The following is a 113300-nucleotide window of genomic DNA, read 5'->3' as shown; positions in this document are numbered from 1 at the left end:
TCCAGATTTGGATCGATGACCAATGTTCTTTGGCTAGCCGCAGCGAACCCATTAATCTGCTGCAGACGGAAGTCACAGGCGATGGTGCCCTTCCTCCAACAGGGCTGAACTTACTGGCAGTTCAAACGCTATTGAAAATGATGCAAGGTCGGCTGGAGGTGGTGCCTGTTCATGCGATAAATGGGGGACCGGATGGAAGCCATCCAAGTTCAATCCTTACCCGAATTCAATGTTCCGTCCCAGGTTATCGGAAGTAGGGGTATTTGGAAGAGGGGGGCTCTAGCAGGGAATGATAAGCGACGCTAACCGCCAGCATTACGCGTTGTGTAGCAGTAGTATAGCAGTAGTCATTATGGTTAGGATGGGGTGCAGGGGTGGAACCCCTGGCTGGGGGCTTCGCCCCCACTCCCTTTTTAATTCCAATGTCCTGACGCACCTGCGTAGAGCTATATAACTACGGGACGAAAGCACAAACGCTGTCAGAGAATACCGCTTGCGGTTCCTGAGCCTGATCATCAGATTGCTATCGATATCCTGCTGGATCAGGAAAGTGGAAGGTACAGGAGAACGCCAAAATTATTCGGCAATTTTTTCTAACAGAACCTGGTACCCCTGATGAATGAGTTTCACCTTCTTCTTGAAGATATTGATAAAGGCATCAATTGCAACTTTGGGTGGATCTTCCTCAATTCCTTGAGGAAACAGGAAACCATAATCATCAAAAATAATCATGCCCCCTACCTTGACCAGTCGCCAGGTTAGAATGGCATCTTCTAATACATCACTGGCAATGTGTGAGCCATCAATATAGGCCAGGTGATAGGAATCGGGAATGAGCGATCGCAATACCATTTGAGACACTCCCACCACCTTTCTCACCTTTTCGGGATGTCCGGTTCTGGCGATATTGAAATCAAATCGTTGCTCAATCGTTTGCACAACAGATTCCTCACACATAACCTTATGTTCTACACTGCCTTCGAAGGGATCGACACAGGTTATTCGAGCAGAGGGATGGGTCAAAATATTTTCAATCAACCAGCAGGTTGAACGGCCCTCCCAACTCCCAATTTCCAGAACTCGTAATTCAGGGATATCGATAAATCGAGTCAAATAATGTTCCCAAACAGGCAGATTGATGCTAAACCAGTCCTGCGAAAACTGATAGCCCTGTTCAATTACCTGAGCCTGATATTTAAGTTTTGGCAGTTCAGCAATTCCCTCTGGCAAATTCGGTTCAAGCTCTAATGCTTTTTTCAACCAAACAAGCGCCTGAGAAAAGTTCTTCTGATCTCTAAAACTGGTTGCCAGGTTGAAATGAACTTTAGCCAGATCTGAAGGGGAGAACGAGGGCTGGATCGCGATCGCCTGTTGAAAGCACTCAATCGCCTGCTCCAGCTTGCCTTCGCCCCGGAAAAAGGAACCCTGATTGTTCCAGGCGGCTGCCAGAAGATTTCGAGCATTCTGATTCGTTGGCTCCAGAGTAATGCCCTGTTCAAATAAGAGAATGGCCTCTGGATAATGTTTTTTGGATAGGTATTCCATTCCCAGTTGCTGCCAGTTTAGAACAGCAAGAAACTCTGGTGATTTTTCAATTCTTCTGAACTTTTCAAATAAATAAACAATCCTTTCCTGCTCAATCTGTTGACGAATTGCATGAAGTTCTTTCGTTTCTGGTGGAGTATCATCTTGATATTGTTCTGGTGGAGTTTGAAATTTCTTGAGTTGTTTATCGAACATATTGCCGGGGTAGCGAATATACTCAACCGTCTCTATTTCAATCTTCACAACTTTAAAAAACCTGGCAATCCAGAGGTCATAACTAATATCTTCACACGTGATCTGGTTATAAGGAATTCTGGCTTCGGGATAGCCTTCAATAAAGTCATGGCAGTCTCTTCGAATACACAAATTCTGCGGCAGGGTGTTTTCGATCGCCGCTTTCCAATAGGGGTGAACCAGATCTTTCATATGCACCCCCGTGCGCACAACCCCGACTGACTGATTGGGCAAATGAATTGTCTTCGGACCCTGATCAGTTTCTAAAACAAAGGATGCATTCGGATTTTTCAGTGGATCATGGTTGAGAACTTGAAAGCACAAATAGATGTGTTCTTTGAAATACAAATCATCTCCATCACAAAAGAATAGAATTTCACCTTTGGAGATTTTGGCCCCGGTATTTCTAGCCGCACCTGCACTCACCCGTTTGGCATGGTGGATCAGTTTGTAGTGGGGTTTATCTTGAATGAAATTGGCAATCAGTTCAGGGGTGCGATCGCTCGATCCCTCATTTACAACCACCACTTCTGCCTCAACCGGATAGGCCGTAAAGTGCTGATTAAAGTAATCAATACTGGCTTCCACACTTTCCAGCGTGCGAATGATCTCGTTTTCCTTATTCAGAACTGGAACGATAACAGAAAACGAGTGAATCATGGCTTTGCACCTCAGCGCCTTTTAGAAGTTAAGAAGAAGAAAGAAGTCAGGAGCCAGAAGTCAGGAGCCAGCAGGGGGAAGGTAACCATTAACCACTACTTCCTCACCTCTCACCTAATTACCATCACTTGAACCGTTTCCCCTGCTGCAATCTGCGTTTGTCCAACGGGTAGAACCGCGAGTCCGTTAGTGCCTGCCAGGTTAATCAGATTACCCGAACTGTGGCTGCCACTGGCGAGGTCAAACTCATACTGTCCGTTGGTCAAATAGAATCGACCCCAGAGGTAGGATTCCCGCTTCCCATCCGAACGTAACTCTGTTCGACTCTTCGCCGCTAAAAAAGTCGGGCCCCAGTCAGATTGGGGAAGTCCAGAAAGTTTACGCAAGGCAGGCTGCACAAATCGCCAGAAGGTAACGAGGGCTGAGACAGGATTACCAGGAAGACCAAAGTAAATTTTAGACCGGGAATTTAAGATTGGAGCTTGAATCGTCGCTGGCGCTCCTTGACCCCGCGCCTCCCCATCTCTTGCGCCTGACTCCTGACTTCTCACTCCTGGCTCCTGGTGCCCAAACGTCGCTACAGTCAACGGCTTCCCTGGCTTAACCGCGATCGCCCGAATATGAATATCCCCTCCCAAAGATTCCAGAATTGTTTCAACGTAGTCGTAATCCCCAACGGAAACACCCCCAGAGGAGAGGACAATATCAGCAGTGGCGATCGCCTTTGCCATTGCCTGTTTCAACGCCTCTGGTTCATCGGGTACAACCCCCATCCTGATAGGAATTGCCCCTGTTTGGGCAACCAGGGCTGCCAGCGCATACTGATTAGAGTCCACAATTTGACCAGGTTGGAGGGGTTGATCAATCCTAACCAGTTCGTTCCCTGTGGATAGAATGGCTACCCTGGGTTGTCGATAGACTCTGACCTGCGCACATTGGGCAGCGGCCAGCACGGCAATCTCTGGAGCTTGAAGCCTGAGTCCTACGGGTAGGAGCGGTGCCCCAGACTGGTAAAACGATCCTCGTTGCCTGACAAAGGCTCCCGGTTTTGGAGCTGCTAAGATAGTCACAGTGCTACCTTCGCGCTGGGTTTCCTCCTGGATAACAACTGTGTCTGCTCCTGCTGGCATCACTGAGCCGGTCAGAATTCGAGCGGCTTCCCCCGCTTGCAACCGGCGCTGAGGCTGGTAACCAGCCGGAATTTCCTCCACAATTTCTAACGTGACGGGCTGCTCTGGGGAACAAAACTGCACATCCTCAAACCGGACGGCGTAACCATCCATAGCAGAATTATCCCAATGAGGAAAGTCAAGCCCACTGGTCACTGGCTTTGCCAGAATTCGACCAATGGCATCTAATAAATCTAGAATTTCGCTATCGTGAACCGGGTTGAAGGGATGAACCTGATTCAGGATAATGTTCTCAGCCTGGGCAACGCTCAGCATGGAAGGGATAGGTAACACACCGGATTTATGCCCAAATTTAACAGTTCGCAATAGAATTGTCACATGGAGTACACTCCCCTTAGGTGGTTACGCTATGCTGTTCTTGGATTGTTCTGTTCCTCTTTTTTTGAGTCGGGATCGCCAGGTTCTAGAGTAACTCCCCCCACAGGTGTCCTATGTCTGATTCTCAATCATCCCCTTCGTTCGAGAATATTTCCGGCTTGGGAGGACTGTCTAAAGACCTTCTCAATCATCTTCCTGAGGATTCTGACATCTGGCACAGCCTGAAACAGGCGATCGCAGCCAGCTCTGGCTTTAAGCGTTGGCAATTGGAGCGTAGTTCAGACGGAAGAGCCAGCGGATTGAATCTGGATACCCTCGTCCGCAGTTACTTACGTGAAACGCTGGAAACACTGGCGTATTAGACTTAGAACCAATCAATAACGCCCAGCACCTTGCGGATCTGCCCTTCAAATTTAGCGATCTGATTATAAGCACTGGCAAGGCGTTTCCCATCCACATACACTTCGCGGGTGGGGTATTTCTGAATAACTTCGAGCAGGGATATTTTGCCATCATCGCTGGCTGATAGCACCAGAGCTGATCGTAGTGCTTGCCGACTGGCTTCGTCGGCTGGTGCCTGAATGGTTTGTCCGATTTCATCCAGCAGGGCCTCTCCCAGGGGGGTGTTTAGCCCTTGATCTAACCAACGAGGGTTCATCTTCACTTTTTGCGTTAAGGCTGTGCGAACCCGCTGAGATTCTCCTTCTGAAATACCGTAGCCTTCTAACGCAGAGCGATCGCCCGTTTCTGCAAAGTTCGTCAAATCATTGACGGAAACCGACTGTCTCAAAATTCCATATTTCAAAACAATCCGTTCCGCTGCCAGCGTACCTGTGCTCTGGAGGAGAACACCAGCGGCGGAAACGAAACCTAACAGGGAAAGGTGCGATCGACGAAGGAAACCCATAATTAACCCAGAGAAGAACTTAGTCTATCAGTAGGTAGCCATCATTAATTGTCAAGGGAGAATGGGGGCGCACCCCCCAGGCAAAGGGTTTCATCCCCTCCACCCCCGAAATTATCCTTAATTCAATTGCGCCTAGCTACTTATTTGTGACGATATTCGCTTCAGATAGTTGCCACCTCTAACGCCAGGAAGAAAAAAGTAACAAAGTTACATAGCGTTCACAAATAATTTGCGAACAAGGGGGGGTGGGGCTTTGCCCCCACGCAGGGGTTCCACCCCTGCACCCCGTCCTAACCATAAGCACTACCGCTATAAGTAGGTAGTCATAATTAATTGCAAAGGGGGGAGTAGGGGCTTGCGTCCCTAGGTAAGGGGTGTAACCTCCTCCAACCCCGAAATTAGCCTTAGGAGCATGGATTAAATAACATCTGATTTTTCCACGTCCTTAACCTCTCCCCCGTCCCCTCTCCGAACCGGAGAGGGGTGCCGAAGGTGGGGTGAGGTTCCAGAGATTATTTAGTTTTCGCTCCTTAATTTAATTGCGCCTATAGCGATCCCTATTTGGATTGTGAGAAAGGATTCCTCAGGAATCCTTTCTCACAAAGCCTCTCAATCTCACGACTAATTTAGGACTGCTATAGCTACTGGTTTGTCAGTTTTAATTTTTGTACCTCTGGATTGAGTAAGAGTGGTTATTTAAGATAAGTCTTGGCAGACCACTACTTAGATTCTCTACTTCTTGTGGGTTCGTCCTTCCCAACGAAACAACCACACCATTAGGGCCACGATACCAATCTGAAGACCCAAATTAGGCAAAGCAGCCTCTACGTCCCGTCCAGCAAGGATTTGAGTCAGAAAGATAAAGGCTCCAATTAGCCCGGATGCTCCAAACGCAAAGTAAACGAATTTGCGTAGCCCTCGATAGGGGGCTATTGCTTCCTCTTTCAAACGGGCATAACGTTGATCATCAAGCTGTTTGGCAGTGCCAGGGCGGCGATCGCCAGATGGTTGTTCAGTCATCAGGATTGCTACGATGTGCCGTGATGTTGTCATCCTACCGTTAGTAGGTAGTCATAATTAATTTGTAAAGGGGGGAGTGGGGGCTGCGCCCCCAGGCAGGGGTTTCACCCCCTCCACCCCTAAAACTATCCTTAATTTAATTGCGCCTGGCTACTTTGTCTGACACAGTTTTAATAGCCCCTATGCATCCTCAATTGATTCTGAAATTGATTCTGAGCGGGGCAGCAAAAGCCGGATAGCCATAATCGCAAAGCCAATAGCTGCAATTATCTTAATGACATGGGCCGGAAGCAAATGAGCCGTTCCCTCTCCCAACAAAACACCCAAAAGACTGGCCAGAAGGAGAGCCGCCGCCGCCCCCAAAAAGACGAATCGAGGCGATCGGGAATTGCCACTTAACGCGATCGCTGCCAGTTGGCTTTTATCCCCTAATTCTGAAATGAATACGGTCACGAAGCTAAGTCCTAAAAGATGCCAATCCATAAATAAAAGTTGTTAGTTGTTGGTTGTAGTTGTTATAGCTGTTACCAGGTTGCTTAGGACATTGATTTTAGGAGGGTGTGGGGTCTTTGTCCCCAGAGGGGTTCCACCCTTTACTCCATTCTAAGCCTGGTGGCTATCGCTATAGTAAGAGAGCCTTGAGTTCTGATAAAGCCACAGGCGACAGGCGTTTCTCCTGACTCTAGCTCCTAATCCCAGTCCCCAGTCCCTAAGTCCTGCCCCCTGCCTCCTGTCTCCTAACTACTGAAAACATCCCACAATAGCCAGACGGAAATCAGCGCTAGAGTAATTCCCGCAGCAGTATCCAGTGTTTTAGGAGAAAGGCGGGTTGAGAGCCAGCGACCCACCAGTACACCCAGCAGACTGGTTGTAATTAAAGCGGCAGCAGCTCCGGTAAACACAACCCAGGGAGCGTGGAATTCAGCACTCATCAACAGGGTGGAAACCTGAGTTTTATCTCCTAGCTCAGCCAGGAAGATGGTGGCAAACGTGGTTGCAAAAACTTTCCAACCCTGGCAAATGCTGTTAGATTCAGTCACAGATTGAGGTTCAACCGTAGACGATGGGGGAATTTCTCGTTCTTCAATGACGATTCCTGAATCTGGCTCCAGTTCTAAGCGGGAATGAGTGAAAGTAGGGCCATCTTCCACAAGTTCTGAATATAGGACTAGGCGATTGAAAGCTGACGAATGAACTTCCACAATAATTTTGAGCTACCGTTTTTCTTTCATTTTCTTTTCATTATCTAGGAGTTCACATGAAAAGGCAACCGATACAGGCGAAAATCGCAATATCAGCTAAATGAGCCTGACTCCAATTTCACGATCAAATCGAAGGAGTTCCAGGCTGCGATCGCCATAAACCCCTTCAATTTGCTGGCGGCAGCAGTCAATTGCAAAGTCATTCAATTCTTCAGGTTGAATACCATACATGGCTTGAAACGTCTCGGCCTCAACCCGGCAGAAGCGGGGGCGATCTGGATAGATACGGCACTCACGGGTAGCGTGGTCAAAATGAATGCACCATCCCCCTTCACCAACCAGGCTCAGGTAAAGTTCCAGATCCTCAGGGGAAAGATACTCGGCCAGCTCAGGGCGCTCTGTCGGATCAAGGTGACAACAGGCCCCACAATTTTGCATACAACGCCAGGTCGCCATAATTGAGACTTTGGTTTAGTCAGCTAGTATAGTAATCCTATTTGGATTGTGAGAAAGGATTCCTGAGAATCCTTTCTCACAAAGCCTCTCAATCTCACGACTGATCTAGGACTGCTATAGATCAAGACAAAAGTTTTGAAGGGGGCGAAGCCCCCACTCCCCCATGTTGCAAAATTTAGTGTTTGCAACATAGGGGTTTGTGAACTTAGCTTAACCTTTTCGTTGGATAAACAACATAAAGTCTTTTCAGGATTGCAGGGACGCCGAGAAATCAAGGGATTGAGGATTATATACTTTTATTAACTTCCTTAAAAGTGACACCATTGGCCGATAAAATAGTCCTCGTCGCAGAATTATAAGCGCGTATCTTTTTGACCGTTATCACTGGTTATTGATGTTGGATCGGAGGGGTAATGGATTTTTTGAACAGTTTGCTAAATGTATTCGGCGAGATCAATTTTGAGGCGATCGCGCAGTTGACCATGTTAGCGGCAATTGTGATCGCTGGTCCTGTTGTTATCTTTCTACTGGCAGCCCGTGGCGGCGACCTGTAATGATTTCCTGGAGTTCATCCCTGGATGGTTAGGGTATTCCAGACCAAGGTTAAAAGTTTCTACGAGTATGAGAGAGTAGTGACGAGCCCGACATCAGTCGGGCTTTTTATTTTTAGCGCGGTCTACTAACTGAGCGAATTCTCTCATTGCCCTGGCATATTGCTCTCCAGCAACTTCCATAACGTTGTTGTGGTCTGCTCCGTCCACAGCGAAAAATTGCTTGGGTTCGTTAGCACGCTTGAAAAGTCCCCGACTGTGCCAGAACGGAATGATGCGATCGCGGGTGCCGTGAATGAACAGCACTGGACAATGAACCGCTCCAATCTTACCGATATTGTTAAATCGGTCAAAAGGATAGAGAGGAATTGCTGTTATCACCCGAAATGCGCTGGTAAACGTACTTTCCAGGATTAGACCCGCGACAGGCTCACGGCGTGCCAGATCTACGCTGGGTCCCCCTCCCACCGATCGCCCATACACAATAATCTGTTGGGGCGATCGGTTCAGATTTGTTATCAGGTATTGGTAAGCAGCATCAATATCCCGGTAAGCGTTTTGCTCTGAAGGGGTGCCCTCGCTGGTGCCATAGCCCTGATAGTCGTAAGCGAAAATGGCAAACCCAATTTTCCGAATCTGCTCCAGAATGGGGCGAACATCACCCAGGTCTTCCCCATTGCCGTGGCTGTAGAGCAGGGTATAAATGGCCTGGGAATTGGATAGATACAACCCAGAAATCCGCGCTCCGTTCGCAGTTATCAGCTTGATGATTTCCTGATTATCTCGATAACTGGAAAGTCTGGGACGAAAGATTAAACCATCCGCGAAAAAGAAGCCATAGAGGCCCAGTGCCAAATAGATGAAAAGGAGCGATCGCACCATCCGTCCCACCGTCAACGTCCCAAACAAACGCCTCCAGATAGTTGGTCGAGTCATACGGGATGTTCCAGAGCACTGAGGGCTGCTTTGATAATGCCAAAGTAGGGAGCTTTCGAAACATCTACTGGAAGTGGTTCTTGCCAACCCTTACTGAGGCAACCCATACGCTGCCCCTGCCGTACTATCAAAACCTTGCCATCTCCATTGTGGATGCGCAACTCTTTCCCATTTCCGTTTTGGGAAAGGCAACAGGTGTAGGCGCGATTATTATAAGTGAATTCAATATTTTGTGGGAATTCAATATCCGGAGCAGCCACAGGCAGCCGTGCGCCCACTAACTCCAGTTCAATAGATATTTCTCCATTCCATTCGTTAGCACGCAATCGGTAGGCAATATCTAGCCGATTGGGTAAAGGGTAGTAGTCGCCCCAGCGCCAGGCGATCGCCTGAAACTTTCGCCCCATCCCCCCTGCTTCGTCTTGAACGGTCAACTTCAGGTGCCCCTTGCCAATCATCTTTTGCTCACAAACGCGAACATTCGCTGACCAGAATACAGGTTCGGGATTGGCGATTCCACAGGGATGAAGCGCATCAATCTGGGCGTAGAGACTGAAATTAATTTGATCCAGTGATGCCTGGGCATCAATTTCGACCAGAGGTTTGAGGTGTTCTAGCTGGAGCGCCTGGTGGGCAAAGTCTCGTAAATGAGCGCGAAATTGCTCTAGATTAGTTGCCTTGAGCGTGAACCCACCCGCTGCTCGATGTCCCCCATGCTTTTCCAGCAAGTCTTTACAAAATTCCAGCGCCTCAAATACATGGAATTCAGGAATTCCTCTCGCCGAACCCCGAATTTTGACCGCAGACCGGGCAATGGATGAATTCTGAACCAGATCGCCCGATTGTTCAGGGGCTGTTTCTGGCTCATCTTCAAAGGTACCAATGAAAACCGGAACCCCATAACGTTCCACCAGGCGAGAAGCGACGATGCCAATTACCCCATGATGCCAGCCAGGTTGCACTAACAACAGGACCCGATCTTGCTGAATGTTGACCCTACCCTCTTCGCAGAGGGCAACGGCTTCTTGCTCAATCTGCTCACAGAGTTGCTGGCGCTGCTGGTTAATTTGCTCACATTGCATGGCCCGTTCCAGTGCAATGCCAGGGTCATCAGTGGTCAGCAATTCAATCACGATCTGGGGATCGGCCAGACGACCGACCGCATTGATGCGGGGACCCAGACGAAAGCCGATCGCCTCTGGCTTCAAATCCTTCACGCCACTTAACCCCGACACCTGGACAAGGGCCTGTACACCCGCCAGTTTTGACTTGGGTAACAGTTGCAGCCCTCGCCTGACCCAGCGCCGATTAACGCCCGTCAGGGGAGCCAGGTCTGCAATGGTGCCCAGGGTAAATAGTTCCAGGAGTGGATTGCTTAAGCCCTGCGTTTTTCCCAGACTTTGCGCCAGGGAGATGGCCAGCACATAGGCAACTCCCACCCCAGCCAGCCCAGCGTAGGGAGACGTTGCGGCAATCAACTTTGGGTTGAGGATGGCATTAGCCGGGGGCAATTCAGGTGGAAGGTCGTGATGGTCGGTGACGATAACGGTCAAACCCAGGTCACGGGCATGGGCAATGGGCTGGTGGGCGGCGATCCCGTTGTCCACCGTCAGGATGAGTTTTACCCCTTCTTCATAGAACTCCTCCACAATCCGCTGGTTGATGCCATAGCCTTCCTTCATCCGGCTGGGAATGGCGTACTCAACCTGTGCTCCCAGCGATCGCAACGCCCGCATCAGCAGGGCCGTACTGGTCATGCCGTCGGCATCATAGTCGCCACAGATGGCGATCCGTTGACGCTGGTTGATGGCATTAATCAGCAATTCCAGGCTGAGGGGAAGATCCGGAAAGTCTTCCAACGGAGAGGGTAAAACCTGAGTTTCCGGGTTGAGAAAGGCGATCGCCGCTTGAGGATCGGAAATGCCCCGATTCAACAGCACCTGAGCCAGTAATGGCGACAAACCAGTTGCCTCAGCAATCTGATTGGCCTCTTCTGCGAAAGCCGATGCAATCTGCCACCGTTGATTGAGACATTTACCCGGAGACGTTGTTTGAGAACTAAATTGAGTTACCACAAGCACTCAAGATTGAAGGAATTTGATGAGGATTGGGCACGATTTCGCCAGTGGGTATCGTACCCGACATTGGGTTGGGTTTGTCCCATTGCCCTCAGAATTCACTGAGACCCTGGCCACCGCTCACCCAAAGCAGTCAATACATTAGTACAAATGCATTGCCAAATCTACCCCAAGTTTGCCCAAATTGAGCCGCATGATAATCGAAAAGCTGAAAAAAGCTACAAAAACCTCAGCTATAGCAGGCAACAAGCGATGGGTAACAGGTTGCGGGCATAATCTCGATGAGATTAGGCTGTCGTCATTTAGAGGAGCACACCGCCTCCAGCAGCAGGTCAATGTGGTTTTTTCTGTGGTTTTGAAAGTACTGCATCACGGCTGAAATATCGCGATCGCAGTTAATCAGACTACCATCCTCATCAATAACGTGAATCTGATAGCTCAAATCAATCAGGAATTGTAAGAACTCTTCCGGCGACATTTTGCCAATTAGGTTCAAGCTCAACGGTGCAAATTCAGTGATAATAACTGGCTTATTTTGAATTAGTATTTCCTTCATCCCCAGCAGTGCAAAGGGTTCGTGACCTTCAATATCGAGTTTAACAATATCAATTCTTTTGCCTGCTAAAAATGAATCAAGCTGTACAGCTTCGACTAATTGAAACTGAGGATTTTCAGTCTTCACATAGGGATTAAGGGATTCTTTATCCTTCGCCGTCACTTTTGCTCCAGAATTAGCCGGGCAGCTCACTTCATAAAGATAAATCGACCCATTTCTGTCGCTGGCTGCCAGGTTGTAGGCTTGAATTGCTGAATCGAACCTGTTATAAATAATGCCTGTCTTTAAATAGCGGAAATTTGTTTCATCGGGTTCAAAGCTAAATACTTTTCCTTCTGGGCACTGACTGGCAGCCAGCAAACTGTAATAACCAATATTGGCACCAATATCTAAGAAACAGGTATCTGATTTTAGATATTTTAGAAATACTTCAGTGACATTTTCTTCATAGCTAGATTTCAAAAGAATTGGTAGTCCGATCGCGCGATCGTGAATATTCAAAATCATTGAAAAGTTATACTTTTCAATCCTTTTAATCACATCATCTGAATCACTCATTACCCGTAAAAATTCCCCCGACTCCAGCCGCCCAATGCTGGATAAAACTCCCCTGACATAGCGTATTAATTTGTTCAGGTATGATTTCATTACTCTTCAACTAAAAGGAGGGGTAACAATTGCAGAAATTTCTGGCCTGGTTAAACTAGGGCTATGGATTTACGCTAATGCTGGGATGTCATTTTATCCCGTTATAGAGTAGACAGATGCGAATCCACTGTACTGATTCAGGAACTAACTTATGGTGAAATACGTTTTGGCAGGTTGCTCGCTTCTAGTTGCCTTAGCCGTGGGTAGCTTACCATCCCAGGCACAGAATCCACCCTCTGCTCCCGCTCAATCGCCTGCCCCGGCCCAGTCTCCTGCCCCAGCAAACGTTAACCCCGATGAGTTAAAGAAATTTGCGAGTGCAGTCAAGAAAGTGCTGGTGATTGCCCAGGACATAGAAAACCAGATGGTACAGGTTGTTAAGAAAGAAGGCTTGACAGAGCAGCGATTCAGTGAAATCCACCAATCCAGACAAAATCCATCTGCAAAGCCAGCTCAACAGGTCACCCCCAAAGAAGAGCAGAGCTACAAACAGGCGCTTTCCCAGCTGAGCCAAATTCAGAAGGATGCCCAGGTGAAAATGGATAAGGCAGTTGAGGCTGAAGGTCTGAAGATAGAGCGATTTAACCAGATTTTTGCCATGGTACAGAAAGATCCTGCCCTGCGGCAGGAAGTCAGGAAGCTAATTCAGAACTAGCAACAATGAATTCTGTACAGCAGCACCTACAAAATTAAGGAGTCAGGAGCCAGAAGCCAGAGAAGTGAGGGGAAAGGAGTGAGGGAGTAAACCTTCTCCTGACTTCTGACTCCTGGATTCCGACTTCTATTTTCCAGGTCAGAAATTAAGCACCAGAAGTTAGAAGAAAACGCTAAATTCCTGGTAGTTCTGTTGTTAGCGATCGCCTGGTTTAACCAGAATAGTGGCGGTTAAATATAAAGAGGCAGGTTTGCTGGACATTGCCTCTTGGGTAGTTGAAACAGTTATGCGTGGTTCGCTAAATTTCTCTGAGTCGAACGTTTCTTTACAGACGGATAATAGCTCTGCATCAATAAAATACTGGCTGACCTGGTTTGGAATCATGGTTGGTTGCCTGTTTGCCTCCGCGGCGGTGCCCGCACGGGCGGCAGAGCGTGTTTACATTACCTATGGCATTCTGGAGCGATCCGTGTCGGTATCTGCTCTGGAAGAATATGCCAGGAATGGCACGATGGATGAAAACATCGCTGTCTATGCCCAGTATGCCGATCCCGCAGAGCTAGAACAGGTCCGGAATGTTTTGAAATCACGGGCTGATCTCAGCCCAATTGCCCTTGCTCAGTTTTTGTACAGTCCTCAGGGCGAGGAGTTGCTGAAGCGGGTTGGACAGGTGATTCAGCCAGAGTCGCGGGAGTCTGGGCAGCAGTTCATTCGGGCAGCAGTGCTGCTGGCATCAACCGATCCCGAAGGGTTGACGGTGCTCAATTTTCTACGCAAGTTTCCAAGTAAGGGCTTACGGGTCAATATCAAGCAGGGATTGGGGATCGCTGCCACTCTTGAGAAGTTGGTCAACCAGACTAAGCGAGCAACCACCATCATTACGCAACGGTCGGGGGAAGAACAGCAGGCTGATGGTGCGATCGCCTTCGGTGGGTTAGAAGATCCCCGGCTCCCTGGTCCTTACTTTCCCAAGAAGCAAACCATAACTCTGGTGGATAGCAGCCGTAAAAGTGTGGCGAATTCCCCCGAACCAGAACCCTCCCAGACTCGCCTGACTCCCGCCGCACTGGCTGGGCGTGTGATTCCGGTTGATCTTTATCTGCCTGAACGCATCCTGCCCGAACCTCCTGGCCCCGCACCCGTTGTTGTCATTTCTCATGGGTTGGGATCGGACCGCAATACATTTACCTACCTGGCTCGACATCTGGCTTCCCAGGGTTTTGCCGTACTGGTGCCTGAGCATCCCGGTAGTAATTTAAAACAGTTGGAAGCCCTGGTACGTGGAATTGTCAGCGAAGTTGCAGAGCCAACCGAGTTTGTTGACCGCCCACTCGATGTTACCTACCTGCTGAATGAAATCGAACGGCAGGCAGCGAGTGACCTCACCCTGAAAGGAAGGCTAAACCTGGAAAAGGTGGGGGTGATTGGCCACTCGTTTGGTGGCTACACTGCCCTGGCTCTGGGAGGAGCTCCGATTAATGTGAAACAACTGCAATCGGAATGCCAGGATCTGGAAAATACCTTCAATCTGTCCCTACTGCTTCAATGTCGGGCGGGGGCGCTGCCTCTGGGTCAGTTTCAGACCGCGCTACAGGATAGCCGAATTAAGGCAGTAATTGCGTTGAACCCAATTACCAGCGCGGTTTTCGGTCAAGATGGGCTGGGTCAAATTCAGGTGCCTACGATGATTATGACGGGGAATGCTGATACAGTTGCTCCAGCGCTGTTGGAACAGATTAAGCCCTTTACCTGGCTCACCACTTCGGATCGCTACCTGGTCATGATGGATGGCGGCACTCACTTTTCTGCCATTGGCGGGTTTGATTCTGCAATGAGTGGCGTTTCGTTGCCAGTAGAGGTTGTGGGTCCAAATCCGGCGATCGCCCGCCGTTATATTAATGCTCTCAGTCTGGCATTTTTTAAAACCTACATTGCTGGAGATCAAACCTATCAGCCTTACCTCAGTGCCTCCTACAGTAACGTTCTGAGTGAACCCTTTATGCCCTTGAGTTTGGTAAAAAGGTTGACCGCAGAGCAACTGGCTCAGACGAAAACAGGAGGCGATCGCAGGCTCTCAAAGCCCCTTAGCCTGCAAGAACTCTCGCACAACGTCCTTCACATCCCGTAGCTCACCTTCAACCTGGTAGTTTAGCTGCCGCATTTCATCGGCAGAAATTCTACCTGCCAGTGAAGCGATCGCCGCTCGTAGTTGAGGGTACTTTTCCAGCGTTTCCTGCCGGACAATGGGAGCTGCTTCATAGGGTGGAAAGTAGCGTTTGTCATCTTGCAACACCACTAAACCCAGACGGGCAATTTGACCATCGGTCGAGTTTCCGGCAATCAGGTCTACCTGTTTCTGAATCAAAGCCCGGTAAATTAACCCCAAATCCATAATCTGCGGTGGACGGGAGAATTGAAGGTTGTAAACCGTGGCAAGCCCAGGAAAACCATCCTCCCGTTCCAGAAATTCATAGCCAAATCCACCCCGCCACTGGGGGGTGTACTGTGCTGCCTGGGAAAGGGTCTGTATATTGTAATGTCGGGCATCCTCGCCACGGATAATCATGGCAAAAGTGTTTTCAAAGCCTAGCGAAGGCAGAACTTCTAATTGAAATTGCTGGCTGTAAAGCTGTTTCAATCGCTGATAAACCGCTTCAGCATCCGGAATTGATTTCTGCTTCAGGATGCCCGTGAATGCGGTGCCGGTGTACTCGATATAGGCATCTATCTTGCCGTTGGTAATTGCCTGGTGACAAACGAAGGAACCTCCCAAACGGGGACGGCGATCAACCTTAAGCCCCGTTTTGGCTTCAATTTGCTGTGCCAGCAGTTCTCCTAAAATGTCTTGTTCCGTAAAATCTTTGGAAGCGACAATCAAATCTCCTCCGCTGCCAATCGGAGAGCGTGGAGAGCAACTGGCGATCGCAATCACCAGCACAACACTCACCCAAAAGATTGCTAAAAATCGCTTCACACGAATTTCTGATAGTCTCCTACTTCCCCACTCAATCACTCCCCAACCCCTCCGCTCCCTGGCCGCCCAGTAGATCAAAACAAAAGTTTTGAAGGGGGTGAAGGGGGTAAAACCCCCTTCTGGGGGCGAAGCCCCCACTCCCCCATGTTGCAAAATTTATGACTTGCAACACCAGTGGTTCACCAAAGGAATTTTTCCGGGTTATCTAAACCCGGAAAAACAAATTTGGAGGGTTTTGAAGGGTTTGTCACCCTTCAAAATCTGCCTGGCAGACCACTAGTGGTTCACCAAGGAACTTTGCCTGGTTATCTAAACTCAGAAAAATAAATTTACGGAGTTCTGAAGGATTGCAAACCCTTCAAAATCTGCATGGCTGACTCCTAGCTCCCTAGTCTTTCGCTATGCCTGCTAAATAACAGTGTAGTTGATCAACACGTAGATTCACCAGGATTTAACTGTTGCAAAAGTTTAAACTTGCGCGTTTTCCCCATCTCAAGACCTGCCAGTGAGGAGGCACTATAGTTCTGACCCTCGCTGACTATCAGGATTGACATTGATGAAGCTGGTTGAACTGATGACTCCAATTTCTGGTTACTGTGTCACCGAGCAACTCTACATCAGCTCAAGAACCATCATTTACCGCGCTATCCGAGAGGATGATCAGCAACCTGTTGTGATTAAACTGCTGAAGCAGGAGTATCCCACTTTTAATAATCTCGTTCAGTTTCGCAACCAGTACACCATCGCCAAGAGCCTGAATCTGCCTGGAGTGATACGGCCCTATAGTTTAGAGAATTTCCGCAACGGTTATCTCCTGGTGATGGAAGACTTTGGCGGTATTTCTCTTAGAGATTACATTCAAACGCAGCCGCTGGATGTGCCCTCTTTCCTGGAGATCGCTATTCAACTTGCGACCACTCTCGAAGGTCTATATCGCCATCGGGTTATCCACAAAGACATTAAACCAGCCAACATTCTGATTCACCCCACGACGAAGCAGGTCAAGTTAATTGACTTCAGCATCGCTTCCCTTCTACCCAAGGAAACGCAATCTTTAATGAACCCTAATGTTCTGGAAGGAACCCTGGCCTATTTATCTCCTGAGCAAACTGGGCGCATGAACCGGGGAATTGACTACCGCACTGACTTTTACTCCCTGGGTGTTACCTTCTTTGAATTACTCACCCAACAGCTCCCCTTTGAATCCGACGATCCAATGGAGCTGGTCTACTACCATATCGCCAAACAGCCCCCGTCAGTTCATCATCTAAACCCAGCAATTCCTTCAGCCCTTTCTGAGATTGTCCACAAACTGATGGCAAAGAATGCTGAAGACCGCTACCAGAGTGCCCTAGGCTTAAAGCACGACCTGGAAATCTGTCGCCAGCAATGGAACGAAACGGAAACCATTGTCCCCTTTACTCTAGGGAAGCATGACATTTGCGATCGCTTCGCCATTCCAGAGAAACTCTACGGTCGAAAAGAGGAAGTGGCTGCTCTGCTGGCAGCGTTTGAGCGAGTGGCAGGAAGAGGGGAAGGAGAGGGAGAAATGGGGAGGGGGGAAACACCTAACCCTACTCCCCACTCCAAAAGCGAACTTCTTCTGGTTACAGGCTTCTCTGGCATTGGCAAAACCGCAGTCGTCAACGAAATCCATAAACCGATCGCCCTGCGTCGGGGCTACTTCATCCGGGGCAAATTCGATCAGCTTCAGCGCAACATTCCTTTTTCTGCCTTTGTGCAGGCATTTCGCGATTTGATGAGGCAGTTGCTGACCGAAAGCGATGCTGACATTGAGCGATGGAAATTCAAGATTCTGCGAGCTTTAGGCGAAAACGGACAGGTGATTGTAGAGGTCATTCCAGAACTGGAAAGCATTATTGGCCCCCAACCTGTTGCCCCGGCGTTATTAGGTGCAGCAGCCCAAAATCGCTTTCACTTCCTGTTTCAGAAATTCATTAAAGTCTTTGCCACGCTCGCTCATCCGCTGGTCATTTTCTTGGATGATTTACAGTGGGCGGATTCTGCATCGCTCAAACTGATGCACCTGCTTATAAGTGACACTGAAAGCCAGCATCTTCTCCTGATCGGGGCATACCGGGATAACGAAGTTTCACCCGCCCATCCATTGATGTTGACGGTGGAGGAGATTCGGCAGGCAGGAACCCTGATCAGTGAAATCGCCCTTGATCCTCTCCAGCTCTTGGATCTGAATCACCTGATTGCCGACACTTTCCACAGTTCTCTAGAACAAACCCTGCCCCTATCTCAGTTGATCTATCAAAAAACTAAGGGCAATCCATTTTTCATCAACCAATTCCTCAAATCCCTCTACGAGGAACATCTCATCACCTTTGATGCAGCCAATGGTTGCTGGCAATACAATTTGTCGCAAATCAAGGCCCTGTCGTTTACGGATGATGTGGTGGAATTTGTCGGAGGTCAATTGCAAAAATTGTCTCTCACCACTCAAGCGGTGCTTAAGCTCGCTGCCTGTATTGGAAATCAGTTTGATCTGGCTACATTGGCTATCATTTGCCATCAATCTGAGGCAAAAACATTTGCTGACCTCTGGGAAGCGCTTGAGGAAGGTTTAATTCTGCCCATAGGTGAGGGCTACAAACGGTTCCAGGCCGAACAGTCAGCAGGAAACCTGGATTCTGACTTCGAGCCTTCTCCAATGACCCTTGCGGTGGATGTGGAGGCTTCACCTGCTGAATCTTGCTCTTACAAATTTCTCCACGATCGCGTTCAGCAAGCAGCCTATACATTAATCCCAGAGGAGCAGAAGCGAGCCACCCATTTGAAAATTGGTCAACAGCTATTAGCCAATACGCCAGAAGCCGAGCGTGAAGAAAAGATTTTTGAAATTGTGAACCAGTTGAATTATGGGATGGGGTTTGGTTCCCAGTCCCTTTTGTCTTTACTGTTCAGTGGACAAAATTCTGTGGATGCAATCTCCCAAATCCATGAACTGGAGCCCACAAAGAAAGAAGAACTGGCTCAATTAAATCTGTGCGCTGGACAAAAAGCAAAGGCTGCGACTGCCTACGTCACCGCAATGAACTACCTTGCAGTCGGAATTAGTCTCTTGCAGACCGACTGCTGGCAAAGCCAGTATGACCTGGCTCTGGCACTATACGAATCTGCTGCAGAAGCTGCCTACCTCTGTGGTGAATTTGAACAGATGGAATTCCTGGCTGAAACCCTCCTGACCCAGGCACACACCCTGCTGGATAAGGTGAAGGTTTACGAAATCAAAATTCAGGCGTATACCTCCCAGAACCGGCTTTTGGAGGCGATCGCGATCGCCCGTCAGGCACTAGACCAGTTTGGTATTCACTTTCCAGAAGAACCCACTCCAGCCCATATTCAACAAGCCCTTCAGGAAACAGCGGCGCTCGTTGCTGAGGCGCCCCCTGAGGAACTCAGCCATTTGCCAGCGATGGCCGATTTGGACAAACTGGCCGTAATGCGTCTGGTATCGAGTGCCATTCCATCGATTTACCTAGCTGCTCCCATGCTGTTTCCGCTTGTCATTCTGGCCCAGGTTAAGGCATCGCTTCAGCATGGCAATGCGCCAGAATCTGCCTTCTTTTATGCTAGCTATGGAATCCTTCTTGCCAACATTCTGCAAGACATTTCGACATCCGATCAGTTCGGTCAATTGGGGCTTAATCTGGTTTCTAAATCCAATTCCAAAGAAATCAAAACACGCACCTATTTTGTTCTAGGCGCTTTCATTGTTCACGGTAAATCTCACATAAAGGAAACCCTGCCATTTTTGCTGGAAGGTTATCAAGCCGGACTGGAAGCGGGAAACTTGGAATTTGTTGGCTACTGCATTAAAGATATTTGTCAGTACTCCTATTTGATTGGACGTGAACTCAGCCACCTGGAAAAAGAAATTAGTGCTTACAGTCATATTCTTTCCTCCTTCAAGCAAACTACTACTTTGAACTATTGCCAGATTTATTGGCAAGCAGTTTTAAACCTTCTAGGAAGGGTTAAAAACCCCTGCATTCTATCAGGTGAAGTCTATGATGAAGCACAAGCCCTTCCCCTATTACTGGCGGCGAATGACATTACCGGGTTACATTATTTCTATCTACATCGACTGATTCTTTGTTATATCTTTAGAGATATTGATCAGGCATTAGAAAATGCTGCAAAATCCAGAGAATTTCTGACAGGAGGGACCGGATTTGCAACCGTGCCCATCTTTTATTTTTATGATTCACTCACAGCGTTGGCTGCCAGTTCTAAAACACAGTCAATGGATAAGTTGTTAGCCTGTGTAGAGGAAAATCAATCCAGGCTAAAACACTGGGCGCATCATGCTCCTATGAACTATCTCCATAAGTTTTTCCTGGTCGAAGCTGAACGATATCGAGTATTGGGTCAAACCACAGAAGCCATCGAATATTACGATCGCGCCATCGCCGAAGCGGACAAAAATGGTTATCTGAATGACCGGGCGTTGGCCTATGAATTAGCGGCTAAGTTCTATTTAGCCTGGGGCAAAGAGAAGATTGCCCAGGTTTACCTGGCTGATGCTTACTACAGTTATGCTCGCTGGGGAGCCGTTGCCAAAATTAATGACCTGGAAAACCAGTATCCTCAACTTCTAAACTCAATTCTCAGTCAAGAGAAATTTGCTTACCAAACAGAGAGATTTTCCACAACCTATACGTCACTTGCCAGCAGCAGCGCCAGTCTTTCCTATGCTTTAGATCTGGCAACGATTCTCAAAGCCTCACAGGCGCTTTCGAGTGAAATTCAGTGGGAACATTTACTTTCAACCCTAATCCAGGTTTTGATCGAAAATGCTGGAGCTGAAAAGTGTGTTCTCGTGATAGCGGAAAATAAAGAATGGGTAGTTGTCACCCAGTCTGTTGATAAGAATGTACTGCAAACCCCATTTGAAAACGCTGGCAAAATCGTCCCAAAATCCATCATCAACTATGTTTCTCGAACTTCAGAAACAGTGGTATTAGATGATGCCAGAACTGAAACAGCGTTTATTACCGATTCCTACATTCTATCGCAGCAACCTAAAAGTACTTTGTGTACTCCAATTCATAATCAGGGAAAGTTGATTGGCGTTTTATACCTGGAAAACAATCTAACCACCGGAGCCTTCACTCACGATCGCCTGGAAGTTCTCAAAATTCTTACGAGTCAGGCAGCAATTTCTCTCCAAAATGCAATTCTCTACAATACGCTGGAACAAAAAGTAGAGCAGCGAACTCACGAGCTTAATGAGAAGAATCAGAATTTATCTAAAACTTTAGCAAAACTGAAACAGACTCAAACCCAACTGATTCAAACTGAAAAAATGTCCTCTTTGGGACAAATGATCGCTGGAGTTGCCCATGAAATTAATAACCCAATTAATTTTATTTATGGTAATCTCGATCATGCGGAAGAATATTGTCGAAATTTAATTCATCTGATTCATCAATTTCAGTATTACTATCCTCAACCTCTTCCTGAAATTCAGCGCGCGATGGAGGAGATGGATTATGAATTTCTCCAGGAAGACCTGAAAAAATTGTTCCAGTCTATGCGAGTGGGTGCAGACCGAATTCGTCAGCTTGTTCTTTCTCTTCGCAATTTCTCTCGTTTAGACGAAGCTGAGATGAAACCCGTTGACATTCATGAGGGAATTGACAGCACATTGCTTATTTTGCAACACCGTTTGAAAGCCAAAAATGATTATCCGGCGATTGAAGTCATTAAGGAGTACAGCCAACTGCCAAAAGTTACCTGTTTTGCCAGCCAATTAAATCAGGTATTTATGAACATTCTGAGCAATGCGATCGATGCGCTGGAGCAGTCGTTCGCTGGTGGTTCTTCGTCGTTGGCTGCAGGTGGAACGCGAGAAGCAAATGGTCAGGAGCCAATGGTAACTCCCACCATTCGGATTAGAACAGAACTGGCTGATTCCAGGGTGATTATTCGAATTGCAGACAACGGCTCTGGAATGACAGACGAAACCAAGCAGCGGTTGTTTGACCCCTTCTTCACCACCAAACCGGTTGGTAAAGGGACGGGTTTAGGATTATCGATTAGCTATTCGATTGTGGAGAAACACGGAGGGCAACTTTATGTGGAGTCTCAGTTGGGTAAAGGAACCGAATTTGCGATCGCCATCCCCTTAATCAGGTCCGAATTTGAAATTAAGACTCTCACCCATTCGAGGTAGTTCTCCCACCCAATCCGTAGAAGCACTTAGCTGTTCATTGGACAAGGCTAAAGACCTTGTATAACAGGGCTTTGCGCTAAAGAGCTGCAAATGCAAGGGAAGAACAGTTTGCATTTTTCTCCTTCGCATTTCCTTCAAAATACTGCTGATTTAACCGTATAAACACTATGGTTTTCGTATTTATACGTAAATTGAGATTGTATTCCATACATTAACGAACCAGTGCTTCTGCTGATCCTCCCAGCAAAACTTTAAAGTTGGAAATTCTTTCAAGTCGTCATAGGCAAAACGCCTCCTGGAAAATACAGTTGTAGCTATAGCCATCAGGCTTGAGACGGGGTACGGGGGCGGAGCCTTTGACTGGGGTCCCACACATCCCCTTAAAGCCAATGTCCTAAGCAATCTGCGATGGCTACAGTTCAAGTTTGGGTTCTGTTGATTCACGGATTTTTCCCGAAAACAAGCCCATGCCACCATGACCAGCCTTGTGTTACCCATTAAAGGGCACCTAACAAGGTGAATACATTTATCATCAATTAACTGATCTGAGTGGGCAAATTTGAAAATGATGAAGAATCGAAAGTATTTGCGACAAGGAAACCTCTTTCCTCTCCGGTGTTTCGATGTTTGTAACCTATGTTTAAAGTCCATTTCAGACTAAGAGATAGCCATAATTAACTGTAAGAAGGGAAAGCGGGGGCTTCGCCCTAACCCTCATGTTGCAGATTTAGTGTTTGCAACATTAGTTACTTAGAACGCCCACTAAGACACTTGCTACTCTTACACATTTTCTTTCATTCTCTTTTAGAGCCTTTCTCAAGTCTCAGGGAAACTACTTTCTTTGCAAGGCAAAGGTTCTAGTTGGGAATGCTGGGAGACCTGATTTTCCTCACCTGGCTGTTAACAACAGTGTTAATAACTGTTAATAACAGTTTAGCCATTTATAGCGTTCACAAATCGTTTCGTTTGTGAACAAGGGGGGGAAGTGGGGGCTTCGCCCCCCGCAGGGGCGGAACCCCTGCACCCCGTTCAAATTTCAAGAAGGATCGCTATAGTTGGCGATCGCCACCTAAGTAAGAATCTTACATCAACTGAATTCAAACCACTTCCACTTTTTAGGCAAGGTTCATTCTGCCAGGAGTGTTGAAGCGAGTTTGGGCTGCAAAACAGCGAATTCAGGCCATTGATTTTGCAAATTAGGAGGATCAAACCCATGCCAATTAGCCATGTTGAAAGCAACACCTCTTCTATCTCGGAAGATGCAAGCATATTGTCAGAAGACAGAGACATTAAAGCTCAATTGTTGCAACAGCCAAACGGTTCAGAGCATTCCCAGGCTGCTGGTGTGCCACCCGCCGTTGCCTTGATGCAAATGATGACGGGTGTTTGGTTAACCCAATCCATTTATGTGGCTGCTTCTTTGGGAATTGCGGATTTGCTGAAAGACAGTGCTAAATCCGTTGACCAACTGGCACCAGCAGTTGGAGCACAAACCGCTCACCTGTATCGGGTACTGCGTGCCCTTGCCAGTTTTGGCATTTTTACTGAGGTCGCACCCCGCCAGTTTGCACTTACAGAAATGGCAGAATACCTGCGGAGTGATGTTCCTGGGTCACTTCGTCCTCTGTCAATGACCATGAGTGATGAGTGGCAATGGAATTGCTGGGGTGATTTGCTTAATATTGTCAAAACTGGACAACCAGCGATGCAAAAGCTGTACCAGGTCAATGACACATTTGAATATTTGACTCAAAAAAATCCCCAGGCCGGGGCATTGTTTGATAAGGCGATGATTGGTTGGTGTTCGGCTATTCATCTGGCCGTACTGAATGCTTACGATTTTTCTGGAATTCATAAACTGGTGGATGTGGCGGGTGGTCATGGCACCCTACTGGCCTCAATTCTGGCAAAGTACCCGCACCTGCAAGGCGTTTTGTTCGATTTGCCCCAGGTGGTTGCAGGGGCCGGATCGTTGCTAGAAAGTCGGGGTGTTGCTGACCGTTGTGAAGTCGTTGGGGGAAGCTTTTTTGAAACGATTCCAGCGGGAGGAGATGCTTACATCCTGTCGCATATTGTTCATGACTGGAGTGATGAGGATTGCATCAAGTTTCTCAGTAACATTCGCAGGGCGATCGCTCCCCACGGCAAGTTGCTCGTGGTTGAAATGGTGATTTCCTCAGGAGATACTCCCCACTTTGGCAAGTTGCTGGACGTTGAAATGATGGCGATCTTTTCAGGAGGCCGGGAGCGCACTGAAGCAGAGTATCACCAGTTATTTCAAGCAGCAGGATTTCAAATTACCCGCATTGCGCCAACCGCTTCTCCAGTCAGTGTGATTGAAGGCGTGATAGAGACCTCAATCGGTAATGCTAAAGACTACGATTCTAAACTCAGCAATCACTGCAATTTAGGCACAACCTGACGGCGTTGGTGCATCAGGAACAGGTTTCTTCAACGAGTACCATCAGGCTTCAACCTGCATGGTGCGGACGTAGCTGCGCAGCTAAATATCTGGACTTTTTAGAAAGTCTACCAGACCCATGAAAGTTACTGAGGTTAATGAACATGAGAGATGTGTTGGAGTTAATTGAACAAAAAAGACAGGAATTTATCCATTTGCCGTTTTTCAAGTTTCTGCAAGACCGCAGTATTGATTTGAAAAAGCGAGCATCGGGAATTCCATTTTGGGCTCACTTTGTTATGTCTTTTAAAGACCTGAACGCTTACGTTTTGCGGGAGGAACCCACGACTGACCCGATCCAGGCCATGATTAATCAACATACTTATGAAGACGCCAGTCATTGGGTATGGTATGTCAAGGATCTGGATGTTTTAGGAATTGATCATTCCTTGCGATTTACCGATGCACTTAGGTTTCTTTGGAGTGAAGAAACCCAAAAGGCACGTCAGCTATCCTATGACCTGCTTAGACTATGCGCTTCTCAAACAGAACCCGTTCTGCGGCTAGTCATTGTAGAGGCGATCGAGGCGACCGGAACCACCGCTCTTTCCGAAGGACTGGTGCAGTTGAGCCAGGAACTGCAAGAACTGACCCACAAGCGCCCTCTCTATTTCAGCGACCATCACCTGCGAGTGGAGACAGGGCACATTCAAGCAGGGTTAGAGAATGGTGACGAGGAACAGTTTTTTGACAGTATCCAACTAACCGATGACCAAAGAGCTAAAGCGTTTGAACTGGTTGAAACCGTGTTTGAATACTTCATCCGATTCTATAACGGGCTTCTTGCTTACTCCCAGAAGCATTCCCTGGATCGTCCTTTTCCAAAAGGGTATAGGGTACCGCAGGATGAGGTTGAATTTACCCAGTCCGCGATCGCCAGTGACCTGGATTCCATCTACCTAGAATCATACCTTCTAGCTCAACAACCCACTAGTCACAGATAACAGCAACAAAGCCAGACGATTACAGTCGTGTTTTCCAACTGTTGTTGTTTGTAGGGACGTTCCATGGAATGTCCCTTTTATTCATCAGGATTTCAATCAACTTATACCGATTTAAATGATGAACCTTGCACATCACCCCACCGCCTTCGGCACCTCCCCTTGCCAAGGGGAGGTCAGGAGGGGTCGGATTTGCCCTGTTTTCAAGTCAAATTGGTATTATCAGGCTGACTGCCTAACTCGGCTAGCAACTCGAAGCCGGTCGATTACGGGGGAATAGGAGGCCATCAGTGAACCAGGACCAGGCTCGGTTGGTGAACCGCCCTCGCCGCCAGTTAGTGCGGCAACGAACTCAGAGTCAGAACTGTATCCGCGATGACCACGGATGACTGGTTGTTGCACGGGTATCCTCAACCAGAATTCCCGCCTTACAAGCCTCCAGTAGAGACAACTGTAGCTGTAAGATAAGCACTGCAAAGGGACACCATTCGATGTCCTTTGTAACTCAGCCTTTGTAACTCAGACAGTATAAAGAAATCTGGAGGGCTACAGCCGATAATTTGCCTTGCAGGTTGAGAGAATCTTTTGGTCACCAGAGCTTAACCGTTTAATATGACGAAAACCAGACAGTTCAACTGCTGTAGCCACTGGTTTCCCTGCGGATGCAGAAACAGACTCTTTTCGCAATGCAACTGAATAGGGATAACTCACCTTTTCGTAGCTGTCCACAACTGTGAGTGCCAGTCGATCCGCCTGGAGAGTGCCATGAAAACAATCAAAGGAAGAACGAGGCATATAAAACGCACCAACCACTTTGTTTTCCTTCACCTCAAACACCAGGTAAGCGGAACCAAGCTGCTCTGCGCTGGAAGACTGCCCATAGAGATAGGTTCCACTCTTTAATGAGTGAGCTTGTTTCGGTGAAGAATGGGGATTGGAACGGTAAGGCGCATTCGGAGTGACAGGATTTTCAGGAACTTCAGCACTGTTAGCAACACTTCCTGGCATTCCAGGCGTTACCAGATGTAAGGCGAGAGTAAGGGTGACTCCAGTGAAAACTTTTTCGAGGTGACGGGAACCTGAGACAGAAGGGAATGCTTGGAAAGTCATGGTAGAAGCTCTTCTGGTGGGGGCTGGTGATGAGAGTAATATCTCGCGTTTCAAAGGATTATCTAGTGACTCAAGCCTCAGATATTTTGTGATCCTCCCACCCAATTCAGGTGATCAAGGTCACAGTTGAACTGATGTTGGACACAAAGTCTTAACGGGCGACTGTATGTATAGCTGTCGCCAAGTTGTTTAGGATATTGGCTTTAAGGGGTGTGGGGGCTTCCGCCCCCAGCCAGAGGTTCCACCCCTGCACCCCGTCCTAAGCCTGGTGGCTATCGCTATACTGCTGTTCCCAGACAAGACCAGATGGTGAGTGTTTCAGTGCTGGAGTCACCAGAATCAGCACCTGAGCCTGTGATTTTTGTCATTCCTTTGCTGCCCCTGTATCACCCGTTATCTAGTTTTCCGACACGCTGTGATGCTTTCTTCAGTCACTGGTTTTCTCCCAAAAACTCACAAGACACAGGGGATACCTGTCACCAACCTTATGGCAGAAATTCCTGATACTAAAACTTGTAAGCCCCCATTCAGAGGTAAAAATCATGGAATTAAGGTATCGCGGTAATCGTTATCAACGGAACGAGTTTTTCATGGAAGGCGTTGAAGTTTGGCAGGAGGGAATCTATCGAGGAACTCCCCATATGCTGAGGGGTTTCCATACCTCCCAACCAACGGCAACCGTTGAACTGCAATATCGCGGAATTTGCTATGCACGCTAACTATTAGCTATGCATGCTAACTATTAACGTTTTCTTTGCTTTGCTCAGTCTCTTAACTGTAGACTCAACCACCCCTTGACAACAAGGGGTTTTTTATTCAAAGAAGAGTGAGGGGTAATACCAATGTTTTATGAAGCTGTACATTATCAACCCCGGCTGTCGCCTTCCCCCTTACCAAGGGGGACTACAGAGGGTTCTGATTCTACGCATCCTCATATTGAATTGGTATAAGGTCAGTTGTTAGTTGTTGGTTGTTAAAGAGGGACGAGAAGTGAGAGGGTAGGTTGAGTGATGGAGTGATGGGATAAGGCTTCTGGACGATGGCATCAGTCTAGTGATTATTGGGTTAGAGAATGGGGAGTAGGAGGAAGCTAGACTGGTATCCGTATTCCCGTCGTGCTGTACTAGTCCCTGTCCCCTTCTTCTGTTCGATCCCTGCGCTGTCTTCTCTTCAACATTGGTAAGAAGCAGAGAGCCGCGAGTAAACCAAGGGCCAGAAAGACTGGCAGGCGATCTCCTCCCTGCAATGCATCAGAACCTGCTGCCCCTAGCCAGGTGTATGCCAGGGTTCCGGGGATGATACCAAGGAAGGTACCCAATGTGTAATGCTTGAGGCCAATTGGAGTCAGCCCAAACAGAAAATTCACCACATTGAAGGGAGAAATTGGTGCAAACCGAACTACCAGCACAAAGCTCAATGATTGACGACGAATGGATTGTTTAAACTGTGCCATTGCTGGATGGTGCCCAAAATGGCGTTCTGCCCAACTATGCAGAAAATTACGTGCCAACCAGAATGCTCCAATTGCACCGATTGTTGCCCCTATGACCGACCAGACCGTACCCCAGATCAAGCCAAATATCGCCCCACCTGCAACGGTCAGCATTGTTCCAGGTATCCCCATCACCGTTGCTGCGATATGCAGTAGGACAAAAGCAAGTGTTGCAAAGCCTCCAAAACTGTGGAGTTTCATTTTTAGCAGGGCCTGGTCGAACAGTGCCATCATTGGCGTAAAGCGGAACAACGCGTAAATGAGTAGGGCGATCGCAAGCCAGACCCCAATCCTCCGGTACCATCGAAACCAGTTCCCGCCAGAACGACCGATTCCCTGATACCATCCTTGCAGAGTAGGCTCTTTCTGCTTTAACCACTTCGAATTCAGCCCCATCCCTCTCCCACTTCAGTAATGCCCTTCATTAGCTATTACGCAGGAGAGAGCAGAATGGATGAGGATGGAGTGATGGAGAAGATGGGTGGATGAGTGGATGAGGAGGGCGTTCTAGAAACGGGGCTCTGACTCCTCGAAACCCTGGTTCCCCTCGCCCTCCTTTCCAGGATTGCCACAAAAAATTGACAAACCCTGGATGAATTTTAAGTTTTCATACCAGTTTGATTTGAAAACAGTGCAAATCCGGCCCCTCCTGACCTCCCCTTGCCACCCCCTATCACTCCTCCCCCCCTCCCCCCTCCCTAACAATTCACTACTGACGATCTCCTCACCCTATTATTCATTACCCATCCCCCCCTCTCCCCTACCTCCTCCCCGCTTCCTCCAGGCCACGGGCAGAATAGAAAGGCCGGAAAACATGGTTAGTGCCAGAACCAGTGGCAGGCGATCGCCTCCGCTTAGGGCTTGCTTGCCAGCTGCCCCCAGCCAGGCATAGGTTAGTGAAAGGGGGATGATGCCCAGGAAGGTGCCCAGCATGTAGGTTTTGAGATTAATAAGAGTCAACCCAAACAAAAAGTTGACAAGACTGAAGGGGGAGAGGGGGTGTAAAGCGAACTGCCATTACAAAGTTCAAGGGGTGGTGGGCGATCGCTCGGTTCAGTCGTTTTAGTAGGGGATGATGTCCAAAGTGGCGTTCGATCGCATCGTGGAGAGAGTAGCGCGCCAGCCAAAACGCTCCCGTTGCCCCCAGAGTTGAGCCAATAACCGACCAGACAGTGCCCCAAACCAGCCCAAAAATAGTGCCTGCTGCCACTGATAAAACGTTGCCAGGAAATCCCAGACTCGTAGCAGTAGCAAATATCAGAATGAACAGTGGAGTGCCCATCGAGCCCAGATTTCTAAAGTAGACAGTCAGCGACGACTCATCCAACAGGAGACTGATGGGACCAAGCAGGCAAACCACCAGAAACGCTAGCCCCGCCAGCGCGGTCCACAGACTGATCTTGTAACGTCTAATCTGCATGGCGTTTCATCACAACGCCCTCCAATATACCTTGAAGGCTTGATAAAGATGTATCAAAAAGATGTATCAAACCGATGAAGAAAGTTTGGTAGTCCAGCCATATTTCCAGAAAAGATGTGACATGATGGCGATCGCTAACGCACGGCAATGGCTGGAGAGTGCTGTCAATTCACTCATTCAGGGAGAAGGAGTTATGAACCGATGGACAGGCAATCGACGGATTGCAAAGGCGATGGTATTGGCAATAGGGGTTGCGATCGCAGTACCACTCCTTCAAAGCTGCTCTATGACGGCTTCCGATGGGCAATTTGCCAGCTCTCCAGTGCTTTCGCCCGTTGAAGGTAAGGCAGATTCTGCAAACGCAGCCCTCCTGAGTGCACGTCCCCCTGTCACCACCGGGCAGCGGACCTATCACATCGGCAACAGCCTCACCGATTCCATTGATGGCTGGCTAGAAGCGATCGCCCGCAGCGCAGGTTATAACCACGTCTTCCTCCGCTCTACTATCCCCGGTGCGCCAACCGACTGGAACTGGAATCATCCTGGTGAAGCGTTGGGCGAAGCAGACTACCGGGTGGTTTTTGACACAAAAGCTCCCATTGATCATCTGTCTACCCAACCCTTTGCAGGTCACAATCGCTCCCTTGAAAACGAGGCAGAATATACTGGTCGCTTTTATCGTCTGGCTCGCCAAAAAAGCCCCAACGTTCAGCTCTGGGTCTATGCCCAGTGGCCCGATAGAAACCTGGATGATCCCTGGTCCCACGCTAAGGGAAGCGTAGAAGGATTGGGTTTGAGTCCTGCAAAGACTTGGGAACAGGCCGTCATGAACCACCTGGCCTACCATGAAGCCGTTCGCCAGCGGTTAGATGACCAGAACGATGGCAATCCCGTTCTCATCGTCCCTGGTGGGCTGGGATTGGTCAATTTGAAGCGTGAAGTGGATGCAGGACGGGTTCCAGGCATCAAAGATTTTTTTGCTGAACATTTCAGTGATGAAGTTCATCTAAGCTCAAAAGGCCGCTACCTGGTTGCGCTTATCTTCTACGCCTGCATTTACATGAAAAGCCCGGTAGGAACCACGTTTGAAAAAACCGGGCTCACCGCTGAACAGGCAAAGATTTATCAACAAATTGCCTGGGACACCGTGAAGAATTACCGCTGGTCAGGTGTAAGGGAGAAGAAGGGGTAGGAGAAGAGGGAAACTAAAAACTTCATCAAACGCTCTCACTTCCGCTGCAAAACTTTTTATCATCCCCTTGCCGAAATCTAAAGCACGGTCATAATGGTGTCTTGTTTGACGGTGCTGCTGGTGGGAGGAGAATGGATTTCGGGATTCCAAATCTAATTCGAAGGCGTGCTACGAAGCTGGACTGGTTCCTTAAAGCAGTTCTGGTGGTTCTTTGTTGGGGAGCCGTGTTTTGGGCCGTAGGGGGGCGGGCGCTGACTTATCCGGTTATCAATCCGGTTGATGCTGAGATGGTTTCCAATTCGGTGCAGATTGCGCAGGCGGGGTCGATTGATGAGCTGCGAAGGCAGCAGCAGCAAATTGAACAGCAGCGATCGCAGGTTGCTAGGGAGCGCGATCGCCTTAAAAAGATGCAGACAGCCGCTGAGGGGGACCTCAAAGGGCTACAGAAAAATATCAAAGCGACTGCCGAGCAGATTAAACAAAGCGAGAACCGCCTTCAGAAGGCAATGAAGCAACTACGGGAGTTGGAGAGCACCCTGGTTAAAGCTGAACAAGCCTATCAGCAGAAGCAGTTTGCAACTGTTGCTCGGCTGCGTTTCTTGCAACGGCAGCAGATTGAGCGGGGTTGGGCTGTGTTGTTGCAAAGCCAGAACTTGAACGAATTTTTAGACCGCCGCCGCCAGCTTAAGTTGGTCTACGAAACAGATCGGCAGATGTTGAAAAGACTTAAAAAGGAAGCCGATCGCATTGAGCAGCAGCGTAATCAGGTTGAGCAGAAGAAAAATGAAATTTCCCTATTGACCCAGCAACTTCTGGCACAAAAGTCAGACTTTGAAGCCCAGGCAGATTCTCAAAAAAGCTTAATTGAGCGGTTGAAGACTGACCGCATAGCCCTGGAAGCGGCTGAAGCTCAATTAGCCAGAGACTCCCAAACCATTACTCAGTTGATCAGGCAACGGATTCCCGGAGGTACGGCTTATCGTGGAACCGGGCAAATGCTCATGCCCTGTGTGGGCGAGATTACCAGTGGGTTTGGCTGGCGTACCCATCCTATTCTGGGATATGAGCGGTTCCATGCCGGACTGGACATCGGCGCAGATTACGGCACCACTATTTATGCAGCCGACAGCGGCACAGTTATTTTTGCTGGCTGGTATGGTGGCTATGGCAACGCAGTGATTATCGACCACGGAGGCGGCATTACCAGTTTGTATGCCCACAGCAGCGAACTGTACGTATCTGAAGGTCAGACTGTTCAACGGGGAGCCGCGATCGCTGCGGTTGGTTCTAGTGGCCTTTCTACTGGACCTCACCTGCACTTTGAAGTCCGTGAGAATGGCGAACCAATTGATCCATTGGCATACCTGTAATCCTTTACAGGCCCTACTCCTTCTAGTTGTCCATCCCCTCATTCTTCTCCCGTGTTATACTCTCACAAGTACGAGGGCATGTAGCTCAGTGGATAGAGCATCAGATTCCGGTTCTGAGGGTCGGGGGTTCGAATCCCTCCATGCTCGTAGCATTGACCAGAACCATCATTTCATAAATTCTACGGGGGACGGGAGAGCGTTGGTTTTGCGATTTTCAGGAAACTCCAGCTTGATCGGATTGGGAGGTTCACCTGGCATCAAGTAGCGGTTTCCCCAACCACCATTCACATCTTCTGAGCGTATGGGTGGAGGGTTGATTTTTCCGGTAGGAAGGGCGATCGCTACTTTCTGGGTCGATTGCAAATAGCGGCGATTGTCAACCGTTGTCAGCAAAACCCCGTTTTCCAGCGTTTTACCCTGCGCTCTCAATTGCTGATCTAATTTCAGAAGATGGTTTGAACGGGAATCCACAACGTGGGTTGCCAGAAACACAACCTTTGATTCTGGCTTCAGGGCAATTTTGAGTCTGGGCTGATCCAGTTGCCATGCCTCCTGGTAGCGACCATCCTGAGCAGCTTTCCAGAGATTCAGCGAAGCCTGCCATTTTCCCTGATTCACCTCCACTGCTTGATACGCCAGGATGGAATAGGTTGGCTTCGGGTTCAGTTCACGCGATGCCCGGTTAGAGGGATAGAGATAGCGGATAGCGGCCACCCGGATCTGGCTCCGATTCGGCAGATTGGTGGTACCGGTGAGCACATAGGTTCCCGGTGCAGCAGGTTTAACTTGAAACTGTAACTCTGCCTCCGATGCCTGCTTCTGTTCTGGTAACTGCAACAGTCTGGAGCAACTACCCGTCCCTAATAGCAATGTCAGCCCTAACCCAGCTCTCCAACACTTCACCACACGTCCTACAGGGAAAGCATACTGTTTATTTTTGGTAGGGGAAAAGTGATAACCCAAATTCGAGCAACCGGTTCTACAAAGATTGTCTAAATTCAGCATGGCAAACGAAGCAGTCTGATAACGGATAGTCAACCACTGCAACCCTGAAACTAGTACAGCTTGACCTAAGCCTGGCTAACATTCCCGGCTTCTGACTCCTGACTCCTAACTCCTGATAAGCCTGTTGCCAAGCTACCACAGCCAAATAACCCGCTCCAATAGCTCTACAAGAAATTCATCCAGGTAATTTTCCAACTCCAACAGGCAAATGCAGGGGAACGCTTATCATATATTTGCTGTTCGCTCCCAGGTTATGAGCTACTGTCTCAACCCTAGCTGTCGGAAGCCTCAGAATCCGGACAAAATTCAGTCTTGCCGGAGCTGTGGAGCGAAACTGCTGCTCAAAGATCGCTACCGACCTATCAAGCCTATTGCCCAGGGTGGTTTTGGCAGAACGTTTCTGGCGATCGATGAAGATAAGCCTTCCAAACCGCGTTGTGTCATCAAACAGTTTCTGCCCAATTCCCAAAGTACTCATCACGTCAAGAAGGCCGCCGATTTATTTGAACAAGAAGCTCTCCGTCTAGAAGAGCTTGGTAACCATCCGCAAATTCCTGCCCTGCTGGCCCACTTTAGCCAGGATCAGCATCAGTACCTGGTGCAGGAGTATGTCAATGGCAAGACCCTCGCCGAACTGTTGCAAGAGCAGGGGGTGTTTAGCGAACCCCAAATCTGGGAAGTCCTCATCAGTTTATTGCCAGTCCTGGAATTCATTCATTCCCATGGGGTAATTCACCGGGATGTGAAGCCCAGTAATATTATTCTGACTCCGGGCAGTAAAGCTGGCAGAGGACGGGCGAACTCTGTCGATTGGGCAGGGATGCTGCAAGCCCTTTCTGTTGAAACTGCACAGGGTTTTCGGGATATGCTGAATCGCCAGCAACGGTTTAGTGAATTCCTGAGTCAGGGTCTGGCAAAACCACCCCGAAATATGGACTTGACCGACTATGGACGCTGGCAGCAGATAGCAACCCTGTTTAGCAGCTATCCTGACCTCACCTACTCTCAACGGCAATTTTTGGTGGCTGATGCCAGTCGGCTGCTCTATGAAATGCGCCGCAAGTATGGGCTGAAAAGTGGTAAAGCTTTGAGTGGGCAGATGGTATTGGTGGACTTTGGGGCTGCAAAAGCCGCCGTTGGTACAGCCTTGATTAAAACCGGAACAGCCATTGGTAGCCCGGAATATCTGGCACCGGAACAGGCCAGGGGGAGAGCTGTTTTTGCCAGTGATCTCTATAGTTTGGGAGTGACCTGTGTTCATCTGCTGACGGGGCGATCGCCCTTTGACCTGTTTGATACCAGCCAAAACGCCTGGATATGGCGGAATTTCTTGACCAGTCCAGTGAGCAAACGGCTGGGACGAGTTCTAAGCCGGATGCTGGAACCGGGATTGAGCCAGCGCTATCAGTCTGCCGCTGAGGTTTTGAAAGATCTGGAAATTCAGTTGCCTTTATCAACTCCTCAAACTTCAGGGGCTGACATTCTCTCTGCAATCGTCCAGGCTAAACGCCCCCGAAATCCTGAAGCTGTTCCCACTGCCGCAGAAACCGTTCCGAAGCAGCTAGCCTCTGCTAGACAATCGAAAGCGAAGATCCGTACGCCCCAACCTCAGAACTGGCAATGTGTCCATCGATTCACTAGTTCAGGCAAGGTGTATGCGATCGCCCTCTGCCCCACCGCTCCTATCCTGGCAAACACAAGCGGCACCACTATCAAACTCTGGGAGATCCAGGCAGCTCAGCCTATTCGCCCTCTGACCGGGCATCTCGACCTCATCTATTCCCTCATCGCTAGCCCGGATGGTAATTTGCTGATTAGCGGTAGTGCAGATAAAAGCATTCGACTTTGGGATTTGCACAGTGGGCAACGGTTGGGCAGCCTCAACCTCCATACTGATACTGTCCTTAGCCTGGCCATCAGTCCCGATGGGCACATTCTGGCGAGCGGCAGCCTCAAAGATCCGATCAAATTGTGGGATCTGATTCATCAGCGCGAGAAGGGCGAATTGCAGGGGCACCCTGGGCGGGTTGATTCTCTGGCATTCAGCCCTGATGGCAATCTGCTGGCAAGTGCAGGGGGAGAGGCTGTAATCACCGTTTGGGAGATGGATACGGGGCAACCAGTGCGATCGCTCAAAGGACACACCCAAACCGTCTCTACTCTGGCCTTCAGTCCTGATGGTAAAACCCTTGTCAGCGGCAGTTGGGATGGCACGGTTAAGCTGTGGAGCACCCAAACCTGGCGCGAAAAACGCACGCTTCCACCCGAATCCGGTCGCATCTATTCTCTGACGTTCAGTCCCGATGGCAAAATATTGGCGATCGGCAGCGAAATCCTCAAACTCTGGAATCCCCGCACTGGCAAAGAAATCACAGCCCTTGCTGGACATGCTTCCATTTCAGCCGTGGCTTTCGCCAGTAACACAACCCTCGCCAGTGCCAGTTGGGACGGTACAATCAGAATCTGGAGAATTAAGGGGTGAAAGGATGGATGGGTGAGCGAGTAAGGGCGTGAGGGAGTAAAGAACCGTCACCCTATCACCCCGTTCCCCTATTCCCTTCTCACGCCTCCTCACTCACTATAGCTGTCGACAGGCTGCTTAGGACATTGGCTTTAAGGGATGTGGGGGCTTTCCCCCCAGAGCCAGGGGTTCAGAGCCAGGGGTTCCACCCCTGTACCCCATCCTAAGCCTGGTGGCTGTGGCCATATCACTAACAACCAATAACTGACAACTAACAACTCTTCTCTATGGTGAGCGAAATTAAAGCGGTTTCAGGAAAGGGAATTCCCCTGGTGGGTAACGACATTGATACGGATCGGATTATTCCTGCTCGGTTTTTGCGCTGTGTGACCTTTGATGGGTTGGGAGCGCAGGTATTTGCGGATGACCGGGCTCAGGCAAATGGGCAGCACCCGTTTGACTTACTCCAGTACCAGGAAGCTGAGATTTTGGTGGTCAATGCTAATTTTGGTTGTGGTTCCTCACGGGAGCATGCTCCTCAAGCACTGGCTAAGTGGGGAATTCGGGCGATCATCGGTGAGAGTTTTGCCGAAATTTTCTCTGGCAACTGTCTGGCGATGGGCATTCCCTGTGTCACGGCTGACTCCACAACAGTAAAACAACTTCAAACGTTTCTCACTGAAAACCCCCAGACTTCCATGACCGTAGACCTTGAGTTAATGCAAGTTCACTGCGGTGACTTTTCTGCTCCCATTTCAATGGGTGAAGGTGCCCGTATGATGCTGATTACAGGCACCTGGGATGCCTGCGGTCAACTGGTTTCCCACACTGATCGCATTCGAGCAACTGCAGCCAGCCTGCCCTATATCTGTTGGTCAAGGGGTGAGTTAGTAGGGGGTAGGAGAAGTGAGGGGTGAGGAGGGGAGGGAGTGAAAGGGTAACAGGGTGATAGGGTGACGGTCCTTTACTCCCTTACTCCTCCACCCCTCCACCCGATTCTCCTTCCCCTCCCCTTTCACTTCTCGCCCTTTACCCAATCATGCCAGTGCCTCAGGAGTTCGGCGACGGGGCTGGCATGGGCGATCGCCCCTCTGGGCAGATGGGGAAAATCTCCGTCAAAGATCTCTGAAATTCCCCAGAAGCAGGCTTCCTGGCAGAAATGGGTAATCAATGGCTGGAGATCGAGGGGGAGGGGTTGTCCCTTTTCCACGTAAAACCGCTGCCAGGCGCGAATGAAGGGCCCTAAAAGCCAGCTCCATACGGTTCCCTGGTGATAGGCCAGGTCGCGATCGCGGGGGGGGCCTTCGCAACGTCCCTGATAGGCAAAATCGGCTGGGTCCAGGGTGCGGAGTCCGTAGGGGGTGAGGAGGCGATCGCACGCAACCTGCAACGCCTGCTGCCCCTGTTCGGCGGTAAAGGCACAATGGCGCAGGGAAAGCGCAATGATGGCATTCGGACGGATCGTCATATCCAGGCGATCGTCCGGTTCAATTCGGTCAAACAGGTAACCCTGTTGAGCATTCCAGAACTTTTGGAGCGAGGCTTTGACTTCCTGGGCTTGCTGGGCATAACGGCGAGCCTGGTTTTTTAAGCGCTCTGCATTAGGAACTTTTGGAGTTTCGCTGAGCCGGGATGCCCACTGCTCTGCCCAACACAGTGCAGAGTACCAGAGTGCGTTAATCTCTATGGGTTTGCCATTCCGCGGTGTAACGGGTTGTCCATCCACCAGCGTATCCATCCAGGTCAGGGCAATGCTGGCATCATCCCAGGTGATCAATCCATCTGAAGCATCAACCCGAATGCCGTGCAAGGTTCCGGCGGTAAAAGCTTTATAGATTTGTTTAACAATGATGTACTGTTCTGCCAGAAAGTCCCAGTCCTGAGTCGCTTCCAGGTATAGCCCCAGAGTTTCAATCCACCAGAGCGAGCAATCAATGCTACGAAAAACAGGGTCTTCTCCCCCTTCTGAGAGTTCATTGGGAATCAACCCCTGGCAGCAGAGGCGACCCAGGCGAATCAATAGTTTACGGGCCAGGGCATAGCGCTGAGTTGTGAGGGCAAAGCCCGGTAGACATAGCAGAGTATCGCGGCTGCGATCGCCAAACCAGTGATACCCCGCCATGATGGTAGGCATCGTTGCAGAGGTTTGATAGACCAGAAACTGGTCACTTGCCCGTAGCAGGTGTTCCCAAATTTCAGAATAAACTCCTACAACGTGGGGTAAATGCAAAAACTCCCGATCCAGCCGCTGCTGTTTCGCCAGAACCGCTTGATCAAACACGAGTGAGGTCAAATTTGCTAGCGCCTCAGTCGGCAACCCTACCCTTGCTTCTAGTGTCAGAGTGTCTCCCGGTTGCATTAAAACCGTGAGATAGCCAGGGCTGTAAAGGTCTTCCAAATAATCCAGCCCACGCTTAGCTTCCTGAGGGTAGTAATAGTTCCAATACCAGACGCCTTCTGGCTGGTAGTGCCCATGACTCCAGCGCAACTGCCAGGGGGTACCCGGTTTGCCAGTCTTTCCTCCCTTCAGCGCTTGTAGAAAAATCTGATTAGCCCCGACTAATTGGGAAAAGGTCAGGTCGGGGTCTTGCTTTTGTAGATAGTGAAAATCGCGATCGCCAATCAACGGGCGTAACCGCAAAACCCCAAGCTGGCTGCCGGTATACTGATACTGCACCAGCACCCGATTGGTCACCTGAGGTTGAGCTGGGGTAAACCGCGGATCACCGCCCTGGTGAAGTAACCCATAGGGCATAGCAATTTTGCGGCTCACCTGCCAGTCCCCATGACCCCAAATCCAGGTCGGTACCGGGTCTGCACTAAAAACACGGAGCAGTTGATAGCCTAGAGGGTCTATCTTGCCCACTTTCCAAAAATTGGTTCCTAAGGCAAAGATTTGACCAGCCACCTCCAGGCTGGCCTCCAGGTGGGATAACAGCAACGTCCGGCGGCTAGGCGGGTCTAGAGCGGCAATCAGCCAACCGTGGTAGCTGCGGGTGCGGGCATCACAAACGGTACCACTGGCAAAACTGCCCAATCCATTGGTCAGCAGCCACTCCCGCGTATCCAGGTCATCCATTCCTTCAACAATCATCCGTACACTTATACCGGTTTAAATAATCTTGACGGCAGATGCCTTAATGGAAGAAGCCAGATTTATTCTGGCTCCTGGCTTCTGGCTTCTCAAATCCTTGATCTGTCGCATTGAACAATCAAATTGCTATTACTGTTAATTGTTGTTAATTGTTTGTCAGTCTTAAATCATCCTGACTACCCGGATGCACGGAGAGGCTGATGCACTCTGGAATAGCAGGAGACCCTTTATACCTTGCTTTTTGAGAAGACAATTCTAGTGCATTCAAACCAAATTCTGGTGAGGATTTCCCGTCCCAATGCAAAAAATTTACGGATACTCCCCAATCATCTTCTTCTTAAAGATTTCTTACTCAGAATCGTTATGACTATGATATATTCGTAACAGTTTTTCATTATAAAGTTGCTGTAAATGCGACTTTGTGATGAGGAGACTGATTACTCTTCTCTAACCAATAGGCGCACCCACTACAAGGAGGCTACTACACTCATGCATCAAGAAGGATGTTTGCGAGTCGGGCAAGCGGCTCCCGATTTCACTGCAACTGCTGTTGTCGATCAGGAGTTCAAAGAAATCAAATTGTCCGACTACCGTGGTAAGTACGTTGTTCTATTTTTCTACCCCCTTGACTTTACCTTTGTTTGTCCTACCGAGATCACGGCATTTAGCGATCGCTACGACGAATTCAAGTCCCTGAACACTGAAATCCTGGGTGTATCTGTTGATAGTGCATTCTCTCACCTCGCCTGGATTCAGACCGATCGCAAATCCGGCGGTGTTGGCGATCTGAACTACCCTCTGGTTGCTGACATCAAAAAAGAAGTTAGTGCTGCCTACAACGTCCTGGTGCCCGAAGAAGGAATTGCCCTGCGTGGACTGTTCATCATTGACAAAGATGGCATTATTCAGCACGCAACCATCAATAACCTTGCCTTTGGCCGTAGCGTGGACGAAACCCTGCGCACCCTGCAAGCCATCCAGTACGTTCAGTCTCACCCTGATGAGGTCTGCCCTGCAGGTTGGAAGCCCGGTGAAAAGACCATGAATCCTGATCCCGTCAAGTCCAAGGAATACTTTGCAGCTGTATAGCGATTCCATTGGATTGAGGAAGGCTTTTCCCGGTGGGAAGAACCTTCCTCAACTCTCCTTCTTCACAAACAATCTGAAGAAACGAATTAACGTGTAGGGTGAACAGTGCTTGCCCTACACTTTTTGGATCAAAAAGCAAAATGGTGGAGCGACTCTCCGATATATCCAGACTAATCGCGACGACCGTCATAGGATGTGACGTCCTGCATCAGACAGCGCTCCAAAAGCTCAATCGAATGGATCCGCCAAAATACGCGAGGATTGAGAACGGTCTTGATATAGGGATCAAAGACAGGCTGATTGAGGTATTTCCAAATGGGAAACTGAACTTTTTTGAACTGTGAGAACATATGAGGACTTCCAACGAGCAGGACTGGGCAACATCAACCGGGAGTCAATAGCTACTACAAGCTACTACAACTGACTGATGATAGGAGCAAGGGCGATGCCTCAATCTAGGCCTACCACTCGCTCTGATCCGTATGGCTACTGATAGTAAAACAGGGGTAGCCTTTATGCAGGGAATTACTCCTCCGGTTGGTGATCTGCCAGTACAACAATGGCAGAATCTTTTCCGAATCCCCTGGTAAGGATTGCGGAATCTCTCTATCTCCAAGGTCGGGGGATCTGTAATTCTATGGAGGCGATGGAGAAATGTGGGTCCTCGCGCGCACCGCACGTGATGTCTGCGATCGGTTTTAGGTTCGTCAAACTTTCTGCGGCAATGCTGAAAAGGGCGTCGAGGGAGTCAAGGCTTCGAGGAGCCGGGCATCGTTTCCAGGACATCCCTGACCATTTCTAAGCGACCGTTTCGAATCCCTGTGACCCTGCCTGGACAGACGGCACTAGAGTCCAACCTTCCAGCCTCAGCTTTTGATAGGTGGCCCACCCTTTAGAACCTTTGGGAACACGGTGATCCGGAACAGCGTACTGGGGAAAGCTAGTGTAAGGACGCCAGGGTTCGTGGGAAGCCATGCGCAGGTGTAAGATTTTGGTTCCATCCGATCCCAGCCTGGGTAGCCAACACATTTCTTTTTGCATCAGATGCCTCTCTTTAGTAAGCTTTGATCTGCATCTTGACAAAATCAGCAGTTTTATGCGTTCCCCGTCGAGGTACTCTTGAGTGCGGTGCTATAGCATAGCTACACAGCTCAGAACGGTGCAGGGGTTCCACCCCTGGCTGGGGGCGAAGCTCCCACTCCCTCTCTAATTCCAATGTCCTAATGCACCCGCGTAGAGCTATAAATGGTAATTGGGGGGTTGCCAAGCTGGTCGTGAATGGCCAGGTTGGATTATCTGAAATCACGTTGATCTGTGTCATGCCAGAGACCAAAGTTTGCAATCTTGAAGTGGAGAGATTGCTCTACTACACTCCCCGGCACCCAGCACAGATCAGAACAAAATTGTTCCACATGCTGCCCAGCTTGATTCGACACTTTCCACTCCCGCCCCACCAATGGTTCTATCTCACCCGTTGCTATTAAACCTTTGGCTGAGGAGGCATGGGCTAGCAATCGTTTTGCTTGAATTTGAATGATAGGTTGATCTTGATTATCAATGAAGTCCGCTTGTCCATTAAATAAATCATATTTGTCATCCTGTTTCTCAAGCGACTTCATCTCAACACATCGCACATCCCCCCAGCCATAGCCGCGTTCGCCCCCAAATTGCAGCTGATGGCAAGCCTGTTGCCAAGCTTTTGTCCATTCGGAGTCACAACCCTTCTCAAACACATAACCCACTAGATAAACCTGGTTCCCTTCATCCAATGTGCGGGGTGAGAGAAACTCCACTTCATGCAACAGTCCTTCATCTGCTGTTTGTTGCGGATAACTCAAAGCAGTGCTGGCATAGCTACTCAGAAACCGACGGCGAAATTGACTCTCATTCTCCCAAGGAAAGTGGATCAGGTAGTCTCCTTTCACTTTTGTTACAGGATAGAAGTAAGTGTATGCCAATGACTCATTGACTTTCTTCCCGATGTACTGATAATCCTCTGACTTGGTTGCTGGTTTATTGTCCTTCTCACACTGATGGCGGGTCAGCCGCATGGTCAGGGCACCCCAAAAGGAACGCCCTGGCACATAGGAACGGTGCGCTGCACGTTGCCCACTTTGCCGCAGCCAATGTGCATCGGGGACTTGAGCTTAAACACCACGCGATAGGCTGTCCAGGTCACGGAGTTACCTCCTGCTCATTTTTCTTCTCTGGTTCCTAACGAGCCTTTGCCCCATAACGAGCGTAAATCAACATCTGCTCCAGGGTTTCTTTGGTCAGCAACAAGCGCTCCAAGTCTTGAGTTATATGGTCAGTAACGTGCTTCAAAACAACATCAGCACTTAAATCAGGCTTTCCGTTTTCCATCGGTTTCTTCCAGCCAAAACCCAATTTCTCTAAAAGACTAAGCATCTCATCAACTACCACCTCACGGTTATCTTTTCCTTTGCCAGTAGGTAGAGAAAGCAGGCGTAGACACCATCTTCTTGCAATACCCCTAATGTTTTGGTGACAGTAGCTTCTATATCAGCCTTAGCTTTTTGACTACTGCTTGGGCATGTTGGGCAGCAAGGCGATCGAGGTTTATCAGTTGATCATTCATGATTGGTTATCTCCTGTGAATGAACCACAGAGGCAGAGAGTCTAATTTTCTCGGTGTTCTCCGTGTCTCTGTGGTGCTTTATCCAGATGACGTAGTAGTTAGTTGAGCTTCCTGAGAGGGCGATCGGTTTGTAACTGCCTAAACCACTCTTCAATCTCCACCGTTATTGGCTCACCGACGACAGCCATCCGCCCAAACCCGCGTGTGCCCATGCCACCCACGCCTAGCCACTCAATCATACGGAACCCTGCTTTCACAACCTCGAGTGGATGGTTCCAGGCACCACCGGGTATATCTTTCTGAGTTTTGAAAGTCTTGTTTTTAGGAAAAGGATATGGACGTTTTGAGGGCTTGCCATTTTCTGTTCGTTACCATTACCCTCGTGCTTCTCGTCTTCTGCCTGTCCCACACCATAATCATCCAACACCACCTCGGCGGCGAGGAACGTAGCGCGGGGAGGGCTTCGTAGGTGAACAGCGCTCCTTCTTCCGCTGCACCTGTTTCAGGACTAATAGCAACCGATGTTCGGACTTCCAGGTTGCTATTCACGATATGGCTAAAGAGTGAATCCTTGACCAAGACAATTCTTTTAATCACCTGCCACCGTGGTTCATTTTGCCAATTCTGGAGTGGTGTCACTGTTACTTCCCTGCCACACCGACCATTAGCCATCCCAGATTGAGTGGGTCAGTGCGATTCCAGGTCAAGACCGCCTGATCTGTATTCCAGGCATTTGGCAGATTACTCACATCAAAGCCTGCCTCCTCTAGCCGCTCTACCGTACTCACCCACACTGGACCCACCATCGAATGCACCGGGAATAGCAGCACGTGGGCATCAAAATATTCACGACACCGGAATAAATCCTTGCCTTATCGGTGTCGTTGTCATTAGGGATTTTTGATGTAGCCAAACGTATAGCAAACAGGATTCTCATCAGGATTTTCAATCTTGTCATGGCTCTGTCCAGCTGCTTCTGGGGTTTCATACAACTGTGCTGCATACGATCGCGCTGCCCCATGCAAACTGGTGCCAGGAATTTTGGGAATTTTGGTGCCCGGTTCTCGCACAATGCTGTTGTCTACCCGTCCCAGGCGGTAGCCGCCAGTGCCGATATGCACCGGGTCAAGGGTCATAAACAGGTAACGTTGCCGTTTATAGGTTGCCATTGGGGTTATCCTTACCGCTGTTTCAAAATTTCCATATACAGGTCTGCCAAGTCTGCCAATTCGCCTCGTACACCAGCGTCGATGAGTTGCTGGCGTTCCTGCTCAGAGAAATCTCGCCATTTCTTGTCCTTGCGCCATGCAGCATTCGCCAGGGTATCTTCGACAAACTGCTTAAATACGTCATCGGTCAGCGCGCCATTTTTCTCATCTTGCCCATACCAGGTCTCACGGGTGGCTTCAATGGTGTGAATCACCTGATGTCGTTGCGAAGTTTCTAGGGTTTTCAGAATCTCCCACAATTTCTCAAAGCGATCCAAATCTTCTAGATAAAAGGGGCGAGTGCGGCGGGGACGGCGACCAGTTTTTTCGTCGTAGTAAATCTCGAAGCGGCGGGCGGTGCTGTCGAGAAATTCAAAGTCGAAGGTGGAGGGGGTAAAGTAGATCTGGTCTCCCTCTCGTAAATCTGCTGCATGAACTAGCCAACAGGGGGTTGTTTCACCGGGTCGCAAGCTCTTGATCGCGCGTTGCCGCCCATTCACTTTGCTGTCATCTCCATTTGTTTCTAGAAAGACATAGGGATACCAATTATCATCAGTCGAACCATCGCCCATTTTGATGGGGATGTACCAAGTGATGGTGCGATCGCTCTGAGTTAAGTTCAGAGTAATAGTCTCATCAAATTGCTTCGTACCATTTGCTAGCTCTTTCTTGTCGTCGGGTAGTTGTCCCTGAGTCTTTGACTGTACTTGCCAGAGTTGCTGATTATCAGGTGCTTTGTAGTTCAACATCTGTCGCCCAGCATCCAAAGCCGACCGTAGCGGGGTACGACGCTGAAAATACACAATACCTAAATGCAGCGGCAGGCGGTTCCTCACCTTACCCATCTCCCGTTCATATTTGGTTTGGATCGCCTTAACCACTTCCAGTGACTTATCTGCCGGAACCAATGCCATAAAGGTACGCGGTTTAGCCAAGATGGGAATCGCTGTCGAATAGGTAACATCTTGGTGATCGGTTCTATCAATGTACCGATTTGCCAGTAGATTTTGATTTTGCTCACTGACAGTTACATCAGGATTCTTGAGTTTGAGAGGCCGCCTGTGTACAACAAACTCTGATTTCATATGATCTTCTACAAAAATTGCTGCGGTAGCTGGATCGGTGAATACTGCTTTATCTGCCTTAAGCTGACGAGCAGTGTAACTGAGATTATCTGTTGAAATTAAATATCCACCACTGCCATCATTTTGAAGTGGATACCAAGCTACACTCAGTTTGGTAATACCTAAATCCAGTTCATAGACATGGAAAGGGAGAAGATTCGGTGTTTGATCCAGATAGAGGAGTAACCGTTGGCGAGAATCAGTCAGAGAGTGTTTGAAATCAGCCTTCACATCTTTCCAAAACTGACGGGTCGTTTCCCAAATCCGTCGAATTCGGCTAAAAGATGGATTCTTGACCACACTTCCTGAACCTGAACCAGGAACGTTTAGAACGAGAGATTTAACCAATTGACCGCTTAACCAGTCACCTAGATCAAAGTGACCCGTGATGAGAGCAAGTCTTGCATTTATATCAGCTACTTCATCGATCCAGATTGTTTTCTTTGATTGCTTGGTAGCCCATGATTGACATCTACCCAGTCGCCGTCTCTCACAAATTTCACAAACCTTGCGGGAAGAGAACCTGTCTGTTTTAGCTTGGGGACGTAACCCGCAAACTGTGCAGATATCAGCTACATTTTCTGTTAACCAAAATAGGTTTATTTCTTTAGATGACGGTGGTGATACAACAGTTTGAGCCAGAACCTTATCAACTGGAGGAATTTCATTTGGAGAGATTGCTCAGTCGATTTCTTAGTTTGCCAGTCCGGGTCTTGTCCCCACCACGCAGTGCTGTCTAGTTCAACAATCGGAGTAATCTCTCCTCCAAGAGCTAGATTGTGATCGTTTCTCAATGTTCCTTGCTTAAACGCCTGCAAAATCAACGTATCTAGCGTTTTGTTACTCTTATCTGTAAAACTCAACAGATTTGGCAAATCAGCTACGACAAAAGACTACCATTCTCGTCTCGATACACTTCATTCCCTAAAGGATATTCTTCTTCCAGGAGATGACGAACTTTATCGAGAGAATCGTTTAAGATGTCTTGTCTACTCAACAAGTCGGGAAGCCTGATAACGTTAGTGATATATTCAAGTCCATTCACTCGAATGCTCAATAGCCGCCAACGTAGATCGAGAACGAACGGAATTTGCTCTTGCTCTAATAGCAAGGCACCAGCAATCGCAGCCTTGTAGAGTGCGCCTACTAATGTTCCCCAATCCCACAAACTGACCTCATTAATAGGTCGTCGTGTATCTGCACCAACTTGGGTGAATAATTTACTAATTGAGCCAATGAGATTCGCCCGACCACTGATCGAATAATTTGCAAGTATTGTCCACGGCAGAGTCCAAAGTCTAGCTGTTAGATCACTGGGAATACCTTGTTCAAGACCAAAGGGAGAACTGGTTTGTACATCAGCGTGGTTTTGTTCTCCACCTGTAGGTTCTTGTTTGTCAAAGTGGGGGTGTTGTGACAACGAGATAAAAATTGTAACAAAAGTGAAGCAGAGTTTTGACCTAGCTTAAGTTTCTCATCAGATAGCCACTGTCTATCATCAAGCAAAATTTCTAATTTTTCTCTTTCTATGTGACTACTAGAGAAATAAAATTCTAGTAAATTTGGATTCGATAGGATACCAGGAAAACCTTTATTCTCCAGTTCTTGAGCAAGTTGTGTGCGTGGTGGTCGTTGATTTGGATCGTGAGAACATTTACGGTAGTCATGTAACCAGCCGATCGCTTCAGCCAGTAAAATTGCCTGACGATGGTTGACCAGAGTTTCGAGTTGGCTCATGCCTGCCCTCCTTCAGATTGCCTCAATTCCTGAGTCACCATCTCAAATACCTGCCGTGCCACTGCTAGCACTTCCTGAGCATCGCTGGCTTCTGGCAACCCTTCCGGTAGCGAACCGGGCAAGGCATCGGGGTGGCGAGTAAGAATATAGAAGAGATCGAGGAGTTGAACGTCTAGGGCGATCGCAGCCAAAGGATTTGGATCAAGCAAATTCACCGAATCTCCCAGTCGATGAGTGCGGGGTGGAGTTTGCCCCTGAGCAATCAGCAGAGCTTTGGTTGTTTTCTCTGCACATTGTTGAGCAGGGAAACATACCTGGTTATACAGATTTTCTGTCATTGCCAACTCCGCCATCCGTAGATCTTCACGGGCAAACGCTAGCCAAGAGTCACACTCTCTGCCCATATAAAATCCTCCCTTTGTCCACAATTTCATCGCGTACAAAAGCCCGATCTTGACACAACTGATCAAACTCATCATGCGTGTAGACCAACACATCCAGCCCGACTCGTGGCTGTAGCAACCGCAACACCTCTTTGGTGCGATCCAGAAAACGTTGATTGGTTTCTTTAACGATCGCTAGGTCAATATCAGACCATTCATGCATGGCACCAGTCGCCATTGAGCCAAACACCCAAATTGATTCAGGATTATAATCCTCACATAATACTTTCACATAGCGATGAATCTCTGCTTCCAAAAGTTGCTGACGAGTTGTTGTATTTAATTCAGGCATTGCTGCTATTCTCTGTAAGCTGTCAGTTGCGACAAGATTCTGCCGTTATTATCAGTGATTCAAAGGATATAAATTCTCTTCTGCTAAACAACTTAGGTCTATCATTTCTGGATTTCCACCATTTTTCAGCCTGCTGGTATAGCTTTTTGTTGTGTGTTCTATCTTGACCTTGTAAAAAAGTTTTGTATTGTTTTTCAGTTTTGATTTGAAGTTACCGTCATCATTCAGAAATTCTGATTTGAGGCTACCATCCTCATTCAAAAACTCTGGCTGTTGAGCTGGTGTTGATTTATCCTCCAAACATGACCAATCTGCTCGAATTCCAAACTGAATGACATCGTTTAACGCTGCAACCCCAAAACCGCTGCTGGTCTTTGCCCCGAAGCCATAGACCGTAAGCATCGCTTGTACACCTTCGGCAACTAGTTTCAGATCTGCAGCCACTTCATTCCTTTGTTTCTTTTCTTCCTTCTTTCGTTCTTCTTCAGTGACCTGATTCTTTCAGACCTCCAAAAGGGGACATACAGAATCACCAATTCGCCTGTTGCACCGATCGGAACGCACTCAATCAAAATGGGATTTTTGCCGGTGCCTTTTTTGCGATCGTGGGGGTTAATCACCTCCAACCCAATCTTGTCAAAAAAAGTTGGATAAAAATAGAGCCGTCCCGCAAAGAAACCAGATGACGCAATATATCGCCGGATATAACGTCGATACCAGCGGGCTAAATGATCATCACCTAAACTATCTAAATAGCTTTCCAGTTCCCTATCGTCTATATCAATGCCTTTTTCAGTGCCAAACAGTCGCGCAATGCTAATGCGTCTAGCAAGCAACTCTTTTCGATGAGTACGGCTAGTCTTATCATCGATGTTGCACCACCATTCAACCAACTGTTGGATCATGGCATTGTGTAATGCCCCTTTCCAACTGGTGGAGGCAACCATTGGGGTTTGAAACACCTTGTCTTTGCGGACGGGGTTATCGAGCAGGTGAAAGGCGCGATCGTCTTTGCTCAGGTAGGGTTTCCGTAGTTTGAAGGGGATACGTAGCATGAAGCTGAGGCGGGGCAGGCGATCGAGATCAGAGAGTTTAGGCAGAAATTGAAATTCAGTCGGAATGGATTTGGCAGTTAAGTGAAATTCAGTCGGAATGGATTTGGCAGTTAAGTGTTTTTGCCAAACGCCACGGATGTGATTTTTATGCTCAAAGCCTTTAGCTTCATACCACAAATAAGACAAGTGAGGCTCAATCTGAACTAGTTCTTTAGCAGATTCTTCTATCTTTTCTTCTGCTCTTTTCTTTTCTTCTGCTCTTTGCTGTGCATTTTTGTCCTTGCACTGCTTCGCTTGCTCAAACTCCGCTACAGATTGATCAAGTTCATTGAATAAATTGCTCAACTGCTCTTTTCGATAGGCATAATAATCGTATTGCATTGCGCACCTCTGGATCTTGCATTTGCACGCCTTCGTAAATTTCCTCCAAGCGAATCGCACAATCAACAGACATAAAATCTAATGCTTCTTGCTCCTCTCGATAATCTTTGAGTAACCAGTATCCCTCTGCTGTTTTGGTAAATTGCTTAACATAAACCTGATATTGATCGACCAGTACATACTCCTGAAACTCTGGAGTGGTGCGGTAGGCATCAAACTTATCGCCCTGGTCATAGTTGCGGGTGCTTTTGGATAGAACTTCGATTATCATCCGAGGATTGGTCACGGTGTCTATTCGATCGGCGTAATATACAGGTTCCCCCGCAATCACCATCACATCGGGATAGGTGAATAGCCGCTAAGTTGGAACCCAGAGTCGCACATCTCCAATAAAAACCTTATAAGGTTGCTGGCGCAGGGCAAATTTTAGATGAGCATAGAGGTTGCCTGCGATTTGATTATGGTCAGTGCTGCCACCCGTAATGGGTACAATTTCCCCATTACGTACTCGCTTTTATCTTCTGCAACTTCTTCCAATGCTAGATATTCCTCTGGAGCGTAAAGCCTGGGCTGTATGTGGATAACCATCTGCTTACCTCCTGATAATTCAATTAACTGTTTGCATGGCTGTTCTCTTGAGGGTTTAATAAGCTACACAAAAATGATTGGACATCATTTTCATTGGGTGTAACTGTATCTCTCGGTGAGTTCATCTCACGCCAAACCTGTAAAGTGTAGTTTTTGTTCAAATGTTGATGAATTGTATCCATGACTTTCTCCCTGTTCCAGTCATTTGTGTACAGATCCTTTTCAGGATTATTCTTTAAGCATACTTTTGCTGATTCAGGAATCCAGCCCCAAACACGCATTACCGTGGTTCCATTTTCATTGTAAGGACGGGAGATTTTGATCTTGGCAGCTTGGCGATCGTCTTCCACTGTGCCCATGATGAAGTGGCGTAAACTCTTCAAATTATCTGATTCAGCTTGTGGTCTGAATAATTGCCGGAGGTCATACTTCAAATTAAAAGTATCTTCTTCGGTAAAATCTTCTTCGGTAGAGGCTTTGTTTGAATCCTTAGGTTGAATTTTTGACAAGAAAATGTTGTGTAGTGAAGGCAGATCTGGATATTCATGCTTGTCTTCTACTTGTTTGAGCCAGTCATAGAGGGTTTGCGTATCGATACGACTTCCTCCTTCTACCTGAATCACGCCAAAGCCCATCTGAGGACGCGCCCCTAACGCTGACCAATCTGCAATGAATTGAATTAGCCCAACAACGATCTCTGGATTAAAGTTTAGATGCAGACTTTGAACCTGAACGGTGAATGTGCCTGATATCGGCTTTTTTTCTCGAAGCCACCTTGAGATACGTGTTTTTGTTTTACCCTCTTTATCCTTATAGTCATGTTTGGATGAGACGATTTTATCAGATTGAGTGTTGTCCTGAAGCACTTCTAACCGAAATCGGCGCTTTTGCCCTTCTGCGCCAAAAACTTTGCAGACCTCACAAAGTCCGTTTTTGGATGAGCATTTTTGCTCGGTTGGATCGCAGGCATTGCCTCCCATTCCCCGTACCAGCACTTCCATCCACCAGCGCAGGCTACCCAGGATGCCGGTTTCGTGAATGCGATCAACTTCGCCGTCTATGCCACCTGTCCAGAGATGAGTGAGAGTTCGAATTTTGACTTCCATCTTTCCCTGAGCAACATGTCCAAATACAACTGAGATCTTACACCAGTTTCAGTAAGGGTTTGCCCAAGGGGGAAAAATCTGAAAGAAGGGGGGTAATCAAAATTCAATTGAACGGTTATGGAAACTATTGCTCAACACGCCCAAGGGTTAGTCTATAGTTTTGTCTAATACTTAATGAGTATTAAAAATGAGTATTAAAAAGCCAGCTTCAGCACAATGATGGGGCTGTTTTTAGCAGCTCAGGGGCATCCCCGACCCCAACCCACCCCAATCAAGTCAGCCAGTTCGTTAAGTCGGTTTCTGAATCACTATTTGTGGTCAACTCGTGCTGTGATTCGCACGACACGCTAAACGATAGTGCCGCAAGTCGTCCAGCATTCGTCTGCGTCAAGACTGGCCCTTGCGAGTGGTGATTGACCTGACGAGTCTAGAGAAGTGCAGCAAGTTCTTACAGTTATAGCTCTACGCGGGAGCGTTAGGACACTGGAATTAGAGAGGGAGTGGGGGCTTCGCCCCCAGCCAGGGGTTCCCCCCCTGCACCCCGTCCTAACCATAATGGCTACCGCTTTATAGCTCTACGCGGGAGCGTTAGGACACTGGAATTAGAGAGGGAGTGGGGGCTTCGCCCCCAGCCAGGGGTTCCCCCCCTGCACCCTGTCCTAACCATAATGACTACTGCTATATATCTAGAAATGGGTCAGTGGCGGATGTATTGGAGTTTTCGTGTTTGGCGTGGCAAGGGATCGGCCAGTCCATCGCAACTGGCGTGCATATTGTTGGCACAGGTTCCAGTTGCTTTGAGTCGGGGTAGGACGGTCATTGTGCTAGCAGATAGCGAGTTTGGCCTAGTCGATTTTCTGGCTGCAGTCAGAAAGCGGTCTTGGCGAGCGGTGGTGGGAATGCGCTGCAACCGCAAACTGGCAGATGGATGCAACCTCAAGCAGCTTTATCGCAACGGCAAGCGTGGACAGCAAGTCTATTTAGAAGGTATCTCCTATCCACGGACGGGCTCCTGGTTTTGGCTCAAACGAGCCGAAGGCAAGCGAGAGTTGCGCTTTGTCGTTTCCATTCATTCCTATTCCGGTGTAGATTTGGTCCGGCTCGGACGCAGACGTTGGTCCATTGAGGGCTTCTTCAAAACCATCAAACATCGCTTTGGCCAATCGACCAAACTCGGTGTCTATCGCTGGCCGATTTTTGCCTCGATTGCCTATCTCTTAGCGCATTGGATCGACCAATGGTCTTTGCCACCAGTTTTGGACTGGAAAGCTGCCAGTGATTTAGCTTTGAAGAGTTTGTTCCCTTCGATTGTCTGGTTTTAGTTACTCCAAACTGATCCGATGCTATACCGAAATTGCTGCTCAACAGGGGTTCAATATTGTTCTCCAACCCTTGTTACATTGGGCTTATCGAGAATGCTGCAAGATCTAAATCGATGCATTCTTTGAGAACATCCGTTACCGCAGGTAATTTCTGAGGGGATGCCAGTCCTTATCATCTAGGGTGATTCGTCGAATCGCAGCCTGTCCAAGCACTTTAGGAATCGCTTCGCTGAAAAAGCGCCGCTCCAGCAGCATATTGGCCCAGTTCATGACAGAGGCTTTCTCCGACATATTTGTGGATGTTCTGGCAGATGTAGAGCAGCAAATCTTGGACTGCTTCATTGTAGATTTCCTGATAGCGTCCGGGAAATTGGATCCGCTGCGGGTAACAAAGCCTACCTGATCGCAAGATGCCATTGACCAGTTGTCTGAGCGCAATTTGTCGCCTGTGGGAGCAGGGGGGCACTGCTGGGCGGCGATCGCAGCTGGTTCAGTTACTTGTGGAATTCGGGGTTGCTGAAAAGCCGTATGAATCGAAACGAAATGTTGAGTATACAGCATCTATATTCATACCCAAATTCAGCAACGCCTTTTTTCGACAAGTTAGTAGAACCGGAAGAGATAGGGTAGAGAGGGGCAGTTGGTGATAAAGTCGAAAAATTGGGAGTCTGTAAATTCTCCTGTACCCTGTTCTCCTGTCTTACTCATTTTCCCCTTGCCACCTGTCGCCTTTCCCTTCCCCCTTCCTGTCTTCTTTCCTCTTTTTTCTTCCTTCTTTCTTCCTTCTTTTTCTTTCTTCCTCCCATGTCGCCTTCCTCCACTTCCTCCCTGCGTGAACAACAGCATCCTGCCATTCGTCAACTGGCCAATGCTATTGAAGCCGTGTGGCAGCGTCATCTTGATCTGTCGCCTTACCCCCTCCCGACTGAACTGGGCTATGTGGAAGGGCGATTAGAGGGGGAGAAGCTAACGATTGAGAATCGCTGTTACCAAACTCCCCAGTTTCGTAAGCTACATTTGGAACTGGCCAGGGTTGGAACGTCGTTAGATATATTGCACTGCGTTATGTTTCCCAGAGCCGACTATGCCTTACCCATGTTTGGGACGGATATTGTGGGTGGACGGGGACAAATCAGTGCGGCGATCGCCGATCTGTCTCCCACCAGTGGCGATCGCACCCTGCCCGCAGAGTATCAGCAGTCATTAACAGCCCTTCCTTCGATTCAGTTTTCACAACCGCGGGATTTGCCGCCGTGGGGCGATATCTTCTCAGAATTTTGTCTGTTTATTCGCCCAGGCAGTGAGCCTGAAGAAGTGGCCTTTGTCAATCGAGTGGTGGAGTTTCTGGAGATTCATTGCCAGCGGGCGATCGCGACTCAACCGACCCCCGAAAAAACAGGCAGAAATTCTAGCAGGGCAGCGCTACTATTGCACCAAACAACAACAAAATGATAAAACTCGTCGCGTTCTGGAGAAAGCATTTGGTGTAGACTGGGCCAATCATTACATGACAACGGTGCTGTTTGATTTTGGGTAAACTCGACTTTTCTGATCTTGCTACCTTTCCTCATGCCTCAAATGGATAAAGTCGAGCTTAGCAGGGTGAATTGAAACTCAATGCCATTGAAGAGTCAATTAGCAGTCACATGAGGTGCGGGATGGCAAAGATTAATCAGCCTTTGCCCTGGGAATTTAACTCAGATAAACCCTTTTTGCCAATTTCCTACGAGGGTGAAGTGATTGGGTTTTGCCGATCAGACTATGCCAGCCAAATTGTTGAGACGCTAAATGACGATGATAAGCTACGCAAAGCGTTATATCTGGCCTGCTATGACCTGATTGCCCGCTCAGGCGGTAGTAGGAGCAGCATTAACGAATTGATGCAGCAGTACATCGCAAAAAGCAACCCGCCCCAGGCGCGGAACGGGTGCGATCGTCCTTCTGTTGAAAGAGCGTCAGGCAGACCTCGATCTAACCGATGAGGAATTTGCCAAATTCTGTGACACGTTCCGCCTATCCCCTAAAGAACTCAGAAGCATTTGTGCTGGAGCTGATATCGAAAATACCCAACTGTCTTCCCTATCCCGTATTCTGGGTATGACCATAGATGAATTGATTGAAGTCTGGAGAGGAAAGGAGTAAGAAACTTAACCTGGAGCCAACCTGTTAATTAACTTCCCTTGAGATGGGAAAGCTAAACTGCAACTCAGGCTCCTTTCATATTGGTACCTGTATGCTGCAAACCCACTCCTCTAGAGCAGAGATTCAGCCTGATCTTCGACAACTTCTGGAGGAAGTTTATCAGGGTCGGAATTTATGCGCCTACCGCTCTGGGCAAACAATCCCAATGAATTCTCAGGATATTTGGATTGTCTGCCGGGGTGTTGTTCAGCTCACTACACTTTATCCAAGTGGAGATGAAGCGCTGCTGGGTCTGGCAGGTCCGTCAATGCCGTTTGGTATACCGCTGACGCTCATTCATCCCTATCAGGCATCTGCCCTAACCGATGTGGATTTGATGAGTTTCTCAATGGCAGAGATTGAACAGTCTCCAACCTTAGCCAGAGAAATTTTTCGGCATCTCGGTCGGCGGTTGCGGCAAACCGAAGCAATGCTGGCGATGGTGGGTTGCCGCCGGGTTGAAGATCGGTTGCGGCAATTGTTGTTACTCCTACAAATGGAGGTGGGGCAGCCGGTAGCCGAAGGAACCCGTCTCAGCGTCCGACTGACCCATCAACACCTGGCCAGCGCTATCGGAACGACTCGTGTAACGGTGACCCGCCTCCTTGGTCAACTCCGGGAGGAAGGACGACTGATGATTGACGACAGCCGCCATATTATTCTGCCGCTTGGTGTCAACCTATAGCATTGCAATGGTTGGTGAAGTCGGGTTTAAGACAGGCTCCATAATCATTGCTTCGATAGGTACCACCCCTTCCATTTCGCTGCCCAGGTAGCGGGCTGCTTCCCGGGAAAGGTCAAGGGTGCGATCGTCGATGTAAGGTCCCCGGTCATTGATGCGAACGATGACTGACTTTCCATTGAGCAGGTTGGTCACCTTGAGGTAAGTGTCGAACGGCAATGAGGGATGGGCAGCGGTGAAGGCATTCTGGTCAAAAATCTCGCCTGTTGCTGTTAGCCGTCCATGAAAGTAGGGACCGTACCAGGAAGCGGTTCCTGCGATCGCTTCTCCGGTTGCCCTTAACCCATACATCCTTTCCTGAGCTTCTACCAGGGATAAGGGAGGTTCTGACAAAGCCGAGCGCAAATTGTTGGTCCATTGGATCGCCAGGAGTTCAAGATTGCATGCTCCCACTGGTAACAGCTTCCTATCAAGACTGAAGAGTAAGCCATCTCCCAATTTTACCGCCGGCAAGCGATTAACCAGGGCAGGCTGTAGTTGGGAAGGCTGCAACTTTACAGTTTTCAAAACTTTCTCCAGGCGTTGGGCGATCGCAGTCGCCTGTCGCCGATCCAAAACTTCGCCAATCACATAGCCACGAAATTTCACCTGAAAGTGCTCCGGCTGGTCAATCCCTGAAGATTCACCTTCCGATTGTGTCAGAGAGCAGCGTCCCAATATTGACCGACTGGATTTTTCAACTTTAATTTCAGAAGAACGGATATTTTTGACCGGAGTAACTTTTGTGGGCGCTTTTAGTGGAAGAGAAGCTGGTGCCTTGAGAGGAGCCTGGAATCCAGACAAAAAGCTTTTCAGCGTTACGAATAGCCTGCCTGAGTATATTTTCGGTTGGGAGGGGGCGATCGCTGGAGATGACTGATTGAAAGCCACGACAGGAGGTGTTCTTTTGAAAGATAAAGAAACCTTACCTGCTCTAGAAAGTTTGTTGCTGCCATTCTTCACCACAATTCCCAGACCCTTCTTGCCTGATACCTGAGCAAGAGAAGCTGACGCTGATGTTCGCTGAAGTTGAGCCGCGACTGCAACCAATGGGCTATAAGAATAGTCGGCGTCAGAGGTTGATTGAACCAGTAGAACGCAGGTCGGATAACCAGGTGCTTTCAACAGGTCTTGACTGGATGAAAAGAAACACCCTACCCAAGAAGCGACCCATACGAGTCCAAAGATTGGCATAGTGATTTGTTATGTGGATGAGATGCACAACAGTTAGAAAAAGCTGTGTTAGATAATACATTTCCCAAAAGCTTTGTTAATTTATCACAAAATAGATTTTTTAGAATACTTTTTTCAGGCTCTAAGCCCTGAAAGTCCTGCTATGTAGGGATTAGGGCCTCTTTAATAAAATTTCAAAGTTTCTTGACATTTGAACCTTCTGTGTCGCATAGGCGATAGCCCCTACCGTAGACCGTGTTAATCAATGGAGACTCGCCCTCTGTTTCAATCTTGCGGCGCAGTAGGCGAATTTGGGCCGCTAGAGCATTGCTGGTTGGCTTCTCAGCGCTATCTCCCCAGAGGTGTTGATGAATCTGGTCGTGGGTCAGAAGCTGATTGGGATGGCGCATCAAGTATTCCAGGAGTTGTGTTTCTTTTTCAGAAAGCTCGATCGCCCGTCCATGGCGATAGGCTAACTGATTAGCAGGGTCAAGTTCTAGGTCATCTATCCGCAAACGTTGAGAGGGGGCTGGTGGCTCCAGCGTTGGGGGGCGGCGCAGCAGCGCCCGCACTCTGGCCAGCAGTTCCCGCAGCTCAAAGGGTTTGATCAGGTAATCGTCGGCTCCAGCATCGAGCCCCTGTACCCGGTCGTCAATGGTATCTTTCGCCGTGAGGAAGAGAACGGGAATGGTGTCACCCCGCGATCGCAGCTGTTGGCAAATCTCTAACCCAGATAGTTGAGGCAGCATCCAGTCCAAAATCAACAGGTCATAATGGTTTTCCTGTGCCATTTGGCTCCCCCTGCCGCCATCGTAGGCCACATCAACCACATACCCCTGCTGCGTCAAAATTCGACTTAGGGGGTCAGCCATTTCTGCTTCGTCGTCAACCAGGAGAATTCGCATAGGGGGAAAGCTTGTTGACTAAGTTGGTCGGGTTTGCAATAGATGGAGGAATGTGTGGGATAGGGTGTAGGGTTATTAATGGTTAATGCTATAAAACCATTTTCTTTCATTCCCCATTCCTAATCTCTCCCCTAATTTTCTATGCTGACCGTTGCGCTTCCCAAAGGTGCCCTTCTAGGTGATAGCATCCAGTTGTTGAAGTCAATTGGATTAGACTTCAGCGCCTTCCTAGAACCCTCCAACCGGCTGTTGCAGATTGCAGACCCAACAAACACTGCCAAAGCTTTACTTGTAAGGAATCATGATGTTCCGGTGTATGTGGAATACGGTCAGGCACAACTGGGCATTGTGGGTTACGATGTGCTGCGGGAAAAGGTACCCCAGGTTGCCCATCTGGCAGATCTAGGCTATGGCAAATGTCGCATGTCAGTAGCAGTCAAAAAGTCCAGCCCCTACCGTTCCGCTCTGGAGTTGCCGCTGTACGGGCGGGTAGCCTCAAAGTTTGTCCACTGTGCCCGTGAATATTTCAATAGTTTGGATTTGCCGGTAGAGATTGTGCCCCTTTATGGGTCTGTGGAGTTGGGACCCATTACGGGTATGTCAGAGGCAATTGTCGATCTGGTGGCAACAGGGACAACCCTGCGAGAAAATGGCCTGATCGAAACCGATGTGTTGTTTGAAAGTACTGCTCGGCTGATTGCTCATCCGTTGAGCTACCGTTTGGATACCGATAACATGGGTGAATGGATTGAAAAAATTCGAGCAGCGACACAATTGAAGGTTTAGGGATTGAAAATAGACATTGTGGTGGCGATCTCAACCCCACCGGCAAGCTCCCGCTCAAAGATAAATTCGCTGTAGTCTGCCAGATTATCAAGCCCAACAACCGTCAGGAGGATTTCAGCCGCCAGCCAGATAGTTGCTTTGGTCATTATTTTTTTCCAGTAGCTTATCATCGCTGTGACCTCCTTTTGGAGCACCTGGTCTTGCGAAGCCGCATTTGTCTTCTAAAGACTCTTCAGATCTGAATGAGAGGAATGTGCGAACCGTTACAAAAGTTTGTTTGTATCCTGGTTCCATGCTTCTCAGATTAAGGAGCGATAGAGAAGAACTGGGGAAGTTTCTTATCTAGGCCACATTTCGCACTTCTAACTGGCACAAAAGCATTAACCCAGTCTCAACACAACAAGTAGTACTGGCGGCAAATGGAACCGAGAAATTGGAGAGTCCGTATGCGATCGTCAGATAGATTCACCATCTGCTTAACCCTACCTAGCTCCACAAAGTGGAATGCCATCAAGCACTGAAACACTCAGCGTAAGATTGGATATTGGGTGCCTTTGCCCAGTTGATCAGGCAGAGTTTGATTAGCCTGTTTCAACACCTAACGCAGTTGGCGTTGTCCAAGGTTGTACACGAGGCGGAATGTCAGTAGAGAAACTTAGTGATGCAGAAATCTCAGGCAAATCTTAAGTAAGTGAGATAGTAAAGCCTAAAAAAAGCGTGCTCTCAAACCGCCTAAATGTGTGACATTCACGTTCGTTTGCCCCTTGACAACAAGAATCACCATTTTGTGAAAATCCTTTAATACCAATGCTGTCGGGAGTTTTCTGCACCACTAAGGGAGAGAGGCGTTGCTGAAAAGTGGGATGAATTATAGCGGTAGTGATTGTGAGTAGGACGGGGTACAGAGGTGGAACCCCTGGCTGGGGGCGAAGCCCCCACTCCCTCTCTAATTCCAATGGCCTGATGCATCCGCGTAGAACTATAAAACGAAGTTTCAATTCATCCAGCACCTTTTTCATCCCCAGATTCAGCAATGCCAGGTAGAGAAAACGAGAACACTGTTGACCCAGACCTGTTTTTAATGATGAGGAATCATCAGTAAGCAGACGAACACTCGCTTTAACCACTCACTTTAACCATTGCTTTAACTGTTTATTTGATTGGAGAGCTATCAACCGGAGATAAAGAATGGATGGAGCAGATGAAGAGAGAAAATCAAGCACAAAAATCAGGCATAAAGAGTAGAGAATAGGGAGTCGCTCAATTCTCCGGCGATATAAATCAATCACTGCAACTCCTAACGGTTTTTCAGTGCCCTTTGCATATTGCGCTGGTCTTCCCGCTTCCGGATATCTTCCCGTTTGTCGTGCAGCTTTTTGCCCCGCACCAGAGCAATCTCCACCTTGACCCAACCGCGCTTTAGATACATTTTTAATGGCACTAGCGTTAATCCTTGTTGTTCCACCTTGCCGGTCAACTTGCGGATTTCATCCTTGTGCAGCAGTAGCCGACGAGTGCGGCGGGGATCATGATTAAATACCTGATTTGTAGTTTGATGGGGAGAAATTTGCACATTCAGTAACAGCGCCTCACCACTGCGAATCAGGGCGAATCCATCTCTCAGGTTGACTTTCCCAGCCCGAATGGATTTCACTTCTGTCCCCTTCAACTCAATCCCTGCTTCATAGGTTTCCAGAATTTCGTACTGGAAGCGAGCCTGGCGATTGTCGCTGACAATTTTGTAGCTTTCGGTCTGGTCTGCCATGCGATTGAAGCGCGTGTTGCGGGTTATGTTGCGGATTAGTTTAATTACAAAACAACGTGAAATACCCCCAGATCAAGGTGGAACTTTGATGGAAGGGGCCTGCCATTGAGGAACAAAATGTTACTTCCGACAGTCAAAAATCTCGTTTTACCTAGGGCATTTTTGATTATATAGCGGATAGCCATCAGGCTTAGGACGGGGTGCAGGGGTTGGAACCCCGGCTGGAGCCGAAGCCCCCACACCCACTTAAAGCCCATGTCCTGAGCGACTTGGCGACAGCTATGATTTGCAACACGTTCTTCCTCCACCTGGTTATGTTTAATCCATTTTCTACCCTCTCCCGCCGCTCCCGTCGCTGGGTTTATCCTTTAATTTCCTTTGTGGTAGCGTTAGGCCTTTGGTTGGGACAGCCTGTGGTGGCCAGGGCAATTTCCTGGGGTGACTTAATTTTGCAAGGCATCCAGGTCATTCAGCTGTCTAACATTTCAGACAAACAAGAAGTGCAAATTGGTCAGCAGATTGATGCCCAACTTCGTCGCCAGATTCACCTCTACCGTGACCCCAGGGTTCAGCAGTATGTCGATGAAATTGGTCAACGGTTAGCTGTTCAAAGTAGTCGTCCCAATATTCCCTACACATTTCGGGTTGTCGATAATTCCAGTATCAATGCATTTGCCACAATGGGCGGCTTTGTTTACGTGAATACCGGACTGATGAAACTGGCGGATAATGAAGCCCAGCTTGCCAGTGTAATTGGACACGAAATTGGACATGTTGAAGGACGGCATGCCATAAACCAGATGAAAGATCTGGCGATCGCCCGTGGCGTAGCTTCCCTGGCTGGGGTCAATCGCAATACACTGGTGAAACTTGGAGTTGAACTGGCACTACGACGCCCCAATAGCCGCAGTGATGAGTTTGAAGCTGATCAACTGGGGCTACGTACACTGACACGGGCAGGCTACGCTCCATCCGCTATGGTTGCATTTATGAACAAACTGCTACGGAAATCCTCAACCCCGACGTTTCTTAGTACCCATCCGGCGACAGGGGACCGGGTTGCCCGCTTACAACAGGCCATTGATCCCAGCCGCGCCAACGTGGGGGATGGGTTGGATAATGCCGCTTATCGGGCACGGTTGCGATCTTTGTCCACACGCTTGTAGGTATGGGCACTAAAGTAGTCGCGTTGGATAATGCCGCTTATCAGGCACGGTTGCGATCGCTCTCTTAAGTTGTTAGTTGTTATACCAATTTAAACAATTTTGACGGCAGATGCTTGATGGAGGGAGCCAGGAGTCAGAATAAATCTTACTTCTGGCTCCTAGCTTCTGACTTCTCAAATCCTTGATCTGTCCCATTTCAAAGATCAAATTGGTATAGCTCTACGCGGGTGCGTTAGGACATTGGAATTAGAGAGGGGCTGGGGGCGAAGCCCCCAGCCAGGGGTTCCACCCCTGCACCCCGTCCTAACCATAATGACTACCGCTATATTAGTGAGAGGCGAAAGGGGTGACGGAGTGGGAGGGTGATGAAGGAATGGAGTAACGAAGGGATGGATGTAAAGAGTAACTATCCTATCCACCCCTCACCCCTCCACCCCTCCACCCCTTTCCCTACAGCCGCAGAGCTTGTCGATTGGCAGCCACCTGCTCTGGCTCAATCTGGGTAATGGCTTCATCCAGGGGCAGAATGCGGACACAGCGCTTAAATACATTGGCCTGGTAAACTCGCCGATTCGTCATATCTAGCCCCGTCAGCCAGCCGCTCTTGGGATGATAGGCACCCGTATCAATATCTAACCAGCCACACCCCTGGGCTAGTTCGCCGGGGGCAACTCTGGGCAGGGTGAAGGTAATGGTGTGTCCTGTAATAATCAGCTTATCAGGAAAGTAGGGGCTAGACATGCTGTGAAACTCGTCCCGAATCCAGCAAAACTCCTGGGCAGTTTGGGCTTCTAATGGCAACCGGGGGTGAACACCCGCATGAACCAGCCACATATCATTCAAATCCAGGTGAACGGGTAGGGTCTTAAACCATTCCACGTGATCCAGCAGGGTGGTAGCGTCTGCATAGCTGGCAACGGTCGCCCGTCCGCCACTGTAGAGCCAGGCTTGGAGAGCGGGGGTAAAGGCCCGCCCACCAGGAAACGCATCCAGCATGAGCTGTTCATGGTTACCCAGAAGGCACTGGTAACGGCTCTGCTGAACAAAGTTGACTACCTGAGCGCTGTCAGGACCCCGGTCAATCAGATCACCCAGAAAGTAAACCTGGTCGTTGGCACCCGGTGCGATCGCCTCCAGTAAGGTCATGAGTCCTTCGTAGTGACCATGAACATCGCCAATGATAATGCGACGATGGGGAGCCTCAGTCATGCGATCGCCTTTGGTAAATCCTGAACAATTAACAAGCCCACGGAATTGATTCTAATCAATTCAATTGGACTGATGAATCCATTAGACCATATCAAAGAGTCGTGATTTGAATCACCAGGCTCATTATGCCCCAATTCCTCTGGGCACTCTCATTCTGCGTATTAAACATCACACTTTGCCCCTGGAAATTCACTAAGTCTTAATTGATAGGAGTTTTGAGCATTAGTCTCCGGTCAAAACTGACAGGATAGGGATTGAGCTGTTCGCAGCCCTATCACCCCAAAACTGGCGGCTGACTTCTGCTGATCTGGCACTCTCCTTATTGACCCAGGGCTTTGAGCATTCGCTGTAGATCGGCGAAGAAGCCACCGCGCTTTACCCCTTCCCGTGAACCCATGGCTTGAATCAAAATCTGGTCTAGTTTTTCGGCATCGGGTTTCAGGTGCTCTTCTCCCACCAGAGTATAGCTGCCATCAGCAACTTCCAGCCAAACCTGCCAGGGAGAGGGGTAACACCGCATCAACACCGCCTGTTCCAGAGGCCGCAGATAATAGCAGGGTTCAAAGGTGTTCAAAAACCGTTCCCGGATTTTTTCGAGCAGCGAAACCAATCCCAACGGTGCCCACATCTTCCAGTCGAGGGTTGAACAAAATGGCTGGACGCTCGCCAGCGGCATTACAGACCTGCTCAACGGGTGAAATTTCAACTGCGGAAGGAGCGACAAACAAAAAGGCTTTGTCCTCTGGCGTAACCAGTTCTTCCACGGGCGTCGTTTGGCGAGAACCGGCTACGTCTAAGCTTCCAATCTGGCACAGAACCTCTGCCCAATCCCGCCGTGCCAGGGCAGCCGCGCCTGCATCTGAGAAGAATACCTTCAGGTCAGCTCCCAGGTTAGAGAACATCGGCAAGTACTGGAGTGCCGTTGGCATGGGCTTCAGTTCCGGAAGCAGCAATTCCACTTGCAGACGGGTGTAGCCTGCCGCGATCGCCGCCTGGGTTGCACTCTGAGCCTGGGCGATCGCTTCTTCTAGTGTTTTAGGGAGTTCTGCCATTGGAAACGATGGGAAGTTTACTAGAGGGTCAACGACTGTGGATCGGTCTCAATCAGCCTGGCCAGATCTTTCAAAAATGCCGCTGCATGGGCACCGTAGATCACGCGGTGATCACAGGTGATATTGACCTGCATCCGTCGCCGAATGCCCATCATGCCGTCTTCTGTGGCAACGACTGTCGGCAGGGATGCGCCCACAGCAAGGATGGAGCCCGTTCCGGGGGGGAGAATGGCATCGAAGCGATCGACTCCAAACATCCCCAGATTGGACAGAGTAAACGTGCCCGAACTGTACTCTTCTGGCTGAAGCTGCTTTGCCCGCGCCCGCTCTACCAGATCTTTCCAGGTGCGCGATAGAGAGTAGATATCAGTCTTGTCTGCATTCTGGAGTACAGGCGTGATCAGCCCACCATCTTCCATCGCAACTGCCAGGGCAATGTTGATCGAGCTGGGGTAGGAAATGCTCTGATCCACATAGCAGGCATTGAGCAGGGGATGCTTTTGCAGTGTCATCGCGACGGCTTTCGCCAGCAGCACTGTCATCGTGACCCCCTTGGACTTGATCTGTTTATAAAGGTTGTCCAGGTTATCGGTTGTGATGGTGTAACCAACATGGTAGGTAGGCACTTCCAGGCTTGCCACCATGTTTCGCACCACCGCGTTTTGCAGGGTTGTCAATGGCACCTTTTGCCCCGGAACGGCTGGGGCAGGGGCGGCAACCGTAGGAGTTGTACGGATAGCGGCAGGAGTGGGGGGCGGGTGGGGGAGCCGCCGTGGGAGCTACTGGAGCTTTGGCAACCGCTTTGCCTGCGGCGGCTTCCACATCCTCTGCCACAATTCGCCCGTGAGGACCACTTCCCCGCAGGGAGCTGAGGTCAACCTTGAGTTCCTTGGCCAGCTTGCGGGCACGGGGAGACGCCACAATTCGACCGTTTCCGGCAGTACTGCCGTTTTGAGCAGGGGGTTGCTGGGGCCGTGACGCCAGCAGCAACCGCTTTGGGGTCAGCCGCTGGGGCACTGTCAGTTGCAGGAGCAGCGGCCCCTTTGGATTGGGCCTTTTGTTGTGCTGCTTCAATTTCGGCTTCTGTTTCAGCAATGAGGGCGATCGCCGCCCCAACCGGAGCAGTTTCACCCGCAGGCACTAAAATGACTCCTAAATAGCCTTCATAGAATGACTCCACGTCCATATCGGCTTTGTCAGACTCAACCACTACAATGGTTTCGCCCTTTTCCACCCTGTCTCCGGGGGATTTGACCCAGGAAACAATCTTTCCCTCAGTCATGGTGGAACTTAGCGCTGGCATGAAGACTTCGTTGATCATGGAGGCAATCTCAGGTCAAAACATTACGGTCAGGATTCGCTATTCCATTCAACAATTTGCGTTGAATGGAAACTCATCAAATTCTATCGGATTACAGCCGAAAAACCTTTACCCACTTGCAAAATTAACCTCCCTGGTGTCTCTCCCTGAATGCTTAACACGTGACACGAGTCGGTTGAGCTCTCCCCAAACCTCTCTCCGACGCGGAAAGGGGCTGTGAACTGGCTCTCCTTGCTTGCCTGTAAGGGATGCCAGCCAGTAAAACTCTTATTCGATAGCAGTTTCAGGCAGTCCTGTCAATCATCCACACAATTTACTCACAATTGAGAGTTGAGATCAGTAATCATCTTGCATTGTTGCCTCCAGAATCATCCGTATCGTTTAACGAGGCTCTGACTGAACTGGTTTGTGCTGTTACGACCCTATCTCAGGCGGGCCCCAAAGCATTGAAGAGGTGCTGCCCTGGCCTATCTCAAGGGCGTATCAACCAGAGATTTCTCAGCAGCCTTGGCATCGTTGCTGGGCGCTAACGCTGATAGGGGTGTCTGCCAGCACAACTAGCCGTTATTGCTCCCTATCTATCGTTCATACCGTTTACTCCCTATCTGTCTACTGGTTCCAATCCCTTGAGTGCTTGTAAGCTAATGGATGAACATCAAGCATTAGAAAAGCAATGATTCTTCCAGGTTCAGCCGTTCGGGTAATTAATCCTCAAGACACCTATTACATGTTTCAGGGCTCTGTTCAGCGGGTAAGTGATGGTAAGGCTGCTGTCCTGTTTGAAGGGGGTAACTGGGACAAACTGATCACCTTTCGCCTATCTGAGCTGGAAGAGGTAGATGTCACGGCAGGCAAGAAGAAGGGGAAATAGAGAAAGCTTTGAATTTTGAGTTTTGAGTTGTAAATTAGAACAAATGAATTATATTAACTCAGAGCTGAGAATTCAAAACTGGTAACGATTCCTATGCGTCTTCCGCTGCCGCAGTTTACGATGGGCGATCGCCGCCCAAATCACATTGCTGAGGTGATTGAGACGGCAACCACCGAGTTTTTAGCTCAGTGTCTGGAGCCGGAAGATTTAAGTTTTCCTGCGATGCCGCCCTTTGGTAGTTGGGTCAAGGCTATTGACGAAGAGTCGGGCAATCAAATTTATGCGGTGGTTTATTACGCCACTACCAGCCCCATTGATTCGGTTCACCGGGCACGGGCATTAGGGCTTTCCCTACAGGAGTTGCGGGAGCAGCAGCCGCAGATTTTTGCCATGTTGAAGACGGAATTTCGGGCGGCGATCGTCGGGTTTCAACTTCCGCTGGAAAACAGCAATGGGGCAAGTTCGCTCACTTATCAGCACCTGCCACCTCGCCCTCCTCAGGTGCATCAGGCTGTCTATTGCTGTAACCCAGAGGAAATTGTTGATTTCAGCGAAAAACTAGACTTTTTGCGCACCCTGCTGCAAATGGGTGGAGCCCCTGTGGATGCATTAGTGGCCGCAACAATTCGTGAGATTTACAATCTGCGCCGGGCAGATCGGCGCTGGCTAGTACAGGCCGGACGCCATCTGAGTTTGCTACTGAAAGACGACTACGATCGCCTCCGCATCATCCTCAGTCAAGTTCATCTCTAAGGTAGATCTTCTCAATAAAAGGCATAGAGCTTCTATCCTTCGAGCTTCAGGTGTGTTACAGAGATAGAGTCTACCTGTCTTTCTTCCTATGGAAACAACTCTGCAAGTTCTTCAGAAAGAACCGATTGTTCCCTTTGCGGTTCTGCTGGCCGTCATTCTGGTGGTACCCCCTTTGTTTGAACGAATCCGCCTGCCTGGTCTGGTGGGGCTATTGGCAGCAGGGGTATTACTGGGTCCCAATGGGTTGGGATTACTTCAGGAAAAATCACAGGCGCTGAAACTGCTCTCAGATATTGGTCTGGTCTACCTGATGTTTGTGGCGGGTCTGGAGGTAGACCTGGAGCAATTCAACAAGACCAAGCATCGCTCTATTGGATTTGGCATCTCTACATTTCTGGTGCCCATGATTGTGGGAATGATTGTGGGGCGGACGTTTGGCTTTGGTTGGAATGCATCTATCCTGATTGGTTCACTGTTTGCTTCCCATACACTGCTGGCTTATCCCATTGTCAGTCGCCTGGGGGTGGTGGGCAATGAAGCTGTGACAATTACTATTGGAGCCACTATCTTTACTGATATTGGCGCGTTGCTGGTGCTGGCGGTATGCATTGGTATCCATGCGGGGGATTTCACCCCTCTGAAATTGGTGACGCTACTGGGGTCGCTGGCCATCTATACGGTCATCATTCTGTTTGGCTTCAACTGGGCTGGGCGGGAATTTTTTCGTCGCTCTGGGGATGAGGAGGGCAATCAATTTTTGTTTGTCCTGCTGGCAGTATTCCTGGCGGCGGTCGGTGCCCAGTTGATTGGCGTTGAAAAGATTGTAGGGGCATTTTTGGCGGGGTTGGCGGTCAACGGAGCTCTGGGGCACGGCCCAGTCAAAGAGAAAGTAATGTTTGTCGGGAGTGTCTTGTTTATCCCCATTTTTTTTGTGGACATGGGGCTGCTGATTAATGTGCCAGTGTTTATTCGCAGCCTGACAACCCCCCAAACCCTGGGATTGACAATGGCAATCGTGCTGGGGTTGATCTTCAGCAAATTTCTGGCCGCATTTATTATTGCCTGGATCTATCGCTACAACTGGCGGGAAATGATGGTTATGTGGTCGCTATCGATGCCTCAGGTGGCAGCAACGCTGGCGGCGACGCTGGTTGGCTTTCGGGCGAACCTGCTGACTGAAGATGTCCTCAACAGTGTGATTGTTTTAATGTTGGTGACATCGATTTTGGGGCCTATTCTGACTGCTCACTTTGCTCCAGACCTAGTGGTAGCAGACCTGGAACCAGCGGAGGTTACGGATTCTCTAAATTGGGATGAGAGCGAGGATAATTCATTGACGGTCGTTGTGCCCGTCTATAACCCAAAGACCGAGCGGTACTTGCTGGAACTAGCAGCATTATTAGTTCGGAGTCATTCCGGGCGCATCGTACCACTGTCGATCGCCCCCGGACACATCCATATGAACGATCCGCAACTCACCAATACCCTGAAACGGAGTCGGGCCCTACTGGCAGCTGCGGTAGAGTTGAGCCGGGAGATGGGAGTTGAAGCTGCCCCCCTGATCCGGATTGACGATAGCATTGCCCAGGGAATTAACCGTGCCAGTCGGGAGCAAAATGCCAGCCTGGTTGTAATGGGATGGGGACGCCGCACAGGGCTACAGGCTCGCTTATTTGGCAACGTTATTGATAGTGTACTGTGGGGGTCCCATTGTCCAGTTGCCATTTCGCGTTTGCTGGAGTCTCCCACAGCTGTGCAGCGAATTCTGGTACCGATTGAAAACTTGACACCGCGATCGCTTTGGGTCATGCGGTTTGGGCAGGTATTAGCTGAATCTACACAGGCGCAAGTCACCCTACTGCATGTGTCGGATCCCAGCGCCACGGGGCACTTTGTTAATCGCTCTGGAGAGGGCAGGATTGCTTGGGTGCGTTCTCAACTGGAACTGATAGCAAATAAAGTCTCGCCTAGCGCACCGCCACAAATCGAAGTCATGTCAGATGATGATGTCGTGAGAGCGATCGCCACCGTTTCCAATTCTTACGATCTGGTGATTCTGCGCTCCTCTTCCCGTCGTACCAGTGCTGGAGGATTAGCTGTCAGCGACATCATGACCCGCATTGCTGAGCGGTTAACCTGTTCGGTCATCATGCTGGGAGAACCTCAATTGGGTGCGACTGCTGGCTTGATTGGCGTAGACCCTGGAAAGATAAAGTAACCACCTTTTGAGTTGACCTAGGGAGGGTGGATAGGTAGAAGGGTGGGAAGGTGGAGGGCTAGATAGGCGACTCCTCCACTCTCCCACGCATCCACTCCATTACTCTATCACTCCCCTACCCATCCACCCTTCCACTCATCCACTTTTGGTTTTCTGCATCTAGGGGCGATCTCAACGCTGCTTGCGATCAGGCATCACTGCTTCCTGCAACTGTGCGCCAGTCAAATTCGTGCCGTGTAGCTCTGCCTGTCTCAGATCAGCCCCGGTGAGGTCAGCCTCTGTCAGTTCCGCAAAGATCAATGAGCTGCCTTTCAAATCGGCCTGTCGCAAATTTGAGCGAATCAAACTTGCCCCGCTCAGATTCGCTCCTCTCAAATCAGTATTTTGAAGATTTGCCCCCATCAGGTTCACCAGGCTCAAATCTGCCTGCTGCAAGCTGGCATTTAAGAGATTAGCCTGTGCCAAATTGGTCTCACTCAAATTTGCACCGCTCAAATTTGCTTCCTGTAAGTTTGCCCCTTGCAGATCCTTACCCACAAGCTCAACTCCTTGCAGATCGCAGGTTCGACACTCCCTGGTTATCAGCAGCCAGAAAACTCTCACCTCACGTCGCTGGAGAAGTATCACGCTCCCCACAATCAGCAATCCCAGAATGAAAAGTCTTGTCTTCACAACGTATCGTAGATAGACATTATGGCATGTGCCAGATGTTGTAGACGGGTAAGTTATCCATCACGATGATCGCTCCTACCCATAACTGAGGAATCAAAATCTCTTGGATATAGAACAAGAACACGTCAGTCCTCTTCCCGGCAGAAAACCAATAGTATCCAGATTGTTCATCAAAGTGGTAGGGCGATCGCTGAAATGATCTTTATAGCGGTAGTCATTATGGTTAGGATGGGGTGCAGGGGGTTTCACCTCCTCCACCCCTGAATCTATCTTCAATTTAATTTCGTCCAGTTACTTATATTCATATGAGTTCTCCTTCCTGACAGAGGGATCCATTGCATCCTGCTGTTCTTTTGGAAGGGTAGGGTGTCGCTCCCCCCATCCCCTCCACATATGAAACTTCTGGGCTAAACCGCAAAGATTTCACAAAGCTCCAATTTTCTACCCGACAAGAACTCAATTACTGAGTGATAGTGAATATTTAGCTTGGGTACTCTAAAACATTAATCCAACTCCGGCTGTAACGTCTTTATCCTATGACCATGCTATCCACCATCCTTCGAGATGCCTGGCAAAGCCTTCCGGATAACGCTCCAGAACCTATTGTTGATCTCCATTTCATAGCACCTAACTTTTTAGAGGAATTAGGCTTTAAGAAGGCAGAATTTTATCCTCAGTATCCAACTGGCGCTGGTCCAGTAGATTATGCAGTTCGCAAAAACACAGCAGACGACATCTTTATAAATACAGCCTCCAATCCGTATCTCTTGATAGAACTTAAAGGTTGAGATATTAATTTATCAGAAGGATCATCTTAATTTATCAGAAGGATCATCAGGCTATTTAAGTACTGTTAAGCACTTAAAAAAGTATTTGCTTGCCTCTAACTGCACTAGTGTTGAATAGGGAATTATAACAAATTCTATTCATATACAACTCTTCCGCAAGCATTGCAAGGTAATTCATCCGGCGACTCGTTGCCTCGAAATTAATTCGGAAAACATCGATCTGATTATTAGGGATATTAAGCAACAGATTGAACAGCCATTAAGGGCGTTAACAATTGCTGTTTATAACAATAAGGGTGGTGTTGGCAAAACAACGACAATAGCTAATTTAGCGTCAGTTTTAAAGCTAGCAGGACATAAAGAAGTTTTAGTAATCGATCTAGACCCAAATCAGCAAGATTTAACAAATTCACTAGGCTTATCACTAAGTGACGGAGAATTTAAAGAGCTCCTTACTGAGAAGTATTCGGATATCCAACCTTGTATCCAAAAATTTTCTATTATTCACAAAAACAGAGAAATCAATTTTTTTGATGTGATTCCAGCAGACAGTAAATTAGTGGAAGGTGACGAGGCAGAACTTCGACAACAATTTAAGCGAGATATTCTTAGACAGAAGTTGAACTCAGTAAAGCCTAAATATGATTACATCATAATTGACTCTCCTCCTAACTGGGGAGTGTTTAGCCAGCTTGCAGTCATAGCAGCAGACGTTGTACTAATTCCAACAAAACACAATAATATATTTTCATTAGAAAATGCTGCTTTGGCCATTAAGAAGTTTATTCCAGAAGCACAAAAAATCAGAGAAGATGGTTGCCCGGTTCCACTGCCGATCTTCTTTAACGATGAAAAAGTGACAGAATCTCAAAAGGCAGTTGCTTACCAAGCTATTGATAATATCTTAAGGTAGGCAAAAACTGAAGGGTTTAATTTGCTTCCATATTTCTATCCGAAGTTGACCAATACAAATAAAAATCGCGAAATTTTTGAATTACCTAGTTATGCCAATATTGCCAACGCAGCATTCTCTCGAATTCCTGCCGCTTACAGAGACAAAACTGCTCATGCTTACTACTTGAATTTGGCAAAGGGGTATTTTTTACAATGAGCATGCTAACTGATGTTGGAAACTTAATGTATCTGTACCTGAACGAGATTGAACCAGGTGAAGGAATAGAGATTTCTGAATTCTTAGTTGAGTCTGCAGCTAAGTTATTAATTCAATCGGGCAAACGAAATTGGGTTCCAGTAATTGTTAAAGAAATTGGAAAAGATCGTTATGAAGTTATTGGAAACTCATTTATTTATGCAGTGGCAGAAGCTGCAGGTTTAGAGCGTGTCTGGTGCATTATTGCAGATTCTAGCGAATTAACAATAGAGATTACAAGGATCTTGGCTGGTGAAGCAATTCCTAGAATTAGTCTCTCAACTGCTACACGAGATGAAATTTTGGCTGCCCTAAAATATCTTATTGATCAACCAGGTAGTCCACTAAAGGGAATTAAACTTGCCGTCGCTGCAAACAGAATTGAAGAAGCTCCTCGCCAGTATTGGAAAACCTTTGATCCAATTACAAAATTAGGTTGTGGAATTACAAAAGGTAAGAAGCTAGATGCTTTAAAGCAAGTTTTTTATCTCACTCCAGAACCACTGCCAGAAATAATTAAAGAGCCTTCGATTTTAGCAACATTAACCGTTACAGAATTGAAGAAGATGGCGAAAAAGCGTAGTTTAACTATGTCTGGAAAAGTAACAAAAGCTGACCTGGTTAAGTTACTTAGCCAATAGAGCATTGGAACGCAGCTAAATCAACCAAAGTATTCCCATAAAACAATCCAATCAGCGAATTTTTTATGGATGGTGCTGACATTCCAGAAAGTGAACGAAAAACGGAGTGAAGTAAACTTACGTGGACAACTAATAAAGAAAAGAGCGATCCCAAAGGGAGCTAGATGCGATCGCTTTTAAACCTGCTAGTTAGAGTCATCTGTCAATTTTTCAGTTAACAGGTAGAGAATTTGATCGGACTAAGTAGGTAGCCACAATTAATTTTGGGGGTGGAGGGGGTAACCCCCCCTGCCTTGGGGGCGCAGTCCCCACTCCCCCCCTTACAAATTCTTACAAATTAATGATGACTACCCACTTGTATAAAAGAAAACTCAGACTGAGTAAAACCATTGTGATTCCATATTGCTAATTGGATTTATGCTGGTCTCGGCTTTTCGTCTCAGGAGTAGGTTCGATGAATCTCTGTCTAACCTTAAAGTTAATGACAATTCCGACCCTTATAGGGTCTTTGCTAACTCTTAGCATCTTGGTGGAACGGGCATCTGCGATTAATGCAAACCAGGCAGCGGCTCTGACTCTCAACCAGGCTTCCTGTGACTTGCCTCCTGAAGGTGGATTAAAACCATTCAGCATGCGGCACCAGAACCAGAGTATTACCATGGCATCAGCAGACTCCATTGCTGGTGAACCTGCGATTCTTAACTTCAGTGAGGCGGAGAGTGATGCAGCAGCCATTCTGTTTGGCTGTGATTGCCCTGCCTGTATTAATACTTTACGAGAACTGCGAAGCCAGTCTTTATTCAACAGAGGTAATGGCAGCGGACATTGCTGGACCTCGTTGCAACGTCGGGTATCTCCTCAAACGATGCAGGAAGTCCTTCAAGATTTAGAGATGAGGGAAGCTGGACAGTCGTATTAAGGTGTTTCTATTTCTCTCCAATGAAGGGAGTTCCCCAAAACTCCCAGTTTTCCTTGTTGAAGGGCGATCGCCAGTGGTAAATCAATGCTGATTCAAGCCGCTGGCGATCGCGGGTTTTGACCGGAGCCTGAGCCCAAAATCCAATATTCACTGCAACTGGTAGATTGTAGGGACGGTGCGCCGAAACATAGTTCAAAATGTAGCGTTTGCAGTCATGTTCTCCTTTCCAGCGCATGTTTGATTTCACCGTCTCACCAACATACAGCAGGATTGGCAGTTCGTAATCGATTACAAAGTAAAGCGCCGATACCCCTTCATCCGTTGCCTGCCAGCGCCAAAACTCTGTATTTTGCTGGGGTAACTCAAACGGATTTACCTGATTTACAATCTCCTCTGCGGTTGGAATCAAGTCAAATAGAGTTCCCTGCCGGACAGAGGGGCTAATTTTTACCTGTTGTTGATACTGAAAAACCCGCAGCTTCCACTCCTGCAGGGCTTCCTGGCTGATTACAAGTGCAAGTGGCCTGTTTACGGTATAGCAGCCCCGCAACTCGGCTGTGGAAAAAAGGGATTTTTGTTCGCTAACCATCTTCAAACTCAAACTCCAGTCTGGGGCAAAGACCGGATCAGAATAGCACGCATTTTCTAAATTGGTGCAAGTTGTCACCTTCAAGTTACATTTCTGTTGCAGATTATAGCGATAGCCACTAGGTCTAGGACGGGGTGCAGGGGTGGAAACCCCTGGCTACTGGGGGGGCAACTCCCACACCCCCTTAAACCCAATGTCTTAAGCAACCTGGCGACAGCTATAAAATAGACATTATTGGAAATAAATCACTCGATATGAGAATGGTCGATAAAGTCATGAGAATTGACAGTTTTATGCAAAGAATTGATTTCCTTTCTTGTTGCCGATTAAGTCTAATTATTACGGAGAAGTACTTTTTTGTTTTATTACGATCGCCATAGATTCTTGTGCTGCATTGGTGATGATCGGGTTCCATCATGATGACGCAATCTCTTAATTCAACGACTGTACTTGACTATGCGCATTCTATTGAAGAAGTTGCGCGATCGCTGCAAATGGATTTGAAACAGGGTTTGACAACGGCAGAAATCGACGAACGCCTGCAAAGTATGGGTTAAATGAACTCAAAACAAAGCCAGGAAAACCTGCCTGGCTAAAATTTCTGTTGTAGTTTAATCAGGCATTGCTATCAGGCATTGCTATACAGATAGTCATCAGCTCCAGCAGCCAGCCCTGCAACTTTCTCAGCTGTAGTATCTCTGGCTGTTAACATTAACGCTGGAGCAGTACATTACGAACGCGAATTAAGCGATTAGCTCGCAAAACCATCTGCTTCTCCAAGTCCGAATGGCTGCATGACATCGTGATTGGATTGTTCATCAATCGCTACGAGTTTGGGCGGGCTGTTTGACTTCATCGATCCCCATGTCTAGAACATTACCCAAGCTTCCAGCATCAATATCTAGTAGACAATAGCGAGTCTCCGCACCAAAACGAACTCCATAAAGGTAAGAACCCTGTTGAATCAGGCGATCGCTGAGTGGATGACGACTTTCTGTTTTCCACTCAACGTTCTCACCTGGATTTGGATACTCCGCCCAGATATAGTCGAACCGATGCGGAAAAAGTGCCAGGAAGTGATCTCCCCTCTCCCGAACACAGCGAAAATGAGTTGCTAGTTGAGCGATCGCCATATCAGTTCCATTCAATGAATGAAACCGGATCAACAGCCTCACTTACATCACACTCAACCCAACATCTGCTGAATCTCAGCAATTTCCTGCATCACAACTCCCAGAACTGCTATGATGCAAATACACAAAACAGTAATTGAAGGAACCCCCATTCCTTTAATTGAAGTCCAGAAAGCCGGGATGATTGAGAATTTGGCGAGGCTCCGTCCCGGTTTTCTAGTAACTGAAGATCAACGTAAGCAGACTATTCGGATTTAAATTCTGGTTTCTGGTAAACCATTCCATCATCGTATGCAAACCTCCAGTTAGCAAAACGAAACCTCATTTCCTTAATTAGAACAAAGGAACTAAACTGCGATGGGATCTATTAAACACCCAAAATTTCTTTGCGAAACATGCTGAAACTCCTGATCCAGGATCTATACGCTGGAGTGATAGAGCACGGATACGCTCGTGTGATAGATATATCTATACGCCGGAGTGATAGAGCAAAACTTGAGTCTCCCCTGGAGTGATAGACCAATCTGTACGCCGGAGTGATAGACCAACCTGTTTAACATCTTCAGGCAAAGGGTTATATCACCAGACTCTTTTCCAGACATACGTGGGAGTGATAGATACACCTATACGCCGGAGTGATAGAAGAAAAGTCCTTTATACGCCAGAATGATAGATACATCTATACGCCGGAGTGATAGAGCATGAATGCAAAAACATACGTGGGAGTGATAGAGCACCAACAAAGCCAATGGTTAAGGAACTGGGTGCAATTAAATTAGATAATTTTGGAGGGGGAGGGGGTGGAACCTCTCCCTCTTTTCACAGTTAATTAGGACTACCTGTTTATCTATAGAGAAAGCCGGATCAAATCTCAGCACATCTAGTAGAATTCGTCCATTGCCTACCTCTACAATCCCATGACTTCGAGTAAAAGTGACTTAACATTTCCGGTCGATGGGCAGTTATTAATGGTACTGGGGCTTGTTGCAATTCGGTCGTTTTCTTTCCATCTCTCCTTCTTTGCCTGTAACGGCATGGGGGTGGCATCAATGGGGCAATGAGTTACGCACTGAGGTGTCTCATACAAGCCTTCACAGTCGTTACATAAAGCAGGATCAATCCAGTAGTCTTGCCCTTCCCCTCTAATTGCACCTGTAGGGCATTTGGGCAAACAACTATTGCATTTGATACATCGATTGGTAATCGTGTAAGGCATAGCATTAGGTTAGGAAGTAACTAGTGCAGCAAAACAAAAGTCTTGTGTGGGTTCAGGGGGTGAAACCCCTGGCTGGGAGCGAAGCCCCTACTCCCTCATGTCGCAAAATTTAGTGTCTGCATCACTTGGGGGCTGTCAAATACGCCTCTGTACGCAAAAATAGTGAGGGTGTTGCTGATTTTGGGCATAGAATAGGTGCTGTATGCTCGAAACTTCATTTTGATTCATACTGCTTTTTAGCAATACCTAGGGCAATGCCTGGTGAGTAATCGGTCATTCTCATTACACTCGGATAGACCTCAAGAGGTAATGATGAGCGGCGCTAGCCTTCATCATTTCAGACTGAGAAAACATTATGATTTGGGTGCTACCCAAATTTGACTGTCTATACTTTTAGTCAGAATTCTGATATATGTTTATTCTTACTAAGCAATTACATCTTTATTTAACTTTTCAAAGGAGATGTTAATTTTTTGACTGATTTCAAATTGATTTCAAATAGTCACTATTTTAAGTAGTTATCACAAATTTGATTTCTAATCCGTAAAGCCAGCTACAATTTGTAGCTGTTGCCAGGTTGCTTGGGACATTGGCTTTCAGGAGAGTGTGGGAGCGAAGCCTGGTGGCTATAGCTCTAATTCTCAATTAGAACTTAATTAGCACCGATGTCATTTAATTATGACAATTTGCATCTATTATCTCTTCAAGTTTGATAAAGAATAGACATTATCGGAAATAAATCGCTTGATATGAGAATGGGCGATAAAGCCATGAGGATTCACAGTTTTATGCAAAGAATTGATTTCCTTTCTTATTTCCGATTAAGTCTAATGAATGGTATAGCTCTACGCGGGTGCGTTAGGACATTGGAATTAGAGAGGGAGTGGGGGCGAAGCCCCCAGCCAGGGGTGGAACCCCTGCACCCTGTCCTAACCATAATGACTACCGCTATATGTAGTTGAAGTGGAGCTCGAAGAGCCTCTTAAATATTTCACGAATATTTCACGGACTTGTCTTGTCTACCCTGATCTCTACTAATTTTCCTCCAGCAAGATTAAGCGTATGGGATCAAGGGATACATACCACGGAAAGGGACGGTCCTTGAGCTTTTCCCACTTTTCTTTGAAAACTTCAGCCTGTAGTTGGTAGTCTTTGGGGCTGGTGGCAGGTTGGTGCAGCTTTAAGTACAGCGTCATGCGGTGAGGGGTTTCGCTGGTAGTGGCGAGCCAACAGGGAAAAGTATTCGCGTGGTGAGTGGTGAATTTTGCCTGTCTCTGGAGTTCTACTCCTGGTTCGTGAAAGTGGATTTGATGAGCGCGGATGCCGATCGCAACCAGGCGATCAGGGAGGGGTTCCATGACATTGAGGACACAGCCCCAGTCGATCGCTTCAATCTGTTGAGTACCGCTGGGAATAGCGCGGGAGAAGTTTTTGCAGCCGGTGAGTCGGGCAATACTTTCAGTGCGGGGATGCTCGAAGATGGTCTGTTTGGGGGCATGGGCGATCGCCTGTCCTTGCTCCAGTACCAGAAGATTTTCGGCGATACGGTAGACTTCTTCCATGTTGTGGGTGACGAAGAGGGTGACGCCTGGATAGTGGTTGAGAGTGATAATCAGTTCCCGTTCCAGCTGGTTTCTCAAGTGGGTGTCCAGGGCAGAAAAAGGTTCATCCAGGAGCAACACTTCCGGTTGGCTGGCTAAGGCTCTGGCAAGGGCAACTCGTTGCTGCTGCCCACCAGAGAGTTGATGGGGATAACGATCGCCAAATCCGTCTAAATCCATTGCTGCCAGTTGAGCTGTAACCTGCTGTTTGATCGTATTCTTCGATTGTTGTCTGGATAAGCCAAAGGCAATATTCTGTGCCACGGTCAGGTGGGGAAATAGAGCGTAGTTCTGGAAGATGAAGCCAATCCGGCGATCTCGGCTAGGGATGTTGATCCCTTTTCTGGAGTCGAACAGCACTCGCCCATTCAAAATAATCTGGCCTGCGGTGGGATTTTCTATCCCAGCAATGCAGCGTAACAGCATACTTTTACCCGACCCCGACGCTCCTAAAATTCCCAGGGGTTGATTGCCACTATTGAATTGCACTTGTAGAGTGAAGCCAGGTAGTTGCTTTTGGATGTTGACAAATAGATTTGTTGTTGTAAGTTGGGATTGATCAGTAGATATTTCATTGGTGAATGAATAATGCGCAGACTGTAAACCAACCAATTGATAACTTTGACTCCGGTTACGACGATTAGCTGCCCACAGGTTTACCAGCGCGATCGCCGATAGGGAGATCGACAAAATGACCCCTGACCAGATCCAGGCTTGCTGAGTATCTCCTGCCTCTACAGTGCTATAGATTGCCAAGGGAATGGTGGTTGTGACACCAGGAATATTGCCTGCTAGCATTAAAGTTGCACCAAATTCTCCCAATCCTCGTGCAAAAGCAAGGGTAGCTCCTGCCAGGATTCCCGGTAGTGCTAAGGGTAAACTAACTTGCCAAAAAATTCGAGCTTCGGAAGCACCAAGGGTACGGGCCGCCTGGAGTAAGTTGCCATCAATTTGCTCAAATGCCCCCAATGCGGTGCGATACATTAGAGGGAAGGTTACGACCATGGCAGCGATCGCTCCAGCATACCAGGTAAAAATGATTTCTAAATTGAGCGATTGCAGCATTTGCCCAAATGGACCCTGTTTACCAAACAGTTGCAACAATATAAAACCTATGACGGTGGGGGGCAAAATCAATGGTGAAATGAAGAATCCATCCAGGAGCGATTTCCATGGTCCGCAATAACCTACCAAGCGATAGGCAACAAATGTTCCTAGGAAAAAAGTGACCAGTGTTGCCACACCAGACACCTTGAGAGAGAGCCAGAGGGGGGAGAGATCGAAGGCGATCAGCTGCATGACTTAAATAAGGGAGTGGGGGAATGAGAAAATGAGAGATGGGGAAATGGGGATGATCAGCCCTACTTCCATCCTCTTTCGCTTTACTTCAAGCTATTCCAAAACCGTATCTGGTAAATACCTTGCGGGCAGCATTGCCGGAGAGAAATTGGGAAAAGTTTCTGGCGGTTGCTGGGTTTCTGCTGGTTTTGATGACGGCGATCGGATACACAATTGGATCATGCAGATTGGCCGGAATCATTTGCACCACTTTCACCTGACTGGTGGTTTTTGCATCAGTGATGTAAACCAGACCCGCCTGCGCGTTGCCAGATTCGACGAATTGCAGCACCTGGCGAACATTATTCGCCAATACATATTTCGGCTTCAGCAACTCCCAGAGTCCCTGTTTTCGGAGGACTTGTTCGCTATACTGACCCACTGGAACACTGCGCGGATCACCGATCGCAATTCGTTTCACATTCCCACTCTTGAGACTTTGCAAATTGGTGATTCCAGACGAGTTAGTGGGCACAATCAAGACCATGCGATTGGTGAGTAAGTTGCGGCGTGTACCGGGAAGCAGCAAGCCCTTCTGTTGCAATGCATTCATTTGTTTCTCTGCTGCTGAAATGAACACATCTACGGGTGCGCCATTCTCGATCTGTCGCTGCAACGCCCCCGAACTGGCGAAGTTGTAGCGCAGGTTGACATTGGGGCGAGATCGTCGATAGAGCGGGCCAATTTCTTTGAGTACATCCGTCAGGCTGGCAGCGGCTGAAACAGTGAGTTGAGTGCTGCCCTGGGCAAAAATTGGAGTAAAAGTATGAAAGTTTGCCGCTACAATGACTCCCAATGCAACAATCATTCCAAGTGAGAACGCAACCAGTGATTTTTGTTTGATACGCATCGGTTTTAATTATTTGAAGCAAGCAATCTTATATTATCGATGCATAATGATTGTGGCATTTTGGTAATCATTTAGATTTGCTTAACTATAGCAGTGCTAAATGATTCGTGAAATGAAAAGGCTTTGTAAAAAGGGATGCCGCAGGAATCCCTTTTTACAAACTACTGGCCCCTCTAACCCTCCCTAATCCCCCCTTTGTCGCTCAAGATAATGGGGATTTTTTTCTTGCATTTTCTCCCTCGCCGCAGTACCATCAGCTTCATGAGATAAAACGGTATTCCTATTGGTTTGCCGTAGATTATTAAGGAGAGTATGGCATGAGTCGATGGCATTCACTCCTGAGCCGATGGGAACGCTTCGGAGAAATCCTTCCCTTTCGCCTCAGGCTGAGTTCGCTGAAAGGCTTTGTTTCGCTGGTTCTAATTGGGGCGGCACTGAGTGTTGCAGTTGCGGCTTGCTCCGGTAATAATACCGCTTCAACGAATGCCATCCCAACGGGGGGAGCCAGTCCTGCATCGGCCCAAAAGCAGGATGTGGAATTGACTCTGGTTGCCTATGCCACTCCAAAAGCGGCCCATGATGCCATCATTCCCAAATTTACTGAGAGGTGGAAGGCAGAACATGGACAAAATGTCACTTTCAAGCAGAGCTACGGTGGGTCCGGTTCTCAAACCAGAGCAGTTATTGATGGCCTGGAAGCAGATGTGGTGCACCTGGCGATCAGAGCCGATGTGGAAAAGCTCGTAAAAGCGGGGTTCGTAAACGAGAACTGGACAAAGCGGGTGCCCAACAACGGTATTGTGGGTGAAACCGTTGCTGCCATTATTACGCGAGAGGGGAACCCCAAAAATATCAAGACCTTTGCTGACCTGACAAGAGACGATGTTAAATGGGTTACAGCAGACCCCAAAACATCTGGTGGTGCTCGCTGGAACTACTTCGCTCTATGGAACTATGCCAAGAAGACCGGAGCTGACGATGCCAAGGCACAAGAGTTTGTCACCCAGGCTTACAAGAATGTTGCCGTTTTAGCCAAAGATGCCCGCGAATCGACGGATGCCTTTGCCAAGCAGGGACAGGGCGATGCACTGGTAAATTATGAGAATGAAGTCATTCTGGCAAAGCAAAAAGGTGAAAAGCTTGATTACACCGTTCCAGAAATCAATATTTCCATTGATGCCCCAACCGCCGTTGTTGATAAAAATGTAGATAAACACGGTACTCGGGAAGTCGCTGAAGCGTTTGTAGAGTATCTATTTACTCCAGAAGCGCAGCGAGAGTTTGCTAGGGTTGGGTTCCGTCCGCTCGGCGATTTAGGTAAGGAGAAGGAGTTTACTGCCCAGTTTCCGCCGGTAAAACAGTTGGGCAGAATTGACGAGTATGGCGGCTGGGCGGAAGCTCAGAAGATATTTGAGGATGGTGGTTCGTTTGACACAATCCGTGCTCAACTGGGAAGGTAGGAGGCATAAGTAGATAGCCATCATTGACTGGAAGACATTGACTAGAAGAAGGGGGAGTGGGGGCACACCAGACAGAGGGTTTCAACCCCTCTACCCCCGCAATCATCCTCAATTTAATTGCGTCTATAGCAGTCCTAAATCAGTCATGAGATGGAGAAGCTGTGTGAGAAAGGATTTCGCAGGAATCCTTTCTCACAATCCAAATAGGATCGCTATAGCTGCTTATGAAATCTGATTAAGCAATTATTGCATCAGAGTAAGGAAGGGTGAACGACTGTTTGCCTTTACCTGTAGGGCGATTTAGAACAGCTAAAACAGTGGGTAGATAAATTATGACTGTTTCTTCTCAAGACATGTCTCGTTCTAGGGGGGATTCACCCTGGAAAGTGTTTTTGGATTCCATCATTTATATGCCGTGGACGTGGCGAATTATGCTGGGTTACCTGGCATTTATGCTACTTTTGCCTACCGCAGCAATGCTGGTTAAATCAAGTACCTTAGGTCCAGTAGAGTTTTGGCGGATTGCTACCAGTCCCATTGCTCTATCAACCTACGATGTCACTTTCACCACCTCCCTGATTGTGGCTTTAATTGATGGGGTATTTGGGATTCTGATTGCCTGGGTATTGGTACGATACAGCTTTCCCTTGAAGCGCTTTATTGATGCCTCGATTGATCTGCCCTTTGCCCTACCAACCGCTGTTGCAGGTTTAACTCTGGCAACGGTTTACAGCGAGAACGGTTGGATTGGTTCATTGTTTGCGCCCTTCGGCATCAAGATTGCCTTTACTCGTTTAGGCGTCGGCGTTGCCATGATGTTTATTTCACTCCCATTTGTGGTGCGGACGGTGCAACCTGTTTTGATGCAAATGGAGAAAGAAATTGAGGAGGCAGCTTGGTCGCTGGGCGCATCCTCGTGGCAAACTTTTTGGCGAGTGCTGCTACCGCCTTTGTTTCCTGCCATTTTGACGGGAGTAGCTCTTGGTTTTTCCCGTGCCGTTGGCGAGTACGGTTCGACGGTGATCATTTCATCGAATACACCTTTCAAGGATCTGATTGCTCCCATCCTGATTTTCCAGCGACTGGAGCAGTACGATTATGCCGGAGCAACGGTGATTGGCATGGTGCTGTTGATCCTGTCGCTGATCATGCTACTGGTGATTAATTTCATTCAAGCCTGGGGGAGACGGTATGACTAATCTGACCAACGGAATTCCTCTGTCAACGCCTGAACCTGCCATCCAAAAGCCTGTTGTGGGTAAAAAAAGTTGGGTGCCCACAATTTTGATTGCGATCGCCCTCACTTTTTTGGGATTCGTGCTTTACATTCCCGCCATCAATGTGTTCTATCAGGCTTTTCATAAAGGATTCGGTCCATTTCTCCACAATCTGTCCGAGCCGAATTTTCAACATGCGGTCAGGATGACTCTACTGTTAGCTGCGATCGCCGTTACTCTGAATACCGTGTTTGGGCTAGCTACGGCCTTTGCATTGGCTCATAAACGCTTCCCTGGGCGCACACTTCTGCTCAGTATCGTGGACCTGCCCTTTGCCATTTCCCCCGTCGTGGCGGGTTTGATGATTGTGCTGTTGTACGGACGTAATGGTTGGTTTGGTGGCTGGTTGCAAGAACATGGGATTCAGATCGTATTTGCCTTGCCAGCGATGGTTCTGGCAACGGCTTTTGTCAGCATGCCCTTTGTCGCTCGCGAGGTAATTCCTGTCCTGGAGGAGGAGGGCATTGATCAGGAAGAAGCAGCCCGCACTCTGGGGGCAAATCCCTGGCAAACCTTCTGGCGGGTGACGGTGCCCAACATTCGCTGGGGCTTGCTTTACGGCATTCTTTTGACCAATGCCAGAGCGATGGGCGAGTTTGGTGCGGTGTCTGTGGTATCAGGTAATATTGCAGGCAAAACTCAAAGCTTACCGTTGTTTGTCGAAGAAGCCTATAAGAACTATGATACCGAAGCCGCCTATTCTGCGGCAGTATTGCTGGCACTGTTGGCTGTGGTGACTCTGGTGATGAAGGAGATTTTGGAACGAAGAACTGGTGCCAGTCGAAGGAAAGTACATTAATCATGCCAATACCCATGACTGAAGACCATCGATTGACGCAGAAACGGATTCAAATCCGCATTTGCCGGCACTATAGCTGTCGCCTGGATGCTTAGGACATTGGCTGTAAGGGCGTGTGGGGGCGAAGCCCCCAGCCAGGGGTGGCACCCCTGCACCCCGTCCTAAGCCTGGTGGCTATAGCTATATAAATCGAAACGAAGTTTCGAGCATGCAGCACCTATTTCATACCCAAATTCAGCAACGCCGGAAGCTTGGAAGGAAACAGATACGGATGGCTGGTGACGGTTTCCCAGTTAATTCCAATCATCGCTGGCAGGTATCCTAACCCTTGTGAGTCATACTATACTCACTCTTTAGATATTGCTTCATGAAAATACCCGTTTGAGTGTGACCCGTTTGAGTGTGTCGAAGGTGAGAAGAAAGCTACTAAATCTCAAATGGTTTGCACAATGCTTTCCCTCACATCTGAGTTACTTGAATTATTGCAAAAATTTATGAAAGCACTGCTACTCTATCCTCAATTTCCCCAGTCTTTCTGGTCTTACGATCGCTTCATGGAAATTGCCAACCTGAAAGCAGTGATTCCGCCTCTCGGAATTATTACGGTTGCTGCGCTATTACCTCAGGATTGGGAAATTCGGTTTTACGATCGCAATGTTGCCTGTGAAACTGAAGCGGATTGGGAGTGGTGCGACCTGGTGATTCTTTCAGCCATGATCGTGCAAAAGTCCGATTTCTGGGCACTGATTCAAAAAGCTGTCCGGTTAGGCAAGAGAGTAGCTGTAGGCGGCCCCTACCCCACCTCTGTCCCTCAAGATGCTCTCGATGCTGGAGCACATTTCCTGATTCTGGATGAAGGGGAGATGACCGTTCCTCAATTCCTGGAAGCACTTCGCCAGGGTAAAACTCAGGGGATCTTTCGCTCCCTTGAGAAACCCGATGTGACCCAAAGCCCGATGCCACGCTTTGACCTACTTCAACGAAATGCCTATCTGATGATGGCAATCCAATTTTCGCGTGGGTGCCCCTTCAACTGCGAATTTTGTGACATCATCTCTCTCTATGGCCGCAAACCCCGTACTAAAGAACCGAGCCAGGCTCTAGCTGAGTTACAAACTCTTTACGACCTGGGTTGGCGTGGCTCAGTCTTCATCGTAGATGACAACTTTATTGGCAATCAGCGCAATGTCAAACGCTTCCTGCGGGAGTTGATTCCCTGGATGCAACAGCACAATTATCCGTTTACTTTTATTACAGAAGCTTCTGTCAATTTGGCAGAAGATGATGAATTGCTCCAATTGATGGGTGAAGCAGGCTTTTATGCGGTTTTTCTCGGCATCGAAACCCCCGACCAGGAAAGCTTACAGGTTACCCGTAAACTGCAAAACACCCGCAATCCCCTTGTAGAAGCCTGTCACAAAATTAATGAGGCTGGATTATTGATTTACGCAGGCTTTATCCTTGGTTTTGATGGAGAGAGGACGGGAGCGGGCGATCGCATTCAGGCTTTTGTTGAACAAACCAGCATTCCCCAACCGATGTTGGGAATTCTTCAGGCCCCACCCAACACCGCACTCTGGGAGCGACTGAAAAAGGAACAGCGCCTGATTGAGGACAATGGCCATCCGACAGGTGACCAGAATACGTTAATGAATTTCATCCCAACCCGACCCATTGCAGAAATTGCCAGAGAATATGTTGCGGGTTTCTGGACATTGTATGAACCTCAAAACTATCTTCGGCGCTGTTTACAACAATGTCTCAAAATTCGTTCCCTGAAAAATCGAAAGCAAATGATGCAGATCCCTTTAAACAAGGGATTGCAATTAGTTGCCCAACTCATCTGGCATCAGGGGATACGTCGGCCTGAAATTCGGAGACAGTTTTGGTATCAACTCTGGGTCATTTTGTTCAGAAAGCCACAACTTCTGACTACCTATCTGGGGTTATGCGCCGCAGGTGAGCATTTTTGGGAGTACCGCTTACTAGCCAGGCGACGAATTACTCAACAGCTTGGCTATGATCCACTTGAATTTTCAGCGGTGCCTGAGTCAGAACCAATGCTTATAAAGTCTTGATTTTTAGAGAGTGGTTGAATCTGTGAGGTCAAGTACTCAGCGATCCTTCTGAGGGGAATGCTAAAGTACTGAATACTTTTCAAGTATTCTCTCAGATAAATGACATCATAGGAAGTTATGAAGCAGCTGCAATGAGGCTGCCCTCAGCATGGTTTTGGCACCAATGGTTGCTGCGATCGCCCTTCCCCAATGGTGCCCAGGTCGTAATGATGGCTGGAGTGGCTAATAATGTTTGAGCCGCTGATGACGGTAACCGGCACCACACATTACCCTTTTAGGTCTACTTTATCTGTTATCATAGCTCCACTCAAATATGCTTGACTTAAATTGGCATTAGCCAGGTTGGTATAGCTCTACGCAGGTGCGTTAGGACATTGGAATTAGAGAGGGAGTGGGGGCTTTCGCCCCCAGCCAGGGGTTCTACCCCTGAACCCACCCCGTCCTAACCACAATGACTACCGCTATATCACTTAAATTAGCATTGGTTAAGTCTGCCTTGGTTAAATTTGTTTCGGTTAAATTTGCCTTGGTCAAAATTGCTCTAGTAAGATTTGCGTGGCTTAAGTTGGTTCGAGTGAGATTTGCTTTACTAAGTTTCAATCCCTGGAAGGGTTTTGGGTGAATTGGAACGGGGAGATGCGATTGCATTGATTATCGCTTGCATAGTTTCAATCCCTGGAAGGGTTTTGGGTGAATTGGAACCGGTGCACTCGCGCCCTGCCTCGCTCCAATAGTAGGCGAGGTTTCAATCCCTGGAAGGGTTTTGGGTGAATTGGAACTCTGGATTCATTTCCTCTTTTCTTGAGGAAATAGTTTCAATCCCTGGAAGGGTTTTGGGTGAATTGGAACTTCTGGCTTGAAGGATTCTGGCTCAAAAGATTCTGTTTCAATCCCTGGAAGGGTTTTGGGTGAATTGGAACCCCATAGCTAAGAGCCGAAGGGCTTGCTAAATCACTAGAAGGTTTCAATCCCTGGAAGGGTTTTGGGTGAATTGGAACACGGCAACCGATATGACAGTCGATTGTCATCAGAGGTTTCAATCCCTGGAAGGGTTTTGGGTGAATTGGAACACGGCAACCGATATGACAGTCGATTGTCATCAGAGGTTTCAATCCCTGGAAGGGTTTTGGGTGAATTGGAACCTGGTTCGAGCAACCAGTAGAGAATCTTGAGCCAGTTTCAATCCCTGGAAGGGTTTTGGGTGAATTGGAACATTACTCTGCCTGCTTCGCTTGGCTGCAACTAATAAACTGTTTCAATCCCTGGAAGGGTTTTGGGTGAATTGGAACAATGGAAGAAGAAGGTAATCACCCCGGTACCAAAGTGTTTCAATCCCTGGAAGGGTTTTGGGTGAATTGGAACGGCAGCAAATTTAAGGAAATGCTGTCTCTAATAAAGTTTCAATCCCTGGAAGGGTTTTGGGTGAATTGGAACGATCGGCATAACAGAGTGTGCACCCCAAAGGGTTGGTTTCAATCCCTGGAAGGGTTTTGGGTGAATTGGAACGGCAGCAAATTTAAGGAAATGCTGTCTCTAATAAAGTTTCAATCCCTGGAAGGGTTTTGGGTGAATTGGAACTGGTTTCGCCTGTCAGGTCGTGGTCCGGATGGATGTTTCAATCCCTGGAAGGGTTTTGGGTGAATTGGAACAGAGTAAAGGTGATATTAGCGATCGCCTGGGTGCCCGTTTCAATCCCTGGAAGGGTTTTGGGTGAATTGGAACCCTTCTCGAAAATGGCTCGCCAGAATGTAGAGCGGGTTTCAATCCCTGGAAGGGTTTTGGGTGAATTGGAACATTTTTCTATTTGCTTTATTTATGCTACTCATCTTGTTTCAATCCCTGGAAGGGTTTTGGGTGAATGGAACCCAATTTCACCTATGCCGATCTCTCAGACGCCCGGTTTCAATCCCTGGAAGGGTTTTGGGTGAATTGGAACGGCTGGAAATTGAAATGGATGAGTTCGATATAACCGGTTTCAATCCCTGGAAGGGTTTTGGGTGAATTGGAACGCCTAATGACACAATTCCCAGAGGCACAACCGCAGGTTTCAATCCCTGGAAGGGTTTTGGGTGAATTGGAACTGCCTTCAGATAAAAAGCCCAAGCGAATTGTATTTTAGTTTCAATCCCTGGAAGGGTTTTGGGTGAATGGAACGGCGCTGACCTCAGCGGAATGCAACTGGAGGATATAGTTTCAATCCCTGGAAGGGTTTTGGGTGAATTGGAACGATATAACCCAAGGGTCACTCGAAGAATGGCTGCCTGTTTCAATCCCTGGAAGGGTTTTGGGTGAATTGAACTTTCTTTGCGCCGACTTAATGGCGCATCGCAAGGTTTCAATCCCTGGAAGGGTTTTGGGTGAATTGGAACGCTCCCACAAAGAAGAGAATTATACCGTGATTCCAGTTTCAATCCCTGGAAGGGTTTTGGGTGAATTGGAACTTCTAAAATACTTTATCTGCGGTATATATTTTCTGTTTCAATCCCTGGAAGGGTTTTGGGTGAATTGGAACATGTGAACATTAACATCGGCTTCGATTTCAATGGGGTGGTTTCAATCCCTGGAAGGGTTTTGGGTGAATTGGAACGCGCTAAAAAACAAGGAGTGTCAATCCTTCTTTTCGTTTCAATCCCTGGAAGGGTTTTGGGTGAATTGGAACTCTAATCGTTTCAGGTTTTCTATTTACTATATTTAGTTTCAATCCCTGGAAGGGTTTTGGGTGAATTGGAACAAAAGCTCAATAGCTTCATGGATGGCAGTTCCTCTGTTTCAATCCCTGGAAGGGTTTTGGGTGAATTGGAACAATCCAATCAGGGCTATAGTCCTGATGCATTGCCGTTTCAATCCCTGGAAGGGTTTTGGGTGAATTGGAACGCATACAAAGCAAGTCAATCAAGCCTACAGGTGTAGTTTCAATCCCTGGAAGGGTTTTGGGTGAATTGGAACTATAGCCCTTAGGAGGATATTATTAGATTAAATCGTTTCAATCCCTGGAAGGGTTTTGGGTGAATTGGAACGAATTTGTGGCATGCGAATCTGTGTTCCGCCGATCTGTTTCAATCCCTGGAAGGGTTTTGGGTGAATTGGAACGAGGAGCGCTAATCAGCGCTCCGACAAGAGAGGAAGTTTCAATCCCTGGAAGGGTTTTGGGTGAATTGGAACATCGAAACGCCCCAGAAAAAGCCGGGATTTGGATTGCGTTTCAATCCCTGGAAGGGTTTTGGGTGAATTGGAACATTGTTCATTAGATAAAGGAGGAAAATATGGTAGCAGCAGTTTCAATCCCTGGAAGGGTTTTGGGTGAATTGGAACCCGTTGTCAGAAATGCAAACTTTAGAGGGGCAGACCTGTTTCAATCCCTGGAAGGGTTTTGGGTGAATTGGAACCTATGATTGCAGCCCTACAAGAGAGGAAAATTAGTTTCAATCCCTGGAAGGGTTTTGGGTGAATTGGAACGAGTGGGGCGAATCTAGTTGGGGCTGGCCTAAGCGGGTCAGTTTCAATCCCTGGAAGGGTTTTGGGTGAATTGGAACGACCTTAGCCAACTTAGGGATGAGAACGTTAGGGTTTCAATCCCTGGAAGGGTTTTGGGTGAATTGGAACGCAGGCAAATCAAAGAGGAATTCAAGGATGAATGGAGTTTCAATCCCTGGAAGGGTTTTGGGTGAATTGGAACGTTAAAAGCTTAAAAACGCTGGCATCCTGCCCAGTTTCAATCCCTGGAAGGGTTTTGGGTGAATTGGAACCAGTAATGTGTTGATGATTGGTAATGGGTGGCCTAAGGGGTTTCAATCCCTGGAAGGGTTTTGGGTGAATTGGAACATCGGAGCTGACTTAACCTACGCCAAGCTAAACAAGTTTCAATCCCTGGAAGGGTTTTGGGTGAATTGGAACAACACTATGTACATCAATACCAAAATCCTGTCTAGTTTCAATCCCTGGAAGGGTTTTGGGTGAATTGGAACGCCGGGTGGGAAATCTACCTTTGCTCGATTAGCGTTTCAATCCCTGGAAGGGTTTTGGGTGAATTGGAACAAATGACGTAGTTATTATTGTTATGCAGCGTCTAGCTGAGTTTCAATCCCTGGAAGGGTTTTGGGTGAATTGGAACTCGTGGGATTGCCCCTGAACTGGCTTTTACACGTTTCAATCCCTGGAAGGGTTTTGGGTGAATTGGAACTTGAAATAATTGAAGCAGAATTTGATATCTATATCGTTTCAATCCCTGGAAGGGTTTTGGGTGAATTGGAACCCATAAACAAACGTAGCACAGGGAACCATTATTGGTTTCAATCCCTGGAAGGGTTTTGGGTGAATTGGAACGTTGTCTAGACTGGTTTTTTGATTGGTTGTTTTTGTTTGCGTTTCAATCCCTGGAAGGGTTTTGGGTGAATTGGAACCCAAACATCAAATTAGTGGCTTGTCTTGAAATGTTTCAATCCCTGGAAGGGTTTTGGGTGAATTGGAACAAAGGAGAGTTCATTAGCAATGTGCTCAGAATCAACGTTTCAATCCCTGGAAGGGTTTTGGGTGAATTGGAACCCCATACGTCGAGGGTGTTTACATAGTATTTGTTTCAATCCCTGGAAGGGTTTTGGGTGAATTGGAACCTTTGCAGTTACCCTCTCAAATCAGCCCATTACGACGTTTCAATCCCTGGAAGGGTTTTGGGTGAATTGGAACGAGAATTCGAGATAGCCATAAACAAACGCACAGGGGGTTTCAATCCCTGGAAGGGTTTTGGGTGAATTGGAACTTTGGAACTCATTGGAGGATTCGCGATGAAAGTAGCAGTTTCAATCCCTGGAAGGGTTTTGGGTGAATTGGAACATATCCTTCTGTGCCGATTTAATGGCACATCTCAGTTTCAATCCCTGGAAGGGTTTTGGGTGAATTGGAACCGGCGGGAGTCTGTGATAGCGTCTATCTTTAGTTTTCAAGGTTGGGCTGCGCGGATTACTTGGATTATAGCATTGTTTTCCTGAAAGTGTCATGAAAAAAGTCGTTTCCAATGTCTGTAAAGCTGTTGAATTAAGGTTTTGACGGTTTGCGCGGAACAAATTTTTATCGAAAGGGCTGAAACCATGTCTGAGCCGTTAATTCAGTGCTGTATCCAACTCTGGTACAAAAAACACCTACCTATTCGCGCACCCATCGTTGTTTTAGTTTGAACTTGTGGGCGTGGGGTAGGGGCAGAGGCATTATTTTGTGGACTGCAACCCCCAATGTAATGTTTGACAGATCACTAGTGGACGATGGCATCAGTTCAGTAACCATTGGGTTGGGGGGTGGGGAGTAGGAGGGAGCCAGAATGGTATCCGTATTCCCGCTGTGCTGTACTAGACAAAGAAAATTGTTTCATCTCGCAGGTTTTCTCCACCAATGCGCTCTACTTTACCCTTACAGCAAGCGCAGAGAAAGTAAAATCGGATACTGTCTTGGTCCGGCTTAATCAACTTGCTAAGACGCGATCGCAATTTGGCATACTGCGTTTCGCTCAAGTCACATTCAAATACACTGTACTGCATCCACTGCCCATAGGATTTGAGAATCTTGTGAACTTTAGTACGGCGTTTATCATCAGAAATGTCATAGGAGATGACGAGATACATGAGGGGGGTGGGGGAGTAGGGGGAGTACTCTGTATACCCCGTTACCCCATTACCCTATCATCTGTCTACTTCAGAACAAGGGGTGGATACTTATCGGTTTCGCCCATCAGATATTTAGCCAAGAGGCGGGCCTGGATTTCAAAGGCTTCCTGGTAGGTGCATTGGGTTTGCAGAACGGGATGTTTGAATTTGGACTGCTTCTTCTGTTCGTAAAGGCGCAGAAATGCCCGTAGCCCATCTGGAGTCAGCGAAACGGCACCGCTCACAGATTCTGTGACAAAGTCTTGGGTTGACAGGACTTTACGATTTAGCCCACTTAAAACGACAGCATCAACAACCAGTGGTCTGAACTCTTCCATCAAATCCAGGGCCAAGGAGGGTCTGCCATAGCGTTCGGTGTGAAGATAGCCGAGGTAAGGATCAAAGCCCACCAAATTCACCGCACTCTGCACATCATGGCGCAGTAAGGCATAGCCTAAACTGAGCAGGGCATTAACCGGATCGGTAGGTGGGCGGCGATTTCTGGCTGTAAATTGAAACCCTTCGGCCCGAATCAGAGAATTAAAACTGCCAAAGTAGGCAGCGCTGCCGCTTCCCTCCAAGCCGCGTAAGGAGTCGATAGAAGAGGTGGCGTCAATGGGTGCGATCGCCTGTTCCAACTGAGTTATGGCATTCTGCAATTGCAGGTCAGGAAATTCTCGCTGCCCCCGCAACAACGCATTGCGATAGTTTTTTAACTTACCCCGAATAAACCCACGCACCAGATGGAGTGCTGGTTCAGAAGGGGCAATGGCTTTCCACTGAGCGGCACGAACGAAAATGTTTTTCGTCATTTCTGGTTCCAATCGTCCCAGGTAGCGTCCAGTTTGGGTGAGAAAACTGAGTGCAATCTTGCGTTCCAATAGTTCGATAACAACAGCCGGAGAGACGGTTGCCCGTCCTAAAACCACTACGCCATCGACTTTGATCAGCGGTATATCGAGCAGGGTTTGTTTGTTAGCGCGAACGGTCAGCCGTTCATCAGTTTTGCCAATGAAAGAATCGTCTTGAGTGATGTAGAGAGTGCCCATCGGTGTAAGGGGGTAATGGGGTGGGGTGGAGTTAGGGAAAGGGGAGAAGGGAAGGGGAAGCCAAGGAATATTACCCCATCACCTTTCCTGATATCGCTTAACTTTGTCGGCGGCTTTGGGAAGGCATTGGGAGTAGAGGCTACAGCCTTTGCAGCGGGGGGAGTAGATGGCGGGGGGCATGGTTCCGCTGGTGAGGAGTTGATGAATGGATTGGATGGTGGCGATCGCTTGTTGTCTTAATTCCTTTGAGATTTCTACAGGTTGGCGTTGATGGGATTGGGCGTAGTAAATATAGCCCAGGGTGACGGGTTTTCCGGTCATTTCTTCTAAACACAGTGCCTGGGCACAGACTTGTAGTTCGTCGTTGTCAAATTCGCCCCGGTGCCCCCGCTTGTATTCCACGGGATACCAGCGACCATCGGTTTCTTCAATTAAGTCAGATTTGCCAATTAACCGATACTGTTCCGACTTGAGCCAGATGGCTCGAATTTGCCAGGTGTCTTCCCGCTGTCCTTCACCCTGAGTGTGAACGCGATCGTGCAGGCTGGCTCCCTCAATTGTGTATTGGTTATCCACAAATTCACCCAAACAAAACATTCGCCAGCAGCGATGGGGACAGTAGGTGTAGTGGTTGAGTGTGGCGATCGGGATGTAATCAGGTTCTGCCATCCTTACTCCCTCTAGTTATTGATTTCCATTTGAATTCGACAGCCCTTGGTAAGATATAGTGGTAGTCATTGTGGTTAGGACGGGGTGCAGAGGTTCCACCCCTGGCTGGGGGCGAAGCCCCAACTCTCTCTCTAATTCCAATGTCCTAATGCACCCGCGTAGAGCTATACTTGCCGATTGCTTCAGCTGACTCTTGCTCAGCTGTTTTGGGTGTCGGCTTCTTTTGATGTATTGCAGACAGCATAGAAGCTGTTACCATCACAGTAATAGTGACTATGTCCATGATGATCACCCTAATTCTTAACAGTTAATGTTTAACAGTTAATGACTGAACTCAGCAACGTGACATGCAGGATTTATTCAATCGCCTGACCATGCCCATTCCCATCGGTGTTTTTCGGCCAATGCCGCTGTAGAGTGCAAAATCTGCTAGTGCGTTAATTTGTCGAATTGTGTCTGGACTGACGCTACCTAAAATATGATAGCTAATCGTGCCCACACAGCCCGCCCACTTGCCATCGGGGTGATTAACAAGTTCAGTTTGGATGTCAAAAAAACTGGGAAAAAGAGATTCAACTGACGTTTCAGGGAAAGGAATGCTGCTATAACGATTCCATCGATTGATAAGGCTATTAAACACACATTCCCTGGTTGGTAAAGCAGAGTCATACTTGCCCTGACGGAAGGTGGCGGGGGTGGCAAAGATAAAGGTAATCTGGCGAGTTTCGTTAGATGCCTGGTCGTAAAGTTGCGGGTAGGAACTGAAATTTGCCCATGGCTGAGTAGATTGGGGTGTACCTAAGATACTAGTAATTACTAAATCGGCAGGACCTAAGTGCCAGGGATGATCGGGATTCAGGTTGAGCCAGAGGGGAGCCAGATGCCCAAATAGAGCATCATCCAGGAGAGAAATTCGCCACCAACAGGGAGTTCCGGCGGGGATGATCTGGGTATGTTCCCATTGGAGGAAGGAATTGATGGGGTGATACTCATCCACCCTCCCATACACCTGCAAGGGACTGAGGGTGAAGGCTTTTTCGGTTTTCTGTTCGTGGAGATGGTCTCCCAGGGTGCGATCGACGGAACTTACGAGGGTCAGAAACAGGGCATGAAGATGTTTGCCGGTGAGGTAGCCAGGGGGAATGGGCGATCGCGGTTGGAGGTTAAGAACTAAACTGTGAGGCATGGAGTTTTGAGCTTTAAGTTTTGAGTCAGAGCGATTTATATTTGAATGATGGGGGATGAAAGATGTAAATTGATAATTACACAGAGGCAACTGCACTCAGTAACAAGTTAGAGGCCGTAGTACCATTTAAGGTATATCCAGGAAAGGAATTCCTCAAACTGTTGCAGGAGCAAGGAAAGCGAGTGTCTCCAGAGGATGAATTGGAGGTGACGTAGGTCAAATATTCTGGAGACATGGGTGGAATTGGGTGCGGGCTGAAGGATGAAGGAGGCAAAGAGGTGCGTGTGACATCCCTGACGCACCTGAAGTTTGATCTGACTCATCCTCTGGCGGAGGACGTGAAGGCATACCAGCAAGAGCGAATTCGGGGGTTGAAGCTGTAAGAGAGCAAAAGCGTGATGGCTGAACTGATATGGATGCAACAATCCACTAAAAAGAAGCCTGGAAAAGGGGGCCTTGGAAAGTAATCGACAGAAGCTGTCAAATTTTCGGTGGCACATCTGCAAAGGGAGTCAAGGGAATCAAGCATAAACTTCTGAACAAACCCTGATCAGCTACTAAATCGATAAGCCATCCGAGCTGGAATTTTGATGCTCTGAGTCCTCAGATGGTAATGGTGTAACTCGTTCATGGGCGTGATAGGTATAAAGCAAACATGCCTCAATATCTGCTTACTCTAACCAGGGTAGGCTTCGAGCAAGGTTTCGGTTATATCTCCTGCAGCCAACATTCCTGTAATGTGTTCAACAACAAGGCGGCGATCTCGAATAATAGGTTTGCCACCAAAGATACTGGGATTGATCGTAATGCGTTGCAGGGGTTCGTTTTTGTTCATAGAATGGGGATGTTCTAGAAACGGGGCTCTGATTCCTTGAAACCCTGATTCCTCGAACCCCTTTCCAGGATTGCCACAAAAATTTGACAAACCCCATAGAATTTCTCTTTATCAAGTAATCCAAAATTCCTCTTCATCCATTAAGCGAATTTTAACGCCATTCATTGCTGCAGTCATAATTGCATTAATGCCTGTGAAGAAGGTGTAGTCTTTAGAAAATCCATTTCCTTTTATTGTTATCGGGTAAGACTCAATTCCCTCTTTCCGTAGATAGAAGATGATTCCTTGATTCGCCAGTGTGGGAACGATCACACCTGCTATCCACTCCTTTTGAGTGCTGTAAGCAGAGGGGTTGGAGATATAGCACCTTGTTGACTACGTCGTATTGTGCAGTTTTGAAAGGCTGTTAACCGGTTTAGTTTCAGGTATTTGAATTCATCTTCAGACCCTCATAGTTCAAGTAAAAGCTGAGATCGTAGGGAAATTTTGCACGAGCAACGACTTCAATCACATCATTTCGTTGATTAAATTCATAATTTCGGAGTAGATGGATGGGATCAAGCTCCGTTTCTTCTGACACATCCAATAACAATTTGTGAGGATCATGAATGTGGACATTTTCAAATAAGCTGGAGCGGAACTGAAAGATTGGTGCGTAGCTGTTTAACCATTCTTCAGAAAAAGTTTTTATTTCTTCAGCAATATCATTGCGTTTAGCGATCGCTTCATCCCAATCTTTTAAGGTTGTTCGTCCTTCCCTGAGATCTTCTGCATCGTCTGGATGTTTGGCTTCCAGAAATGCTCTGAGGAAGTAGTATTTAGCATTGTAGGAACCCTTACTCCAAACCTTCACAAAATTCCATTGTCTGTCGTCTTTAGCCACAATTGGTGCATTTTGTAGCTTTTCGGCGAATAATAGAGCTAGCATTCGATTACGATAATATTTCCAATCGCGCTTGCCGTTAAAGACGACCTTCAGGGTCTCAAACAGCTTTGGAATCAGACTTTCCTGGGATAGTGATTTGAGAGCTTCTTCGAGAATGACTAAAGGACGGGCTGTTTCTAACAGTGCTTCTGACTGCCAGTAAATCTGAAGAAAAGGACGTTCCATGCATTTCAAATCGTCCAGCTTCTCCTTTAGGGCTGTGCGTCCGCCTGCGGCATCAAGTGAGGCAATCCCCTGTTCCCAGGCTTTCTCTTTCAGGTAAGCGATCGCCTCAGAGGGAATATCTGTTTGGACCTTGCCTAGTACTCGGCCTACCCGACCAAGGCGTTGCCAAAAGGCAGCGCGATCGTGAGCTGAAAAGATGAGCCAATCAAGATTTTGGCGAGGTAGAGCGGGATTACGTTCAAAATTGAAACCTACATCTACCGTACTGGTTGCCAGGATAATTTTTGCTGGGCAGCCCATTGTCGATCCTGCAATGGAGTGGAACCTGTAATTCTGCCAAATTTTCCGGCTAATCCTTTTGTATTTAAGTAGTCTGCAAGTCGATTAATGTGATCTTTGGAATCAAGAATCACGGCTCCATTGTGATCAGGTTTTGCGTTAAGGCATTGAACAACCTCATCTGCAATTTCAGTGAGAAATTCGTCTCGCGATCGCTGTACACGAATTTCTAAATTTACAGCCGTTTGAGAGGGTATTTGATTGATACCGAACTCACCGTTGATTTCCTTAATCCGAACGCCCTGTGCTTCCAGGATCTCAAAGACTTGTTTGCAGGCAGGTTCGGGTGTGGCTGTCAGTAATATGACTTTGACATTTTGTCTAAAAAGCCAAACTCATGCAAATACACCAGGTAAAACAATAAGCCAACTAACTGTTTAGCATCATACAAATGAAATTCATCAAAGATGATGATTCCAAACTGAGTGAGAAAGCTGTAGGCGATATTCCCTGATCTAGTCTATTATAGCAGAAGAAGGTAGCGTAGTAGAAGATATCGGGGTTCGTGACCAATAAAGAGGACGATTAGCTCCAACTTCTGGGAAAATTGAAGCTGGATTGCGAATCAGGTTATACAGTTTCTCTCCTGCCCGTACCCCGACGCGATCATTTGACCACTTGCGAACTTCTTTCGCTGAAACAGGCTGCACGTAGTGATTAAGTTTTCCGTTTGTAGCTGTGATAAACTCCTTGGCAGCCTCCGCCTGTTGTTCAACCAATGCATTTGTTGGTGCAATATAGATTGCATTTCTGTTGGGCTGATGAAGTAGCACTGACAAGCCTGCTTTCGTTTTCCTGTTCCTGTGGGTGCTAAATCCAGGACAATATCATGGTCTCTGGCAGCTTCAAACACATCAACTTGGTGCTGTAAGGCGTTCTTGAGACAGGCTTGCAATTCTGGGAGAGGAGTAGGGCAGGCTGCAATACTTTTAGGCTCCAACTGAATTGTGATCGCGTCATACGCCATTACGACTAGCTCCACTGCAAAATTGTAAGTTGGCTGGAACAATATAATCACCGATCTGCCAAGCCTCATACTCAAACTGAAGATTTTTACGAGTGAGGTGGGTGGTATGGAAATCAAATCAAAGGACAGCAGATGAATTTCTGTGGGTAAATCTGCAGTGCTGAGACAGGGTTGACTGGTATAGGTGCCTGAAGATAGCCGAATAATCGGTTGTTCATCGACAACGTCAACCCGAACTTTGCTCATAAATTTGCCCAGGCGAATGTATTCAGGCAATTCGCGATCGCCGAATACCAAGGTATGAAATCGGTTACCGCGTTCGATCATTCGCAGGCGCCCGGTTTGAGGGTAGTTACTGGGGCGGAAAGTGCTTGGTTTATCTCCCTGATGCACCCTAACGACATCCTCACGGGCAGTCGCAACCCGGTTATTGGTCATTGCGTACCAATAGGCATCGGAGAGTGCATTGAATCGCTCAAAGCGAAATGTTGGGCTACCTGTAGCTGACCAAGCTGGCAAAACGTAACACTCCTGATTGAGCGGTGTGAGGTCTTCAAGGTAACTTGGTCTTCCAGTGTCTTGTCCGGTGAGACGGTAGGGCGATCGCGCCCAGCCAAAGGCATAGGCCAAGGCATAGTTGCCGATCGCGCCCTCTGTGTAGTAAGTATCTGACAGCTCTCTAGAGGCAAAGAACACGGGTTCTGCACACCACAATTCAACCAGTTTTGCGGTTTTGAATGGTGGTTTTATGACCGATTTTGCCTCATCTAGCAAACTCAGTTGCTCAGACATGGCTTAATTTCCTGCTTCAACGGTTTCTTTCTTCTTGTCCTTACTTTTATTTTTGCCCTCACTTTTATTTTCACTCACCTGACGGAACGGTTCATAAGAGGTATCCAATCGCTTGAGAAATGCTTCTCGCTCTGCATCAGACCAATGGCGATCGACATCTGCAATCACGGCTTCAGTTCTTCATTTGATAGTTGCAATGAGACACCTCGACGATTTGTCCAGTGAGAAATTACAGTTTGAGTAGCTGTAATCAATTCACCATTATCGAGTGGATGTTCCAGAGGCTTGTTACTGGCAATGAAATGATCGTGAACTGCCTGTACTAACTCCAAGGAACTGGGGAGTTCTGCAATGCCGCCAAAGATGCCAAGAATTTGATTCTCCATACGCCCCACGCGGCTGGAGACTGCTCCATAGCGACTGGTAAGCAGAATGTTACCCAGAACATAGCGAAACTCGTCCATGGTGACATCTTTGAGTGTAACAACATCGAGAAAATGAACACCTGGCTTGATGTATTCGCTAGTGTTTAATGCACTAGAGGCACTACCTTTTCATCTCGCATTGTCCCATTTTCAAAAATGGCGTTGATGGTACGATCGCTTAAGGTGTCGGTAGTGGTCAAAATGCTAAACGCATCTTCCGTCCAGACCCGGCTTTTCTGTGCGCCACCACCACCTACCGCAAATCCATATAAAAGCAGTCAATACACATTTCACAGGGTGCATTAGTGTTTAGAGCGCAAGCCACACCTTTCTTGTTAGAATGCAGTAGATCTTGTGCTCGAAGATGTTCCCGTCCTTTGCGTCGTTCTGGTGCAATTTGCTTGCGTTTCGTCATTACCAAACGCTGCACCACTTGTTTATCGGTTTGTCCGGCTTGCACAAATTCCCGACACATCGGTTCCCCTGTTCCCTCAGTCCGCAGAATTAACTCAGATAATGAAGTTCTTAGAACAACTAGACCAATTGTGCGTCCCTTGGGAAAATTTTCGTAGGTGGGCGCAAAGAATGGGTTCAGTTTTTCGATTGACATAGTAGTTCCTTAGTGGTGAATTAATGAACAACAAATTGATGGCGAAACAATGGCTATACAGCTGTTTCTTCAGTCTCATGTTTGTCTGCCTCCGCTTTCTCTGGTACCTCTTGAAGAGCTCCTCCCAAGAAGAAAAGATAGGCAGCCTCCAGATTCTTTTGATCGCTCAGTAGCTTATCAGGACGGCCCTGATAAATATCTTCATAAAGCTTGCGAATGACTGAGTAGTAATCTTTGATCCGCTCTAGCTTTTTGAACCGACACCGTGCTCTCGAATTCGATCCAATCGAGTGTGATATTTTTGCACTAGTGCTGCGAACATAAATTCAAGATCCATGTAAGCCTTTTGAGAACGGGCAGCGGTAATAAATTCGGTAAATGGTTCAGCAAGAGAGGTTCGGTTTTTAGTTGAACTTCCCAGAGTTTTGCTTCTGCGGCAATTCGAGCCGCTTCTTTGAGATAATGAGTTAAGGCAGAATTGTCATTTGGCATGAGACTCTCCAATAAAGTCATTAAAGGTTCTCGAATTTGATCCCATATAGATGTGAAATTCGGCTCACCCTGTTCTCGTAGAATCCAGCGCAGCAACACAAAGTAAAGGCTGAAGGGTTCAGCACAGGCTCGTGCCAAGTCATACAGGCAGTCATCTACTTTAGATAAATTTAAATTAACAATCTCGATCGCTAGCTTAGACAGGCATCGTAATCGGGTAAGAATTTTCTCTGCTTCCAATCGGTTGTACATTCCTACCGGAGCGTTTCCAATATTCAAAAGCGATTGCAACGCTGAAGGAATGCCTTCTACCCTCGCAAAAACATGGGTAGCAACCTCCACCTGTAACCCAGCACTGAGCACAAATGGAAATCCAAATTCTGGTGCCAGTGAAAGCTCCAATGCCAATCGTAAGGACTTTAACAGGGATAGAGAAGCGGTCGTATCTCCCAAGTAATTGGAATTGTCACGGTTGAATGGACGAAATCACGGCGCTTAGGAGGGCAAATCCAACCACCCTATTAGCCTTGAAGACAATTGCTCTATCTTGGTATAACTTCAATTCATCAATACTGACGGGTCCACCGTCCGCATTGGTTGTTGCTGTTTCTTCCAACCAATCCCGCCAGATTTTTAGAAATTCAGGACAGGAACCCTGCGGTAGTGCAAAGTGTAAATAATACGGAGGTTCCTTTCTTGCGTCAGGAAGAACGCACCAACCGTCATGAGTTCATACGCCAAGGCTGCCATCGGTTCTGCCTGCCGGATAGGATCACTGCTCATTCCTCCCGGCAAACGATTAGAGAACATTTGCACCTTTGTTCCAATCGGCATTTTGTCAGACCTGAGTTCGTTGGTTTTGCTAATGGTTGCACCCAGAGAGCAGCGCTGCCGGGGGTTGCTGTGATGTAAGCCGTTAACTCACCGCTTCCTGTTGTGTTTTGGACAAAAGCGCAATTGAGCGATCGCCGAACGGCTGTCACCATCTCCTCAGACACTTCAAGACGATTCGTTTGAGTGTCATCCTTACGTAACTCCAGCGACTCCTGTAAGGCTGCTATCACACCTTGCATTCCATTTGGGGATGGTTTTGCAGCAAACAGCGATCGCCCATACAGCGCATCAAACGGTTCTAATGCTAGTCGTTGCTGCTCCGACAAACCAGCATGAGCAGCGATTTTATCCCATACTTGTTTGGGAGTTAATTCTGGTTCCACTTCTCGGTAACTAAGGTAAGCAGCTTTCATCCCTTCAGAAATGCCAAATTCTTCTGCATTGGTGATTGGAGCAAGTCCGGTTTCTAAAGCTGCTTGTAACAACGCAGGCTCAACTTTCTGGTTGCCCCATTTCTCAACATCATTCTGAATCTTGTCCAGCTTAAATCCTGCTTTCTTCTTCTCCAACAATGCCAGGACGACATTCAAGACTTCTTCGCGATCGTGCTGCACTGCTTGATTAGAAATCTTGATTCCATCTTTAGTGGGTGTCACCAGGCGTTCAATATTGTCACAAAAGACTTGATCAATCTTGCTTTGCCAGGTCGCTGCAATTTCCACCGTTAAGTCCAGATTTTGATTAGCTGCACCTTCAACCAACATTCCATCTGGAAACACTGCCAGCACATTGTACTGATGCTGACTCAATACCTCTTCACAGGCACTCAACAGCAGAGACGTTATGTATCCCCGATCTTCGGTGATTCTGATGCGGAAGAGCTCACAGGGACGACCAAGCGCATGAATTAGCTCAGCCCGAAGTTTCTGGATCAGCTTTGCTTCTTTAGCTCTAAATCAAATAAATCGGCTGCCCGCAAGATCGAAGCCCATCGTTCAATCTGTGGGTCTTCTGGTAAGAATCTGGCTCCATCGCTGACGTTATGTCCAGAGTGCCGCTCAATCAGCTTCCGTGCTAGCTCTAGATCAATATCCGTCTGAATCAAGACGCTAACTCCAGCTTGCTCTAGCTGATCCCTAAGAAATTCCTGGTTTCTGGCTAGTGTTCTGACATTCCGCCCATTTGCACCGTCTAACTTATTCAGGTCATGAACTGCTGTGGCTGCTAGCAATACGGCTCTTTGGGTTTCTGGTACACCTGCCAAATAACTTACGGTCAAACTAAATTGACAGGCTGAATCTAAGTGTTCAGCGAGAGTGCGGCTCTCACGAACGCCCGATTGCTGGTGTTTACCATGAAGCTCATAAAGTTTAGGACGAATTTCCTGGAAGTAGCGATCTTCCAGTGTTTTAGGAGCACGATTTAACAAAGACATTTGGGATACCTACTCTATACGCTTTATAAGTCAGGCCATATTGAAGCTGATTGCCCTCGCATCTCTCAGGTTTTTCACTTATCAGGTCAATTCCAAGAGTTCCCGAATAGGATTGCGCCAGGTTGAGAAAAATTGAAAAATTTACCAATCTATACAAAAGGGATGCATGTAATTAAAGCTTATGCAATAGAGAAATTTACAGTTACAATAAATAGGTTGACACAAATTTTCTAGAAGTGCAAGTATGAATTAAGATTTTTGAATGCCTAGAAAAAAGGAAACGCTGACATTATCGGTTCCGCCGGGAACGAAAGAGAAGCTAGAGGCGATCGCTGAACGCCTGAATCTCCGTTGGGGAAAAAGTCCTAGCCCTTCAAAGCTAGTTACGGTCATTGCTCAAGGGCAAATTTCTGTTGGGAAGTCTCGCCCGTTGAATGGGGAACAGGTTGAGGCTCTACGGCAGTCCATCAAAGTACTGGTCGATACGGGTTTTATTGAGGAGGCGAGAAGTGTAATTGCACTTCTACTGGAGCAGGGAGACTTAGAAGCACCCTTGCGACAGGCTTTGCTTCAGCAGTTCAATCAATCAACTCCAGCATGGCGAGAGCAGCTTGATCACTATATCGCTCAGAAACAGCCATTCCGAGTAGCTTATCGCAATTCTCAGGGCGAACGACTTGAGCTAAACGCTCGGTATGCCGAAGTTCAGTTTCAGGAGAAGCGATTTTACTTACAAATCTGGTGTGATGAGACGGCAGATATTGAGGCCGATATCCCAGATTTACCAGAACTCTGGCACAACCGTTGTCTGCGCATTGACCGAATTCAATCACTGGAGCCGATCGCAGGCGAATGGCGAGGAGAACTGGATTCGATAAAAGTGTACTTGCAATTTAAGGGGTGGCTGGCGAATGCCTATGAACCAAAACCCGGAGATATTGACAATCAGGTGATTGGGGATGTTCGTCAAATTGTCCGACGAGTCGCAAATCCCTTCTGGTTGATCCGAGAAGTGTCTCGCTACTGGGAGGATTGTGAGATTATTGCACCCGATGCGCTGCGCGATCGCTTTAGGCAGAAGTTGGAAACTTTGTGTAACGTTTATGGCATGGAGATAAGGAAAGGAGCTGGAAAATAGAAGTCAGGAGTTAGGAATCAGGAGAAACTCCTGTCGCCCACAGCCTATAGCCTATATCTTTTCGATTTCTTCCCTGGAATTTCCCTTTTGCTCACTATCCTAAATTTGTGAATCAGAAAGATAGACAGAAGCGGACCTCTCGTTTCTGATGGTGCAGCTTTTATTCCTTTTTGATCCTGGTTCCAGGGCAAACATGGCTAAATGAACCACTAGCTCAGAAATTTCATAACATCATGGCTGAAATTGAACTCTATAGCACTGCTCTCTGTCCCTATGTTCATCGATCGCACTTAACCCTGTTAGAGAAGGATATCTCTTTTAAGATGATCGAAATTGATCTCTAAAATCAACCTGCAAATTTTACAGATGAGCGATCGTGGTTAGGAACCAACGTTTGATTTTTGTTGCCAGGCTCCGGAATGCCATTCCAGAAGTTTCAGCTTCCGGGTTGAATTGGGGAAACTGGAGCTTTCATAGTGAGGTTACTAAACCAGAACTTAAGTGGTCAGGCGCAATTAAATTAAGGATAATTTCGGGGGGAAGGGGTGAAATGCCGTGTCTGAGGGCGCAGCCCCCACTTCCCTCTTTACCAATTAATTATGACTACCTACTTACTCAGTTTGTGACTGGTATGAATATACCACCCAAAATTCTGGTACCAGGATTGCTTCATTAGCAGAAGTTTTCTACCAGTTGTTTGGATAAGCACCCCTCCACCCCTTTCAAAACTTTTGTTTTGATCTATCAGGATTGCTTCAATGCTCGACGAGCCAGCTTCGCATAGGTTCTGACTGTTTCATAAGGCATCTCCAGATCCTCGGCGATCGCCTTTAGCGATTCACCCATTTCACGACGAGCCAGGATCGTGGCCCACGTTTCAGCAATGTTGATTGTGCGATCGCCCCCTCTGCGTTTGCGTTGAGCGGCAAACACTTCAGTCAGTTCAGAAATGCGTTGAGCTAGTAAATTCTGGACGAAGGGAGCGGCAGTTTCTGTTGGGTTGAGCCAGCCTGGAGCGGTTTGTCCTAACCCAAAAGTGGTTTTGTGCCCGGTACCGCAATAGGGTGCGAATTGCCCCAGGGCAAGCCACAGCTCAACATAATCGCGGTCCTCTTTTGCTCTACTCGATAGCCCAAATTGAACAGAGCCTGTGAAACCTGTAACAGAGCCACTTTTGCCAGCTATAACTTTAGCAGACTGAATTTGATGACGCAAAATAATAACAAATTCGTCTACCCAGTCTAAAAAGTCATCCTGGTCAATTTCTTCGCCTGAAAATTTGCTCCAATGACAGAGATAACTATGAAAAACATTGACCGGCATCGGCAGAGGTAAATGGTTACCTTTACGCCGAAAGCTAGTCGGAGTTAGGAAACTAAGGGTGATGCTGGGTTGTTCTGGAATGGAAGTTTCAGCCAGTTGGGCATAGGTTGTAGGGGGATAGGCAAAGTTCCAGTCGGTAATTTTGAAAGAGCCATTCCGCAGATGAATTTCATTGGGGAGAGATTGTAACCATTGATTCATCCATTTAACTACAGGATTGGAGAGGGCTGTGATGTTCCAATGATAGGAAGAATCAGCCATTAGTTTCAGCGATCGCCCCTGTGATTGGATCGGACCCTGCAACTGTGAGATGGTGAAGGGCTTTTCAGATTGCCCATCGTGGAGATAGGTAGACAGGCCAGAATCAATCCGACGAACCTGATCTAAAAACCAGGAATGCAGCTCTGTCGAATAATGAGGCGGGACAACAAGTTCCTGATGCGGTTGCAAGCTTAATTGCAAACTGACCAGTTCGGTGTTGGAATCCCAGGTCAGTTTTGGGACAACAGGGAACCTACGCCTGCGAGTGGATTGAGGCATAAGACAATACCACCAGATTCCATTGGCCTATTATTCCCACTTTTCATCCCCTTAGGAGGATTCTGTAATAAAAGATTCAGGAATACAAAAAGTTTCTGATTCCAATCAGGGTAAGCTGTCTCGCCATGTTGACAGGAGGCATACCTAAATGACGCTTGAATGCTCGATTAAATCTAGCTTCTGACTCATACCCCACTTGAGTTGCAATCCTTGCCATGTTTCTATTGTACTAATTGCCTCATTCTCTCTGCACGCTCTTAACCTGCCGGTTGGCGTTGCTGAATTTGGGTATGAAATAGGTGCTGTACGCTCGAAACTTCATTTCGATTCATATTGCTTTTCAGCAACACTAATTTAATTACACCTAGCTACTTATGTATTCTCAAACACTCTTAAAGCCGGACGATCGCCATCTCACCCTATACAGCCGACACCCTATTGCGGCAGGGATAGTCGCCCCCAGTCCCGGTACCGATCCGATTCGGGCAAATCCTCACCTGCGCTGGCATCCGTTGCGGGGTGAGTGGGTTGCCTATGCCAGTCACCGTCAGGGACGGACGTTTATGCCGCCTGCCGCATACAATCCCCTCGCCCCCACCCAAGATCCCCAGTTTCCCACTGAACTACCAGCGGGAAATTATGACATTGCCGTATTTGATAATCGGTTTCCCTCCCTGATGCCGACTGCAACGGATGCTCCCCAGGAAATTGTGGATACGCTACCCGCCAATGGAGCCTGTGAGGTTGTGGTATTCACGCAAGATCCGCAGGCTTCTCTCAGTTCCCTGCCTCTGGATCATTTAGAACTGCTGTTTCAGGTCTGGGGCGATCGCACCCGTGTGATCAGTCAGCATTCCCAGATTCAGTACGTTCTGCCGTTTGAGAACAAAGGGGTGGAAGTGGGTGTCACACTGCACCATCCCCACGGACAAATTTACGCCTATCCCTTTGTGCCGCCGGTTCCTGCTCAGATGGGAACGTGTCAACTTGAGTACTACCAGCAACAGCAACGGGGATTGCTATCGGATTTAATTCGGAAAGAGATTGCAGACAATCAGCGAATTTTGTACCAGGATGAGTGGGCGATCGCCTTCGTTCCGGTGTGTGCCCGCTATCCCTACGAAGTGTGGATTGCACCGATTCAACCTGTTGCTACGTTTCTGGATTTGTCTCCAGAGCAACGAACTGGACTTGCTAGAGCACTCAAAACCGTAACGCTTAAGTATGACGGATTGTGGCAGCGCCCCTTTCCCTACCTGATGGCATGGTTTCAAGCTCCTGTAAACGGCAAACCACACCCCGAATGGCACCTCCACGCTGAGTTTTACCCTCCCTACCGCACGTCTGATAAACTGAAGTACCTGGCCGGAACCGAGCTGGCAGCGGGAATGTTTGCCAACGATGCCTTACCCGAAGAGAAGGCAAAGGAACTGCAAGCCGTCCCGGTTGAGCTTGAGCGATCGCCTTGATGTCATGAATCGGTTAGAAATGGATTTTCAACAGATTTTTAACGCAGCACCCGATATTGAGGCCAGTGCCCCCGGACGGGTGAATTTGTTGGGCGAACACACTGACTACAACGATGGATTTGTGTTGCCCACCGCGATTCCTCAGCAAACAACGGTTTACGTCGGGCATAGCCCCAACGATCGCCACCATTTTTACTCCGCCGAATTGGAAGAATGGGCTGATGTTAGCCCATCTGAATCATCACCACAAGGATTTGCCCGTTACATTTATGGCTGTATTCGGGTGTTAGAACAGATTGGTTATTCCATCCCCCCGATCAATTTATTTGTGACCTCTTCTGTGCCCATTGGTTCTGGGTTATCCAGTAGTGCAGCTTTGGAAGTGGCAACCTTAAGGGGATTGCGATCGCTGCTCAATCTCAATCTGGATGATGTCAAAATTGCGCAACTGGGGCAACAGGCAGAGATTCAATACGCGAGTGTCAGTTGCGGAATTTTAGATCAAATGGCCTGTAGCCTTGCTGATACGGAACACATGCTGTTTCTCGATACCCGCACCCTTGATCGCCAGCTCCTCCCCTTTCCTACCGGGGCGGAAATTGTTGTGATTGATAGCGGTGTGGCGCGATCCCTGGCGGACAGCAGTTACAATCAACGACGGGCAGAGTGTGAGGAAGCAGCACGTCAATTAGGCGTAAAGGCATTGCGAGATGTTAGCGATCCTCAAATGGCAGAATCTCTATCTGATCCGCTTCGTAAACGTGCCCGCCATGTGATCAACGAAAACAATCGAGTCCTCAAGGTGTTAGAAGGCGTTTCGGCTGAAGCATTTGGAGAATTAATGAACGCCTCCCACGCCAGCCTGCGGGATGACTATGAAGTATCTGTCCCTGCGTTGGATCAGTTAGTAGACATCTTGCAAAATACTCCTGGCGTGTTTGGTGCGCGGTTAACGGGTGCCGGATTTGGCGGGGCGTGTGTAGCGCTGGTTAAGGGGGGAGCAGGAAAGGCGATCGCTGAAACCGTTCTCAACCATTACAACAATGCTGAACATAGAGGTGACACCTTAGTTGGTTAGGACTGATACCGATAGACATTATCGGAAATAAATCGCTCGATATGGGAATGGGCGATAAAGCCATGAGAATTCATAGTTTTATGCAAAGAATTGATTTCCTTTCTTATTTCCGATTAAGTCTAGTGTTTTATGAAGCTGTACACCATCACCCCCCGGTTATCGCCGTTCCCTTACCAAGGGGGACTACAAAGGGTTTTTTCTACGCATCCTCGTATTGAATTAGTATAACGGTAGTCATTGTGGTTAGGACGGGGTGCAGGGGTGGAACCCCTGGCTGGGGGCGAAGCCCCCACTCCCTCTCTAATTCCAATGTCCTAATGCACCTGCGTAGAGCTATATTAAACAACTGGACGCAATTAAATTTGGCATTGCTAAATTTGGGTATGAAATAGGTGCAGTATGCTCGAAACTTCGTTTCGATTCATACTGTTTTTCAGCAACGCCTAGAGTCTGTCTCTAGATGTTCAGCAATGGGGGCTTAGTACTTGGGACGTTTACGACCAGAACCTTTCCTTGCCCCTCCATTCTTGAGGCGCGCCCGCACCCCTTTGGGCAGTCGTTAACTTGGGGGTTTCAACTAACTGCCTATATTTGTCATTGCGAAGCAGAGAGAGCCATACGCAAATTGTCATCTGCAAAGTAGTGGCTGTTGCCAGAACTAACGCTAATCGTCGATGAATGCCATCTGCAAATTTGCGTGTGCGTAAATGCTTCGCATCTGGATTCCGGTTATCGATTTTCACTAGCAGCAAAGATTGCAACTCCTCTGGCTCAACCATCTGCTCAAGTAAGGAGTTCTTGATTATTGCCGGTTCCGACAAATAGCGTCCTTTCCCGTTATTGTGCGCCCCACCAAACATCAGGATGCAGAGACCGGAACTCTCAATGACCCGCATGGTCAGATCCATTACCTGCGGTTCATGATATAAATGTACTACCATCTTTAACCTTTACACAAAGCAGCCAGGGCAAAATCAGCCAAGTGGCTGTTCTTGAATTGAACAGCAAGGAGGATAACGATGCCGTGGCACATTAAACGTCTGGAGAACGGTTTACTGGTTCAGGAATATGATCAAGAACCCAATGATAAAAGCGAAGAACTCCTGACCCCAGATGACAGAACTCAAGATGAATGTCACCCGCGCTTTGCCCACCTGAAACCTGCGGAAAGTATGGTGCTACCTGATGAACCCAAAGCCACGGCTCCTAGTTCCTGGTATCCCAGCCAATATGAAGATCTGGGCGAGTTTTTGAATGGTGATCCAAGAGTGAATGCGCTTCGCGCACACTGCGTGAACGATAAGTTGGATAGCGGTAGCGTCTCTCGTCGTTACAACTGGCGCTATTATGAACCTGATGAATCCTTTTAAGGTGTGTTTGATGGCTTGAGAAGGTGGCAAGGGCGATCGCAGCTGTAAACTCATATGGTGAAGACATTGTATACACTGTATTCTCTACGCTAGAGTGGGGGAAATTGGGAGAACACTAATGGCTCAAAGTGAAGTCCTTACCATTCGATTAGCTCCAGAATTAAAAGACAAGCTGGATGCTTTAGCGCAGAGTACTCGGCGTAGTAAGTCCTGGCTGGCAGTAGAGGCAATTGCCTTCTACATTGAGCAACACCTTTGGCAAATTCAAACGATTGAAGAAGCGATCTCATTGGCGGATAGTCCTGAAGCCGAATGGGTAGAGGGTAAAGCCGTGGATGCATGGTTGGATACCTGGGGAACGAAGGATGAAAAGCCTGCTCCATGCTCATAGTATTTCTTTCGCTTACAGTAAAGGATTTAGTAGCTATTCGTGCCTACATCGCTGAAGACGACCCAGAGGCAGCGAAAGCGGTCGCTTCTCGCCTAAAGCAATTGATTAAGCGGCTTTCCTCAATGTCTAACCTGGGCAGACCGGGGCGAGTTTTTGGCACCAGAGAGCTGATAACTTCCAAAATTGGTAAAACAGTTTACATCGTTGTTTATCGAGTCAAAGACACACGTCTAGAAATTCTGCGGATTTTGCCAGGAATGCGAGATTTAAACAGTTTGCTGAACGAGGAATTGCCAGAAACATAATCAGGAACCGTTGATCGCGCTGTTACAACTGGTGCTACTACGAACCCGATGAATCCTTGTAAATAGATTAGAGACCCAGTGTGGTAACAAGTCAGTGAAATCTGAAACAGAAAGGTCAGGGTAGAGGCAGAAAATCAATTCGATCCTGATACTCGTCCTCAAATAAGGCATTAGCGATGAGGAGCAGCTCCTCAAGATTCTCACCCACACTCAATTTGGTATTCAAAATCAAAAAGTTGAATTGTGTAAGTGGGATGCACTCAGGTGAGCCAATGTATTGCTTGTTGTTTTACATAGAACGAAGTCTTTCGCCGACACTGAAACATGCGCTCAACATACGTATCAAATAAATAGACTGAATCGGAAATTAGGATGATTTAAGAGGTAAGCCGATTCCAGGAAAGCCGCTATGTTGAATTACAGCAAGCTTCAAGGGAAATCCTACGTATTGCAAAGCCTAACGGGACTGAACCAATCGGAGTTTGAGACCCTGCTGAAAAGCTTTGAAGTTGCGTAGCAAGCATATCTGGAGCGGGAATATATTCAAAAACCGCGTGCCCGACACTATGGGGGAGGACGACAAACAGGTAATGTTCTAGACATGGGGATCGATGAAGTCAAACAGCCCGCCCAAACTCGTAGCGATTGATGAACAATCCAATCACGATGTCATGCAGCCATTCGGACTTGGAGAAGCAGATGGTTTTGCGAGCTAATCGCTTAATTCGCGTTCGTAACGTTAAGTGTTTGCGCTCGATTTTTTGGGTATTCCACTTGCCAACGACGTACTGGTCTTCATCCACCAAACGGGCATACGCTCCCCATCCATCGGTGTAAAACGTTTGAACGCCAAACGGCTCTAACAATGCTTTTAACTCAACGAGCGCCTGGTCTGTATGATCGGCCAGCACATAGGCCAACACGTACCCGGTTTGATGATCAATTGCGTGCCGTAACCAACGCTCCTGCTGCTTCGAGTGAACAAAACTCCCCATCTCGTCAGCTTCCGCTTCCTTAATGTGTTTGACGACTATCGCAGAGGTCGGCTTAAGTTGTTCTAACAAGGGTCGGTTCACGTGTTCAAGATGACGATCTTTTTTTAATTCTTCAAGGACGGTGGTTGGGCTAATCTTGAGTACCCGCGCAGTATCGCGAATCCCGCTGCCGTTGAGCGCCATCTCACAAATCTGTTGTTTCACAGTAGGCAAGTAGCCTCGGTAAGAATACTCCTGAACAAAGCTATGACGAGTGCATTCAGGATTACGGCATTTATACTGTTGCTTACCCTCGGCGGTTTTACCATGCTTGACGATATTCGTGCTCTCACAGGTGGGGCAATGCACAGGTTCAAATACCATCGTAGTTGTTTGGGAGAATTTAACGGGTTCGAGTGCTCCGATTTTCCCTGATTCCTATCCCCATGTCTAGAACATTACCCATTTCATGAATGTGCTGAAGAGCTAGAGATATAGCACTACGAATAAACATTAGGACAATGCTTGAAGGCAGCATCAACACAGTCACGAAAACTTTCAAACTCATTCATGCGCTGCCGCATCCAATTTTTGAGGACGCTCCACCACCACTCAATCTTGTTCAAGTCGGGTGAATACGGCGGCAAATACCAAAGCTCACATCCCGCCTGCATCACCAGTTCATCAATCACATCAATCACTTGAGAACGATGAAAACTCGCATTGTCAATCACAATCACACTGCCCGGTTGCAGTTGCGTTAGTAGACACTCTTCGAGCCACATCTCAAACAAATCTCGGTTGCAAGCTCCGGCAAACGTTATCGGTGCAATTAACTTGCCTTGCACCAGTGCCGCGATCCACCTGACCTGCTCAGTGCGTTTTCCACACTTGAGCGAATGTAAATTACCAGTTCGCTTGGTTTAGTTTTCAATCGCTCTTTGAATTCGCATCGCTTGATGTCATCGCGTTCTTGATAGCCATAGGTTTTTTTTGCGGCTGATTTCCAATTTTCGCAGTGCATCACTGATGTTTTGCTGCGTCACTCCCTCGCCCCACAACTGAGCCATCTGTGCTTGAGTTTTATCGCCATGTTCCTTGACAAACTCCTCAAAACGCTTGCGGTCCGTGATTTTGTGCCCACAGCCTTTTGGGAAGTTAGTCATCGCTTGATAGTCACCCGTTTGGGCTTTGCGTTTGAGCCACAGATCGAGCGTATTGCGACTGAGCTTGAGCATTCGGCACACGTCGCTTTTGCGTTCACCGCGCTTGACCGCTTCGATTGCTTTTGTTCGTAAGTCGTAGCTGTAGGAAGTTGACATCGGCAGTTCTCAACGTGCTTTTACTGCTACTCTAACGTCCTACTCTGCCTTCGTAGTGCTATAACGCGCTCCCAGCCAAACAGCATGATGCCCAGAAAGCCAGCCTCCAACATCAAAGCCATCGAAGCCTCAAAGCCTAAAATGCTGCCAAAGAAATCACCTACGGCTTCCGAGAAAGGTGCCCAGTTTGTGCCGAACTGAAACTCCATCGGCAAGCCAGAGGCGACCCCAATCCCAAAATTCAAGACATAAAGCTTTGCTCAAAAACGCGTATGAATAGTAATCTGGGTTGCGCGTTTTGAGCCATAAGCCCTTAACTACGACTAGATAGATTCCCATCCCTGTTGTTAAAACGGGCCAGAGCGTGTGAAAGATAACCGTCAAAGCAAACTGCATTCGTGATAATGCAACGGTATCAGATAGAAACTCCGTACTCATTTTGTTTCCCCTAGTTAGAAGGTTTCTATCGGCTCGAACTTATCGCTTGATCAAGATAAAGATAGCCACAGCAATCGTAAAGTAACCAAACCCTTTCTCTAATTGTTTTGCCTCAATAAATCTGGTGAGGTAAGCTCCTAGAATCATCCCAATGTTAGCCACGATCGTGAACGTCACCATCAAGGGGACATCGACGGGTACGCGCCCCAAATATCCTGCAAATCCGGTGACAGATTTCAAGGCAATAATCACCAGAGATGTGCCAACGGCTTGCTTCATCGGCATTCCACCCAACAGTACCAGTGCCGGAATGACCATAAATCCGCCGCCAATGCCCACAAACCCCGTTAAAGCACCAACTCCCAATCCTTCTGAGGGAATCGCCAGCCAACGGGGAATCCCTGCATGATCAGAGGATTTTGTAGACCCTGCATGATCAGAGGATTTTGTAGACGAGGGTTTCAGCGTTTCTTCTGGGATGGATTGGATTGAGCGGGATGACTTGCGAATCATAAAAAATGAGGCGACCAGCATCATCACCGCAAAGCTAATCAGTTGGAAGGTAGGAGTTACAATGGGAAGGGTGGCAATTCTAGCGCCTAAATAGGCTCCAACCATTGCCGCCGGAGCAAACAGAGCAGCCGTTTTGAAGTCAATGTTTCCCTGTCGCCAATGGGGAAGAATGCCCACTAAACTCACCGCGCCAACAATGATTAAGCTCATGGCGATCGCAGATTGAGGTGGTACACCCATAACATAAATCAGGATTGGGGTTGCCAGGATCGACCCTCCCCCCCCAATCAAGCCCAGGCTAATCCCCACCAGGGCAGCCAGTACATAACCAATGACCGTAATCACCATAGTAGTAATCTTCTCGTGTGGGTTTAATTGATTTCCGCGCTGACTTAAACCCGTTGATTCCAGGGCATCTTGGCAAGCAGCATTCCTAAGGCACAGGTGTCAGTGATTCCAGCAAACACCAGCCCAGAGCCAACAAAACCACTGAGCAGCAAAAACCAGGGAGACCCAAACGCACCCAGTACAGTGCCAATCACCACCAGGGAACCTGCTACAATTTGCACCTGGCGCATAAGGCTAATGGGCGCATTTTTGTTTACCTCAGTTGGATACCCCGCCTGCGCCCAAGCCAATAATCCCCCTTCCAAATGGGTGACTTCATTCATCCCTGCTGCGAATAATTTCTGTGCCGCTTGAGCTGATCGATTGCCTGTCCGGCAGTACAACACCGTAGTTTTGTTGGCATCAAAGGGAACGCGATTCGGATCAAATTTTGACAGGGGGACTAGAATCGAACCGGGAATCTTTTCGCTTGCATGTTCAGAAGGCTCACGCACATCCACTAACGTGACGACTTGCTGACTCAATAACGTATTCAAATAAGATGGATCAATAGTTTTTAGACAATCGCGCTGAGGTTGACTGAAATAATTGAAATGGGTTTCATTCATGCTCTCATTCATGCTCTTCATTGGGTTCTCCTAACTGTTCTAAATGTTGAGTAATGTAGTCTACAAAAAATTGCTTAACACTAGGGCGATCGTTAAAATTCAATCCCATCGCCTCTGTTCGTCGTAGGAATTCTTCAGCGGTCATGCCCCGATCAATTCCAGCCCGCAACAGTCCAATCCCAGTCGATCTCAGACCAAGTGAGCAGTGCATCAAAACGGGTTTCGGAAGTTGATCAATTTGTTCAGAAACCTGAGCTACAAGCTCGCCGCTCAAGCTAGAGGGATTTATGGGAATATGGACATACTGCATTCCTAGCGATTCCACAATCTGTGGTTCATTGGGTAAAAATCCTTTCTCCTTTGACATCCTCAAATTGATCACCGATTTAAATCCCTGTTGAGAGGCTTGCTGCAATTGCTCTGGGCTAAGTTCTCCTGCTACAGAAACGTCCTCATCAATCGGGTGAATGCCAACTAGCCGCATTTCATTCATTGTTACACTCACTCCATTTCTGCGTTTAAGCTGCTCTCCTGTTCTGCTAAACTAAACCACGTAGTTAGTCACAAGAGCATTGCCACACTGCTCATTAGCAGGAACCGCTTCCATAATCTTTTTCGGATCAGGAAGGTGTAGCCCATTCATAAACTCGATGAACTGATCGCGAGTTCGCCCTTTGAAGCGAGGATTCCACTGTTTCTCTTCAGCGATCGTGGAGACACTGTGACCGCGATAGTCATGGGCAGGGTATACCAGCGTGCCATCTGGCAGCGTAAACAGGTTCTCTGTTACAGAGTCGTACAGCGTACCCGCATCACCGCTCTGAAAATCAGTTCGTCCGCAGCCGC

115 protein-coding genes, 1 tRNA gene, 10 pseudogenes and 1 CRISPR repeat array (2 of these 127 only partly in view) are annotated in these 113300 nt (G+C 47.9%); of the genes and pseudogenes, 44 read left to right on the top strand and 82 right to left on the bottom strand.

Annotation, left to right across the window (positions count from 1 at the left end; all coding sequences use genetic code 11):
• On the top strand, positions 1-257 hold the 3' portion of the coding sequence (locus tag P4D80_RS10100; protein ID WP_421659009.1) for a sensor histidine kinase. Its footprint begins 646 nt before the window's first position; 257 of the gene's 903 nt are visible here — the last part of the coding sequence; its start codon lies off the left edge, out of view; the stop codon is at positions 255-257.
• 319 nt (positions 258-576) lie between these two features.
• Here the strand turns inward: P4D80_RS10100 and P4D80_RS10095 are convergent, their stop codons facing one another.
• Together P4D80_RS10095 and glp are read right to left on the bottom strand one after the other, a co-directional pair.
• A complete protein-coding gene (locus P4D80_RS10095; protein ID WP_421659008.1) occupies positions 577-2439 on the bottom strand; it encodes a glycosyltransferase in 1863 nt (620 codons plus the stop codon).
• A 110-nt stretch (positions 2440-2549) separates the two neighbouring features.
• On the bottom strand, positions 2550-3947 hold the full coding sequence (gene glp / locus P4D80_RS10090) for a gephyrin-like molybdotransferase Glp (RefSeq protein ID WP_421659007.1): 1398 nt from the start codon (positions 3945-3947) through the stop codon (positions 2550-2552).
• A gap of 113 nt (positions 3948-4060) precedes the next feature.
• Here glp and P4D80_RS10085 point away from each other — a divergent pair, with 113 nt between their 5' ends.
• Positions 4061-4309, top strand: a complete 249-nt coding sequence (locus P4D80_RS10085) for a hypothetical protein (protein ID WP_421659006.1) — start codon at positions 4061-4063, stop codon at positions 4307-4309.
• A gap of 2 nt (positions 4310-4311) precedes the next feature.
• On the opposite strand, the gene P4D80_RS10080 is transcribed toward P4D80_RS10085, so the two are convergent.
• From P4D80_RS10080 to P4D80_RS10060, 5 genes are all read right to left on the bottom strand, one after another.
• The gene (locus P4D80_RS10080) at positions 4312-4854 is read right to left on the bottom strand and encodes an alpha/beta hydrolase (RefSeq protein WP_421659005.1); all 543 of its coding nucleotides are present in this window, start codon (positions 4852-4854) and stop codon (positions 4312-4314) included.
• Between the two features lie 732 nt (positions 4855-5586).
• Positions 5587-5907 (bottom strand): DUF3493 domain-containing protein, encoded by a 321-nt coding sequence (locus P4D80_RS10075; protein WP_421659004.1) that lies wholly within the window; start codon positions 5905-5907, stop codon positions 5587-5589.
• Positions 5908-6054: 147 nt separating this feature from the next.
• On the bottom strand, positions 6055-6357 hold the full coding sequence (locus tag P4D80_RS10070) for a TMEM165/GDT1 family protein (RefSeq protein ID WP_421659003.1): 303 nt from the start codon (positions 6355-6357) through the stop codon (positions 6055-6057).
• Between the two features lie 254 nt (positions 6358-6611).
• Positions 6612-7025, bottom strand: coding sequence for a TMEM165/GDT1 family protein (locus tag P4D80_RS10065; protein WP_421659002.1), 414 nt, complete (start codon positions 7023-7025; stop codon positions 6612-6614).
• A gap of 147 nt (positions 7026-7172) precedes the next feature.
• Positions 7173-7532: a YkgJ family cysteine cluster protein gene (locus P4D80_RS10060; RefSeq protein ID WP_421659001.1), complete on the bottom strand. Its 360-nt coding sequence runs from the start codon at positions 7530-7532 to the stop codon at positions 7173-7175.
• 413 nt (positions 7533-7945) lie between these two features.
• On the opposite strand from P4D80_RS10060, the gene psb30 reads away from it, so the two are divergent.
• Entirely contained in the window at positions 7946-8086 is a 141-nt protein-coding gene (gene psb30 / locus P4D80_RS10055) for a photosystem II reaction center protein Ycf12/Psb30 (protein ID WP_421659000.1), read from the top strand.
• A 93-nt stretch (positions 8087-8179) separates the two neighbouring features.
• Here psb30 and P4D80_RS10050 read toward each other — a convergent pair whose 3' ends face one another.
• The 3 genes from P4D80_RS10050 to P4D80_RS10040 all read right to left on the bottom strand — a co-directional run bounded on the left by P4D80_RS10050 (position 8180) and on the right by P4D80_RS10040 (position 12301).
• Positions 8180-9019, bottom strand: a complete 840-nt coding sequence (locus P4D80_RS10050; protein WP_421658999.1) for an alpha/beta hydrolase — start codon at positions 9017-9019, stop codon at positions 8180-8182.
• Complete coding sequence (locus P4D80_RS10045) at positions 9016-11094, bottom strand: single-stranded-DNA-specific exonuclease RecJ (RefSeq protein WP_421658998.1); 2079 nt, start codon at positions 11092-11094, stop codon at positions 9016-9018. Before P4D80_RS10045 ends, P4D80_RS10050 begins: the two co-directional genes overlap by 4 nt.
• Before the next feature lie 301 nt (positions 11095-11395).
• Positions 11396-12301, bottom strand: coding sequence for an FkbM family methyltransferase (locus P4D80_RS10040; RefSeq protein ID WP_421658997.1), 906 nt, complete (start codon positions 12299-12301; stop codon positions 11396-11398).
• Between the two features lie 151 nt (positions 12302-12452).
• On the opposite strand from P4D80_RS10040, the gene P4D80_RS10035 reads away from it, so the two are divergent.
• Entirely contained in the window at positions 12453-12956 is a 504-nt protein-coding gene (locus P4D80_RS10035; protein ID WP_421658996.1) for a DUF4168 domain-containing protein, read from the top strand.
• A gap of 195 nt (positions 12957-13151) precedes the next feature.
• Here the strand turns inward: P4D80_RS10035 and P4D80_RS10030 are convergent, their stop codons facing one another.
• Positions 13152-13340: a hypothetical protein gene (locus tag P4D80_RS10030; protein WP_421658995.1), complete on the bottom strand. Its 189-nt coding sequence runs from the start codon at positions 13338-13340 to the stop codon at positions 13152-13154.
• Between P4D80_RS10030 and P4D80_RS10025 the strand changes: the two genes are divergently transcribed.
• Positions 13339-15084, top strand: coding sequence for an alpha/beta hydrolase (locus P4D80_RS10025; protein ID WP_421658994.1), 1746 nt, complete (start codon positions 13339-13341; stop codon positions 15082-15084). The two genes, P4D80_RS10030 and P4D80_RS10025, sit on opposite strands and share 2 nt — an antisense overlap.
• Here the strand turns inward: P4D80_RS10025 and P4D80_RS10020 are convergent.
• Positions 15031-15930: a glycine betaine ABC transporter substrate-binding protein gene (locus P4D80_RS10020; protein WP_421658993.1), complete on the bottom strand. Its 900-nt coding sequence runs from the start codon at positions 15928-15930 to the stop codon at positions 15031-15033. The genes P4D80_RS10025 and P4D80_RS10020 overlap by 54 nt on opposite strands.
• 556 nt (positions 15931-16486) lie before the next feature.
• Here P4D80_RS10020 and P4D80_RS10015 point away from each other — a divergent pair.
• The 3 genes from P4D80_RS10015 (at position 16487) to P4D80_RS10005 (ending at position 25543) form a co-directional block, all read left to right on the top strand.
• A complete protein-coding gene (locus P4D80_RS10015) occupies positions 16487-22138 on the top strand; it encodes a trifunctional serine/threonine-protein kinase/ATP-binding protein/sensor histidine kinase (RefSeq protein ID WP_421658992.1) in 5652 nt (1883 codons plus the stop codon).
• A 1213-nt stretch (positions 22139-23351) separates the two neighbouring features.
• Positions 23352-24560 carry a methyltransferase gene (locus P4D80_RS10010; RefSeq protein WP_421658991.1) on the top strand — a complete coding sequence of 403 codons (1209 nt, stop codon included), beginning with the start codon at positions 23352-23354 and terminating at the stop codon, positions 24558-24560.
• Between the two features lie 137 nt (positions 24561-24697).
• On the top strand, positions 24698-25543 hold the full coding sequence (locus tag P4D80_RS10005; RefSeq protein WP_421658990.1) for a hypothetical protein: 846 nt from the start codon (positions 24698-24700) through the stop codon (positions 25541-25543).
• Positions 25544-26086: 543 nt separating this feature from the next.
• Here P4D80_RS10005 and P4D80_RS10000 read toward each other — a convergent pair.
• Positions 26087-26650, bottom strand: coding sequence for a hypothetical protein (locus tag P4D80_RS10000; RefSeq protein WP_421658989.1), 564 nt, complete (start codon positions 26648-26650; stop codon positions 26087-26089).
• 542 nt (positions 26651-27192) lie between these two features.
• Between P4D80_RS10000 and P4D80_RS09995 the strand changes: the two genes are divergently transcribed.
• Positions 27193-27369, top strand: a complete 177-nt coding sequence (locus P4D80_RS09995) for a DUF4278 domain-containing protein (protein WP_421658988.1) — start codon at positions 27193-27195, stop codon at positions 27367-27369.
• Between the two features lie 404 nt (positions 27370-27773).
• Here the strand turns inward: P4D80_RS09995 and P4D80_RS09990 are convergent, their stop codons facing one another.
• The 3 genes from P4D80_RS09990 to P4D80_RS09980 all read right to left on the bottom strand — a co-directional run bounded on the left by P4D80_RS09990 (position 27774) and on the right by P4D80_RS09980 (position 29562).
• Complete coding sequence (locus tag P4D80_RS09990) at positions 27774-28538, bottom strand: TVP38/TMEM64 family protein (protein WP_421658987.1); 765 nt, start codon at positions 28536-28538, stop codon at positions 27774-27776.
• A gap of 336 nt (positions 28539-28874) precedes the next feature.
• The gene (locus tag P4D80_RS09985) at positions 28875-29102 is read right to left on the bottom strand and encodes a hypothetical protein (protein ID WP_421658986.1); all 228 of its coding nucleotides are present in this window, start codon (positions 29100-29102) and stop codon (positions 28875-28877) included.
• Positions 29089-29562 carry a TVP38/TMEM64 family protein gene (locus tag P4D80_RS09980; protein WP_421658985.1) on the bottom strand — a complete coding sequence of 158 codons (474 nt, stop codon included), beginning with the start codon at positions 29560-29562 and terminating at the stop codon, positions 29089-29091. Before P4D80_RS09980 ends, P4D80_RS09985 begins: the two co-directional genes overlap by 14 nt.
• 61 nt (positions 29563-29623) lie before the next feature.
• Between P4D80_RS09980 and P4D80_RS09975 the strand changes: the two genes are divergently transcribed.
• From P4D80_RS09975 to P4D80_RS09965, 3 genes are all read left to right on the top strand, one after another.
• Positions 29624-30754, top strand: coding sequence for a hypothetical protein (locus tag P4D80_RS09975; RefSeq protein ID WP_421658984.1), 1131 nt, complete (start codon positions 29624-29626; stop codon positions 30752-30754).
• Positions 30755-30957: 203 nt separating this feature from the next.
• On the top strand, positions 30958-32124 hold the full coding sequence (locus P4D80_RS09970) for a murein hydrolase activator EnvC family protein (RefSeq protein WP_421658983.1): 1167 nt from the start codon (positions 30958-30960) through the stop codon (positions 32122-32124).
• Between the two features lie 74 nt (positions 32125-32198).
• Positions 32199-32271 (top strand) — tRNA-Arg (locus P4D80_RS09965).
• 18 nt (positions 32272-32289) lie between these two features.
• On the opposite strand, the gene P4D80_RS09960 is transcribed toward P4D80_RS09965, so the two are convergent.
• A complete protein-coding gene (locus tag P4D80_RS09960) occupies positions 32290-33027 on the bottom strand; it encodes a hypothetical protein (RefSeq protein ID WP_421658982.1) in 738 nt (245 codons plus the stop codon).
• Positions 33028-33382: 355 nt separating this feature from the next.
• On the opposite strand from P4D80_RS09960, the gene P4D80_RS09955 reads away from it, so the two are divergent.
• The gene (locus P4D80_RS09955; RefSeq protein WP_421658981.1) at positions 33383-35611 is read left to right on the top strand and encodes a protein kinase domain-containing protein; all 2229 of its coding nucleotides are present in this window, start codon (positions 33383-33385) and stop codon (positions 35609-35611) included.
• A 266-nt stretch (positions 35612-35877) separates the two neighbouring features.
• Positions 35878-36507: a 3-isopropylmalate dehydratase small subunit gene (gene leuD / locus P4D80_RS09950; protein ID WP_421658980.1), complete on the top strand. Its 630-nt coding sequence runs from the start codon at positions 35878-35880 to the stop codon at positions 36505-36507.
• A 98-nt stretch (positions 36508-36605) separates the two neighbouring features.
• Here the strand turns inward: leuD and P4D80_RS09945 are convergent, their stop codons facing one another.
• Positions 36606-38684 carry an amylo-alpha-1,6-glucosidase gene (locus P4D80_RS09945; protein WP_421658979.1) on the bottom strand — a complete coding sequence of 693 codons (2079 nt, stop codon included), beginning with the start codon at positions 38682-38684 and terminating at the stop codon, positions 36606-36608.
• Positions 38685-39173: 489 nt separating this feature from the next.
• Here P4D80_RS09945 and P4D80_RS09940 point away from each other — a divergent pair, with 489 nt between their 5' ends.
• On the top strand, positions 39174-39773 hold the full coding sequence (locus tag P4D80_RS09940; protein ID WP_421658978.1) for a peroxiredoxin: 600 nt from the start codon (positions 39174-39176) through the stop codon (positions 39771-39773).
• Between the two features lie 170 nt (positions 39774-39943).
• Here P4D80_RS09940 and P4D80_RS09935 read toward each other — a convergent pair whose 3' ends face one another.
• From P4D80_RS09935 to cmr1, 19 genes are all read right to left on the bottom strand, one after another.
• Positions 39944-40123, bottom strand: a complete 180-nt coding sequence (locus P4D80_RS09935; RefSeq protein WP_421658977.1) for a hypothetical protein — start codon at positions 40121-40123, stop codon at positions 39944-39946.
• Positions 40124-40571: 448 nt separating this feature from the next.
• Entirely contained in the window at positions 40572-40814 is a 243-nt protein-coding gene (locus tag P4D80_RS09930; RefSeq protein WP_421658976.1) for a hypothetical protein, read from the bottom strand.
• Positions 40815-41065: 251 nt separating this feature from the next.
• Positions 41066-41824 (bottom strand): hypothetical protein, encoded by a 759-nt coding sequence (locus tag P4D80_RS09925; protein ID WP_421658975.1) that lies wholly within the window; start codon positions 41822-41824, stop codon positions 41066-41068.
• Between the two features lie 2 nt (positions 41825-41826).
• Entirely contained in the window at positions 41827-41952 is a 126-nt protein-coding gene (locus P4D80_RS09920; protein WP_421658974.1) for a hypothetical protein, read from the bottom strand.
• Between the two features lie 35 nt (positions 41953-41987).
• On the bottom strand, positions 41988-42182 hold the full coding sequence (locus tag P4D80_RS09915; protein ID WP_421658973.1) for a hypothetical protein: 195 nt from the start codon (positions 42180-42182) through the stop codon (positions 41988-41990).
• A 288-nt stretch (positions 42183-42470) separates the two neighbouring features.
• Positions 42471-42611: a hypothetical protein gene (locus P4D80_RS09910; RefSeq protein WP_421658972.1), complete on the bottom strand. Its 141-nt coding sequence runs from the start codon at positions 42609-42611 to the stop codon at positions 42471-42473.
• An 82-nt stretch (positions 42612-42693) separates the two neighbouring features.
• Positions 42694-43044: an RAMP superfamily CRISPR-associated protein gene (locus P4D80_RS09905; protein WP_421658971.1), complete on the bottom strand. Its 351-nt coding sequence runs from the start codon at positions 43042-43044 to the stop codon at positions 42694-42696.
• Positions 43014-43178 (bottom strand): hypothetical protein, encoded by a 165-nt coding sequence (locus tag P4D80_RS09900; protein ID WP_421658970.1) that lies wholly within the window; start codon positions 43176-43178, stop codon positions 43014-43016. Before P4D80_RS09900 ends, P4D80_RS09905 begins: the two co-directional genes overlap by 31 nt.
• An 84-nt stretch (positions 43179-43262) precedes the next feature.
• Positions 43263-43541 (bottom strand): RAMP superfamily CRISPR-associated protein, encoded by a 279-nt coding sequence (locus P4D80_RS09895; protein ID WP_421658969.1) that lies wholly within the window; start codon positions 43539-43541, stop codon positions 43263-43265.
• 11 nt (positions 43542-43552) lie between these two features.
• A complete protein-coding gene (locus P4D80_RS09890) occupies positions 43553-45004 on the bottom strand; it encodes a hypothetical protein (protein ID WP_421658968.1) in 1452 nt (483 codons plus the stop codon).
• 580 nt (positions 45005-45584) lie between these two features.
• Positions 45585-45815, bottom strand: coding sequence for a hypothetical protein (locus P4D80_RS09885; protein ID WP_421658967.1), 231 nt, complete (start codon positions 45813-45815; stop codon positions 45585-45587).
• A gap of 194 nt (positions 45816-46009) precedes the next feature.
• On the bottom strand, positions 46010-46441 hold the full coding sequence (locus tag P4D80_RS09880; RefSeq protein ID WP_421658966.1) for a hypothetical protein: 432 nt from the start codon (positions 46439-46441) through the stop codon (positions 46010-46012).
• Positions 46438-46845, bottom strand: a complete 408-nt coding sequence (locus tag P4D80_RS09875; protein WP_421658965.1) for a HEPN domain-containing protein — start codon at positions 46843-46845, stop codon at positions 46438-46440. Before P4D80_RS09875 ends, P4D80_RS09880 begins: the two co-directional genes overlap by 4 nt.
• A complete protein-coding gene (locus P4D80_RS09870) occupies positions 46829-47176 on the bottom strand; it encodes a nucleotidyltransferase domain-containing protein (protein WP_421658964.1) in 348 nt (115 codons plus the stop codon). Before P4D80_RS09870 ends, P4D80_RS09875 begins: the two co-directional genes overlap by 17 nt.
• A gap of 51 nt (positions 47177-47227) precedes the next feature.
• The gene (locus P4D80_RS09865; RefSeq protein ID WP_421658963.1) at positions 47228-47620 is read right to left on the bottom strand and encodes a hypothetical protein; all 393 of its coding nucleotides are present in this window, start codon (positions 47618-47620) and stop codon (positions 47228-47230) included.
• A complete protein-coding gene (locus P4D80_RS09860) occupies positions 47605-48612 on the bottom strand; it encodes a hypothetical protein (protein ID WP_421658962.1) in 1008 nt (335 codons plus the stop codon). The genes P4D80_RS09865 and P4D80_RS09860 overlap by 16 nt, the downstream gene beginning before the upstream one ends.
• On the bottom strand, positions 48557-48946 hold the full coding sequence (locus P4D80_RS09855; RefSeq protein ID WP_421658961.1) for a Uma2 family endonuclease: 390 nt from the start codon (positions 48944-48946) through the stop codon (positions 48557-48559). The genes P4D80_RS09860 and P4D80_RS09855 overlap by 56 nt, the downstream gene beginning before the upstream one ends.
• Positions 48947-49038: 92 nt before the next feature.
• Positions 49039-49200 carry a hypothetical protein gene (locus tag P4D80_RS09850; RefSeq protein WP_421658960.1) on the bottom strand — a complete coding sequence of 54 codons (162 nt, stop codon included), beginning with the start codon at positions 49198-49200 and terminating at the stop codon, positions 49039-49041.
• Positions 49201-49223: 23 nt separating this feature from the next.
• Positions 49224-50306, bottom strand: coding sequence for a type III-B CRISPR module RAMP protein Cmr1 (gene cmr1, locus P4D80_RS09845; RefSeq protein ID WP_421658959.1), 1083 nt, complete (start codon positions 50304-50306; stop codon positions 49224-49226).
• Positions 50307-50974: 668 nt separating this feature from the next.
• Here cmr1 and P4D80_RS09840 point away from each other — a divergent pair.
• Positions 50975-51628: a transposase gene (locus P4D80_RS09840; RefSeq protein ID WP_421658958.1), complete on the top strand. Its 654-nt coding sequence runs from the start codon at positions 50975-50977 to the stop codon at positions 51626-51628.
• Positions 51629-51763: 135 nt separating this feature from the next.
• Here P4D80_RS09840 and P4D80_RS09835 read toward each other — a convergent pair whose 3' ends face one another.
• Positions 51764-52189, bottom strand: a complete 426-nt coding sequence (locus P4D80_RS09835; protein WP_421658957.1) for a hypothetical protein — start codon at positions 52187-52189, stop codon at positions 51764-51766.
• 243 nt (positions 52190-52432) lie between these two features.
• Here P4D80_RS09835 and P4D80_RS09830 point away from each other — a divergent pair.
• The 3 genes and pseudogenes from P4D80_RS09830 (at position 52433) to P4D80_RS09820 (ending at position 54494) form a co-directional block, all read left to right on the top strand.
• Positions 52433-53165 (top strand): annotated as a pseudogene (locus P4D80_RS09830) (phycocyanobilin:ferredoxin oxidoreductase).
• Positions 53166-53286: 121 nt separating this feature from the next.
• Complete coding sequence (locus P4D80_RS09825; protein WP_421658956.1) at positions 53287-53610, top strand: hypothetical protein; 324 nt, start codon at positions 53287-53289, stop codon at positions 53608-53610.
• A gap of 251 nt (positions 53611-53861) precedes the next feature.
• The gene (locus P4D80_RS09820; protein WP_421658955.1) at positions 53862-54494 is read left to right on the top strand and encodes a Crp/Fnr family transcriptional regulator; all 633 of its coding nucleotides are present in this window, start codon (positions 53862-53864) and stop codon (positions 54492-54494) included.
• Here P4D80_RS09820 and P4D80_RS09815 read toward each other — a convergent pair.
• On the bottom strand, positions 54489-55724 hold the full coding sequence (locus tag P4D80_RS09815; protein ID WP_421658954.1) for a septal ring lytic transglycosylase RlpA family protein: 1236 nt from the start codon (positions 55722-55724) through the stop codon (positions 54489-54491). The two genes, P4D80_RS09820 and P4D80_RS09815, sit on opposite strands and share 6 nt — an antisense overlap.
• Positions 55725-55897: 173 nt before the next feature.
• A complete protein-coding gene (rppA, locus tag P4D80_RS09810; protein WP_421658953.1) occupies positions 55898-56608 on the bottom strand; it encodes a two-component system response regulator RppA in 711 nt (236 codons plus the stop codon).
• A gap of 141 nt (positions 56609-56749) precedes the next feature.
• Between rppA and hisG the strand changes: the two genes are divergently transcribed.
• Positions 56750-57394 (top strand): ATP phosphoribosyltransferase, encoded by a 645-nt coding sequence (hisG, locus tag P4D80_RS09805; RefSeq protein ID WP_421658952.1) that lies wholly within the window; start codon positions 56750-56752, stop codon positions 57392-57394.
• Here hisG and P4D80_RS09800 read toward each other — a convergent pair.
• The 3 genes and pseudogenes from P4D80_RS09800 to smpB all read right to left on the bottom strand — a co-directional run bounded on the left by P4D80_RS09800 (position 57391) and on the right by smpB (position 59159).
• Entirely contained in the window at positions 57391-57540 is a 150-nt protein-coding gene (locus P4D80_RS09800; RefSeq protein WP_421658951.1) for a hypothetical protein, read from the bottom strand. The two genes, hisG and P4D80_RS09800, sit on opposite strands and share 4 nt — an antisense overlap.
• A gap of 245 nt (positions 57541-57785) precedes the next feature.
• A pseudogene (locus P4D80_RS09795) lies at positions 57786-58028 on the bottom strand (IS1634 family transposase); the annotation flags it as partial.
• A gap of 663 nt (positions 58029-58691) precedes the next feature.
• On the bottom strand, positions 58692-59159 hold the full coding sequence (gene smpB, locus P4D80_RS09790; RefSeq protein WP_421658950.1) for an SsrA-binding protein SmpB: 468 nt from the start codon (positions 59157-59159) through the stop codon (positions 58692-58694).
• A 281-nt stretch (positions 59160-59440) separates the two neighbouring features.
• On the opposite strand from smpB, the gene P4D80_RS09785 reads away from it, so the two are divergent.
• Positions 59441-60325 carry a M48 family metallopeptidase gene (locus P4D80_RS09785; RefSeq protein WP_421658949.1) on the top strand — a complete coding sequence of 295 codons (885 nt, stop codon included), beginning with the start codon at positions 59441-59443 and terminating at the stop codon, positions 60323-60325.
• 450 nt (positions 60326-60775) lie between these two features.
• Here P4D80_RS09785 and P4D80_RS09780 read toward each other — a convergent pair whose 3' ends face one another.
• The 6 genes from P4D80_RS09780 to P4D80_RS09755 all read right to left on the bottom strand — a co-directional run bounded on the left by P4D80_RS09780 (position 60776) and on the right by P4D80_RS09755 (position 63868).
• Positions 60776-61534: a metallophosphoesterase family protein gene (locus P4D80_RS09780; protein WP_421658948.1), complete on the bottom strand. Its 759-nt coding sequence runs from the start codon at positions 61532-61534 to the stop codon at positions 60776-60778.
• Between the two features lie 319 nt (positions 61535-61853).
• Positions 61854-62108: a DUF1995 family protein gene (locus P4D80_RS09775; protein WP_421658947.1), complete on the bottom strand. Its 255-nt coding sequence runs from the start codon at positions 62106-62108 to the stop codon at positions 61854-61856.
• Positions 62095-62586: a DUF1995 family protein gene (locus P4D80_RS09770; protein WP_421658946.1), complete on the bottom strand. Its 492-nt coding sequence runs from the start codon at positions 62584-62586 to the stop codon at positions 62095-62097. The genes P4D80_RS09775 and P4D80_RS09770 overlap by 14 nt, the downstream gene beginning before the upstream one ends.
• A gap of 20 nt (positions 62587-62606) precedes the next feature.
• Positions 62607-63230, bottom strand: a complete 624-nt coding sequence (locus P4D80_RS09765; protein ID WP_421658945.1) for a dihydrolipoamide acetyltransferase family protein — start codon at positions 63228-63230, stop codon at positions 62607-62609.
• Positions 63172-63507, bottom strand: coding sequence for an E3 binding domain-containing protein (locus P4D80_RS09760; protein WP_421658944.1), 336 nt, complete (start codon positions 63505-63507; stop codon positions 63172-63174). The genes P4D80_RS09765 and P4D80_RS09760 overlap by 59 nt, the downstream gene beginning before the upstream one ends.
• Positions 63461-63868: a biotin/lipoyl-containing protein gene (locus tag P4D80_RS09755; RefSeq protein WP_421658943.1), complete on the bottom strand. Its 408-nt coding sequence runs from the start codon at positions 63866-63868 to the stop codon at positions 63461-63463. The genes P4D80_RS09760 and P4D80_RS09755 overlap by 47 nt, the downstream gene beginning before the upstream one ends.
• 450 nt (positions 63869-64318) lie before the next feature.
• Here P4D80_RS09755 and P4D80_RS09750 point away from each other — a divergent pair.
• The 4 genes and pseudogenes from P4D80_RS09750 to P4D80_RS09735 all read left to right on the top strand — a co-directional run.
• Positions 64319-64472 (top strand): annotated as a pseudogene (locus P4D80_RS09750) (transposase); the annotation flags it as partial.
• A gap of 108 nt (positions 64473-64580) precedes the next feature.
• Positions 64581-64778 carry an NAD(P)H dehydrogenase subunit NdhS gene (locus P4D80_RS09745; protein ID WP_421658942.1) on the top strand — a complete coding sequence of 66 codons (198 nt, stop codon included), beginning with the start codon at positions 64581-64583 and terminating at the stop codon, positions 64776-64778.
• Positions 64779-64871: 93 nt separating this feature from the next.
• The gene (locus P4D80_RS09740) at positions 64872-65531 is read left to right on the top strand and encodes an HAS-barrel domain-containing protein (protein ID WP_421658941.1); all 660 of its coding nucleotides are present in this window, start codon (positions 64872-64874) and stop codon (positions 65529-65531) included.
• An 88-nt stretch (positions 65532-65619) separates the two neighbouring features.
• Positions 65620-67749: a cation:proton antiporter gene (locus P4D80_RS09735; protein ID WP_421658940.1), complete on the top strand. Its 2130-nt coding sequence runs from the start codon at positions 65620-65622 to the stop codon at positions 67747-67749.
• Between the two features lie 171 nt (positions 67750-67920).
• Here the strand turns inward: P4D80_RS09735 and P4D80_RS09730 are convergent, their stop codons facing one another.
• Positions 67921-68421: a pentapeptide repeat-containing protein gene (locus tag P4D80_RS09730; protein WP_421658938.1), complete on the bottom strand. Its 501-nt coding sequence runs from the start codon at positions 68419-68421 to the stop codon at positions 67921-67923.
• A 536-nt stretch (positions 68422-68957) separates the two neighbouring features.
• Between P4D80_RS09730 and P4D80_RS09725 the strand changes: the two genes are divergently transcribed.
• From P4D80_RS09725 to P4D80_RS09710, 4 genes are all read left to right on the top strand, one after another.
• Positions 68958-69209: a hypothetical protein gene (locus P4D80_RS09725; protein ID WP_421658937.1), complete on the top strand. Its 252-nt coding sequence runs from the start codon at positions 68958-68960 to the stop codon at positions 69207-69209.
• A gap of 121 nt (positions 69210-69330) precedes the next feature.
• Entirely contained in the window at positions 69331-70122 is a 792-nt protein-coding gene (locus P4D80_RS09720; protein ID WP_421659514.1) for a ParA family protein, read from the top strand.
• Positions 70123-70316: 194 nt separating this feature from the next.
• A complete protein-coding gene (locus P4D80_RS09715; RefSeq protein ID WP_421658935.1) occupies positions 70317-71000 on the top strand; it encodes a transcription termination factor rho family protein in 684 nt (227 codons plus the stop codon).
• Between the two features lie 454 nt (positions 71001-71454).
• Positions 71455-71919, top strand: a complete 465-nt coding sequence (locus P4D80_RS09710) for a hypothetical protein (protein WP_421658934.1) — start codon at positions 71455-71457, stop codon at positions 71917-71919.
• 7 nt (positions 71920-71926) lie between these two features.
• On the opposite strand, the gene P4D80_RS09705 is transcribed toward P4D80_RS09710, so the two are convergent.
• The gene (locus P4D80_RS09705) at positions 71927-72508 is read right to left on the bottom strand and encodes a GIY-YIG nuclease family protein (protein ID WP_421658933.1); all 582 of its coding nucleotides are present in this window, start codon (positions 72506-72508) and stop codon (positions 71927-71929) included.
• A gap of 416 nt (positions 72509-72924) precedes the next feature.
• On the opposite strand from P4D80_RS09705, the gene P4D80_RS09700 reads away from it, so the two are divergent.
• Together P4D80_RS09700 and P4D80_RS09695 are read left to right on the top strand one after the other, a co-directional pair.
• Entirely contained in the window at positions 72925-73065 is a 141-nt protein-coding gene (locus tag P4D80_RS09700) for a cation-transporting P-type ATPase (protein WP_421658932.1), read from the top strand.
• 170 nt (positions 73066-73235) lie between these two features.
• A pseudogene (locus P4D80_RS09695) lies at positions 73236-73358 on the top strand (IS1 family transposase); the annotation flags it as partial.
• Here the strand turns inward: P4D80_RS09695 and P4D80_RS09690 are convergent.
• Positions 73327-73656 (bottom strand): hypothetical protein, encoded by a 330-nt coding sequence (locus P4D80_RS09690; RefSeq protein WP_421658931.1) that lies wholly within the window; start codon positions 73654-73656, stop codon positions 73327-73329. The pseudogene P4D80_RS09695 and the gene P4D80_RS09690 overlap by 32 nt on opposite strands.
• A gap of 96 nt (positions 73657-73752) precedes the next feature.
• Between P4D80_RS09690 and P4D80_RS09685 the strand changes: the two genes are divergently transcribed.
• Positions 73753-73899: a hypothetical protein gene (locus P4D80_RS09685; protein ID WP_421658930.1), complete on the top strand. Its 147-nt coding sequence runs from the start codon at positions 73753-73755 to the stop codon at positions 73897-73899.
• A 659-nt stretch (positions 73900-74558) separates the two neighbouring features.
• Complete coding sequence (locus P4D80_RS09680; protein ID WP_421659625.1) at positions 74559-74702, top strand: hypothetical protein; 144 nt, start codon at positions 74559-74561, stop codon at positions 74700-74702.
• Positions 74703-74746: 44 nt separating this feature from the next.
• Here P4D80_RS09680 and P4D80_RS09675 read toward each other — a convergent pair.
• The 3 genes and pseudogenes from P4D80_RS09675 to modA all read right to left on the bottom strand — a co-directional run.
• A pseudogene (locus tag P4D80_RS09675) lies at positions 74747-74857 on the bottom strand (4Fe-4S binding protein); the annotation flags it as partial.
• Between the two features lie 1034 nt (positions 74858-75891).
• Positions 75892-77757, bottom strand: a complete 1866-nt coding sequence (modB, locus tag P4D80_RS09670) for a molybdate ABC transporter permease subunit (RefSeq protein WP_421658929.1) — start codon at positions 77755-77757, stop codon at positions 75892-75894.
• Positions 77758-77845: 88 nt separating this feature from the next.
• Positions 77846-78604: a molybdate ABC transporter substrate-binding protein gene (modA, locus tag P4D80_RS09665; RefSeq protein ID WP_421658928.1), complete on the bottom strand. Its 759-nt coding sequence runs from the start codon at positions 78602-78604 to the stop codon at positions 77846-77848.
• 359 nt (positions 78605-78963) lie between these two features.
• On the opposite strand from modA, the gene P4D80_RS09660 reads away from it, so the two are divergent.
• The 4 genes from P4D80_RS09660 (at position 78964) to P4D80_RS09645 (ending at position 84260) form a co-directional block, all read left to right on the top strand.
• Positions 78964-80106, top strand: a complete 1143-nt coding sequence (locus P4D80_RS09660; protein ID WP_421658927.1) for a sulfate ABC transporter substrate-binding protein — start codon at positions 78964-78966, stop codon at positions 80104-80106.
• A 332-nt stretch (positions 80107-80438) separates the two neighbouring features.
• On the top strand, positions 80439-81305 hold the full coding sequence (gene cysT / locus P4D80_RS09655; RefSeq protein WP_421658926.1) for a sulfate ABC transporter permease subunit CysT: 867 nt from the start codon (positions 80439-80441) through the stop codon (positions 81303-81305).
• The gene (cysW, locus tag P4D80_RS09650) at positions 81298-82182 is read left to right on the top strand and encodes a sulfate ABC transporter permease subunit CysW (protein ID WP_421658925.1); all 885 of its coding nucleotides are present in this window, start codon (positions 81298-81300) and stop codon (positions 82180-82182) included. The genes cysT and cysW overlap by 8 nt, the downstream gene beginning before the upstream one ends.
• A gap of 494 nt (positions 82183-82676) precedes the next feature.
• Positions 82677-84260 carry a B12-binding domain-containing radical SAM protein gene (locus tag P4D80_RS09645; RefSeq protein ID WP_421658924.1) on the top strand — a complete coding sequence of 528 codons (1584 nt, stop codon included), beginning with the start codon at positions 82677-82679 and terminating at the stop codon, positions 84258-84260.
• 266 nt (positions 84261-84526) lie between these two features.
• Here P4D80_RS09645 and P4D80_RS09640 read toward each other — a convergent pair.
• The 6 genes and pseudogenes from P4D80_RS09640 to cas6 (P4D80_RS09615) form a co-directional block, all read right to left on the bottom strand.
• Positions 84527-84607 (bottom strand): annotated as a pseudogene (locus P4D80_RS09640) (pentapeptide repeat-containing protein); the annotation flags it as partial.
• Positions 84608-84680: 73 nt separating this feature from the next.
• Positions 84681-84833: pseudogene (locus tag P4D80_RS09635) on the bottom strand (pentapeptide repeat-containing protein); the annotation flags it as partial.
• 20 nt (positions 84834-84853) lie between these two features.
• A CRISPR array of direct repeats spans positions 84854-89161; the repeat unit is 37 nt; unit sequence GTTTCAATCCCTGGAAGGGTTTTGGGTGAATTGGAAC.
• A 438-nt stretch (positions 89162-89599) separates the two neighbouring features.
• Positions 89600-89872 (bottom strand): CRISPR-associated endonuclease Cas2, encoded by a 273-nt coding sequence (cas2, locus tag P4D80_RS09630; RefSeq protein WP_421658923.1) that lies wholly within the window; start codon positions 89870-89872, stop codon positions 89600-89602.
• Between the two features lie 65 nt (positions 89873-89937).
• Positions 89938-90942 (bottom strand): type I-D CRISPR-associated endonuclease Cas1d, encoded by a 1005-nt coding sequence (gene cas1d / locus P4D80_RS09625; protein ID WP_421658922.1) that lies wholly within the window; start codon positions 90940-90942, stop codon positions 89938-89940.
• A gap of 78 nt (positions 90943-91020) precedes the next feature.
• Positions 91021-91611, bottom strand: a complete 591-nt coding sequence (gene cas4, locus P4D80_RS09620; RefSeq protein WP_421658921.1) for a CRISPR-associated protein Cas4 — start codon at positions 91609-91611, stop codon at positions 91021-91023.
• Between the two features lie 334 nt (positions 91612-91945).
• A complete protein-coding gene (cas6, locus tag P4D80_RS09615) occupies positions 91946-92797 on the bottom strand; it encodes a CRISPR-associated endoribonuclease Cas6 (protein WP_421658920.1) in 852 nt (283 codons plus the stop codon).
• Between the two features lie 233 nt (positions 92798-93030).
• Here cas6 (P4D80_RS09615) and P4D80_RS09610 point away from each other — a divergent pair, with 233 nt between their 5' ends.
• Positions 93031-93180, top strand: coding sequence for a hypothetical protein (locus P4D80_RS09610; RefSeq protein WP_421658919.1), 150 nt, complete (start codon positions 93031-93033; stop codon positions 93178-93180).
• A 293-nt stretch (positions 93181-93473) separates the two neighbouring features.
• Here P4D80_RS09610 and P4D80_RS09605 read toward each other — a convergent pair whose 3' ends face one another.
• The 10 genes and pseudogenes from P4D80_RS09605 to P4D80_RS09560 form a co-directional block, all read right to left on the bottom strand.
• Complete coding sequence (locus P4D80_RS09605; protein WP_421658918.1) at positions 93474-93632, bottom strand: DUF433 domain-containing protein; 159 nt, start codon at positions 93630-93632, stop codon at positions 93474-93476.
• A gap of 111 nt (positions 93633-93743) precedes the next feature.
• A complete protein-coding gene (locus P4D80_RS09600) occupies positions 93744-93944 on the bottom strand; it encodes a hypothetical protein (RefSeq protein ID WP_421658916.1) in 201 nt (66 codons plus the stop codon).
• Between the two features lie 109 nt (positions 93945-94053).
• Entirely contained in the window at positions 94054-95043 is a 990-nt protein-coding gene (locus P4D80_RS09595) for a hypothetical protein (protein WP_421658915.1), read from the bottom strand.
• Between the two features lie 604 nt (positions 95044-95647).
• Positions 95648-96841, bottom strand: a complete 1194-nt coding sequence (gene cas5d / locus P4D80_RS09590) for a type I-D CRISPR-associated protein Cas5/Csc1 (RefSeq protein WP_421658914.1) — start codon at positions 96839-96841, stop codon at positions 95648-95650.
• Positions 96842-96844: 3 nt separating this feature from the next.
• Positions 96845-97009 (bottom strand): hypothetical protein, encoded by a 165-nt coding sequence (locus P4D80_RS09585; RefSeq protein WP_421658913.1) that lies wholly within the window; start codon positions 97007-97009, stop codon positions 96845-96847.
• A pseudogene (gene cas7d / locus P4D80_RS09580) lies at positions 97006-97876 on the bottom strand (type I-D CRISPR-associated protein Cas7/Csc2). Before cas7d ends, P4D80_RS09585 begins: the two are co-directional and overlap by 4 nt.
• A gap of 306 nt (positions 97877-98182) precedes the next feature.
• Positions 98183-98821 carry a hypothetical protein gene (locus P4D80_RS09575; protein WP_421658912.1) on the bottom strand — a complete coding sequence of 213 codons (639 nt, stop codon included), beginning with the start codon at positions 98819-98821 and terminating at the stop codon, positions 98183-98185.
• 180 nt (positions 98822-99001) lie between these two features.
• Complete coding sequence (locus P4D80_RS09570; protein ID WP_421658911.1) at positions 99002-99151, bottom strand: hypothetical protein; 150 nt, start codon at positions 99149-99151, stop codon at positions 99002-99004.
• Positions 99148-100011, bottom strand: a complete 864-nt coding sequence (locus tag P4D80_RS09565; protein ID WP_421658910.1) for a hypothetical protein — start codon at positions 100009-100011, stop codon at positions 99148-99150. Before P4D80_RS09565 ends, P4D80_RS09570 begins: the two co-directional genes overlap by 4 nt.
• Positions 100012-100133: 122 nt before the next feature.
• The gene (locus tag P4D80_RS09560; protein ID WP_421658909.1) at positions 100134-100637 is read right to left on the bottom strand and encodes a hypothetical protein; all 504 of its coding nucleotides are present in this window, start codon (positions 100635-100637) and stop codon (positions 100134-100136) included.
• A gap of 262 nt (positions 100638-100899) precedes the next feature.
• Here P4D80_RS09560 and P4D80_RS09555 point away from each other — a divergent pair, with 262 nt between their 5' ends.
• Positions 100900-101775 carry a helix-turn-helix transcriptional regulator gene (locus P4D80_RS09555; RefSeq protein ID WP_421658908.1) on the top strand — a complete coding sequence of 292 codons (876 nt, stop codon included), beginning with the start codon at positions 100900-100902 and terminating at the stop codon, positions 101773-101775.
• A gap of 744 nt (positions 101776-102519) precedes the next feature.
• Here the strand turns inward: P4D80_RS09555 and cas6 (P4D80_RS09550) are convergent.
• Both cas6 (P4D80_RS09550) and P4D80_RS09545 read right to left on the bottom strand, forming a co-directional pair.
• Positions 102520-103638, bottom strand: coding sequence for a CRISPR-associated endoribonuclease Cas6 (gene cas6 / locus P4D80_RS09550; protein WP_421658907.1), 1119 nt, complete (start codon positions 103636-103638; stop codon positions 102520-102522).
• Positions 103639-103714: 76 nt separating this feature from the next.
• Positions 103715-103864 (bottom strand): annotated as a pseudogene (locus tag P4D80_RS09545) (helix-turn-helix domain-containing protein); the annotation flags it as partial.
• Positions 103865-104012: 148 nt separating this feature from the next.
• On the opposite strand from P4D80_RS09545, the gene galT reads away from it, so the two are divergent.
• A complete protein-coding gene (gene galT / locus P4D80_RS09540) occupies positions 104013-105107 on the top strand; it encodes a galactose-1-phosphate uridylyltransferase (RefSeq protein ID WP_421658906.1) in 1095 nt (364 codons plus the stop codon).
• Positions 105040-106185 (top strand): galactokinase, encoded by a 1146-nt coding sequence (gene galK, locus P4D80_RS09535; RefSeq protein WP_421658905.1) that lies wholly within the window; start codon positions 105040-105042, stop codon positions 106183-106185. The genes galT and galK overlap by 68 nt, the downstream gene beginning before the upstream one ends.
• Positions 106186-106679: 494 nt before the next feature.
• Here galK and P4D80_RS09530 read toward each other — a convergent pair whose 3' ends face one another.
• Positions 106680-107126: a hypothetical protein gene (locus tag P4D80_RS09530; protein WP_421658904.1), complete on the bottom strand. Its 447-nt coding sequence runs from the start codon at positions 107124-107126 to the stop codon at positions 106680-106682.
• Positions 107127-107204: 78 nt separating this feature from the next.
• Here P4D80_RS09530 and P4D80_RS09525 point away from each other — a divergent pair, with 78 nt between their 5' ends.
• From P4D80_RS09525 to P4D80_RS09515, 3 genes are all read left to right on the top strand, one after another.
• Entirely contained in the window at positions 107205-107555 is a 351-nt protein-coding gene (locus tag P4D80_RS09525) for a hypothetical protein (protein ID WP_421658903.1), read from the top strand.
• A 118-nt stretch (positions 107556-107673) separates the two neighbouring features.
• On the top strand, positions 107674-107946 hold the full coding sequence (locus P4D80_RS09520; protein WP_421658901.1) for a CopG family ribbon-helix-helix protein: 273 nt from the start codon (positions 107674-107676) through the stop codon (positions 107944-107946).
• The gene (locus tag P4D80_RS09515; RefSeq protein ID WP_421658900.1) at positions 107937-108251 is read left to right on the top strand and encodes a type II toxin-antitoxin system RelE/ParE family toxin; all 315 of its coding nucleotides are present in this window, start codon (positions 107937-107939) and stop codon (positions 108249-108251) included. The genes P4D80_RS09520 and P4D80_RS09515 overlap by 10 nt, the downstream gene beginning before the upstream one ends.
• A gap of 617 nt (positions 108252-108868) precedes the next feature.
• On the opposite strand, the gene P4D80_RS09510 is transcribed toward P4D80_RS09515, so the two are convergent.
• The 8 genes and pseudogenes from P4D80_RS09510 to P4D80_RS09475 form a co-directional block, all read right to left on the bottom strand.
• On the bottom strand, positions 108869-109609 hold the full coding sequence (locus tag P4D80_RS09510) for an IS1 family transposase (RefSeq protein ID WP_421658899.1): 741 nt from the start codon (positions 109607-109609) through the stop codon (positions 108869-108871).
• Positions 109610-109725: 116 nt separating this feature from the next.
• Positions 109726-110547: pseudogene (locus P4D80_RS09505) on the bottom strand (transposase).
• A gap of 26 nt (positions 110548-110573) precedes the next feature.
• The gene (locus tag P4D80_RS09500) at positions 110574-110756 is read right to left on the bottom strand and encodes a cytochrome ubiquinol oxidase subunit I (RefSeq protein ID WP_421658898.1); all 183 of its coding nucleotides are present in this window, start codon (positions 110754-110756) and stop codon (positions 110574-110576) included.
• On the bottom strand, positions 110704-110943 hold the full coding sequence (locus tag P4D80_RS09495) for a cytochrome ubiquinol oxidase subunit I (protein WP_421659513.1): 240 nt from the start codon (positions 110941-110943) through the stop codon (positions 110704-110706). Before P4D80_RS09495 ends, P4D80_RS09500 begins: the two co-directional genes overlap by 53 nt.
• Positions 110944-111024: 81 nt before the next feature.
• Complete coding sequence (locus P4D80_RS09490; RefSeq protein ID WP_421658897.1) at positions 111025-111846, bottom strand: sulfite exporter TauE/SafE family protein; 822 nt, start codon at positions 111844-111846, stop codon at positions 111025-111027.
• Positions 111847-111890: 44 nt separating this feature from the next.
• A complete protein-coding gene (locus tag P4D80_RS09485) occupies positions 111891-112475 on the bottom strand; it encodes a rhodanese-like domain-containing protein (RefSeq protein ID WP_421658896.1) in 585 nt (194 codons plus the stop codon).
• The gene (locus tag P4D80_RS09480) at positions 112459-112947 is read right to left on the bottom strand and encodes a beta-lactamase hydrolase domain-containing protein (RefSeq protein ID WP_421658895.1); all 489 of its coding nucleotides are present in this window, start codon (positions 112945-112947) and stop codon (positions 112459-112461) included. The genes P4D80_RS09485 and P4D80_RS09480 overlap by 17 nt, the downstream gene beginning before the upstream one ends.
• A gap of 51 nt (positions 112948-112998) precedes the next feature.
• Positions 112999-113300, bottom strand: partial view of an MBL fold metallo-hydrolase gene (locus tag P4D80_RS09475; protein WP_421658894.1) — the 3' end only. 406 nt of this gene lie beyond the right edge of the window; the window shows 302 of its 708 coding nt (coding positions 407-708); its start codon lies beyond the right edge, outside the window — the gene reads right to left on this strand; it ends in the stop codon at positions 112999-113001.

Origin of the sequence: Leptothermofonsia sp. ETS-13, from assembly GCF_049200465.1 — a bacterium.
Lineage (GTDB): Bacteria > Cyanobacteriota > Cyanobacteriia > Leptolyngbyales > Leptolyngbyaceae > Leptothermofonsia.
This window is presented reverse-complemented; position numbering and strand designations above follow the sequence as displayed.

What these genes read in the sequence shown, in the direction of transcription:
- P4D80_RS10095 (WP_421659008.1), bottom strand. Translation starts at nt 2,439, where the DNA reads ATGATTCACTCGTTTTCTGTTATCGTTCCAGTTCTGAATAAGGAAAAC.
- P4D80_RS10085 (WP_421659006.1), top strand. Translation starts at nt 4,061, where the DNA reads ATGTCTGATTCTCAATCATCCCCTTCGTTCGAGAATATTTCCGGCTTG.
- P4D80_RS10080 (WP_421659005.1), bottom strand. Translation starts at nt 4,854, where the DNA reads ATGGGTTTCCTTCGTCGATCGCACCTTTCCCTGTTAGGTTTCGTTTCC.
- P4D80_RS10075 (WP_421659004.1), bottom strand. Translation starts at nt 5,907, where the DNA reads ATGACAACATCACGGCACATCGTAGCAATCCTGATGACTGAACAACCA.
- P4D80_RS10070 (WP_421659003.1), bottom strand. Translation starts at nt 6,357, where the DNA reads ATGGATTGGCATCTTTTAGGACTTAGCTTCGTGACCGTATTCATTTCA.
- P4D80_RS10060 (WP_421659001.1), bottom strand. Translation starts at nt 7,532, where the DNA reads ATGGCGACCTGGCGTTGTATGCAAAATTGTGGGGCCTGTTGTCACCTT.
- psb30 (WP_421659000.1), top strand. Translation starts at nt 7,946, where the DNA reads ATGGATTTTTTGAACAGTTTGCTAAATGTATTCGGCGAGATCAATTTT.
- P4D80_RS10050 (WP_421658999.1), bottom strand. Translation starts at nt 9,019, where the DNA reads ATGACTCGACCAACTATCTGGAGGCGTTTGTTTGGGACGTTGACGGTG.
- P4D80_RS10040 (WP_421658997.1), bottom strand. Translation starts at nt 12,301, where the DNA reads ATGAAATCATACCTGAACAAATTAATACGCTATGTCAGGGGAGTTTTA.
- P4D80_RS10035 (WP_421658996.1), top strand. Translation starts at nt 12,453, where the DNA reads ATGGTGAAATACGTTTTGGCAGGTTGCTCGCTTCTAGTTGCCTTAGCC.
- P4D80_RS10025 (WP_421658994.1), top strand. Translation starts at nt 13,339, where the DNA reads ATGGTTGGTTGCCTGTTTGCCTCCGCGGCGGTGCCCGCACGGGCGGCA.
- P4D80_RS10030 (WP_421658995.1), bottom strand. Translation starts at nt 13,340, where the DNA reads ATGATTCCAAACCAGGTCAGCCAGTATTTTATTGATGCAGAGCTATTA.
- P4D80_RS10015 (WP_421658992.1), top strand. Translation starts at nt 16,487, where the DNA reads ATGAAGCTGGTTGAACTGATGACTCCAATTTCTGGTTACTGTGTCACC.
- P4D80_RS10010 (WP_421658991.1), top strand. Translation starts at nt 23,352, where the DNA reads ATGCCAATTAGCCATGTTGAAAGCAACACCTCTTCTATCTCGGAAGAT.
- P4D80_RS10005 (WP_421658990.1), top strand. Translation starts at nt 24,698, where the DNA reads ATGAACATGAGAGATGTGTTGGAGTTAATTGAACAAAAAAGACAGGAA.
- P4D80_RS10000 (WP_421658989.1), bottom strand. Translation starts at nt 26,650, where the DNA reads ATGACTTTCCAAGCATTCCCTTCTGTCTCAGGTTCCCGTCACCTCGAA.
- P4D80_RS09995 (WP_421658988.1), top strand. Translation starts at nt 27,193, where the DNA reads ATGGAATTAAGGTATCGCGGTAATCGTTATCAACGGAACGAGTTTTTC.
- P4D80_RS09990 (WP_421658987.1), bottom strand. Translation starts at nt 28,538, where the DNA reads ATGGGGCTGAATTCGAAGTGGTTAAAGCAGAAAGAGCCTACTCTGCAA.
- P4D80_RS09980 (WP_421658985.1), bottom strand. Translation starts at nt 29,562, where the DNA reads ATGCAGATTAGACGTTACAAGATCAGTCTGTGGACCGCGCTGGCGGGG.
- P4D80_RS09975 (WP_421658984.1), top strand. Translation starts at nt 29,624, where the DNA reads ATGTATCAAACCGATGAAGAAAGTTTGGTAGTCCAGCCATATTTCCAG.
- P4D80_RS09955 (WP_421658981.1), top strand. Translation starts at nt 33,383, where the DNA reads ATGAGCTACTGTCTCAACCCTAGCTGTCGGAAGCCTCAGAATCCGGAC.
- leuD (WP_421658980.1), top strand. Translation starts at nt 35,878, where the DNA reads ATGGTGAGCGAAATTAAAGCGGTTTCAGGAAAGGGAATTCCCCTGGTG.
- P4D80_RS09945 (WP_421658979.1), bottom strand. Translation starts at nt 38,684, where the DNA reads ATGATTGTTGAAGGAATGGATGACCTGGATACGCGGGAGTGGCTGCTG.
- P4D80_RS09940 (WP_421658978.1), top strand. Translation starts at nt 39,174, where the DNA reads ATGCATCAAGAAGGATGTTTGCGAGTCGGGCAAGCGGCTCCCGATTTC.
- P4D80_RS09935 (WP_421658977.1), bottom strand. Translation starts at nt 40,123, where the DNA reads ATGTTCTCACAGTTCAAAAAAGTTCAGTTTCCCATTTGGAAATACCTC.
- P4D80_RS09930 (WP_421658976.1), bottom strand. Translation starts at nt 40,814, where the DNA reads ATGCAAAAAGAAATGTGTTGGCTACCCAGGCTGGGATCGGATGGAACC.
- P4D80_RS09925 (WP_421658975.1), bottom strand. Translation starts at nt 41,824, where the DNA reads ATGCGGCTGACCCGCCATCAGTGTGAGAAGGACAATAAACCAGCAACC.
- P4D80_RS09915 (WP_421658973.1), bottom strand. Translation starts at nt 42,182, where the DNA reads ATGCTTAGTCTTTTAGAGAAATTGGGTTTTGGCTGGAAGAAACCGATG.
- P4D80_RS09910 (WP_421658972.1), bottom strand. Translation starts at nt 42,611, where the DNA reads ATGATTGAGTGGCTAGGCGTGGGTGGCATGGGCACACGCGGGTTTGGG.
- P4D80_RS09905 (WP_421658971.1), bottom strand. Translation starts at nt 43,044, where the DNA reads ATGGCTAATGGTCGGTGTGGCAGGGAAGTAACAGTGACACCACTCCAG.
- P4D80_RS09900 (WP_421658970.1), bottom strand. Translation starts at nt 43,178, where the DNA reads ATGGTGGGTCCAGTGTGGGTGAGTACGGTAGAGCGGCTAGAGGAGGCA.
- P4D80_RS09895 (WP_421658969.1), bottom strand. Translation starts at nt 43,541, where the DNA reads ATGGCAACCTATAAACGGCAACGTTACCTGTTTATGACCCTTGACCCG.
- P4D80_RS09880 (WP_421658966.1), bottom strand. Translation starts at nt 46,441, where the DNA reads ATGAGCCAACTCGAAACTCTGGTCAACCATCGTCAGGCAATTTTACTG.
- P4D80_RS09875 (WP_421658965.1), bottom strand. Translation starts at nt 46,845, where the DNA reads ATGGGCAGAGAGTGTGACTCTTGGCTAGCGTTTGCCCGTGAAGATCTA.
- P4D80_RS09870 (WP_421658964.1), bottom strand. Translation starts at nt 47,176, where the DNA reads ATGCCTGAATTAAATACAACAACTCGTCAGCAACTTTTGGAAGCAGAG.
- P4D80_RS09860 (WP_421658962.1), bottom strand. Translation starts at nt 48,612, where the DNA reads ATGCAATACGATTATTATGCCTATCGAAAAGAGCAGTTGAGCAATTTA.
- P4D80_RS09855 (WP_421658961.1), bottom strand. Translation starts at nt 48,946, where the DNA reads ATGGTGATTGCGGGGGAACCTGTATATTACGCCGATCGAATAGACACC.
- P4D80_RS09850 (WP_421658960.1), bottom strand. Translation starts at nt 49,200, where the DNA reads ATGGTTATCCACATACAGCCCAGGCTTTACGCTCCAGAGGAATATCTA.
- cmr1 (WP_421658959.1), bottom strand. Translation starts at nt 50,306, where the DNA reads ATGGAAGTCAAAATTCGAACTCTCACTCATCTCTGGACAGGTGGCATA.
- P4D80_RS09840 (WP_421658958.1), top strand. Translation starts at nt 50,975, where the DNA reads ATGACTACTGCTATATATCTAGAAATGGGTCAGTGGCGGATGTATTGG.
- P4D80_RS09835 (WP_421658957.1), bottom strand. Translation starts at nt 52,189, where the DNA reads ATGCTGTATACTCAACATTTCGTTTCGATTCATACGGCTTTTCAGCAA.
- P4D80_RS09825 (WP_421658956.1), top strand. Translation starts at nt 53,287, where the DNA reads ATGGCAAAGATTAATCAGCCTTTGCCCTGGGAATTTAACTCAGATAAA.
- P4D80_RS09820 (WP_421658955.1), top strand. Translation starts at nt 53,862, where the DNA reads ATGCTGCAAACCCACTCCTCTAGAGCAGAGATTCAGCCTGATCTTCGA.
- P4D80_RS09815 (WP_421658954.1), bottom strand. Translation starts at nt 55,724, where the DNA reads ATGCCAATCTTTGGACTCGTATGGGTCGCTTCTTGGGTAGGGTGTTTC.
- rppA (WP_421658953.1), bottom strand. Translation starts at nt 56,608, where the DNA reads ATGCGAATTCTCCTGGTTGACGACGAAGCAGAAATGGCTGACCCCCTA.
- hisG (WP_421658952.1), top strand. Translation starts at nt 56,750, where the DNA reads ATGCTGACCGTTGCGCTTCCCAAAGGTGCCCTTCTAGGTGATAGCATC.
- P4D80_RS09800 (WP_421658951.1), bottom strand. Translation starts at nt 57,540, where the DNA reads ATGACCAAAGCAACTATCTGGCTGGCGGCTGAAATCCTCCTGACGGTT.
- smpB (WP_421658950.1), bottom strand. Translation starts at nt 59,159, where the DNA reads ATGGCAGACCAGACCGAAAGCTACAAAATTGTCAGCGACAATCGCCAG.
- P4D80_RS09785 (WP_421658949.1), top strand. Translation starts at nt 59,441, where the DNA reads ATGATTTGCAACACGTTCTTCCTCCACCTGGTTATGTTTAATCCATTT.
- P4D80_RS09780 (WP_421658948.1), bottom strand. Translation starts at nt 61,534, where the DNA reads ATGACTGAGGCTCCCCATCGTCGCATTATCATTGGCGATGTTCATGGT.
- P4D80_RS09770 (WP_421658946.1), bottom strand. Translation starts at nt 62,586, where the DNA reads ATGGCAGAACTCCCTAAAACACTAGAAGAAGCGATCGCCCAGGCTCAG.
- P4D80_RS09765 (WP_421658945.1), bottom strand. Translation starts at nt 63,230, where the DNA reads ATGGTGGCAAGCCTGGAAGTGCCTACCTACCATGTTGGTTACACCATC.
- P4D80_RS09755 (WP_421658943.1), bottom strand. Translation starts at nt 63,868, where the DNA reads ATGACTGAGGGAAAGATTGTTTCCTGGGTCAAATCCCCCGGAGACAGG.
- P4D80_RS09745 (WP_421658942.1), top strand. Translation starts at nt 64,581, where the DNA reads ATGATTCTTCCAGGTTCAGCCGTTCGGGTAATTAATCCTCAAGACACC.
- P4D80_RS09740 (WP_421658941.1), top strand. Translation starts at nt 64,872, where the DNA reads ATGCGTCTTCCGCTGCCGCAGTTTACGATGGGCGATCGCCGCCCAAAT.
- P4D80_RS09735 (WP_421658940.1), top strand. Translation starts at nt 65,620, where the DNA reads ATGGAAACAACTCTGCAAGTTCTTCAGAAAGAACCGATTGTTCCCTTT.
- P4D80_RS09725 (WP_421658937.1), top strand. Translation starts at nt 68,958, where the DNA reads ATGACCATGCTATCCACCATCCTTCGAGATGCCTGGCAAAGCCTTCCG.
- P4D80_RS09715 (WP_421658935.1), top strand. Translation starts at nt 70,317, where the DNA reads ATGAGCATGCTAACTGATGTTGGAAACTTAATGTATCTGTACCTGAAC.
- P4D80_RS09710 (WP_421658934.1), top strand. Translation starts at nt 71,455, where the DNA reads ATGAATCTCTGTCTAACCTTAAAGTTAATGACAATTCCGACCCTTATA.
- P4D80_RS09705 (WP_421658933.1), bottom strand. Translation starts at nt 72,508, where the DNA reads ATGGTTAGCGAACAAAAATCCCTTTTTTCCACAGCCGAGTTGCGGGGC.
- P4D80_RS09700 (WP_421658932.1), top strand. Translation starts at nt 72,925, where the DNA reads ATGATGACGCAATCTCTTAATTCAACGACTGTACTTGACTATGCGCAT.
- P4D80_RS09685 (WP_421658930.1), top strand. Translation starts at nt 73,753, where the DNA reads ATGATGCAAATACACAAAACAGTAATTGAAGGAACCCCCATTCCTTTA.
- P4D80_RS09680 (WP_421659625.1), top strand. Translation starts at nt 74,559, where the DNA reads ATGACTTCGAGTAAAAGTGACTTAACATTTCCGGTCGATGGGCAGTTA.
- modB (WP_421658929.1), bottom strand. Translation starts at nt 77,757, where the DNA reads ATGCAGCTGATCGCCTTCGATCTCTCCCCCCTCTGGCTCTCTCTCAAG.
- modA (WP_421658928.1), bottom strand. Translation starts at nt 78,604, where the DNA reads ATGATTGTTGCATTGGGAGTCATTGTAGCGGCAAACTTTCATACTTTT.
- P4D80_RS09660 (WP_421658927.1), top strand. Translation starts at nt 78,964, where the DNA reads ATGAGTCGATGGCATTCACTCCTGAGCCGATGGGAACGCTTCGGAGAA.
- cysT (WP_421658926.1), top strand. Translation starts at nt 80,439, where the DNA reads ATGACTGTTTCTTCTCAAGACATGTCTCGTTCTAGGGGGGATTCACCC.
- cysW (WP_421658925.1), top strand. Translation starts at nt 81,298, where the DNA reads ATGACTAATCTGACCAACGGAATTCCTCTGTCAACGCCTGAACCTGCC.
- P4D80_RS09645 (WP_421658924.1), top strand. Translation starts at nt 82,677, where the DNA reads ATGAAAGCACTGCTACTCTATCCTCAATTTCCCCAGTCTTTCTGGTCT.
- cas2 (WP_421658923.1), bottom strand. Translation starts at nt 89,872, where the DNA reads ATGTATCTCGTCATCTCCTATGACATTTCTGATGATAAACGCCGTACT.
- cas1d (WP_421658922.1), bottom strand. Translation starts at nt 90,942, where the DNA reads ATGGGCACTCTCTACATCACTCAAGACGATTCTTTCATTGGCAAAACT.
- cas4 (WP_421658921.1), bottom strand. Translation starts at nt 91,611, where the DNA reads ATGGCAGAACCTGATTACATCCCGATCGCCACACTCAACCACTACACC.
- cas6 (WP_421658920.1), bottom strand. Translation starts at nt 92,797, where the DNA reads ATGCCTCACAGTTTAGTTCTTAACCTCCAACCGCGATCGCCCATTCCC.
- P4D80_RS09610 (WP_421658919.1), top strand. Translation starts at nt 93,031, where the DNA reads ATGGGTGGAATTGGGTGCGGGCTGAAGGATGAAGGAGGCAAAGAGGTG.
- P4D80_RS09605 (WP_421658918.1), bottom strand. Translation starts at nt 93,632, where the DNA reads ATGAACAAAAACGAACCCCTGCAACGCATTACGATCAATCCCAGTATC.
- P4D80_RS09595 (WP_421658915.1), bottom strand. Translation starts at nt 95,043, where the DNA reads ATGGGCTGCCCAGCAAAAATTATCCTGGCAACCAGTACGGTAGATGTA.
- cas5d (WP_421658914.1), bottom strand. Translation starts at nt 96,841, where the DNA reads ATGTCTGAGCAACTGAGTTTGCTAGATGAGGCAAAATCGGTCATAAAA.
- P4D80_RS09570 (WP_421658911.1), bottom strand. Translation starts at nt 99,151, where the DNA reads ATGAGCAGTGATCCTATCCGGCAGGCAGAACCGATGGCAGCCTTGGCG.
- P4D80_RS09560 (WP_421658909.1), bottom strand. Translation starts at nt 100,637, where the DNA reads ATGTCTTTGTTAAATCGTGCTCCTAAAACACTGGAAGATCGCTACTTC.
- P4D80_RS09555 (WP_421658908.1), top strand. Translation starts at nt 100,900, where the DNA reads ATGCCTAGAAAAAAGGAAACGCTGACATTATCGGTTCCGCCGGGAACG.
- cas6 (WP_421658907.1), bottom strand. Translation starts at nt 103,638, where the DNA reads ATGCCTCAATCCACTCGCAGGCGTAGGTTCCCTGTTGTCCCAAAACTG.
- galT (WP_421658906.1), top strand. Translation starts at nt 104,013, where the DNA reads ATGTATTCTCAAACACTCTTAAAGCCGGACGATCGCCATCTCACCCTA.
- galK (WP_421658905.1), top strand. Translation starts at nt 105,040, where the DNA reads ATGCCTTACCCGAAGAGAAGGCAAAGGAACTGCAAGCCGTCCCGGTTG.
- P4D80_RS09530 (WP_421658904.1), bottom strand. Translation starts at nt 107,126, where the DNA reads ATGGTAGTACATTTATATCATGAACCGCAGGTAATGGATCTGACCATG.
- P4D80_RS09525 (WP_421658903.1), top strand. Translation starts at nt 107,205, where the DNA reads ATGCCGTGGCACATTAAACGTCTGGAGAACGGTTTACTGGTTCAGGAA.
- P4D80_RS09520 (WP_421658901.1), top strand. Translation starts at nt 107,674, where the DNA reads ATGGCTCAAAGTGAAGTCCTTACCATTCGATTAGCTCCAGAATTAAAA.
- P4D80_RS09515 (WP_421658900.1), top strand. Translation starts at nt 107,937, where the DNA reads ATGCTCATAGTATTTCTTTCGCTTACAGTAAAGGATTTAGTAGCTATT.
- P4D80_RS09510 (WP_421658899.1), bottom strand. Translation starts at nt 109,609, where the DNA reads ATGGTATTTGAACCTGTGCATTGCCCCACCTGTGAGAGCACGAATATC.
- P4D80_RS09500 (WP_421658898.1), bottom strand. Translation starts at nt 110,756, where the DNA reads ATGGAGTTTCAGTTCGGCACAAACTGGGCACCTTTCTCGGAAGCCGTA.
- P4D80_RS09495 (WP_421659513.1), bottom strand. Translation starts at nt 110,943, where the DNA reads ATGCAGTTTGCTTTGACGGTTATCTTTCACACGCTCTGGCCCGTTTTA.
- P4D80_RS09490 (WP_421658897.1), bottom strand. Translation starts at nt 111,846, where the DNA reads ATGGTGATTACGGTCATTGGTTATGTACTGGCTGCCCTGGTGGGGATT.
- P4D80_RS09485 (WP_421658896.1), bottom strand. Translation starts at nt 112,475, where the DNA reads ATGAAGAGCATGAATGAGAGCATGAATGAAACCCATTTCAATTATTTC.
- P4D80_RS09480 (WP_421658895.1), bottom strand. Translation starts at nt 112,947, where the DNA reads ATGAATGAAATGCGGCTAGTTGGCATTCACCCGATTGATGAGGACGTT.